105 protein-coding genes (1 of these 105 running past the window's edge) are annotated in these 115,343 nt (G+C 57.9%); 76 read left to right on the top strand and 29 right to left on the bottom strand.

Features of this window, described 5'->3' with window-relative positions:
* From Q0X47_RS00720 to Q0X47_RS00740, 5 genes are all read left to right on the top strand, one after another.
* On the top strand, positions 1 to 551 hold a 551-nt coding region (locus tag Q0X47_RS00720), incomplete at its 5' end, for an amino acid permease (protein ID WP_297721561.1).
* 240 nt (positions 552 to 791) lie between these two features.
* Entirely contained in the window at positions 792 to 2,045 is a 1,254-nt protein-coding gene (locus tag Q0X47_RS00725) for an arginine deiminase (protein WP_297721564.1), read from the top strand.
* A gap of 192 nt (positions 2,046 to 2,237) precedes the next feature.
* Positions 2,238 to 3,239 carry an ornithine carbamoyltransferase gene (argF, locus tag Q0X47_RS00730; protein ID WP_297721567.1) on the top strand — a complete coding sequence of 334 codons (1,002 nt, stop codon included), beginning with the start codon at positions 2,238 to 2,240 and terminating at the stop codon, positions 3,237 to 3,239.
* Positions 3,240 to 3,241: 2 nt separating this feature from the next.
* Positions 3,242 to 4,201, top strand: coding sequence for a carbamate kinase (locus Q0X47_RS00735; protein WP_297721570.1), 960 nt, complete (start codon positions 3,242 to 3,244; stop codon positions 4,199 to 4,201).
* Between the two features lie 252 nt (positions 4,202 to 4,453).
* Entirely contained in the window at positions 4,454 to 5,419 is a 966-nt protein-coding gene (locus tag Q0X47_RS00740) for an acetylxylan esterase (protein ID WP_367178269.1), read from the top strand.
* Here Q0X47_RS00740 and Q0X47_RS00745 read toward each other — a convergent pair.
* Positions 5,416 to 6,126 carry a hypothetical protein gene (locus Q0X47_RS00745; protein ID WP_297721576.1) on the bottom strand — a complete coding sequence of 237 codons (711 nt, stop codon included), beginning with the start codon at positions 6,124 to 6,126 and terminating at the stop codon, positions 5,416 to 5,418. The two genes, Q0X47_RS00740 and Q0X47_RS00745, sit on opposite strands and share 4 nt — an antisense overlap.
* Before the next feature lie 59 nt (positions 6,127 to 6,185).
* A complete protein-coding gene (locus Q0X47_RS00750; RefSeq protein ID WP_297721578.1) occupies positions 6,186 to 6,779 on the bottom strand; it encodes a ribonuclease H in 594 nt (197 codons plus the stop codon).
* Positions 6,780 to 7,442: 663 nt separating this feature from the next.
* Between Q0X47_RS00750 and Q0X47_RS00755 the strand changes: the two genes are divergently transcribed.
* From Q0X47_RS00755 to Q0X47_RS00850, 20 genes are all read left to right on the top strand, one after another.
* Entirely contained in the window at positions 7,443 to 9,422 is a 1,980-nt protein-coding gene (locus tag Q0X47_RS00755) for an HAD hydrolase-like protein (RefSeq protein WP_367178270.1), read from the top strand.
* Positions 9,412 to 9,597 (top strand): thioredoxin, encoded by a 186-nt coding sequence (locus tag Q0X47_RS00760; RefSeq protein ID WP_297721586.1) that lies wholly within the window; start codon positions 9,412 to 9,414, stop codon positions 9,595 to 9,597. The genes Q0X47_RS00755 and Q0X47_RS00760 overlap by 11 nt, the downstream gene beginning before the upstream one ends.
* On the top strand, positions 9,590 to 10,438 hold the full coding sequence (locus Q0X47_RS00765; RefSeq protein WP_297721589.1) for a TlyA family RNA methyltransferase: 849 nt from the start codon (positions 9,590 to 9,592) through the stop codon (positions 10,436 to 10,438). Before Q0X47_RS00760 ends, Q0X47_RS00765 begins: the two co-directional genes overlap by 8 nt.
* A gap of 267 nt (positions 10,439 to 10,705) precedes the next feature.
* On the top strand, positions 10,706 to 11,518 hold the full coding sequence (locus Q0X47_RS00770; protein ID WP_297721881.1) for an NAD kinase: 813 nt from the start codon (positions 10,706 to 10,708) through the stop codon (positions 11,516 to 11,518).
* Positions 11,518 to 13,236 carry a DNA repair protein RecN gene (recN, locus tag Q0X47_RS00775; RefSeq protein ID WP_297721592.1) on the top strand — a complete coding sequence of 573 codons (1,719 nt, stop codon included), beginning with the start codon at positions 11,518 to 11,520 and terminating at the stop codon, positions 13,234 to 13,236. Before Q0X47_RS00770 ends, recN begins: the two co-directional genes overlap by 1 nt.
* Positions 13,233 to 14,411, top strand: coding sequence for a putative cytokinetic ring protein SteA (steA, locus tag Q0X47_RS00780; RefSeq protein WP_297721594.1), 1,179 nt, complete (start codon positions 13,233 to 13,235; stop codon positions 14,409 to 14,411). Before recN ends, steA begins: the two co-directional genes overlap by 4 nt.
* 36 nt (positions 14,412 to 14,447) lie before the next feature.
* Complete coding sequence (locus Q0X47_RS00785; protein WP_297721597.1) at positions 14,448 to 15,416, top strand: copper transporter; 969 nt, start codon at positions 14,448 to 14,450, stop codon at positions 15,414 to 15,416.
* Positions 15,417 to 15,458: 42 nt separating this feature from the next.
* Positions 15,459 to 16,208: a beta-carotene 15,15'-monooxygenase gene (locus Q0X47_RS00790; protein ID WP_297721599.1), complete on the top strand. Its 750-nt coding sequence runs from the start codon at positions 15,459 to 15,461 to the stop codon at positions 16,206 to 16,208.
* 57 nt (positions 16,209 to 16,265) lie between these two features.
* Positions 16,266 to 17,972 carry a murein biosynthesis integral membrane protein MurJ gene (gene murJ, locus Q0X47_RS00795; protein ID WP_297721602.1) on the top strand — a complete coding sequence of 569 codons (1,707 nt, stop codon included), beginning with the start codon at positions 16,266 to 16,268 and terminating at the stop codon, positions 17,970 to 17,972.
* Entirely contained in the window at positions 17,969 to 19,228 is a 1,260-nt protein-coding gene (locus tag Q0X47_RS00800; RefSeq protein ID WP_297721605.1) for a glycosyltransferase family 4 protein, read from the top strand. Before murJ ends, Q0X47_RS00800 begins: the two co-directional genes overlap by 4 nt.
* Entirely contained in the window at positions 19,225 to 19,905 is a 681-nt protein-coding gene (locus Q0X47_RS00805; protein ID WP_297721607.1) for an NUDIX hydrolase, read from the top strand. Before Q0X47_RS00800 ends, Q0X47_RS00805 begins: the two co-directional genes overlap by 4 nt.
* A 230-nt stretch (positions 19,906 to 20,135) precedes the next feature.
* Positions 20,136 to 20,867, top strand: coding sequence for a metalloregulator ArsR/SmtB family transcription factor (locus Q0X47_RS00810; protein ID WP_297721611.1), 732 nt, complete (start codon positions 20,136 to 20,138; stop codon positions 20,865 to 20,867).
* Positions 20,868 to 20,951: 84 nt separating this feature from the next.
* A complete protein-coding gene (gene sufB / locus Q0X47_RS00815; protein WP_297721614.1) occupies positions 20,952 to 22,397 on the top strand; it encodes a Fe-S cluster assembly protein SufB in 1,446 nt (481 codons plus the stop codon).
* A complete protein-coding gene (locus Q0X47_RS00820; RefSeq protein ID WP_297721617.1) occupies positions 22,398 to 23,567 on the top strand; it encodes a SufD family Fe-S cluster assembly protein in 1,170 nt (389 codons plus the stop codon).
* A complete protein-coding gene (locus Q0X47_RS00825; protein WP_297721620.1) occupies positions 23,564 to 23,875 on the top strand; it encodes a Rieske 2Fe-2S domain-containing protein in 312 nt (103 codons plus the stop codon). The genes Q0X47_RS00820 and Q0X47_RS00825 overlap by 4 nt, the downstream gene beginning before the upstream one ends.
* Before the next feature lie 66 nt (positions 23,876 to 23,941).
* Positions 23,942 to 24,706 (top strand): Fe-S cluster assembly ATPase SufC, encoded by a 765-nt coding sequence (gene sufC, locus Q0X47_RS00830; RefSeq protein ID WP_297721623.1) that lies wholly within the window; start codon positions 23,942 to 23,944, stop codon positions 24,704 to 24,706.
* A gap of 33 nt (positions 24,707 to 24,739) precedes the next feature.
* On the top strand, positions 24,740 to 26,044 hold the full coding sequence (locus tag Q0X47_RS00835) for an aminotransferase class V-fold PLP-dependent enzyme (protein ID WP_297721626.1): 1,305 nt from the start codon (positions 24,740 to 24,742) through the stop codon (positions 26,042 to 26,044).
* A gap of 19 nt (positions 26,045 to 26,063) precedes the next feature.
* A complete protein-coding gene (gene sufU / locus Q0X47_RS00840; protein ID WP_297721629.1) occupies positions 26,064 to 26,615 on the top strand; it encodes a Fe-S cluster assembly sulfur transfer protein SufU in 552 nt (183 codons plus the stop codon).
* A complete protein-coding gene (locus tag Q0X47_RS00845) occupies positions 26,612 to 27,088 on the top strand; it encodes a metal-sulfur cluster assembly factor (RefSeq protein ID WP_297721632.1) in 477 nt (158 codons plus the stop codon). The genes sufU and Q0X47_RS00845 overlap by 4 nt, the downstream gene beginning before the upstream one ends.
* Positions 27,089 to 27,227: 139 nt before the next feature.
* Entirely contained in the window at positions 27,228 to 28,340 is a 1,113-nt protein-coding gene (locus Q0X47_RS00850; protein WP_297721635.1) for an NADH:flavin oxidoreductase/NADH oxidase, read from the top strand.
* A 51-nt stretch (positions 28,341 to 28,391) separates the two neighbouring features.
* Here Q0X47_RS00850 and Q0X47_RS00855 read toward each other — a convergent pair whose 3' ends face one another.
* Positions 28,392 to 29,159, bottom strand: a complete 768-nt coding sequence (locus Q0X47_RS00855) for a hypothetical protein (RefSeq protein ID WP_297721638.1) — start codon at positions 29,157 to 29,159, stop codon at positions 28,392 to 28,394.
* A 64-nt stretch (positions 29,160 to 29,223) separates the two neighbouring features.
* Complete coding sequence (locus tag Q0X47_RS00860; RefSeq protein WP_297721641.1) at positions 29,224 to 30,834, bottom strand: ABC-F family ATP-binding cassette domain-containing protein; 1,611 nt, start codon at positions 30,832 to 30,834, stop codon at positions 29,224 to 29,226.
* A 192-nt stretch (positions 30,835 to 31,026) separates the two neighbouring features.
* Here Q0X47_RS00860 and Q0X47_RS00865 point away from each other — a divergent pair, with 192 nt between their 5' ends.
* Positions 31,027 to 31,749 carry a PspA/IM30 family protein gene (locus tag Q0X47_RS00865; protein ID WP_297721644.1) on the top strand — a complete coding sequence of 241 codons (723 nt, stop codon included), beginning with the start codon at positions 31,027 to 31,029 and terminating at the stop codon, positions 31,747 to 31,749.
* A 67-nt stretch (positions 31,750 to 31,816) separates the two neighbouring features.
* Here Q0X47_RS00865 and Q0X47_RS00870 read toward each other — a convergent pair whose 3' ends face one another.
* The 4 genes from Q0X47_RS00870 to Q0X47_RS00885 form a co-directional block, all read right to left on the bottom strand.
* On the bottom strand, positions 31,817 to 32,224 hold the full coding sequence (locus Q0X47_RS00870) for a hypothetical protein (protein ID WP_297721647.1): 408 nt from the start codon (positions 32,222 to 32,224) through the stop codon (positions 31,817 to 31,819).
* Positions 32,225 to 32,351: 127 nt separating this feature from the next.
* Positions 32,352 to 33,653, bottom strand: coding sequence for an exopolyphosphatase (locus tag Q0X47_RS00875; protein WP_297721650.1), 1,302 nt, complete (start codon positions 33,651 to 33,653; stop codon positions 32,352 to 32,354).
* A complete protein-coding gene (locus Q0X47_RS00880; RefSeq protein WP_297721653.1) occupies positions 33,653 to 35,200 on the bottom strand; it encodes a hypothetical protein in 1,548 nt (515 codons plus the stop codon). Before Q0X47_RS00880 ends, Q0X47_RS00875 begins: the two co-directional genes overlap by 1 nt.
* A gap of 9 nt (positions 35,201 to 35,209) precedes the next feature.
* Positions 35,210 to 36,952 carry a hypothetical protein gene (locus Q0X47_RS00885; RefSeq protein WP_297721656.1) on the bottom strand — a complete coding sequence of 581 codons (1,743 nt, stop codon included), beginning with the start codon at positions 36,950 to 36,952 and terminating at the stop codon, positions 35,210 to 35,212.
* Between the two features lie 101 nt (positions 36,953 to 37,053).
* Here Q0X47_RS00885 and Q0X47_RS00890 point away from each other — a divergent pair, with 101 nt between their 5' ends.
* Positions 37,054 to 38,478 (top strand): hypothetical protein, encoded by a 1,425-nt coding sequence (locus tag Q0X47_RS00890; RefSeq protein WP_297721658.1) that lies wholly within the window; start codon positions 37,054 to 37,056, stop codon positions 38,476 to 38,478.
* 28 nt (positions 38,479 to 38,506) lie between these two features.
* On the opposite strand, the gene Q0X47_RS00895 is transcribed toward Q0X47_RS00890, so the two are convergent.
* From Q0X47_RS00895 to Q0X47_RS00905, 3 genes are all read right to left on the bottom strand, one after another.
* Positions 38,507 to 39,298, bottom strand: coding sequence for an amino acid ABC transporter ATP-binding protein (locus Q0X47_RS00895; RefSeq protein ID WP_297721662.1), 792 nt, complete (start codon positions 39,296 to 39,298; stop codon positions 38,507 to 38,509).
* A 1-nt stretch (position 39,299) separates the two neighbouring features.
* Entirely contained in the window at positions 39,300 to 39,953 is a 654-nt protein-coding gene (locus Q0X47_RS00900) for an amino acid ABC transporter permease (RefSeq protein WP_297721665.1), read from the bottom strand.
* Positions 39,954 to 40,040: 87 nt separating this feature from the next.
* A complete protein-coding gene (locus Q0X47_RS00905) occupies positions 40,041 to 40,868 on the bottom strand; it encodes a transporter substrate-binding domain-containing protein (protein WP_297721668.1) in 828 nt (275 codons plus the stop codon).
* Positions 40,869 to 41,083: 215 nt separating this feature from the next.
* Between Q0X47_RS00905 and ftsZ the strand changes: the two genes are divergently transcribed.
* The 16 genes from ftsZ to Q0X47_RS00985 all read left to right on the top strand — a co-directional run bounded on the left by ftsZ (position 41,084) and on the right by Q0X47_RS00985 (position 56,787).
* Positions 41,084 to 42,595 (top strand): cell division protein FtsZ, encoded by a 1,512-nt coding sequence (gene ftsZ, locus Q0X47_RS00910; RefSeq protein WP_297721883.1) that lies wholly within the window; start codon positions 41,084 to 41,086, stop codon positions 42,593 to 42,595.
* A 220-nt stretch (positions 42,596 to 42,815) separates the two neighbouring features.
* Complete coding sequence (locus tag Q0X47_RS00915) at positions 42,816 to 43,280, top strand: cell division protein SepF (RefSeq protein ID WP_297721671.1); 465 nt, start codon at positions 42,816 to 42,818, stop codon at positions 43,278 to 43,280.
* A 103-nt stretch (positions 43,281 to 43,383) separates the two neighbouring features.
* A complete protein-coding gene (locus tag Q0X47_RS00920; protein ID WP_297721886.1) occupies positions 43,384 to 43,683 on the top strand; it encodes a YggT family protein in 300 nt (99 codons plus the stop codon).
* Between the two features lie 130 nt (positions 43,684 to 43,813).
* Positions 43,814 to 44,479: a DivIVA domain-containing protein gene (locus Q0X47_RS00925; RefSeq protein ID WP_297721672.1), complete on the top strand. Its 666-nt coding sequence runs from the start codon at positions 43,814 to 43,816 to the stop codon at positions 44,477 to 44,479.
* A gap of 70 nt (positions 44,480 to 44,549) precedes the next feature.
* The gene (locus tag Q0X47_RS00930; protein ID WP_297721675.1) at positions 44,550 to 45,077 is read left to right on the top strand and encodes a signal peptidase II; all 528 of its coding nucleotides are present in this window, start codon (positions 44,550 to 44,552) and stop codon (positions 45,075 to 45,077) included.
* The gene (locus Q0X47_RS00935) at positions 45,074 to 45,988 is read left to right on the top strand and encodes an RluA family pseudouridine synthase (protein ID WP_297721677.1); all 915 of its coding nucleotides are present in this window, start codon (positions 45,074 to 45,076) and stop codon (positions 45,986 to 45,988) included. The genes Q0X47_RS00930 and Q0X47_RS00935 overlap by 4 nt, the downstream gene beginning before the upstream one ends.
* An 86-nt stretch (positions 45,989 to 46,074) precedes the next feature.
* Positions 46,075 to 49,749 (top strand): DNA polymerase III subunit alpha, encoded by a 3,675-nt coding sequence (gene dnaE / locus Q0X47_RS00940; protein WP_297721680.1) that lies wholly within the window; start codon positions 46,075 to 46,077, stop codon positions 49,747 to 49,749.
* Between the two features lie 117 nt (positions 49,750 to 49,866).
* Positions 49,867 to 51,198 carry a histidinol dehydrogenase gene (hisD, locus tag Q0X47_RS00945; RefSeq protein ID WP_297721683.1) on the top strand — a complete coding sequence of 444 codons (1,332 nt, stop codon included), beginning with the start codon at positions 49,867 to 49,869 and terminating at the stop codon, positions 51,196 to 51,198.
* Entirely contained in the window at positions 51,199 to 52,338 is a 1,140-nt protein-coding gene (locus Q0X47_RS00950; protein WP_297721686.1) for a histidinol-phosphate transaminase, read from the top strand.
* Entirely contained in the window at positions 52,335 to 52,949 is a 615-nt protein-coding gene (gene hisB / locus Q0X47_RS00955) for an imidazoleglycerol-phosphate dehydratase HisB (protein WP_297721689.1), read from the top strand. Before Q0X47_RS00950 ends, hisB begins: the two co-directional genes overlap by 4 nt.
* An 18-nt stretch (positions 52,950 to 52,967) precedes the next feature.
* On the top strand, positions 52,968 to 53,753 hold the full coding sequence (locus tag Q0X47_RS00960; RefSeq protein ID WP_297721692.1) for a hypothetical protein: 786 nt from the start codon (positions 52,968 to 52,970) through the stop codon (positions 53,751 to 53,753).
* On the top strand, positions 53,750 to 54,403 hold the full coding sequence (gene hisH, locus Q0X47_RS00965) for an imidazole glycerol phosphate synthase subunit HisH (protein ID WP_297721694.1): 654 nt from the start codon (positions 53,750 to 53,752) through the stop codon (positions 54,401 to 54,403). The genes Q0X47_RS00960 and hisH overlap by 4 nt, the downstream gene beginning before the upstream one ends.
* A gap of 37 nt (positions 54,404 to 54,440) precedes the next feature.
* Positions 54,441 to 55,175, top strand: a complete 735-nt coding sequence (priA, locus tag Q0X47_RS00970; RefSeq protein WP_297721696.1) for a bifunctional 1-(5-phosphoribosyl)-5-((5-phosphoribosylamino)methylideneamino)imidazole-4-carboxamide isomerase/phosphoribosylanthranilate isomerase PriA — start codon at positions 54,441 to 54,443, stop codon at positions 55,173 to 55,175.
* A gap of 36 nt (positions 55,176 to 55,211) precedes the next feature.
* Positions 55,212 to 55,931: a glycerophosphodiester phosphodiesterase gene (locus Q0X47_RS00975; RefSeq protein WP_297721697.1), complete on the top strand. Its 720-nt coding sequence runs from the start codon at positions 55,212 to 55,214 to the stop codon at positions 55,929 to 55,931.
* Between the two features lie 141 nt (positions 55,932 to 56,072).
* Complete coding sequence (locus tag Q0X47_RS00980; RefSeq protein ID WP_297721699.1) at positions 56,073 to 56,360, top strand: type II toxin-antitoxin system Phd/YefM family antitoxin; 288 nt, start codon at positions 56,073 to 56,075, stop codon at positions 56,358 to 56,360.
* Positions 56,350 to 56,787, top strand: coding sequence for a putative toxin-antitoxin system toxin component, PIN family (locus tag Q0X47_RS00985; protein WP_297721701.1), 438 nt, complete (start codon positions 56,350 to 56,352; stop codon positions 56,785 to 56,787). Before Q0X47_RS00980 ends, Q0X47_RS00985 begins: the two co-directional genes overlap by 11 nt.
* 122 nt (positions 56,788 to 56,909) lie before the next feature.
* Here Q0X47_RS00985 and Q0X47_RS00990 read toward each other — a convergent pair whose 3' ends face one another.
* Together Q0X47_RS00990 and Q0X47_RS00995 are read right to left on the bottom strand one after the other, a co-directional pair.
* The gene (locus Q0X47_RS00990; RefSeq protein ID WP_297721703.1) at positions 56,910 to 57,974 is read right to left on the bottom strand and encodes a glycosyltransferase family 1 protein; all 1,065 of its coding nucleotides are present in this window, start codon (positions 57,972 to 57,974) and stop codon (positions 56,910 to 56,912) included.
* Positions 57,975 to 57,976: 2 nt separating this feature from the next.
* Positions 57,977 to 60,679, bottom strand: a complete 2,703-nt coding sequence (locus Q0X47_RS00995; protein ID WP_297721705.1) for a sodium-translocating pyrophosphatase — start codon at positions 60,677 to 60,679, stop codon at positions 57,977 to 57,979.
* Between the two features lie 442 nt (positions 60,680 to 61,121).
* Here Q0X47_RS00995 and infC point away from each other — a divergent pair, with 442 nt between their 5' ends.
* From infC to Q0X47_RS01015, 4 genes are read left to right on the top strand one after another with little or no spacing between them, the layout of a single operon-like run.
* Complete coding sequence (gene infC, locus Q0X47_RS01000; RefSeq protein ID WP_297721889.1) at positions 61,122 to 62,162, top strand: translation initiation factor IF-3; 1,041 nt, start codon at positions 61,122 to 61,124, stop codon at positions 62,160 to 62,162.
* A gap of 1 nt (position 62,163) precedes the next feature.
* Positions 62,164 to 62,358 carry a 50S ribosomal protein L35 gene (gene rpmI, locus Q0X47_RS01005; RefSeq protein ID WP_004006656.1) on the top strand — a complete coding sequence of 65 codons (195 nt, stop codon included), beginning with the start codon at positions 62,164 to 62,166 and terminating at the stop codon, positions 62,356 to 62,358.
* Between the two features lie 19 nt (positions 62,359 to 62,377).
* A complete protein-coding gene (gene rplT, locus Q0X47_RS01010; protein WP_282921720.1) occupies positions 62,378 to 62,761 on the top strand; it encodes a 50S ribosomal protein L20 in 384 nt (127 codons plus the stop codon).
* Between the two features lie 28 nt (positions 62,762 to 62,789).
* Complete coding sequence (locus tag Q0X47_RS01015; protein WP_297721707.1) at positions 62,790 to 63,614, top strand: RNA methyltransferase; 825 nt, start codon at positions 62,790 to 62,792, stop codon at positions 63,612 to 63,614.
* Between the two features lie 49 nt (positions 63,615 to 63,663).
* Here the strand turns inward: Q0X47_RS01015 and tpx are convergent, their stop codons facing one another.
* The 5 genes from tpx to rpmB form a co-directional block, all read right to left on the bottom strand.
* Complete coding sequence (gene tpx / locus Q0X47_RS01020) at positions 63,664 to 64,161, bottom strand: thiol peroxidase (protein ID WP_297721709.1); 498 nt, start codon at positions 64,159 to 64,161, stop codon at positions 63,664 to 63,666.
* Positions 64,162 to 64,406: 245 nt separating this feature from the next.
* The gene (locus Q0X47_RS01025; RefSeq protein ID WP_297721712.1) at positions 64,407 to 64,694 is read right to left on the bottom strand and encodes a hypothetical protein; all 288 of its coding nucleotides are present in this window, start codon (positions 64,692 to 64,694) and stop codon (positions 64,407 to 64,409) included.
* 18 nt (positions 64,695 to 64,712) lie between these two features.
* Positions 64,713 to 66,209 (bottom strand): inorganic phosphate transporter, encoded by a 1,497-nt coding sequence (locus Q0X47_RS01030; protein ID WP_297721715.1) that lies wholly within the window; start codon positions 66,207 to 66,209, stop codon positions 64,713 to 64,715.
* Between the two features lie 232 nt (positions 66,210 to 66,441).
* Positions 66,442 to 67,740 (bottom strand): hypothetical protein, encoded by a 1,299-nt coding sequence (locus tag Q0X47_RS01035; RefSeq protein ID WP_297721717.1) that lies wholly within the window; start codon positions 67,738 to 67,740, stop codon positions 66,442 to 66,444.
* 457 nt (positions 67,741 to 68,197) lie between these two features.
* Positions 68,198 to 68,395 (bottom strand): 50S ribosomal protein L28, encoded by a 198-nt coding sequence (rpmB, locus tag Q0X47_RS01040; RefSeq protein WP_295028692.1) that lies wholly within the window; start codon positions 68,393 to 68,395, stop codon positions 68,198 to 68,200.
* Positions 68,396 to 68,664: 269 nt separating this feature from the next.
* Here rpmB and aspA point away from each other — a divergent pair, with 269 nt between their 5' ends.
* From aspA to Q0X47_RS01060, 4 genes are all read left to right on the top strand, one after another.
* A complete protein-coding gene (gene aspA / locus Q0X47_RS01045) occupies positions 68,665 to 70,110 on the top strand; it encodes an aspartate ammonia-lyase (protein ID WP_297721720.1) in 1,446 nt (481 codons plus the stop codon).
* Between the two features lie 171 nt (positions 70,111 to 70,281).
* A complete protein-coding gene (locus Q0X47_RS01050; protein ID WP_297721723.1) occupies positions 70,282 to 71,901 on the top strand; it encodes a DAK2 domain-containing protein in 1,620 nt (539 codons plus the stop codon).
* Positions 71,902 to 71,988: 87 nt separating this feature from the next.
* Positions 71,989 to 74,439, top strand: a complete 2,451-nt coding sequence (locus tag Q0X47_RS01055) for an ATP-dependent DNA helicase RecG (RefSeq protein ID WP_297721726.1) — start codon at positions 71,989 to 71,991, stop codon at positions 74,437 to 74,439.
* 42 nt (positions 74,440 to 74,481) lie between these two features.
* Positions 74,482 to 76,917: a tellurium resistance protein TerC gene (locus tag Q0X47_RS01060; RefSeq protein ID WP_297721728.1), complete on the top strand. Its 2,436-nt coding sequence runs from the start codon at positions 74,482 to 74,484 to the stop codon at positions 76,915 to 76,917.
* Here the strand turns inward: Q0X47_RS01060 and rsmD are convergent.
* Positions 76,883 to 77,449: a 16S rRNA (guanine(966)-N(2))-methyltransferase RsmD gene (gene rsmD, locus Q0X47_RS01065; protein WP_297721730.1), complete on the bottom strand. Its 567-nt coding sequence runs from the start codon at positions 77,447 to 77,449 to the stop codon at positions 76,883 to 76,885. The genes Q0X47_RS01060 and rsmD overlap by 35 nt on opposite strands.
* Positions 77,450 to 77,487: 38 nt before the next feature.
* Between rsmD and coaD the strand changes: the two genes are divergently transcribed.
* Genes coaD through Q0X47_RS01095 form a run of 6 tightly spaced genes read left to right on the top strand, consistent with a single transcriptional unit; the run spans position 77,488 to position 81,831 of the window.
* On the top strand, positions 77,488 to 78,030 hold the full coding sequence (gene coaD, locus Q0X47_RS01070; protein WP_297721733.1) for a pantetheine-phosphate adenylyltransferase: 543 nt from the start codon (positions 77,488 to 77,490) through the stop codon (positions 78,028 to 78,030).
* Positions 78,031 to 78,038: 8 nt separating this feature from the next.
* The gene (locus tag Q0X47_RS01075) at positions 78,039 to 78,806 is read left to right on the top strand and encodes a hypothetical protein (protein ID WP_297721737.1); all 768 of its coding nucleotides are present in this window, start codon (positions 78,039 to 78,041) and stop codon (positions 78,804 to 78,806) included.
* Positions 78,799 to 79,440 (top strand): DUF177 domain-containing protein, encoded by a 642-nt coding sequence (locus Q0X47_RS01080; protein ID WP_297721740.1) that lies wholly within the window; start codon positions 78,799 to 78,801, stop codon positions 79,438 to 79,440. The genes Q0X47_RS01075 and Q0X47_RS01080 overlap by 8 nt, the downstream gene beginning before the upstream one ends.
* Entirely contained in the window at positions 79,437 to 80,201 is a 765-nt protein-coding gene (gene rnc / locus Q0X47_RS01085) for a ribonuclease III (RefSeq protein WP_297721743.1), read from the top strand. Before Q0X47_RS01080 ends, rnc begins: the two co-directional genes overlap by 4 nt.
* Entirely contained in the window at positions 80,194 to 81,156 is a 963-nt protein-coding gene (gene mutM, locus Q0X47_RS01090; protein ID WP_297721745.1) for a bifunctional DNA-formamidopyrimidine glycosylase/DNA-(apurinic or apyrimidinic site) lyase, read from the top strand. The genes rnc and mutM overlap by 8 nt, the downstream gene beginning before the upstream one ends.
* A gap of 12 nt (positions 81,157 to 81,168) precedes the next feature.
* Positions 81,169 to 81,831, top strand: coding sequence for a response regulator transcription factor (locus tag Q0X47_RS01095; protein ID WP_297721748.1), 663 nt, complete (start codon positions 81,169 to 81,171; stop codon positions 81,829 to 81,831).
* Between the two features lie 33 nt (positions 81,832 to 81,864).
* Here the strand turns inward: Q0X47_RS01095 and Q0X47_RS01100 are convergent, their stop codons facing one another.
* The 5 genes from Q0X47_RS01100 to Q0X47_RS01120 form a co-directional block, all read right to left on the bottom strand.
* Positions 81,865 to 83,157: a histidine kinase gene (locus Q0X47_RS01100; RefSeq protein WP_297721751.1), complete on the bottom strand. Its 1,293-nt coding sequence runs from the start codon at positions 83,155 to 83,157 to the stop codon at positions 81,865 to 81,867.
* A 28-nt stretch (positions 83,158 to 83,185) separates the two neighbouring features.
* Positions 83,186 to 85,132 carry a thiol reductant ABC exporter subunit CydC gene (cydC, locus tag Q0X47_RS01105; protein WP_297721754.1) on the bottom strand — a complete coding sequence of 649 codons (1,947 nt, stop codon included), beginning with the start codon at positions 85,130 to 85,132 and terminating at the stop codon, positions 83,186 to 83,188.
* On the bottom strand, positions 85,129 to 86,940 hold the full coding sequence (gene cydD / locus Q0X47_RS01110) for a thiol reductant ABC exporter subunit CydD (protein WP_297721757.1): 1,812 nt from the start codon (positions 86,938 to 86,940) through the stop codon (positions 85,129 to 85,131). Before cydD ends, cydC begins: the two co-directional genes overlap by 4 nt.
* A 109-nt stretch (positions 86,941 to 87,049) precedes the next feature.
* Entirely contained in the window at positions 87,050 to 88,204 is a 1,155-nt protein-coding gene (gene cydB, locus Q0X47_RS01115) for a cytochrome d ubiquinol oxidase subunit II (protein WP_297721760.1), read from the bottom strand.
* Between the two features lie 15 nt (positions 88,205 to 88,219).
* On the bottom strand, positions 88,220 to 89,827 hold the full coding sequence (locus Q0X47_RS01120) for a cytochrome ubiquinol oxidase subunit I (RefSeq protein WP_297721892.1): 1,608 nt from the start codon (positions 89,825 to 89,827) through the stop codon (positions 88,220 to 88,222).
* Between the two features lie 980 nt (positions 89,828 to 90,807).
* On the opposite strand from Q0X47_RS01120, the gene Q0X47_RS01125 reads away from it, so the two are divergent.
* From Q0X47_RS01125 to Q0X47_RS01165, 9 genes are all read left to right on the top strand, one after another.
* Positions 90,808 to 92,613, top strand: a complete 1,806-nt coding sequence (locus tag Q0X47_RS01125) for an Rne/Rng family ribonuclease (RefSeq protein WP_367178271.1) — start codon at positions 90,808 to 90,810, stop codon at positions 92,611 to 92,613.
* 68 nt (positions 92,614 to 92,681) lie between these two features.
* On the top strand, positions 92,682 to 94,484 hold the full coding sequence (locus tag Q0X47_RS01130) for an ABC-F family ATP-binding cassette domain-containing protein (RefSeq protein WP_297721765.1): 1,803 nt from the start codon (positions 92,682 to 92,684) through the stop codon (positions 94,482 to 94,484).
* A gap of 55 nt (positions 94,485 to 94,539) precedes the next feature.
* A complete protein-coding gene (gene rapZ, locus Q0X47_RS01135) occupies positions 94,540 to 95,475 on the top strand; it encodes an RNase adapter RapZ (RefSeq protein WP_297721769.1) in 936 nt (311 codons plus the stop codon).
* Positions 95,476 to 95,493: 18 nt separating this feature from the next.
* Positions 95,494 to 96,519 carry a uridine diphosphate-N-acetylglucosamine-binding protein YvcK gene (gene yvcK / locus Q0X47_RS01140; protein WP_297721771.1) on the top strand — a complete coding sequence of 342 codons (1,026 nt, stop codon included), beginning with the start codon at positions 95,494 to 95,496 and terminating at the stop codon, positions 96,517 to 96,519.
* 73 nt (positions 96,520 to 96,592) lie between these two features.
* Positions 96,593 to 97,573, top strand: coding sequence for a DNA-binding protein WhiA (gene whiA / locus Q0X47_RS01145; RefSeq protein ID WP_297721774.1), 981 nt, complete (start codon positions 96,593 to 96,595; stop codon positions 97,571 to 97,573).
* A 73-nt stretch (positions 97,574 to 97,646) separates the two neighbouring features.
* Complete coding sequence (uvrC, locus tag Q0X47_RS01150) at positions 97,647 to 99,728, top strand: excinuclease ABC subunit UvrC (protein ID WP_297721777.1); 2,082 nt, start codon at positions 97,647 to 97,649, stop codon at positions 99,726 to 99,728.
* A gap of 3 nt (positions 99,729 to 99,731) precedes the next feature.
* Positions 99,732 to 101,003, top strand: a complete 1,272-nt coding sequence (locus Q0X47_RS01155) for a methyl-accepting chemotaxis protein (protein WP_297721780.1) — start codon at positions 99,732 to 99,734, stop codon at positions 101,001 to 101,003.
* Positions 101,000 to 102,181, top strand: a complete 1,182-nt coding sequence (locus Q0X47_RS01160) for a methyl-accepting chemotaxis protein (RefSeq protein WP_297721782.1) — start codon at positions 101,000 to 101,002, stop codon at positions 102,179 to 102,181. The genes Q0X47_RS01155 and Q0X47_RS01160 overlap by 4 nt, the downstream gene beginning before the upstream one ends.
* A 21-nt stretch (positions 102,182 to 102,202) precedes the next feature.
* Positions 102,203 to 102,976: an HAD-IIB family hydrolase gene (locus tag Q0X47_RS01165; RefSeq protein ID WP_297721784.1), complete on the top strand. Its 774-nt coding sequence runs from the start codon at positions 102,203 to 102,205 to the stop codon at positions 102,974 to 102,976.
* Here the strand turns inward: Q0X47_RS01165 and Q0X47_RS01170 are convergent.
* Positions 102,973 to 103,860, bottom strand: coding sequence for an RNA methyltransferase (locus Q0X47_RS01170; RefSeq protein ID WP_297721788.1), 888 nt, complete (start codon positions 103,858 to 103,860; stop codon positions 102,973 to 102,975). The two genes, Q0X47_RS01165 and Q0X47_RS01170, sit on opposite strands and share 4 nt — an antisense overlap.
* Positions 103,861 to 104,060: 200 nt before the next feature.
* Between Q0X47_RS01170 and Q0X47_RS01175 the strand changes: the two genes are divergently transcribed.
* Complete coding sequence (locus Q0X47_RS01175; protein ID WP_297721792.1) at positions 104,061 to 104,720, top strand: hypothetical protein; 660 nt, start codon at positions 104,061 to 104,063, stop codon at positions 104,718 to 104,720.
* 46 nt (positions 104,721 to 104,766) lie between these two features.
* Here Q0X47_RS01175 and Q0X47_RS01180 read toward each other — a convergent pair whose 3' ends face one another.
* The 3 genes from Q0X47_RS01180 to Q0X47_RS01190 all read right to left on the bottom strand — a co-directional run bounded on the left by Q0X47_RS01180 (position 104,767) and on the right by Q0X47_RS01190 (position 107,585).
* Positions 104,767 to 105,813, bottom strand: a complete 1,047-nt coding sequence (locus Q0X47_RS01180; protein WP_297721795.1) for a quinone-dependent dihydroorotate dehydrogenase — start codon at positions 105,811 to 105,813, stop codon at positions 104,767 to 104,769.
* A 36-nt stretch (positions 105,814 to 105,849) separates the two neighbouring features.
* Complete coding sequence (locus Q0X47_RS01185) at positions 105,850 to 106,854, bottom strand: aldo/keto reductase family protein (protein ID WP_297721798.1); 1,005 nt, start codon at positions 106,852 to 106,854, stop codon at positions 105,850 to 105,852.
* Between the two features lie 95 nt (positions 106,855 to 106,949).
* Positions 106,950 to 107,585 carry a DUF3043 domain-containing protein gene (locus tag Q0X47_RS01190; RefSeq protein ID WP_297721801.1) on the bottom strand — a complete coding sequence of 212 codons (636 nt, stop codon included), beginning with the start codon at positions 107,583 to 107,585 and terminating at the stop codon, positions 106,950 to 106,952.
* 84 nt (positions 107,586 to 107,669) lie between these two features.
* On the opposite strand from Q0X47_RS01190, the gene Q0X47_RS01195 reads away from it, so the two are divergent.
* The 6 genes from Q0X47_RS01195 (at position 107,670) to Q0X47_RS01220 (ending at position 112,761) form a co-directional block, all read left to right on the top strand.
* A complete protein-coding gene (locus Q0X47_RS01195) occupies positions 107,670 to 109,043 on the top strand; it encodes a dipeptidase (protein WP_297721803.1) in 1,374 nt (457 codons plus the stop codon).
* 10 nt (positions 109,044 to 109,053) lie between these two features.
* On the top strand, positions 109,054 to 109,563 hold the full coding sequence (locus tag Q0X47_RS01200) for a hypothetical protein (protein WP_297721805.1): 510 nt from the start codon (positions 109,054 to 109,056) through the stop codon (positions 109,561 to 109,563).
* Positions 109,564 to 109,687: 124 nt separating this feature from the next.
* A complete protein-coding gene (gene erpA, locus Q0X47_RS01205) occupies positions 109,688 to 110,032 on the top strand; it encodes an iron-sulfur cluster insertion protein ErpA (protein WP_297721807.1) in 345 nt (114 codons plus the stop codon).
* Positions 110,033 to 110,235: 203 nt separating this feature from the next.
* Positions 110,236 to 111,120: an FKBP-type peptidyl-prolyl cis-trans isomerase gene (locus Q0X47_RS01210; RefSeq protein ID WP_297721810.1), complete on the top strand. Its 885-nt coding sequence runs from the start codon at positions 110,236 to 110,238 to the stop codon at positions 111,118 to 111,120.
* 53 nt (positions 111,121 to 111,173) lie between these two features.
* Complete coding sequence (locus Q0X47_RS01215) at positions 111,174 to 112,229, top strand: FKBP-type peptidyl-prolyl cis-trans isomerase (protein WP_297721813.1); 1,056 nt, start codon at positions 111,174 to 111,176, stop codon at positions 112,227 to 112,229.
* 127 nt (positions 112,230 to 112,356) lie between these two features.
* The gene (locus Q0X47_RS01220; RefSeq protein WP_297721816.1) at positions 112,357 to 112,761 is read left to right on the top strand and encodes a DNA-binding response regulator; all 405 of its coding nucleotides are present in this window, start codon (positions 112,357 to 112,359) and stop codon (positions 112,759 to 112,761) included.
* A 5-nt stretch (positions 112,762 to 112,766) separates the two neighbouring features.
* Here Q0X47_RS01220 and Q0X47_RS01225 read toward each other — a convergent pair whose 3' ends face one another.
* A complete protein-coding gene (locus Q0X47_RS01225) occupies positions 112,767 to 113,111 on the bottom strand; it encodes a hypothetical protein (protein WP_296181167.1) in 345 nt (114 codons plus the stop codon).
* Between the two features lie 45 nt (positions 113,112 to 113,156).
* Between Q0X47_RS01225 and Q0X47_RS01230 the strand changes: the two genes are divergently transcribed.
* The 3 genes from Q0X47_RS01230 to Q0X47_RS01240 form a co-directional block, all read left to right on the top strand.
* Complete coding sequence (locus tag Q0X47_RS01230; protein WP_297721819.1) at positions 113,157 to 113,966, top strand: 1-acyl-sn-glycerol-3-phosphate acyltransferase; 810 nt, start codon at positions 113,157 to 113,159, stop codon at positions 113,964 to 113,966.
* Between the two features lie 36 nt (positions 113,967 to 114,002).
* Positions 114,003 to 115,202: a pyrophosphate--fructose-6-phosphate 1-phosphotransferase gene (locus Q0X47_RS01235; protein ID WP_297721822.1), complete on the top strand. Its 1,200-nt coding sequence runs from the start codon at positions 114,003 to 114,005 to the stop codon at positions 115,200 to 115,202.
* 102 nt (positions 115,203 to 115,304) lie between these two features.
* Positions 115,305 to 115,343, top strand: partial view of a class II 3-deoxy-7-phosphoheptulonate synthase gene (locus Q0X47_RS01240; protein WP_297721825.1) — the 5' end (the start) only. 1,356 nt of this gene lie beyond the right edge of the window; only the first 39 of its 1,395 coding nucleotides appear in the window; the start codon lies at positions 115,305 to 115,307; its stop codon lies off the right edge, out of view.

Raw genomic sequence — 115,343 nt, forward strand, 5'->3', positions numbered from 1 at the left:
AGATTCTGTTCGTGCCGGCAGCTGACCACAACATCATGGCGGCCTTTGGCAAGACAAACAAGAAAGGTTCCCCGACAGTTTCGCTGTGGGTGACCAACATTGTGTCTTCTATCGTCTACGTCATCATGATTTTGGGCTTCTCCTCGAGCTACACCGACTTGATTACCATCGCGGCTTCGCTGATTATTCCTTGCTACATCATTTCCGCCGTCTACCAGGTCATTCAGACCTCGCATGGACGCAACGAAGCGGAAGGTGTGAAAGCATCGAAAGGCTACCGGATGTGCGTTGGTATCATCGCTACCGTCTACACAGCCTGGTTGCTGTGGGCTGGCGGCATTGGGCTGCTGTTCCTCAACGGTTTGCTGTGGTTGATTGGTTCCCCACTCTATTACCTGGGGCGTAAGGAACAGTATCCTGACCAGCCGGCTTTCCAGGGTAAAGACAAGATTTTCCTGGGCGTGGCCATAGCCTTCACGGTACTGCTGATTATCTGGGTCATCGTATTCAAGGGTGACTTCATCAGCGCTATGTTCTGGAACGGTCTGTAAAGACCACCGACAATTGAATCTTGCGTTTTCTTTGGCGATGGCCCGGTGAGGCCACCCGACCGAATCGAGCCATCGCCAAAGAAAGTCTCATGAATAATAACTTCATATGCACACAGCCTGAGGGCCAAAGGGGTCCTCTCGGCTCGGTTCGTACACTTGTATTGATGACTATGAAGTCCTCACGCCCTTTGGTGAACAGTGTGCGTACCAAAATAACGATTACGTTAGGAAGGAATCAATATGAACAACAAAGTTGGCGTTTACTCTGAGGCAGGGGTTCTGCGTACTGTGATGGTTTGCAGGCCTGATTTGGCTCATAAGCGACTAACTCCCGAAAACTGCTCGGACCTGCTATTCGATGATGTCTTGTGGGTTGAAGAAGCACAGAAGCACCACGATGACTTCGTGGCTCAGATGAAGGCCCGCGACATCGAAGTGCTCGATATGCAGGTTATGCTGGGTGAAGTTTTGGATAACAAAGAAGCCCGCAAGTTTGTACTCGACCGCCGTGTCGCCGACGACATGGTCAACCCCATTGTTGCCAAGGACTTCCGTGATTACTTCACGGAAATGGACTCCAAGGAACTGGCTCGTTACCTCATCGGCGGTATCAACCTCGACGAGATTCCCGATGAAGTCGGTGGCGTGTACAAGAAGGCTGTGACCCCTGACGGTTACAACCGGCACGACTGGATTTTCAATCCGCTGCCCAATACCCAGTTCACTCGTGACAACTCCGCTTGGGTGTTCAATGGTGTGTCCCTGAACCCGATGTACTGGCAGGCCCGCCGTCAGGAGACCCTCCTGACCCACGCTATTTACCAGTACCACCCGCGTTTCGCTAACGAGGACTTCAACATCTGGTTCGGCGCTGATCCCGACAAGAAGTGGCACCCCAACACCTTCATCGAAGGTGGCGACGTGATGCCTCTGAAGGACGGAGTGCTGCTGGTCGGCATGGGCGAGCGTACCTCGCTGAACGCCACTACGGAGCTGGCCAAGGAAATGTTCGCCAAGAAGGCTGCTGAGCGCGTCATCGTGGCGCGTATTCCGCGGACTCGTGCAGCAATGCACCTGGATACCATCTTTACGTTCTGCTCCGAAGACGTCGTGAACGCTTACCTGCCTTACGTGGACAATACCTGGACCTTCTCGTTGCGTCCGGACGAGTCTAAGCCCAGCGGCATTGATATCCGTCGGGACGGCACGAAACTAGTCGACACCTTGAACGAGGCGCTGGGCGTGAAGTTCCATGTCTGCCCCACCGGCGGCGACTACTTCAACGTCGAACGCGAACAGTGGAACGACGCGAACAACACCCTGGCTATTGCTCCGGGCGTCGTGATGGGCTACCGCTCCAACATCGAGACCAACAAGAACCTGCGCAATGCTGGTATCGAGGTGCTCGAGATTGACGGCGCCGAACTCGGCCGTGGCCGCGGTGGTTCTCGCTGCATGAGCTGCCCGATTGCTCGCGATCCGCTCTACAAGTAGAGCCACTCGTAAGCGGTTTTAAGTTTCCCCTCCGGGCTGCCTCGGAGGTTATCAACGAGGCAGCCCGGAGGGGTATGTTTTTTCTGGCCGGCAGCCGTAACCTTTTTCGGTGCGACACCGGCCAGAAATTCGGAGAGATGTTCTCCGCACATTACCAATCATCAAGAAAACACCAATTTGAAAGGAAAACCCATGACTGATTTTCACGGTCGTCACTTTTTGAAAGAACTCGACTTTACTCCTGCCGAGTGGCTGGAGCTGCTTGAGCTGGCTGCTGAACTGAAAGCCGCGAAGAAAGAAGGTCGCGAAGTTCAGTACCTGAAGAACAAGAACATTGCTCTGATTTTCGAAAAGACTTCGACCCGTACCCGCTGCTCTTTTGAGGTTGCCGCCTATGATCAGGGCGCTCATGTAACTTATCTGGATCCGTCTGGTTCGCAGATGGGCCACAAGGAATCTATCGAAGATACCGCGCGCGTCCTGGGTCGTTTCTACGACGGTATCGAATACCGCGGTGACTCCCAGCACAAAGTGGACGTCCTGGCTGAAATGTCCGGCGTGCCGGTGTGGAACGGCTTGACCGATCAATGGCACCCCACCCAGATGCTGTGTGACATGCTGACCATGCACGAGCAGAGCGGCAAGCCTTACAACGAGATTTCTTTTGCTTATGTTGGCGACTCTCGCTTCAACATGGCGAACTCTCTGTTGATTTCCGGCGCGATGCTGGGAATGGACGTGCGGATTGTGGCGCCTAAGGAACTGTGGAACTCCTCGGAGATTATCGCCAAGGCCGAGGAAATCGCCAAGCAGACCGGTGCCAAGATTCTGCACACCGAGAGCGTTGATGAAGGCGTCAAGGGCGTGGACTTCGTCTACACGGATATTTGGGTTTCCATGGGCGAGCCGAAGGAAGTTTGGGATGAACGCATCAAGCTGCTGAAGCCCTACCAGGTGAACGCTGAACTGATGGCCAAGACTGGTAATCCGAACACCAAGTTCCTGCACTGCTTGCCGTCTTTCCACGACCGCCACACGACCGTTGGCGAAGACATCTACCAGAAGTACGGCCTGGACGGTATGGAAGTGACCGACGACGTCTTTAACGGCGAGTGTTCTGCGGTGTTTGACCAAGCGGAAAACCGGATGCACACGATTAAGGCCGTTATGGTGGCGACGCTAGGAGAAAAGTAGATATGCGTATAGTTATTGCTTTGGGCGGCAACGCCCTGCTGCGACGCGGAGAAAAACCAGATTCCGCCACGCAGATTGCTAACGTTGAGTTGGCGGTGCAGCAACTTGCTCCCTTGGCGGAAGAACATGAAGTGGTTATTACCCACGGTAATGGTCCCCAGGTTGGCGTGTTGGCTCTGCAGTCAGCTAACGATCCGAACCTGACCCAGCCCTATGCCTTTGATACTTTGGGTGCACAGACCCAGGGCATGATTGGCTACTGGCTGTTGCAGTCCTTGCAGAATAACCTCCCGGGACGTCAGGTGGCTTCTTTTGTGAACCAGACTCTGGTTTTGGCTGGAGATCCTGCGTTTGATAATCCGACCAAGTTTGTGGGTCAGGTTTATAACAAGGAAGAAGCTGACGAGTTGGCTAAGTCTCGTGGCTGGGTGATGAAGGCTGACGGGGAGTATTTCCGTCGGGTTGTCGGGTCTCCTCGGCCGCAGCGTGTGGTGGAGACTCGTTTGATTCGCCGGATGCTCGATGTTGGTGCTGTGGTGGTTTGCGCGGGCGGTGGCGGTATCCCTGTCATTCGCAACGAGAAGGGCAAACTGCAGGGTGTCGAGGCTGTGATTGATAAGGATCTGACCGCCGCGACCCTGGCAGAGCATCTGGATGCAGATTTCTTGATGATTCTGACCGATGTGCCCGCTGTGATGGAGAAGTTTGGTACTCCTGAGCAGAAGGAAATTCATCGTGCTAGTCCCGCTGCGATGCGCGCGGGCGGTTTCCCCGCTGGCTCTATGGGGCCGAAGGTGGAGGCAGCCTGCCGTTTCGTGGAGCTGACCGGCGATGTCGCCGCGATTGGGCAGCTCAGCGATGCTCAAAAGATTATCGCGGGCGAATCCGGCACCATCATTACCCCAGGTGGGAACTATGGTGGTCCTGATGACATCAGCCAGCACAGCTACAAGAAATTGTAAATGTAGAGCGGTAGCTCTATTGCCCCGGGACTACGTTCATTTAACGTATTCCGGCATTCTGTAGATGATGTGTTCGCGGGGAAGCGAGGAGCTTCCCCGCGAATCGCATTTAACGGTATGAATCAACGTGTCCTGAGCCCGTACTGCTAGCGTGGACCGAAGTTGAACTGGTTTAGGATTTGTTTCAGTGGGTTCAGCAGAGAGCATAATGGAATTGGGTCAAAAAGGCATCCGGCATCCACGGGGAGGACAATGCGAGCCGATATGGAACGAAACGAACTGGAAAAGTTTTCACCGCAGGTCCAGATACCCGCAGATTTCGTGAGTTTCTGGAGCGAGACACTGCAGGAATCTCGTCAGATTCCAGCGCTCGCTCAGCTGCAGAGGGTCGATAGCCCGATAGAAACCCTCGAATTTTACGATGTGACCTTCCCCGGATTTGCCGGCGAAAACATCAAAGGCTGGCTGACGGGTGCACCCGGATTTACCAAACGCGAGAACCAACCCCTCATCGTAGAATACCTCGGCTACGGGGTAGGACGCGGGGTACCCGGAGAACGCATGTTCTGGCCTTCTGCCGGTTACGTGCATCTCATTATGGACAGCCGCGGTCAAGGCGGAGACTGCGGCACCGGGGGAGCCACTCCCGATCCGCACCCCGCCCCTCCGCACGCTTTCGGATTCTTTACACTGGGCGTTGAAAACCGCGAAACCTATTACTTTCGCCGCCTCATCACTGACGCCTACCGGGCTATTGACACCGCGTTGACCTTAAACTTTATCGACCCGACGCGAATTTTTGTGGCTGGAGCGTCCCAGGGCGGAACCTTGGCGGCCTGCGTCGGGGCGCGGCACGAGGGGGTGAGGGCGGTACTGTCGGATTTGGCTCTGGGCAACGTACTCTATGGGGTCAGTCACAATGACCACATGCCCTATCGGGAAGTGCAGCGTTATCTGCGAGCCTACCCGGACCGATACGACCAGGTTGAAACCACCCTGGCGTACTTTGATGCCGTCAATTTCGCGCGACAAGCCGTTCATCCGGCCTATTTCTCAGTGTCGCTCAGTGATGAGTACGTGCCTCCCGCCTGCACCTACTCAATTTTCAACGAGTGGAGCGGGGACAAACGCATGGAAGTGTATCCCTTTAACGAACACGACGACCCCAACCTGCACCACCTGTTAAAGCAACACGCCTGGCTGGAGCAGTTTCACTAACGTTCTATTGCGTCCCAGTCCGGGGTGTGCGCAGCGAGTGGAGGACGCCAATCGGGACCCGATTGCGGGCTTGCCAGCAAGGCAATCTGAGCATTGACCCCCTTGACTGTGTCCAGGGCGAGTTTGCGCCCCGAGAAAAACCCGATAGCGCCGCCGATACCCAGGGGGATAAAACGCCCCACAACGTGTCCCGAAAGTTTTTTAGAAATCTTTTTCCCGGCGAACTGTGCCAAGGCCTTATTGACCGAACTCAGGGTCGCGGAAGCATTATCGGCAACTTGAGCACGCGCCCAGTTCCAGATGCCGAATCCGGCCTGGTCATATACCAGCTTGCTGGCTTCATCCCCAAGTATTGCCGAGAGAACCAAAGTTTTGCGAGCCTCTAGGTTTTGGGTGGGAACGCCCGAAAGTCGTGCCATCGTCAACACGTAAAGCGCTGTGTTGGCGGCAAATACGCTCAGTTCTACCCCGGTCAGAGCAGCCCCAAGAGCCAGCCCGGAGCCGGGGACCGCGGCTCCCGCCCCCACTCCTGCGGAAGCCGTTTGGGACACCCGCACGTAGCGTCGCGTCACCAGATTCATCAGCGCGGGGGTAGAAATGCCCGGATGTTTATCGAGCAGCCGGGCAATAGTCCGGTCGATGTGCCGTTCCGGCAGGCTTAAAGCGGCATTGAGCAGGGCGTCGGTATCTCGGGGTAGTTTCTGCATTTAACCAATCTATCGCGGCGAGCCTGATTTTTCGCGGAGGACAGTTTTTCGGGGGACGGTTAGAACAAGGTTTCCTGTATGCCTGCGTCTCGAGTATCTGGCGGTGCGGTGGGCGCAGTCGTGCTGAGGGGAGCCGTGTTCGCCGCGAACTGAGGGTGGGGGGCTAAGCTGCGCAGTTCAGGGCTTAAACCGGGGCCGGTACGGGGGGAAAGCCCCTGTTGATAGGCGGTGGCGGCCCCACGAGCCAGCTGGTCGACCTTCTCGTTCAGGGTGTGTCCGGCGTGGCCTTTCACCCAATGGAAGTCCACCGCTCGCCCTGCCAGACCCTGATCTAAACGTTTCATCAGGTCATCGTTCAACACTGCTTTGCCGTCAGCCTTGCGCCAACCCCGGCGTTTCCATCCCGGCATCCACTTGGTTACCGAGTTGATGACATATTGAGAATCGCACAAGAAATGAATGGTTAGGTTGGTGATGCCAGCGGTTCGTTCCAAGAAATCCACCACTGCCATCAGTTCGCCGCGGTTGTTCGTGGACTCGCTCCAGCCTCCTGCCGCCCAACAATTTTCATCAACGTACCACGCCCACCCGGCTGGTCCGGGGTTGCCCAAGGCCGAGCCGTCCGCCGCCACTGTGATTTCCATGCTTTCCATTTTAGGGGGAAACGGTTTGAAAACGACACCGAGACTAGTCCGCCGCCTAACATACTGAGGATTTTAAGCACTCTGGGTACGTGTAGACTTAATGGTGAAAACAGAATAGTGGAACGATTGCAAAGGACAATAACAGTGACAGATTCAGACAATCCTCGCCCTTGGGAAAACTTGGCAGAGGAACCAAACGAAAATTGGCGCGAGCGCAAAGGTGAGTCTCGCGATGACGCAGAGGGGGGCCGCGGGTTACGCGGCGACAAACGAGATAACAAACATAAAGATCGCGGGGGTTTCAAAGGCGACCGTAAAGGCGGGTATAAGTCAGGCGGCAAGTACGGCCGAGAGGATCGCGGCGGCAAACGCGGCGGCTACTCGGGGCGTCCTCGACGCGATAATGACCGTGACGGCTGGCGGCGTGACGACCGGGGGGGACGTGCCGGACGTGATGACTGGCGGCGTGACGAACGCGGCGGCAAACGCAACTTCGAACGCGGTGGGGAGCGACGCGACTCGGGACGTTCGGGATTCCGTTCTCAAGGCTCACAACGATCCCGCTACGACGACCGTGGGTACAACCGCAGCCACACCGGGTCCGGCAAGCGCGGTCACGGTACTACGGGACGTTCCCGTTACCTGGAAATCCCCGCCTCGATTACTTGGGATATGTTGGATAAAGAGGCTTGGTCCCGGCTCAGTCCGCTGCCGAAAGAAACCGCGGAAAACGTGGCTCGCCACTTGGTCATGTCCGCGGAACTGTTCGACACTCAGCCCGAACTCGCTTATGAATATGCCCGGGCAGCCCTGAAGATGGCTTGGCGTATCGACGTGGTTCGCGAAGCTGTCGCTTTGACCGCCTATGCCTGTGGCAAGTACAGCGAAGCGCTGCGTGAAGTGAAAACTGCCCGGCGGATGAGCGGCGTCGAAGTGTTGAAATCGGTGGAAGCGGATTCAGAACGCGGTCTGGGTCGTCCCGAAAAAGCGTTGGAAATCATTAAAGCTGTGAAGCCAGGGGATCTGGACCGAACGGAACATTTTGAACTCGCTCTGGTGGAGTCCTCCGCACGGGCGGATTTGGGTGAGTACGAGACCGGACTGGCTGTTATTGAAGCCGCTTTGGCCCAGGTGGATCCCGATTCAGAGAGTTTTGAATACGGACGGTTGCTCAGCGTGAAGGCTGACCGGCTGCGCGAGCTGGGACGGGATGAGGAAGCCGACGCCGCGCAGGCACTCATTCCGCGGGAGCCGGAGGATGTCGAAATCCTGGATATTCAAGAAGCTGAAGAAGCCGAACAGCAGGCTAACCCGACCACGCTGCAAGGGGCGAATGTGCCGCTGGCTCAGCTCTACCCGCTGCTGCTCACCGATTTGGACGGGGTGACCTGGAACGGGTCACAGCCGGTAGACGGGGTGGGGCCAAGTATTTCTGCAGGGCGCGAATTGGGCGGAAAGTTCGTGTTCCTGACCAATAATGCGGCGCGCGTACCTCAGGACGTGGTGGCGAAATTGGCTGCAGCTGGGGTCGAAGCTGAACCCGATGACATCGTGACCTCAGCTCAAGATGGAGCCGCGAAACTCAGCGAACTGCTGGAACCGGGGTCGAAAGTGCTGTGCGTGGGCGGCGAGGGCGTACCGCAAGCCGTACAGGCGGTGGGCTTTGAAGTCGTGTCCACGGCTGACCAGGAACCTGCCGGGGTTTTGCAAGGGCTCGGGTTTGACGTGGGCTGGGCTGAACTGTCCGAGGCCTGCTATGCCATCGCGAATGGAGCCAAGTGGGTGGCCACGAACATGGATTACGCACTGCCAACCGAAAAAGGCCGCGGTATCGGCAACGGTTCCCTGGTGGAAGCGGTGCGCCGGGCCACCAAGAGCGAACCGATCGTGTGCGGTAAACCGGAAACCTCCATCTACGATTTAGCGATTAACCGTTGTCAGGACTACCTGATGGACAATGAGGAAATCGCCGCGGAAGTCAAAGCCAACGAAGAAGCCGCGGCGGCCGCGCGAGAGCAAGCCAGGCAGGCTCGTGAAGCGAAAGAGGATCCGGATAGTGAACCCGTGGTTCTCAGCGAAGCCGACTTGGCGAAAGAAAAAGAGTTCGACCGGGTCAAAGCGGCGGAACGTAAACACCGGATTTTGAAGCGACACGCGCTGGCCATCGGCGACCAGTTGGCTACCGATATCGTTGGGGCAAACAATGCCCAAGTGGCGTCTTGCGTGGTGCTGACCGGACTCACGCGGCCGCGCGATCTGGTGATGGCCCCGCCAGCCCAAAGGCCCACTTTTGTGGGGTTGGATTTGTCCGACCTGACGGTCCCGATTGAACGCCCGGAACTGCGCAATCGCGGCTGGTGGTACACCGAAAACACGCGGGCTCGCGTCAACGGCCACGATATTGAAGTCCGCGGTCTGGGGGTGTTGAGCGAGGACGGCACGGTAGTGTCCCTAGGGGAGTTTCGCGCCATCCTGGCAGCCGTATGGTATGCCAGAGAACAGGGCAATCGGGTGGATTGCCCCGAGTTTAGCGTGGTACGTGAAGTCGAACGCGACTATGGCGAGGGGGACGACCTAGACCGAGACGAAGCCGATCCTGAGCGCAACGATACCGAACTGGTCGTTGAACAGGAGACGGAAGATGACGAATAATCGGATTCCCACGCCTGCCGCGTTGAACGCTCAAGACCTGCATGATTACCGGGAAGAAATAGAAGCCGCCCATGAGGCACCCCTGGAATCACAGTTGGAACTGCTGCAAAAGGTAGCCGCCGACCTGCAGACGGTCTTAAACGGGAACGAGGCGCTGTCAGCGAATCATGGTTAAACGCGCAAGGTTGGACACGGAGCTGGTGCGTCGCCACCTGGCCCCCAGCCGTACCCAAGCGGCTCAGATGATTACCGCCGGTCAGGTGCTGGTAGACGGTCAGGAGGCCCTGAAACCCGCCCGACAGGTGGAGTTGAGCTCGGCTATCGTGCTGCGTGACCCCGAAACAGTCCACTATGCGTCTAGAGGCGCTCACAAATTGCTGGGGGCGCTGGACTATCTGGAACTTTATGGACCATCAACTCCGGTGATAGCGGGAGCGGTGTGTCTTGACGCGGGTGCCTCCACGGGGGGATTCACCGACGTGTTACTGCGCCGCGGTGCCGCCAAAGTGTTCGCGGTCGATGTGGGGTATGGCCAACTGGCGTGGAGTTTACGCAGCGACAGTCGGGTCGTGAATCTCGAACGAACCAATGTGCGCACGCTGGATCCCGCCCTCATCGACCCGCCCGCAGACCTGGTCGTCGGGGATTTGTCCTTTATCTCACTCGGTTTGGTTCTGCCGGCGCTGCAACGTGCCGCCAACCCGCAGGCACAGTACCTGCTGATGGTGAAACCCCAGTTTGAAATCGGTCGTGACAATTTGGGACGCGGGGGTGTGGTCAGGGATCCGGACGATCGCGGTGAGACTGTCAAGAACGTTGCGCGCCAGGCTCACGAGGCCGGATTGGCGGTACTGAACGTAGCTCCTGCCGGACTGGCCGGTCCCAGCGGGAATGTTGAATACTTCCTCTACCTCACCGCGCAGTCTGCGGCGCGGCAGCGAAACCTGCTAGACCTGGAGGGGGAACCGTTGGAAACCGCCGTTGGGGAAGCTATTGCCAGAGGGCCTCAGCCATAGACGTCGGGGGCACATTGACGTGGTGGTGTGAGAAAATTAAGTGAACAGAAGGGAAAGTTATGGAACAGGAAGTTCGGGGCAATCCGGGGGGCGAGACGCCGGAACAGCCGCAAAATTGGGACAATACGTGTCAGGATTTGGGGGGATACGCGGATTGCTGCGGAGCCAGCGAGGCCACACCCACTTGTGAATATCAACCTCCCAGCCCGCAGCTAGTCCAGAAATATGCAAGAAAGGCCCAATGCGGTGAGTAAAAAACGAACGATTATGGTGTTCCACCACCATTACCGCGAGCCCGCTATTGCGGCGGCGGCGAGTGTGCGCGGATACCTGGAGAATGCCGGAATCACCGTGGTGGACCGCACGAGTTCGGAACCAATCGACCTCATAATTGTGCTAGGCGGGGACGGAACCATTCTGGAGGCCGCTAATATCGCCCATCATCAAGGCGTTCCGGTCATCGGAGTGAATTTGGGGCACGTCGGATTCCTCGCCGAAGCGGAGGAGGAAGAACTTGGCGAGCTGTGTGAGCGCGTGGTGCGTGGCGACTATCAGGTGGAACGACGAATGTGTATTGACGTGGAAGTGCGTCACCCCGATGGTTCAGTGGAATCAGAATGGGCCGCGAATGACATTGCGGTGCTGAGCACCGATAAAGGCCACCCCGCCCTTTTGGCTTTTGGTGTCGATGGGGAAGCGGTTTCCGAGTACGGCGCGGACGGTTTGATTGTGTCGACCCCCACCGGGTCTACCGCCTATAACTTTTCGGTCGGCGGCCCGGTGGTGTGGCCCGATGTCCAAGCCTTGGTGCTGTCCCCGCTGGCTGCCCACGGCTTGTTTACTCGCTCCCTGGTGCTGGGGCCGTCGTCGGTACTAGAGATACAAGTTCTGCCTCAACAGGTGCAGGACTGCGAAGTCTGGGCTGATGGGAGACGTATTTTGCCCGCGCCGCTGGGTTCATCCATTCGGGTTACCAAGTCCGCCACCGATATGCAACTGGCACGGTTGGTGTCCCTGCCGTTCTCGGCCCGGTTGGTGAAAAAGTTTGGCTTGCCCGTAGAAGGGTGGCGAGGTCGCTAATGCTGGAATCACTGCGGATTGAAAATTTAGGGACGATTAGCTCTGTTGCCCTGGATTTTGGTCCGGGGTTTACCGTCATTACCGGCGAGACCGGAGCCGGCAAAACCATGCTGCTGACTTCGCTGGACTGGCTGCTGGGTGCAAAAGTCGAGCCCGCACTGGTTTCCCACGGCGCTCAGAAGGCCGTGGTGGAGGGTAGTTTCCTGGTGGATGGCGTGGCCGGGGCTGTCGTGGAAGAAGCCGGTGGCGTGGTTGAGGACGGTGTTGCTGAGGTCTCAAGAGTGGTGCCCCTAGATTCTCGTTCCAAGGCTCACCTGGGGGGACGCACGGTTCCTGCCGCTATTTTGGGGGAGTTCGGTGCTAGCTTGGTGTCGGTTCACGGCCAAGCCGCGCAGGGAAGGTTGCGTACCGAGCGGGCTCAACGCGAGGCTTTGGACGCTTATGGAGACGCTGCCCATCAGCGTGCTTTGGAACAATACCTTGAGGACTGGGAGGATTTGAGCCTCGCCCAAAAGGCTTTTACTGAGTGGGAAACCAGCACTGAAAAGCGCGAACACCGCCGTGAAGTGCTGGAACGGTTTTGTGAAGAGTTCGACAGTCTCCGGCCCGAGGACGGCGAATTTACGGACCTTAGCGCCAGCGTAGCGAAACTGTCCAACGTGGAAAGTTTGCGTGAAAACGTCGCGGCAGCACAGGAAGCCATTGAAGCGGATTCCACCCCGGCCGCCACCGATTTGGTAGCCGTGGCCACCCGGGCTCTACAGCGGGCAGCGGAAGAGGATCCGAGTTTGCAAGAGGTCGCGCAAAGCGTGAGCGGAGCCGGTTATGCTCTCGATGATGCGGCTCGCGAGCTGGGGATATATCTGCAAGATTTGAATGCTGACCCGGAGGCGTTGCAGGAGGCGTTAAGTCGGCGGGCGACGTTTACCGATTTGAGTTTGCGCTTGGGAGTGGAACCGGAAAATTTGGGCACGGCTTGGCTGGAAACTGTCACCGAGCTGCAGGGATTGCAGGGAGGCACGGAGCATTTAGAGCAACTGCGCCTAGCGATGGAATCCGCGGCGCAGGCCGTGAAACAGGCGGGGGCAAAACTGCACGAGGCCCGCGAAAAGACAGCGCGTGCGCTCAGCAAGGCGATTAATGCGGAACTGGTGGGTCTGGATATGAAAGATACGCGGGTCACCGTGGAGGTTCGCGAACGGGAACCGGGCGCCCACGGAGCCGACCGTATTGAGTTCATGCTGCGCCCCCACCCGAAAGCCCCGGTGTTGGCATTATCCAGCACAGCCTCTGGCGGGGAACTTTCCCGTATCATGCTGGCTCTGGAAGTGACCTTGGCCGGCGGCGGTTCCCAGTTATCCCAAACCGGTCAGCCCGTCCAGAATGAAAGCACGGGGGCGCGCCGCACTTTCGTGTTCGACGAAGTCGATGCGGGGATTGGCGGGCAAGCCGGCATTGAGGTCGGGCGGCGGCTGGCGCGTCTGGCTCAGGAATACCAGGTCATCGTGGTGACCCACCTGGCGCAGGTCGCGGCGTTTGGAGACCGCCAAGTGCAGATTACGAAGAGCGGCGGACAGAGCCAGATTACAGTTTTGGATCAGGAATCACGACGCGAGGAGCTAGCGCGGATGATTTCCGGTACGAAGCTCACAAAAACGGCGCTTGCGCACGCCGATGAGTTAATCGAACTGGCTCGTGTGGGACAATCGGAGTCATGATGGCAGTGTTTGGCCGAAAACGTAATCAAAAGACAGGAGCCAGTCTGGGCGGTCTGGTGCGCATCGATACGCGTACCAAGAACCTGACAAAACGACTGGGCTCTGGGGAAGTCGCCGTTATTTCGCACCAGGATTTGGACTGGGTTGCGGCTGAGTCGCTGAAAGCAATCGAACCCGCCGCGGTGCTGAACGCGGAGAAGTCCACCTCTGGACGCTACCCGAATCAAGGACCGAAAGTCCTCATCGAGGCGGGAATTCCCCTTATCGATGATTTGGGCTCCGACATTATGAGTCTGAAAGAGGGCCAACGGGTCGAAATCCGGGACAACCAGGTATTCTGTGGCGGGAAACTCGTTGCGGAAGGGGTGCGGCAAACCGAGGAAACGAACGCCGCCAATATGGAGGCGGCGAAGGCCTCCCTGGGCGTCCAGATTGAGGCTTTTACCGCCAACACCATGGAATACCTAAAGAAAGAACGGGATTTGATTCTTGATTCCGTGGGTGTGCCGGATTTACGGACGAACTTTACCGGCCGCCAGGTTCTGATGGTGGTGCGCGGCTACAACTACAAAGAAGACCTGCAGATGCTCAAACCCTACATTCGCGAGTATCGTCCCATTCTGATTGGAGTGGATGGCGGAGCGGATGCGCTGTTAGAGAACGGTTTGAAGCCCGACCTGGTGGTGGGCGATATGGATTCCGTGACTGATAAGGCACTGACTTGCGGGGCGGAAATTGTGGTGCACGCCTATCCCAACGGGAAAGCCCCCGGCTTGGCCAGAGTGCAGGAACTCGGGGTGGACCACGTGGTGTTTCCCGCCGCCGGCACTTCCGAGGACATCACGATGCTTTTATCTGACGAGAAAGGCGCGGAACTCATCGTAGCCTTGGGCACGCACGCCACCCTGGTGGAATTCTTGGACAAGGGGCGTGCCGGAATGTCCTCCACCTTCCTGACCCGCTTGAAAGTCGGCAGCAAACTCATCGATGCCAAGGGCGTTTCCAAACTTTATCGTCCCCGGATTACGAACTGGCAGATGGGCTTGTTGGTTGTGGCCGGTCTGCTGGCGATGCTGGCGGCGCTGGGTTCAACCACCGGCGGACAGACTTTCTTGGGGCTGGTAGCTGCGAATATGGATGCTTGGTGGCACGGCCTGAGGGGCTTGATTGGTTAAAGTCGAATTTGTGAAAGTTAGATTGGAAGAAAACTTATGATTGATTTTCGGTATCACCTGGTTTCCTTGGTGGCGGTTTTCTTGGCTCTGGCGGTGGGGATTATCCTCGGTGCCGGGCCGCTGGCCGATCCCATCGGGGATACTTTGACGGGTCAAGTCGACAAACTCCGTGAAGATCGCAACCAGCTCAATGAGCAGCTGACCCATGCCCAGTCTCAAATCAATGTGCAAGACCAGACCATAGAACAGTTCGCGCCGCGGATATTCAATGGATTCCTGCAAGGCACGGGGGTCGCCCTGGTTGTGCTACCCGATGCCGCAGCCGAAGACGTGAAAGCCGTGAGTGAAATCGTTACCGCAGCGGGCGGCACCGTCAACGCTCAGATTAACTTGCAGGACAACTTTTTCTCCCCCGCGAAGCAGGCTTATCGGGAGGCGCTTTCCGGTCAAATCAGACAGTATTTGAGCGATACCACCCGCGCTACCACCCCGGAATCTACTCTGGCCGCAGCTATTGGTCAGCTGATTTTCACCGGTCAAAACGATTCACTCTCGGGAATCCTGACAGTGGAAGAAACCCCGCTGATCCAGGTTGCTAACCCAGCGTCACAGCCGGCTCGCGCCGCGATTATCGTGGGTCCCGGCCCGCTGGAGCCACAGAACGAGAAACAACTGAAAGCATTGGAAAAACAGACCAAGAACCTCATCGAGTTCTCCCAAACTCTGAACACGTTCGCTTCGGGCGTGGTTCTTTACGGTTCGGCACAGGGAGAGAACGACCTGTTGACCAAGGTGCGTTCGGAAGGAAACCCCGTTCCCACGGTGGATAGCATCGGCACGAAAACTTCACTGTTGTCCCTACCTTTTGCTTTGGTGGCCCGCATGAACGGCACCGCCGGAGCCTGGGGAAGTGAACAGAAAGCCTCCGCATTGGTGCCGCCCTTTACGGAAGTTCCTGCTCCACCTGCTCCGGCTGAGGCGCCCGCCGCACCGGCACCGCAGTGAGACCAGGTCAAGCAGCCCAGGAACTAAACCGGAAGGCGAGTTATGCAGATTAACTTCCAGCGCACGAATTTCCACGGCCGGAATGTGAGCCTGTGGGGCGGGGCTGCGGTCGGTGTCCTACTTCCGGCAGCTCAGATGATTTCGGGACGGGGTAATTCCGCAGCATTGCACGTCTCCGTGGCCGCAGCTGGCAGCGGTGCGGCAGGGTTCTTTGACGATATGTCTGACAGCGACACCACGAATAAATCTACGAAGGGGCTACGCGGTCACATTGGGGCTTTGAAAGAGGGCCGGTTGAGCCCTGGCCTGGTTAAGATGCTGGCCCTGATGGCTACGGGAGCTGTGGCAGCCCGGCCTCGCCGTGATGTTTGGAGCTGGCTGATTCAGGCCGGAGTCATTGCCGGAAGCGCAAACCTGATTAATCTGCTGGATTTGAGACCGGGGCGAGCCCTCAAGGTGGCGCTGCTGGGGGGCGCGGCCGGATTCTGGCCCGCCCGCAGCGGATGCTACTCCGCGCGTCGGCGGATGGCCGCAACGAACTGTGCTGTAATCGCCGCGGCCTTGCCGCTAGACCTGCGCGAAGTCACCATGCTGGGCGACACGGGCGCAAACGCGTTAGGAGCGGCCTTGGGCGCCACCTGGTCGCAAGGACGAACGACCCGCACCAACCTCGTGACCTTGGGTGCAATCGCCGCCCTGACCCTGGCTAGTGAAAAAATCAGTTTCTCGAAAGTCATCGAAAGCCACCCGGTGTTGAAAGCCGGGGACGACTGGGGGCGTCTGCCCGCGTAGAGGCCGCGCGAAGAACGGCGCGTTACGAAAAACAGCTTGAAAGGTGAGTTGACGAATTTGAGGAAGCGTGAAAAAGCCGTCACGAACCCGGTAGCAGCCTTAGCGGGGGCTGCCGGGACCGTAGCGGTGATGACGCTCATCTCTAGGATTTTTGGTTTCGGACGATGGTTGGCCCAAGCCACCTGGGTTGGGGCAGGCACGGTCGGTAATGCCTACGCTTCGGCGAACCAAATCCCCAACGTGATTTTTGAAGTCGTGGTCGGGGGCGCTTTGGCTTCCATCACCATCCCACTGTTGGCTCAAGCCATTGCCGGCTCGCTGAAAGACGAAGTGAATCGTATCGCCTCGGCACTGTTTACCTGGACACTAACCCTGCTGGTTCCGCTGGGTTTGCTGGTTTTCGTAGCCGCCGAGCCCATCGCCGTGGTGCTGCCCGTTTCGGTAGGGTCCGATGTCACCACCCAAAATGCGCTGACCGCGTATTTCCTGCGGGTCTTTGCTCTGCAGATTCCGCTCTATGGGATAGCCGTGGTGCTGGGAGGAATCCTGCAAGCCCACCATCGCTTTGCGTGGCCTGCCCTGATGCCGGCGTTTTCCTCCGTCGTCACCATCGGCGCTTATGCCGCCTATGGTGCCTTGAGCGGCTCCGACCCGACCGAGTACACCGCTATTACCGCCCTGGCGTGGGGAACCACCGCGGGGGTGCTAGTGCTGAGCGTTCCGCTTTTCGTTCCCGTCTGGAACGTGGGGGTGCGCCTGAAGCTAGTGTGGAAAATGCCGCGGGCACAATTCCGGCAAGCCCTCACTTTGGGAGCCTACGGTATCGGAGCCCTGCTGGCTGCTCAAGGCTATATGCTCGCCACACTATTCCTGACCCGGTGGGGCGGGGTGGAAGGCACCATCAACGTTTTCCAGTATTCCCAAGCTATCTATCTGCTGCCCTACGCACTGTTCACTTTTCCGGTGGCGACAGTCGTGTTCCCGTTGCTCACCAGGCGTTTCGCGGCGGGACAGACGGCAAAAGTGGGGGAGCTGGCCACCAGTTCCACTGCCTTAATTGCCGGTTTGTCTCTGTTGGGGGTCGCCGGTTTGATTGCGGTGGCGCCCGGTATGGCAGCGATTTTTGCGTGGAATCGGCCCATTCCGGGACTGGAAGTGGCAGTCGTGGCGATGGCTCCCGCCCTCGTGGGCTACGCTCTGCTCTATCACCTGTCACGAGTTTTTATCGCCGTCAACCGGGCGCGGCATTCTTTTTTCGCAGCGCTGCTGGGGTGGGGGATAGCCGCCTTCAGCGGGTGGTTGCTGATTCTCGTTTTGGCGCCTTCGCGCGGTAACGGTGTCGCCACGCTCATCGCTCTGGGCGTTGGTAACGCTTTGGGCATGAGCGCGGCCGGGGTCTACCTGCTGATAATGTGGGGACGCCTCCACGTGGGTTCTCCGGTTCGGGTGTTGAAAGCCCTGGTGGTTGCTGTTCCAGGAGCCGCCCTGGGCGGAGTTTTGGGACGCCTAGCCTATACGGGGGTCGCGACCCTAAACCTGCCTCTAGGGGTGCTATGGGCCACTCTCGGGGCCGGTCTGGTGACGGTAGTCTGCGCCTTGCCGGGACTGAAAGTCATCGCCACGCCGTTTAGGAAACAAACTCGCTCGGCCCGCCACGCTCCCGAATCCGCACCAATGACCGGGGACCTTGGGCCAACCCCTCCCCCTCAGAGTCCTCTCCCGGCAGAACCTCAGACACCACGTTTGGAAGAAGGCGAATCGTGAAAATAACCATGGTGATGGGCAAGGCCTCACACTCGATGGGAACTTTCGTAGCGTCGCTATCGAGTGCTTTGGCGGCGAAAGGCCACGATGTCCGAATTATTGCCGAGCCTACCAGCGCCAAGCTATATCGCCTTAAGAATGTTTTGCCGCTGTGGATTGTGAAACCGCGCAGACTGTTCCTGATGGGTACGAATCTGCAGCGGTTGCGCCGGGCGCGAGACGTGTTCAAGGACTCTGATGTCATTCACGTCCACGGGCTGAAAGCGGCACTATATGCCCTGGTACTGACCATGTTTATCCCCAATGCTCCGCCGCTTTTGGTGTCGCTTTACGAACTGAACGATGAACGCCGCGACACGTTCTGGCGGCGGATGTTCTTTCGCTGGATGGATAGCCGGGCTTCGCTCATCTCGGGCTCCTCGCTGCGCCTAACCGCAAAGATTGACCGGCAATCATCGGCGGACACCGACTCGGCAGTATCTTTCCTGGTCAGCCCCAGGGTAGAGAAACTCTTGCGGACCGGAATGCTCAATCGCAAGGAGCGGGTGGGTAACTGGGCCAAGCTGGCGGCCGCGGAACGACTGCGCAACCGCGGCCAGCTAGTGCTGGGGATTGGCCCGATTGAGCAAGAAAAACGTTTTGACCGGTTTGTCCGGGCTATGCAGCGGGTGACCTATCCAGCCACCGGCGTGGTTATCGGGGACGGAGACCCCCAGCTGCTGGCGGGTCTGCGCTCTTACGGCACCGATGCGCAGGTTTCTTTCCTGGGGTGGCGTAGGTCCTTGGACACGTGGCTGCAAGCCGCGAGCGTGCTGCTCATCACTTCCGAATGGGAGTCGCGGGGCTTCATCGCCCAAGAAGCCATGAGCTTGGGTCTGCCGATTGTGTCTGCCCCGGTCGGAAAATTGCGCGATATTTTGCTGCCGGCAGGAGTAGCAGTAGAAAGTCAACAGAGTGAGAGCCTAATCGGAGGGGAACGAGACGCGGGAACGTCCAATGAGACGGAACTGGGGATTGGCAGCCTTGTGGTGGACACGGAAGATGCTGACGCCACGGCTCAAGCCATTACGAAACTGCTGGCCAACCCCAGCATCTGGTATGAAAAACAAGAGTCTGCTCGGCATCGCGCCGCCACCTGGCCGACCACCGAGCAAGTCGCCAGCGAATGGCTGGGGTTTTATCGGCGCTCCCAAGCGGGCCAGGGCCAGCGAGAAAACCACAGTACCTCGGAACCGCAAATAGGAGAACACAAATGAGCGATACCCCCTCGCACTGGGAACCCTTGGAAGATAAGCGAACCGAGTTTCCCGTGGTGGATTCTCTGGAAGTGTTTACGGGCAAGGTATTTTCCATGCTCACCGAGTGGGTTCGCTATGGCGATGGGGCGGTGATACGGGATTTTGTGAAGCATCCGGGGGCGGTTGCCATCGTTCCGATACGAGAAGGCCCGGCCAGCACTTCGGGAGAGCCGGAAGTGCTGCTGATCAACCAGTATCGTCACCCGGTGGGCGCGACCCTGTGGGAGATTCCCGCGGGATTGCTGGACATTGCGGGGGAGGATCCACTGCGGGCAGCGCAACGGGAGCTGGAGGAAGAAGCCGATTTGCACGCGGCTCGCTGGGATGTGCTGGTGGATTATTTCACCACACCGGGCGGGTCTTCCGAAGCTCTGCGAGTGTTCTTGGCCCGCGATTTGACACTGATTCCCGATGTGGAGCGCAGTTTTCAGCGTGAAGCCGAAGAAGCGTTTATGACGCGGCGCTGGGTGGGGTTGCGTCAGGCGGTGGCGGCGATTTTTGCGGGACAGATACATAATCCTTCCGCGGTTGTCGGAGTGTTGGCCACCGCGCTGGCTCTGGGGCTGCCCGGCGTTTCTCCGGTTTCTTTGCGCCCGGTGTCAGCCCCGTGGTTTCGGAAAACCTATCCGAATTAGACCCGCCGCCAGTCCGCTGTGCTGCCGTTGTTTGGAGCTCCAGCCGAACGCCGCTGGTCTAGCCCGGCTGAGGAAAACTGATTTTTGACACACTCACGTTGCGCAAATTTCTCAATAAAACCGCAGTTTGGCGTATTTTGGCGGGTTTTAAGCAATGACTCGCTTGGGAAAATATGCTAGATTTAGGAAAGTCATTGTTGATGTAAAGATTTTGATGAAAGGGGAACGGGATGCCAGCAATCGTGGATGATCAGGGCACCCGTCAAGTCGTTCTGGACCTAATCATCGAAAAAGGCCCCATTACTGCTTCTGTCCTGGCTAACATCCTCAAACTCACCCCGGCGGCAGTTCGCCGCCACCTCATCTATCTGGAGGACAGCGGGCAAATCGAGAACCTCGAATCGACCGGAAAGATTCGCGGTCGCGGGCGTCCGGCACGCCACTATGTGGCAACCGACGCCGGGCGCGCCACGTTGCCAGATGGTTATTCACAGATGGCGAATAAAGCGCTGGACTACCTGCAACAGGTTGCCGGTGACCAGGCTATCGAAGATTTTGCGAACCGACATTCGCGAGAAGTCGAACGCCGTTATGCTCCGGTGGTTCATGCCGCCGGAGATGACCCACAAGCCCGGGTCGTGGCTTTGGCGGATGCGTTGGCGCAGGACGGCTATGCCGCAACTGTTCGGCAAACCGCGCATGGGCTGGCGCTGCAGCTGTGCCAGGGATCCTGCCCAGTACAGGACGTGGCCAAGTCCTATCCGAAACTGTGTGAGGCAGAAACACAAGCCTTTTCCCGGCTGCTTGACACCCATGTGCAACGTCTCGCTACGCTCGCCGAGGGCGACCATGCCTGCACCACCAGCGTGCCGCTAACCCTGCGTAAGAATGGGGCCATGAGCAGCATTAATGTATTGAGCGCGGCGAAGGCCAGCGCGAAGTCGGGAGGAACAAAAAAGTGAAGACGCCCCCTGGTGACTTCTGACAACATAAAGCCCCGAACGGGCTACCCAGACTTAGAGAAAAACTCGAATGAAAGGACAGAGATGAGCGATGCTCTGACTGAGTCAGATCAGAAAAAGCGCGCGGATGATGAGATTATTGAGTCTATTTCCGATAAGTACGAATTTGGCTGGCATGACTCCGATGCTGCCGGACAGGCCGCGAAGCGTGGCTTGGACGAGGAAGTGGTGCGCTATATCTCCAAGATGAAGGATGAGCCGGAATGGATGCTGAAAATGAGGCTGAAAGCTCTCAAGATTTTTCAGCGCAAGCCCATTCCAAACTGGGGTCCCGATTTGAACTTCCTGGACTTTGACGAGTTCAAGTACTTCGTGCGGGCCGCCGATAAGGTCGCCCAATCCTGGGATGACCTGCCCGAGGACATCAAACAGACCTATGACCGTCTGGGAATTCCCGAAGCGGAGCGCCAACGCCTAGTGGACGGGGTGGCCGCCCAGTACGAATCGGAAGTCGTCTACCACCAAATTCGCGAAGACCTCGAGAAACAGGGAGTCGTGTTTCTTGACACTGACACGGGATTGAAAGAATACCCCGAGCTGTTCCAGGAGTACTTTGGGCGGGCCGTACCGGCGGGGGACAACAAATTCGCCGCGCTGAACACGGCCGTGTGGTCCGGCGGTTCATTTATCTACGTTCCTAAGGGAGTGCAGTGTACGGTTCCCCTGCAGGCCTACTTCCGCATCAACACCGAGAGCATGGGGCAATTCGAGCGGACCCTAATCATCGCCGACGAAGGCTCCTACGTACACTACGTGGAAGGCTGTACCGCCCCGATTTACCAGTCGGATTCCCTGCACGCCGCCATCGTGGAAATCTTTGTGAAAAAGAACGCCCGGGTGCGCTACACAACCATCCAAAACTGGTCGAATAACGTGTTGAACCTGGTGACCCAACGTGCCTTCTGCGAGGAAGGCGCCACGATGGAATGGATTGACGGCAACATCGGCTCGCGCATCAACATGAAATATCCCTCGGTGTACCTGCTGGGGGAGCACGCTCACGGTGAGACGCTGTCCATCGCTTTTGCGGGCAAGGGACAGCATCAGGACACCGGCTCAAAAATGCTGCACCGAGCACCGCACACGTCCTCGCACATTGTCAGCAAATCTATCTCGCGGCAAGGCGGACGTTCGTCATACCGGGGCTTGGTCGACATTGCCGAAAACGCCACCGGTTCTAAGTCCAACGTGCTGTGCGACGCCCTACTGGTGGACACCATTTCCCGCTCTGACACCTACCCTTATGTGGATGTGCGCAATGACGAGGTTGAAATGGGACACGAAGCGACCGTTTCCAAAGTGTCTGAGGACCAGCTGTTTTACCTGATGAGCCGGGGGCTCACCGAGACGGAAGCGATGGCGACCATCGTGCGTGGTTTTGTCGAGCCCATCGCCAAGGAACTGCCGATGGAATACGCCTTGGAGCTGAATCGACTTATCGAACTGCAGATGGAAGGGTCGGTGGGCTAAATGACTGAAGTAACTGTGCCAACAGGCGGTGTGCTGGCCGCTCCGACCCCGACCCGGGTGACTTCCACTTCCGTGGAGGATTTTCCGATGCCGACCGGACGGGAAGAGGCCTGGCGTTTCACGCCATTATCGCGGTTTGCCGGTTTGCTGGAAGAATCTCTCCAGGGTGGCGGAGCCAAGTTTGCGGTGGACGGCACGGCTTTGCGTGCCGACGAACCAGTCCAGCCCGAGGCGGGTCTGACCCTGAAACTGTCCGCGGTGGTGGGACTGTCGCCCCTGGCCGGAGCCCCTTTTGATCGCGCTGGGGCCGTAGGGTGGAGCAATATTTCCAAAACCCTCGATGTGGCGGTGACAGGCGCGGTGAGTCGACCGGTCTGGATTGACGTCACCGCTGAGGAGCCAGACACGGTCGGTCACGTGCGGATACACGCGGAAAAAGCGTCCCAAGCTACCATCGTGTTGCGTCATCGCGGCGGCGGCTCCCTGAACGAGACGTTGGAAGTGAAAGCGGAGCCGGACGCGAAACTGAACGTGGTCAGCCTGCAAGCTTGGGACGATACCGCGGTGCATATGGCGACCCAACAGATGACTTTGGGTGAGAACGCCAGCGTGAAACACGCCAACGTCACCTTGGGAGGGGACTCAGTGCGAATTGCGATGGGAGTGAATCTGCCCGCAGAACGCAGCGATCTAAACCTGCTGGGACTGTACTTTACCAACGCGGGAAAACATCAGGAACACCGGCTGTTTATCGAGCATACGGGGCAAAAATCGAAGTCCCGTGTGACTTACAAGGGAGCTTTGCAAGGCCAGGAGGCCCGCGCCGTGTGGATTGGCGACGTCGGTATCGGGCCGCAGGCTTTCGGGACGGATTCCTACGAACTGAACCGAAACCTGGTGCTGGGCAAGGGACCTCGCGTGGATTCCGTGCCGAATCTAGAGATTCACAACGGTGAAATCGAAGGTGCCGGACACGCTTCGGCAACCGGCCGATTTGACGACGAACAGCTGTTCTACCTGCAAAGCCGCGGCATCGACGCGGTCAACGCGAAACGACTGGTGGTGCGCGCGTTCTATGCGGAACTATTGAATATGTTAGAAATACCGGAATTGACTGACTACGTATTGGGAACCGTAGATAGTCACCTGAGTGTAGGGAGTTTGCAATGAGTTTTATCAATGTTGCCAGTGTCGATGAAATCGAGCCGGGAACCGGCAAAGAAGTTACTGTGGAAGACACCGAAATCGTGGTTTTGCGCAGCGATGAGGGAGATTTCCACGCGATGGCAAAGGAATGTCCGCACGCCGGGTTCTCCATGGTGGACGGCATTATTGAGGACGGTTGCGTAGAGTGTGCCGCGCATGGGGCGCAGTTCGATTTGGAAACCGGCGAGCCGCAGTCGCCGGCGCACGACCCACTGAAGATTTACCCCGTCCAAATTGCCGACGGTTTCGTAGCGGTGGATTTGAAAGCATAACAAAGCCCGGCTGAGCACGAAACGTGCCGAACGGCTTGGAATGGAAAAAGGAAACAGGAGAAAACAGTGTCAGTGTTGGAAGTAAAGGACCTCAAAGCCCAGGTGGAGACCCCGGAGGGGCCAAAAAAGATTTTGAAAGGCGTAAACCTGACCATCAACTCCGGGGAAGTACACGCCATTATGGGACCCAACGGTTCGGGCAAATCGACTCTGAGCTATGTCCTGGCGGGACACCCGAAATATGAAGTCACCGGCGGCGAAGCCTGTCTGGACGGCAAGAACATCCTGGAGATGAGTGTGGACGAGCGCGCTCGGGCGGGACTGTTCCTGGCGATGCAGTACCCGGTCGAAGTCCCCGGGGTGAGCGTGTCGAACTTCTTGCGCACCGCCAAAACCGCGGTGGCAGGGCAAGCTCCAGCGTTGCGCAACTGGATGAAAGAAGTCAACGGAGCTTTTGACGACTTTAAAATGGAGAAAGAATTTGCCAGCCGGGATCTGAATGCAGGTTTTTCCGGCGGGGAAAAGAAACGCCTGGAAATCCTGCAGATGCAGCTGCTGGCGCCGCAGTTCGCGATCTTGGACGAAACGGATTCCGGCTTGGATATTGACGCTCTCAAGGTAGTTTCCGAAGGTATCAACCGGGTGCATGAGGCTGCCAATACCGGAATCCTGCTGATTACCCACTATTCCCGGATTTTGCGTTACGTCCACCCCGATTTTGTTCATGTTTTCGTGGATGGGCGCATCAGCAAAGAAGGTGGACCCGAACTGGCCGACGAACTCGAAGCTGAGGGCTACGACAAGTACCTGGGGACTTCGACGGCTGCCTAAAGGCGGCGTGAGCGGCGAAGGGAAGGAGTTGTCATGGTAACAGGCCCGGCGGCGACAGATTTCAGCGCGGCGGAGCTAACCCGTATTCGCGCGGATTTCCCGATTCTCAATGTTTTGGGACGCGACGGTCAGCCCATCGACTACCTGGACTCGGGGGCAACCTCGCAAAAGCCGGCGGTCGTGTTGGAAGCCATTGACGACTTTTACCGCCGCCACAACGGGGCAGTACACCGCGGCACTCACCAGCTCGGCGACGAAGCCACGGCCTTGTTTGAAGATGCCCGCCAGGACGTGGCGGACTTCTTGGGCGTGAGCGACCCCGAAGAAATCGTGTGGACCTCGGGAGCGACTGAGGCGCTGAACCTGGTGGCTTACGGGTTTGCCGCTGCCACTTGGGAACGCGCGGGCGGACCTTTTGCCTTGCAACCAGGGGATGAAATCGTGTTCACCAGGGCGGAGCACCACGCTAACCTGGTGCCGTGGCAGCTGGTGGCAAAACGCACCGGAGCCGTCACGAAAGTCATCGAGCTGACCCCCGACGGGCGCTTGGACGTGAGTCGCCTGGAGGATGTCATTACGTCGCGCACGCGGGTCGTTGCGTTCACACACCTGTCCAACGTGACGGGGGCGGTGACGGACATTGCGCCAATTATTGCCGCCGCCCGAGCGGCCGGGGCCATCGTCGTCATGGATACCTGCCAATCCAGCGCGCACCTGCCGCTGGATGTCGATGGGCTCGGGGTTGACTTCGCGTGTTTTTCCGCGCACAAGATGCTCGGCCCCACCGGGGTGGGAGCCTTGTGGGGGCGCCGGGAGCTGCTCGAACAGCTGCCAGTATTCCTCAGCGGCGGTTCCATGATTGAAAACGTGACGGTGGAGGAAACGACTTTCATGCCGGCTCCCTACCGCTTTGAAGCCGGCACGCAACCGGTCGCCCAGATTGTGGGTTGGGCCGCCGCGTGCAAGTACCTGCAGGAACTGGGGATGGAACGGGTAGCTGCACACGAACAGGCCCTCACCGCTTACGCCCTGCCGAGGCTGGTGGAGATTCCTGGCGTGAAACTGCTCGGCCCCACCGACATGACGCATCGCGCTGGGGTATTGTCCTTTGAAATGAAAGGGATTCACCCTCATGACCTGGGACAATACTTGGATTCGCAAGGGGTGGCGGTACGGGTCGGCCATCACTGCGCCATTCCGCTGCATCGGTTCTTTGGGGTGAACGCTTCCACGCGAGCCACGTTTAGCCCCACCACGACTATTGATGAGATTGACCGTTGGCTGCAAGCGCTTCCCCAGGCCGCGAAGTTCTTTGGCGTCACGCCGGCGGATAGTTGAATAGACAGAAGGAACACAAGTGAACGAACTGGAAAACCTGTATCAACAGCTCATCTTGGAGCAGTCTAAGGCTCGGCATGGCTCTGGCGCTCTGCCCGGCTGGGCTGCCAGTTCTCACCAGGTTAATCCGACCTGCGGTGATGAGGTTACGCTGCAGGTGGAAGTGGCTGACGGAAAGCTGCGCAACCTGGTGTGGGACGGGCACGGTTGCTCGATTTCGCAGGCCTCCCTGTCGATGATGTGGGAGCTGGTGCAGGGTCAAGACCTGGAAACTGTGCACGGGCTGGAACAGGATTTCAACGAGATGATGCATTCGCGAGGCCGGGGAGTGGACGAAGACTTGCTCGATCGTCTGGGTGATGCGTCCAGCCTGGAAGGGGTGTCCCGCTACGTCAACCGCGTGAAATGCGCCCTGCTGGGGTGGATGGCTTTGAAGGATGCGCTGGCCCAAGCTGCGGCCTCGGATGGAACCGGCGGCGGCACCCAGGCGGCGCCGCACTGCGACCCGCGAGTGATGAACCGGACTTGTGACCCTAAAACCACACAAAACAACAAAGGAACAAACCCATGAGTGAAGAACCCTTGAGTAAAGAGCTATTGGACGAGCTGGGTACACCGAAGACCAGCGCGGCGGTGGAGTCAGAGGTCAACACCGCACCATCAGGGTCGGTAACCGTGGTTGACGGGATAGCGGCAGATGCCGTGGCGGAACCGGGAGCGGAACTTTCCGAAGAGCAACGTGCCTTGGTGGAAGAAATCGTGGAGTTGCTGAAGGACGTTATTGATCCGGAACTGGGCATCAACATCGTGGATTTGGGGTTGCTTTACGGGCTGCACTTGGACGGAGACGACCTGGTTATTGATATGACCCTGACCTCCGCTGGCTGCCCATTGACGGATATGATTGAGCGCCAGTGCCGTTTCGTGCTGGAAGATTTGGTGAAAACCGTGTCTATCAACTGGGTGTGGCTGCCGCCGTGGGGTCCGGACAAAATCACCGAGGACGGCCGCGAGCAGCTGCGAGCCCTCGGTTTCAACGTGTGATTTATACGCAGGCACCTAACTTGGCGTTATCTGGTGAGTAGTGCAAATCTGTGGAGTGCACATCGTATTTGACGATTTTGGTACAGCTACCGAGATAACTTGCCCAAAAAGATGTCCCGGCTCTTGTTAGAATTACCCTATGTCCCACCTTTTTACGCCGTTTCGGCTGAAAAACCTCGAGACCCGCAACCGTTTGTGGATGCCGCCGATGTGTCAATTTACCGCCTCTTCCGAGGGGCCATCCGCGGGTTGGCCTAACGATTGGCACGAAGTTCACTACGGGGCCAGGGCATCAGGCGGGGTGGGTGCCGTCATTGTGGAAGCGACCGCGGTGAGCCCGGAAGGACGTATCAGCCCTTTTGACTTAATGCTGGATCGGGACGAAAAGATCCCGGCTTTTGCCCGGTTGGCCACCCTCATCAAGGAAGGCGGTGCGGCTGCGGGCATCCAGATTTCTCACGCCGGCAGGAAGGCCTCCACGTCTCCTTCTGGCACGCCCCTGGCTCCCGAAGACTCCGACCTGGGAGGCATCGGCTGGCATACCATTGCTCCTAGCCCGATTCCGTTTACCTCCCGCCACGAAACTCCCCGCGAAATGAGTGTCGCGGATATCCACAAAACGCAAACGGACTTCGTTTCCGCCATTCGCCGCGCTTTGGCGGCCGGTTTCGATTTTGTGGAACTTCACGGCGCCCACGGTTACCTGTTGAGCCAGTTCATTTCCCCGCTGACTAACCAACGCACCGATGAATACGGCGGGGATTTGCAGGGGCGTTTCCGTTTTTGGCGTGAACTGGTCATTGCGATTCGCGGGGAGCTGGGGGGAAACTTCCCGCTCTTGATGCGGATTTCGGCGACGAACTGGGTTCCCAGCGGAGCTTTCGGGCTGCAACGTGACGTCACTTTGGAAGACTGGGGTCGGATCGTCCAGGATCTGGCGGCTTTCGGGGTTGACTTTATTGACGTGTCCACCGGCGGGCTGATTGACGGGGTAACGATTCCGCAAGCGCCGGGTTATCAGGTCAAATATGCCACCGAGATTCAAGACCGGGGGCCCCTGCCCGTTTCGGCTGTCGGCATGATTACCGAACCGGCACAAGCTGAACAGATTTTGGTCAACGGTCAAGCCTCCGTGGTTCAGGTCGGCCGGCCGTTGCTGACTGACCCCTCGCTGCCCCTAGCCTGGGCGGCGCGTTTGGGCGACGAAGCCCCCATTCCCAAGCCTTACATCAACGGCACTCCGCGCAGCTAACGCTGGCTTTGGGCCGGCCGCCGCCAAATCCTTTTGACATTTCCTGGGGAGCTACTTTGCTTTCGCAATCAGAGCTTGCCCCAGGTACGTCACAAATTCCTGTAATTCGGCGCGAGCCTCGTTGGCGTCCTTGACAGGGTTTTTGCCGTCGAAATATACCCGAATCTCCAAGTTACCGACCCGTTGAAACACCCCGACTTCGGTGGGGGCAATCTGGCCTTCACCGCGGTCCGTTCCGTAAGTCATCATCAAACCATCTCGGGCTCCGTCAAGAGGATAATCCGCCGCCGCGGTGGTTTGATTCGAGCTGGCTCCTCCGGGAGTCGTCACCGCATAGGTGGGGCAGGCTTGAGCCAAATCCCGCTGGACTTTAATCGCTTTCTCAGCCTGCGCCACAGACGGGTAGGCCCGCAGTTGAGAGCGCACTACCGTAGCGTGATTGTTGAGGTTGGCTTGGGAAAAAGCCGCGGGGATTTCCGGTTTGTCAGTATAGGAGTCCATGAGTTTTTGCTGGCACATCGCGGGTTTGAACGTGGTCTCCCGTAGCAAATCCAACGCTTGATGATCCGCGGAGCGCATCGAAGCGGTCGTTTCTTCGTCATAGACTTTCAGGCTGTCGCCCTTAATCTTTAGCCCACCCAAAATAATGGCCAGATTGGGGCCAGAGAACTGTTTCACCATCGTCGGAAGGGAATTTTTTTGCTTGAGGTAAGCGCTGTCGGGGTTGTCCAGAGTCTGTTTCGTGCCAGCACATCCGCTCAACATCGCGACAAGCAGCGCCGCCCCCAGTACGCTGGCGACTGTCTTTTGGTAACGCATCAGTTTTCCTCCCAAGTGTGTCTCAAACAGTTTACCGTTTCGTGTGGCGTTGAGAGACCACGGCTCAATCGACTTCAACTAGTTCCAGATAAGTTTCGTCCCACAGGTCCTCATCACCATCGGGCAGCAGCAGGACTCGTTGCGGATCCAGCGCTTTCACCGCGCCCGGATCGTGGGTGACCAGGATAACCGCGCCCTCATAGGTGGCCAAGGAGTTCAGAATTTCCTCCCGTGAGGCGGGGTCCAGGTTATTGGTCGGTTCGTCCAGCAGCAGCACGTTCGCCCCGCTCACCACCAATGTCGCCAGAGCCAAGCGCGTCTTTTCGCCACCGGACAGCACCGCGGTGGGTTTGTCGGCGTCCGCCCCGGAGAACAGGAACTGTCCCAGCAGGGAACGCACCTGGGTGTCGTCAAGTTCCGGAGCGGCCTGGCGCAGATTCTCAACTACGGACAGGGAATCGTCCAGGGTCTCGTGTTCCTGGGCGTAATAGCCGAGCTTCAGTCCGTGACCGGCAACCACCCGTCCGGTGTCGCTGGTCTCCAGACCAGCCAAGATACGCAACATGGTGGTTTTCCCCGCACCGTTGAACCCTAACACCACGACTTTTGAGCCGCGGTCGATAGCCAGCGTCAGGTCAGTAAAGACTTCCAGGGAACCGTAGGTTTTGGAAATTCCTTCAGCAGCTAGGGGAACTTTCCCACAAGGCTGGGGCTGCGGGAAATCGAGTTTGGCGACTTTTTCTTTCGGGCCTTCCGCCTGGGTATTTTCCAGCAGCTGCGCCGCTCGGCGCAACATCTGTTGAGCCGCCACGGCCTTGGTGGCTTTCGCGTGGAGGCGTTCGCCCTGGGCTTGCAGGGCCGCGGCTTTCTTTTCCGCTACCGCCCGTTCCCGTTTCCGCCGCGCCTCGTCGTCCGCGCGGGCTTGTAAATAGGCTTTCCAGCCCATGTGGTACACATCCAACGCGCCGCGCATCGCATCGAGGTACAAAACCTGATTTAAGGTTTCGTCCAAAAGTTTCACGTTGTGCGAAATAATCAGGACCCCGCCGGGAAACGAACGCAGGTAACTGCGCAGCCACACTATGGAGTCATGGTCTAAGTGGTTGGTGGGCTCGTCCAACAACAGGGTGTCCGCCCCGGAAAACAGCACGCGCGCCAGTTCGACCCGGCGGCGTTGCCCCCCGGAGAGCGTCCCCAAAGACTGGCGTAACGTTTCGTTGGAAATCCCCAAGTTAGCTGCGATTTGTGCAGCCTCGGAAGCTGCCGCGTAGCCGCCGGACATATGAAACTCCTGATCCAGGCGCACATATTTTTCCATGGCCTTTTGCTGTTTTTCGCCCGTCTCGCGGCTCATCGCCTCCTCTGCCTTACGGATTCTGGCTTCGATGACATCGAGTCCGCGCACGCTCAAGATGTGGTCGCGCACGATCTGGTCAGGATCGACTTCCCGAGGGTCTTGGGGAAGGTAACCCGGGGTCGTCGACCGGGATACGGTTCCTTCAACCTGAATCGCGTCGGGCAGTCCGGTACCGCTCAGCAGTCTCATCAGGGTGGTTTTGCCGGCGCCGTTGCGTCCCACCAAACCGACCCGCATACCCTTGTTGACCTGGAACGAAGCGTGTTCCATGAGGACACGGTCCGCAATCCGCAAGGTGAGGTCGGTGGCAGTAATCACCCCAAGAGTTTAGTCGGAAAACCGCCAGAACCGAAAACCTGCCCACCCGACCTTGTGACGTGAGATACAACCCCCAACAAATCCGTCTGGGGAACGATTCTCGGGACGAAAATCACCCCAAAGGGTGAGTGGAGATGGCGGTAGATGCGATAGCGTTAAAACGCACAAGCCGCTCGACTGGAAGGACAGAAAATGGCTGAAAAGCAATCTATTTTGGGGCGTATTGCCCAAATTACCAAGGCTAATATCAACTCGCTGCTGGACAAGGCAGAGGACCCCGAAAAGCTGCTTGACCAACTGGTACGTGATTACACCAATGAAATCGCGGAGGCTGAACAGGCGGTGGCGCAAACGATTGGGAATCTGCGTTTAGCGGAACGCGACCGCGATGAGGATCAGCAGGCCGCCACCGAGTGGGGGGCGAAAGCCGCGGCGGCTTCCCAAAAAGCCGATGAACTGCGAGCTGCCGGCAACGCGGCCGAAGCTGACAAGATGGACAACCTGGCGAAGGTCGCCATCACGAAACAGATTAGCTTTGAAAAGGAGGTCGAGGAAGCGGCTCCGATTATTGCTTCCCAGACCGCCACGGTGGATAAGCTCAAGTCCGGGCTGAACACGATGAAGATGCAGCTGGAGGACTTGAAGTCGAAGCGGGACTCGTTGGTGGCTCGCTCAAAGACCGCGGCCACGCAAACCCAGGTGCAGCAGGCCGTTTCCAAGATTAACATTATGGATCCGACTTCCGAGCTGGGGCGTTTTGAGGAAAAGGTCCGCCGGGCCGAGGCCATGGCGGCCGGTCAGGCCGAGCTGGCAGGAGAGGGCGAATCCCTGGAGGAACAGTTCGCCGCCCTGGATGTGTCCGCGGCAGACGCGGAAGTGGCAGCGCGACTCAACGCTTTGAAGAACAACGGCTAGGGAGCTGACAAAGTTGTGGGGCTGGTTGATTGTCAACCGGCCCCACGCTGTTTTTATGTCCGAGGAATTAAGCTGACCTCAGACTCGGGGTTTTGCCACGAGCCAGTTTGGGCGCGAACCGTGCCAAGCTGTAGGCCGCGGCGGTGATGAGGGTCAGCGTTGCCATAATCAGCCCCACGGTTCCGGTCGCCACAATGCAAAGCGTGGAAAGGATCAGCGCCGGGAGGAGCCACCCTACAGAAAAACTGTGCTTAATGGAAACCGCTACGAAACCAAACGAAGCCAGCGCCAGGACTATCACGGCCAGCTGAGAGGGAAGGGGCACCGACGGATAGTAAATAGTGGTGTGTTCAGAGGGGTAAAATGTTTTGCCGCTCAGGTACATCTGCCACAGCGCGAACCCGGAGTGAGCCACGACTGCGAGACTGAGAAATATGGCAACAATTCGTTGAATAACCAAATTTGCTTTCATCATTGCACCACCTTTCAAAACACCGACAACTTAGTAATATTTTATCTTACGGTTCATATTAAAACCAGGGGCGCGGTCGTCTCTACGGGGGCACAAACCGCGCCCGTCATTGACTTGCAGGGCAGGGTGGCTATTTCCGGGTACGAATCCACAGGCGGTCGAATTCCCAAGCGGAGAGTTCCGCGGCGACTTCGCCGTTGCGTTCCATGCCGTGGAGCAAATCCCCGGCCTCGCGCAGCAGCGAAAGCGCCCAGCGGATAGTGGTTTCCCGGTCCGACCCGGCGGAATAAACCAGTTGCACCGCGCATTTCCGCAGGTAGCGAGCCCGCAAGAGCGGTTGTTCGCTGTACAAATCCGCGGCGCAGCCATAGAGCCCGGCGGCGCGGATACCCTGCAGGTCTCGCGCCGCCAAGTCCGCGGCGATGACCGTAAATTCTTGCTCCAGTTCCAGTTGATTGTGGCTTTGCGCCCAAGCCGACACTTCCTCGGCGTATTCAATGCCTTTCTTGGCGCGTCCCATCCGCGCCAGCGAACGAGCCAGTATCGCTTTGATGCCGATGCGGCGGGTTTCTCCCAGATTCAGCTGGTCAAAGAGTTGGAGGGTCTCGATGCCGTAGGCGATGACGTCCTGGTCCAGGTGCATTTCGGCGCTGAGCTCGGTACGAGTGGCGCTCAGCAGGGCTCGTTGGAGCAACAGACCCTCCGATTTGGCCTGCTGGTATAGCTTTTTCACCCGCTCCAGAGCCGCGGCGAGGTTTCCACTGTCCTGATCTAGGTTCAGGCGAAACATTCCGATGGTCATGCGGGCGCCTTGCACATCAGAAAATATCCCTAGGTTGCTCTCCAAATCGTCAAGGAAAAACTGCGCCTGTTCCTCGTGTCCCTGAGCCAGAAAAATTTTCGCTTGTAACAGCGCGGAATCCAGGCGAATTCGAGCGGTGCTGCCGGCCGCTTCGCCGCGAAGGATTTGGGCAGCTCGCAAATCCCCCAGTTCCAGCAGGCTGGCAGCCAAAACAATCATCGATTCAGATTTTTCCAGCGAATCGGGGACCCTGGTGAGGAATTTAATCAGTTGCGCCGCGGTCTCGGAAGCTTCCACCGGGGGAATCTGAGGCAACAGCAGGGCATGGGCTTGTACCAGAGCATAGGTGGCGCCCTGCAAGTCGTCTAGGTGGTGGCACCACACCGCGACTTGCTTCCAGGTGGAGGCCGCCGCGCCGTTTTCACCGCGAGCCACCAGCATGTCTGCCCACAGACGCAAAATATTCAGATTTTCTGTCTCGCTGCGATTGGGGTTGGGGGCGAAAGGTTCGGCTAGGGGGAAAGACTGCAGAGCGTAGGCGAGTAGGCGCAAACTGACGGAATGGGACGCGGTGGCGTACTGGCTGGCCAAATCCGGCAGCAACAGTGTGGAATCCATCCGATTGACCATTACGCATCGTCCTCCTGGGGCAAATCTGACGATAGCTGCGTGCTTTCGTCAGACATGACCGACGGCTGGGTGCCATCCTCGACTCCGGCCATCCAAGTGCGCAGCTCATTCCACTTGGCGAGTTCCGGGGCGGCGAGGCTACGTTCCCCCTCCGGGGTGGACATCAGCAGCGAGAGGGCCTCATCCATGAGATCTTTCGCTAAGGATAGCGCGGTACGCACTTCGATGGAATTGGCATCCGGGGCCATCTCTAAGTGTTTTAGGGTTTCAGCTTCCAGTTTTGCGGCGGGGGTGTCTGTCGCGGGGGGGACTGCACAAGGTTCCTCGGGGAGCTTTTCGCGTGGAGGTTTCAGTCCGACGGTGGCCAAAATGGCTGCGGACTCTTTGCGGAGGAAGCGGGCTTGCAACGATATTTCGCCACCGGTCAGCTCGGCGCAAAAACCGTAAAGGTTCGCGGCGCGAGCTTGGTCCCCGCTGATTCTGGCGGATTTCGCTCCCATCTCATAAAGCACAATGGCGGTATCCACATCCCCGTGCTCCCGCGCTCGAGTGCCGGCGATTTCGGCACAGTTGACCGCCTGGATATGACGCCCCAAACCGGCCAAGCCCTGCACCAAGACGATGTCCAAGGTCCGCACCACCTCGTTGTTGATGCCGATATCGTGGGCTACGTCCAGAGCCCACGAAGCCAAGTCAACCACGATTTCCGGTTTGTTCAGTTCCACTAGGGAAGAAATCTGTTCCATCGCCGCGACCACCGCCATATAGGGCAGGTCATAGTCGCGGCACAGGTCAGTGACAATTCTGAGGTGGTTGGCGGCGTCCACGTGACGGCCGATGGCTCGATACCAGGTTCCCAGGAACTCGCGCACCTCGACTTGCAGGGCTAGGGGGTCCTCGGAATCGCGCCCTAAGATAAGCTCACCAAACTCCAGAGCCTCATCAATTTGCCCGCTGCAAGCCAACAACACCGCGTCAGCCAGGTCCAAACGGGCTTTGAGGGATTCTTTTTCGGGACAGATGACCCGAGCTTGATCCAGAGTTTCCCGCCCATCGGCGTTGGCGCCGATGAGGGCGAAACCATGAACCAGGTGGGCGAGGGTAGCGGTGGTCAAATCCGGGTTTTGCGCCATAGCGGTGGGGTTATCGAACAGCAGATCCACGATGTCACGCAAATCCTGACGAATCGCCCCCACGAAAGGCGAACCGTGTTCGGTGTCGTCATCGAGACGGAAAGACCGATCCACGTGCAGTTGCGCGAGAGCCGCCGCTTGAGACACAATATCGCCAGCCCCCGCGGCTTGGGTGGCGGCGAACTTAAAGATAGCGCGGCAGGCGCTGACGTCCCCCAAAGCGTCCAAAATGGTGGCCCGGAGTCGCAGGAACGAAATAGCGTGGTGGGGAGCCACCGCACTTAAAGGGGCGTTGGGGAAAGCCTGCAGCATTCGGTCAGCGAGACGCCACGCATAAGAGCCGGTGGCATCCGTGTACGCTTCACACAGCTCATCCAGAGAATCTGGAACGGGAGGAAGAATGAAACGCTGCATGAGGAAAGTTTATCCCGCCAACAGAGACAAATCGTCCAAAAGCGCGCGAGGTTTGCCCGAAATAGTAGCATCCACGAACTCGTCAGCTCTCACCAGCCAGTTGCGTGCCGCGCTTAGATCGTCTAACTGCCAATAGGCTTGCACCAGGTAACACGCTAAACGCAGCGACTGGCGGTGATCGTCGAGTCTTTCTCCGATTTCCAGCAACAGTTCGCCTGTGTCGATAACTTCGTTCCATTTTCCGGCCGCGGCCAGGAACGTCACCCGGTTTGCCCCCAGTACCAAGCGTTCCTTATCGGCAGAAATCGCGGCCGGAAGCGCCGAGAAATCGACCGAGTCCTTGAAAGTTCGCAACCGTTTCTCAACCTCGGCAACCTGTTGAACGTCCAGCAGTCGAAACTCGGGAACGGGTTGTCGCAGCCAGGATGGGTCGTTTAGGTCAGGCAGCACCCATTCCGGACTGGTTTCGCTCAAACCCTGTTCGGCCAACAGATTTTTCACCCCGAAACGGGCGCTCAAAAGGTCTTTTACCGAAGCGAAAGAACACAGCGGGGCTTCGTGCAGGCTCTGGATGACCCGCGTGGACATGGTGTTGTTAGCGTTACGGGAGTCAAAAGCCAGAGCAAGTTTCATGGCAACCGACTCGAGCCGGGCTTGTGCCAGCGCCAAAGTATCGGCCGGAGTGAGGCCCTCGAACGGAAGCCAACGATTCGACCCGTTGATTGCGAAGCCGAGGGGCGGCACTTTTGTGCCCGTCCCGATGAAAGCCCCCACGGCTCGGGACAGGAAAGTTGCCGCCGCACGGGTCGCCACCAGCAAATCCCAAGGATCCTCGGGGTTAGAGAACCACTGTGCGTGAGTTTCCAGCAGCTCCAACCCCTCGGGGATATTCCAAGTGGCCGCGCAAAAACGCAGGTGGGAGGCAATGTCACCGAGGTATTGCGACGTTTCGGTCTGGAGCCGGTAAGAGCGTTCGTGGGCGCGCCACGCCGCGTCGCCCTCGCCCGCCCAAGACAGCGGCAGCATCAGGAGGGGGTTGAGGTCATCCGGTTGAACGCACTGCCAGTCCGCCTCGGCGCTACGTTCCAAAGCGTCTCGGTACAGAGAAAGCGCTTGGGCAAACTCCGAGGAGTTGACGGCCCAGGCGATGCGGGAACGGTAATGATGCAGGGGACAGTCCGCCTCGTCGCGAACCTCGCGGGGTATCTCTTCGAGGGCAGAAATGATTTCGAGGGCTTCGCGGGCGGCTTCGCGGTGGCCTCGCCCCAGCTCCACCTGGTGGCGGGTAATCCAGCGGGAACGCAAGGAAATGCCCGCTTCTGCCGTGAAATATTCCATCCAGAAGGTCAGGTGTTCGATGAGTTTCGCGCTCACGCCGGGGTGCCGGGCCGCCAGGGTGGGGATTTGGAGCAGCTGTTGGGCGATGACCTGGTTTTGAGTCTCGGTGGGGACCATCTGACCGTGCGCGACCTGCTGGAGCACCCACGACAGAGTGGCCAAAGCAGATTCGGTGTCGCCGGACTCGAGGGCATCCCACACGAGTTCCAAGCGGACGGTGATTTCTGTTTCGTCCAAGCCGTGTTTGTGAGCCAAAGACGCCAGTTCCTCCAGGCGGTGCAGGCGCTCTGGACCCAAGGGGTCACCCAGGGCAGTTTCCAGATCATCGCCAATCTGCGTGGCGAGAATTTCTGGATCCACTCCCGGAACGAAACCGTCGGACTCAAAAATGCTCATCAGCACCCATTCTTGCATATTCACGAGTTTCCCCAGTCCGGTTTCCCGGTGTGTCACACGTGCCCGGGCGGCGAGCCCCGGTATGGTGAGTTTAACCGGGATAGGTAAGGGGGAGCCTGTTGAGCATAACGTTTTCAGATGATGCTTACTCCTTCGACTCCACGCCGGATGATTCCGCCCCCTACAGCGCGGCGGTGTTAGCCACGCAGTTGATGAATGCGGCTTCGATTCCCCCCGGACTGCCGCGCACAAAAGCGACCTTAGACGTGGTCAGTGCGGCTCGTGATGCGGGTTACGACGACTTGTTGGCCGGGGCCGAACTGGAGCTAATTGGCTGCTATCTGGAAGGACGCAACCCTGGGAAGGCGCTGGAAGCATTTTCCTCCACTTTGACGCGCTTGCTGCATCGCCCGGAACTCTACGACTCCCGTCAGCTGGAGCAGCTCTCCCGGTACTATCCCGAGGTCATCGAAAGCGCCTGCACCCACCCCGATGTTCCCCTGTCGCTGCTGAATCATTTATTGGCCGGTTTGCAGGCTTTACAAGTCAGCCTCGAGCCCTCGTCGGCCGCCGGTGACTACCTGCGCCACCGGATGCGCGAAGCGTTGGGAAACCCCGCTAGTGACCGGTACTTCTTGGACCGCGCCATCGACCAGATTACCCCCGCGGATCATCCGGCGCTGGGACGCGCGGTCGATATTTCTCAAGTGGAACTGGCCTGGGATCGTCACCCGGAGCAGGCGTTACAGGTGTCGTGGCGGATGCTGACTCACGAGGTTCCCGGCCCACAGAAGGCGCGGCTGCTGCGGGTGATGCTCCCCGGGCTGGTAGCCACGGATGCCTGGCAGGTCGCCTGGGAAGCGCACTTGGTGGCTTATGAATATGACCGTGAGGAATCCCGTCTGTCTGAGATTTGTGAACACTTCCGGTTCCTGGCGGTGGCGGGAATGTGGCCACGTTTGCTCCTGTTGCTGGAACGGCACCTGGGTCTCATTCGCCATGCTCACGACCCGTGGGATTTGTTGGTCGGCCTGCGAGCTGTTGTCGGGGCGCTCGAGGCTTTGGACTGGGCTGGATACGGGAATTATCCCTTGAAAGTATCTCTGGCTCCGGCTTCGCGTTTCCACGAGATTCCGGCTCTGGTGCACCCGAGTGTGGCCCAGGCCCGCGATTTGCTGGGGCAGGCAGCCGCGACCTTAGCGGCTCGCTATGATGAGCGCAACGGCAATGTTGAGGTGTCGTCGTCGTTGGGTCTGCTGGATTCGCATCCCCTCCCTGACGGTCTGTTGTTGCAAGGCAATGAGGGGGACGCGCGGTTTATGGCTCGGCTGCTGCGGGCGCGGGCGCTGCTGGAATGCGACCAAGGGTTTGACGCTCTGCTGCTGTTGGGAGGGCTGGAACAGACGAACTTCCCCTCCGTGCGGCGTCTCGGTCCCGAGATTCGAATGCTGACGTCCCTAGCGCGGATGCAGATGTCTCACGACTCCGCCAGCGCCGCGGAATCGTCGGCTGCCAAATCCGATCCCGAATCCCAATCTGCCTAGCTTTGCCGCGGGCCAGCCAAAAGCAGGGTTACCGCGGTTGTTCCCCCTGCAACTTGTGCAGGAACTGGCGAGTGCGTTCCTGAGTGGGGTGGTGAATGAGCTGTTCCGCGGGGCCCTCTTCCAGCACGGTGCCGCCGTCCATGAAAACGGCACGGTCAGCGACCTGGGCGGCGAACTCCATCTCGTGAGTGACGATAACCATCGTCATGCGTTCGTCAGCCAGAGAGCGGATAATGGCCAGGATTTCGCCGGTCAGCTCGGGGTCCAGCGCGGAAGTTGGCTCGTCAAAGTACAGCATTCGCGGTTTCAACGCGAGTGCTCGGGCGATGGCTACCCGCTGCTTTTGCCCCCCGCTCAGCTCGGAGGGGTAGGCATTGCCTTTGTCTCCCAAGTTCATGCGTTCCAGGAGCTGTTGGGCTTCGGCGCGAACCTCGGCCGGGTGACGATGTTGCACTTTAATCGGGGCATCGGTGAGGTTGCGCATGACGTTCCAGTGGGGGAACAGGTTGAAGTTCTGGAACACCAGTCCGTAGTCGTGCCGAAATCGTTTTTCGTCGCCGCTCGAGGTTTTTTCACCATTTTTCATGGTCAGGGCGGTTTCCCCGAAGTATTCGATGCTCCCGGAATCCATGCGGTCCAGGAAAGTGGCGCAGCGCAGCAAGGTGGACTTCCCCGAACCGGAAGGACCCAGAATCGCCAGGACCTCGCCCTGCTCGACCTGTACGCAGACCCCTTTCAAGACGGCTAGGTCGCCGAAACTCTTGTGCATGTCTTTAATGGATAGTGCGGTGCTCATGATTCCCTGCTTTGCTGGTGACATCTCAGATTTGGTATTTGCTGACGCGTTTTTCCAACTTACTCATGGTCATGGCCACCACCATGTTAAAGACGTAATAGAAAATGCCGGCAGCGACGAAAGGCGCCATCGAAGCGGTGGTGGAGGCGTATTCCCTGGCGATGGAAAACATTTCCAAGAAAGAAATGACTTGGGCCAGGGACGTGTCCTTGACCAGGGTGATGACTTCGTTAGTGATGGAAGGCAGCACCGTGCGAAACATCTGGGGCAGCTTGATGGTATAGAAAGTGCGCTGCTGAGAATAGCCCAGAACAAACGCCGCTTCAGTTTGCCCCTGGGGGATAGCTTGGAAACCGCCGCGATAGATTTCGGCGAAATAGGCGGCGTAGTTGATGGAAAAAGCAATGATGGCAGCCCAGAAATTGTAAGACGCACTGATAGGCACTTTGAACAGGTAATACGGCCCAAAATACACGACCATGAGCTGCAGCATCAGGGGAGTGCCACGCATAATCGAGATATAGAACTGGACTATCCAGTTCAGGGGTTTAAACGGAGCTACCCGCCCGGCGTACACCAGTAATCCCAGGGGGAGGGATATGACCAGCGTCAGCGCGAACAAAATCACGGTGCGGCCAAAGCCCAAGGTCAGTTCAGGAAGGAAAGTCCACTCGTTCATGTTGCATTCTTAAACTGAGGAGTTTTCGGTGCCGCTTAGTGCTGTCCCGCGCTAAAAGCGACACCGAAAACTCAACTTTGGCTACGTTTATTTGGTGATGACGGCGTTTTCCAAGCCGTATTTCTTGGCGAGTTCCATGAACTTGCCGTCCGCAATCATCTCATCGAGGGTGGCTTGCACCTGGTCATGCAGGGCTTCGTTGCCGAGTTTGAAGCCCACACCGTACTGTTCGGTCTGCACCGGCTTTTCCATGATGGTGAACAGTTCCTTTTTGCGCGTCTCTAGCTGGTAGTTGGCGACACCGATGTCCACAGCCACCGCGTCGGCAGCCCCCGCTTCCAAACTCATGAACGCATTGTTGTAGTCGGGAACTTTGCTGAGGGTTTTGAATGAAGCGAGCAAATCCTTGTTGGCTTCGTCCTCGAGGGCTGCCAAGCCGGAAGAATCAGCCTGCACTATGACGGTCTTGCCCGCCAGAGCCGCGGCGTCTTTCAGGTTGTCGGCGCTGCGGGTCACAAAAACAATGGAGTTATCTACATAAGGTTTTGACCAGGTGTACTTGTCCTCGCGGCCGTTCATGGTGAAACCGTTCCACAAGCAATCCACTGACCCCGAGTCGAGCTGCATATCTTTGGCATCCCAGTCGATGGGTTTCTTTTCCAGGGTCCATTTGTTTCGTTTCGCTACCTCGGCAGCCAAGTCCAAGTCGAAACCGGTGTATTCCCCAGTCGTTTCGTCCTTGTAACCGTAAGGAGGGAAGTTCGCGTCAAAGCCGACCACGAACTTGTCGCCGGCACTTTTCGTGGAGTTGTCCCCTGCGGCGCCGGCGTTTTGCGAAGAGGCTCCGCCGCAAGCAGTCAAAGAAAAAGCCACGGCGAGACCTGCCGCGAGACTGACAATTTTTTTCAAAACCATTGTCTTTCCTTTAAATAGTGAAAATGACTTTTGTCTTTTGCAGTCTAACAGCGTGACCGCGGGGATTTAAACCGCGTCAGAAATCCGGGCAATTCCAAAACACGCCGAGGCGCATCCCGGTAAATTGCGCAACACTCACTAAATTTTTGGCGTCAAAAAACCGACATTACTTTAACCCTTAAGTTCAAGGTTAAGGTTGGAAGGGGAAAATCATGATGGAACCAGCACCACTGGCAGTCATCCGTGTCGTAGGCGTCGGAGGTGGCGGTGTCAACGCGGTAAACCGGATGATTGAGTCGAATCTGCGCGGTGTCGAGTTCATCGCGATTAACACCGATGCGCAAGCGCTGTTGATGTCGGATGCAGACGTCAAACTGGAGATTGGTAGGGAGTCTACCCACGGTTTGGGCGCAGGAGCCGATCCGGAAGTCGGCAAGGCGGCCGCGACTGCTCACGAGGACGATATCCGCGAGGTATTGCGCGATTCCAATATGGTCTTTGTGACTGCTGGAGAAGGCGGTGGCACCGGTACTGGTGGGGCTCCGGTTGTGGCCGGTATCGCCCGCGAGCTCGGCGCTTTGACTATCGGTGTGGTCACCCGGCCCTTCCAATTTGAGGGTCGCCGACGCGAGCAGCAGGCCGACCGTGGTATTGAAGCGCTGCGCGAACAAGTCGATGCCCTCATTGTGATCCCAAACCAGCGCCTGTTGGAATCCACGGACACCAATCTCTCAGTTTTGGATGCTTTCCGTGCCGCTGACCAGGTCCTGCAATCCTCTGTGCAGGGTATCACCGAAATTATCACCATCCCCGGCACCATCAACGTCGACTTCGCAGACGTGACCACCACCTTGAAAGACGCCAAGACCGCCCTGATGGGGATTGGGACAGCCACCGGCCCGGATCGAGCCCTCATTGCGGTGGAGATGGCGATTTCTTCACCGCTGCTGGAAAGCTCTATGGACGGTGCCGACCGAGTCCTCATCTTCTTCCAAGGCGGAACGGATCTGGGTATGCAAGAGATGAACGACGCCGCCCAGATGGTTCGCGAACTGGCCGATCCGGAGGCTAACGTCATCGTCGGTTACGCTCCGAACGAAGAATTTGCCGATGAGATTAAAGTCACGGTTATCGCTGCAGGTTTCGAACGCGAAGATGGGAACGCGTCCTCCGCGCGAGCCGCTCAGACTTCCTCCGTTGCCCGTTCAGCAGCACGTCCCGCCCCATCCGCTCCGAGCGCCAAGCCGGCCGCCGCGACCCGGGCTAGTGAACCGAGCGAAAAGCGGACGGTACCGCAGCCGAGCTCGAAAGCACCCGCGGCTGCGAAACCGGACCCGGCACCTGCTGAAACCGCTTCTGAAAAGGAAGAAATCCTCGACGGAATCGAAGCCCGACTGGCTCAGCACCGCCACGAATCCGCCGCGAAAGTTCCCGAGCTGAAAGCTCCGAAGTTCCCTGCTGGTACCGAGGCGATGGGAACTTTGAAGCCCAAGTCCGAGCCGCACCAGCCGGAAATCAAGCTCACCGGGCTGAGCGGAATTCCTGACGCGAAACGCGAACCTTTAGCCGTTACCTCCGGGATTCGTCCGGTGTCTCCCGATGCGGCGAGCGTGCCGGACTACGTGGATTCCTCGCGGGAACAGCATGCCCCGGCACTGCGTTTGGAACAGGTTTTCGATGACATCGCGGGGGACGATGAACTCGACATCCCGGACTTCTTAAAATAAGTCTGTCTCATCCAGGCAGCGAGGCTGTTTCACCCGAAACTTTCTTCGCATCTCCCAAAAGAAAACCGTTCCCGTCGTTGACTCCCAGTCATCGACGGGGCGGCTTTCGCAATTTTCGCTCTGATTAGCGACACTCCGCAACAATTCCCCACTAAAACAACCGTTATCGCGTAACCTCATTCCAGTTGTCCAATTCACACCGAAACCTAGGGGAGAAATTATGGGTCTGGCGCTGCGTAACGTTTTAGAGAAAGTCGGCTTGCGGGAACCCGAAATCGACGATTACGATGACGAGGAATTCATCGAAGATGAAACTCCGTTGGGCGAGGTTCACGAATTTCCCGGTTCCACCGAGTCGGAAACTGCCTCTCGTCAAACCCCGGAAACTCCGGCTGAGGCTCCGATTGGCGCGATTGACCGGATTAAGACAGCCAAGCCCACCACATACTCAGATGCCAAAGAAATCGGCGACTACCTGCGCGATAACGTGCCAGTCATCCTCAACTTGGCTTACCTTTCTGCCAAAGAGGCGCAGCGCATGGTCGACTTTGCTTCCGGCTTGACTTACGGTCTGCGTGGTTCTTTCGAGGAAGTCGGCACCCGTGTGTTCCTGCTTTCCCCGCAGCACCTTAAGACTATCGAGGCGACCCCGAAGCCGTCGTCTTCCTTACTACAGACTTTGTAACTGCTAATCTCCTTCCATCCTGAGGTTCCCCCGTCGCGTGTAGCGGTGGGGGAACCTTGGTCTGTCTAGCCGGCAGGCGTCAGGTAGGATGGACTGCGTGAGTATGGTGCAACTGATTGGCCTAGTGATTTACTACGCGATAAACGTCTATGTTTTCATCCTAATCTTGCGGGTCGTTCTGGACTGGGTGCAGCTTTTGGCCAGGGGTTGGCGCCCTCAGGGGATTATCTTGGTGTTTGCTAACTTGATTTACGCTCTGACGGATCCACCGGTACGGTTCTTTGGGCGTCTGATACCTCCGCTGCGTATCGGCGGATTAGCCCTTGACATGGGGTTTTTAGTGTTTTTTATCCTCCTGTTCTTGCTGCAATGGTTGGTGGTCAGGCTGACTTTTATGGTTTAGCCGCCGCGTTTTCGTTTTCATCACACTCCGCGATTAGTAAAATTTCCCCCTTTCGGAGTAAGTTTTAAACCTCAGTATTCACACAAGTAACAAAAAATGTGTAACAATATCTTTTGTACAAAACGTGCGAATGCCCAAAAGGTTTTGGAAGTCGGGGCGCAAGCCCCCTGATACGGACGAGGTGACGAATATGGCGTTGCTCACCACAGATGACATCGTCAACAAGAAGTTTCAGCCCACGAAATTCCGCGAAGGCTATGACCAGGATGAAGTGGATGATTTCTTGGACGAGGTGGTGAATACCCTCGATACCCTGACCAAAGAGCGTGACTCGCTCCGGGCCGAGCTGGAGGAAGCGAACCGCAAGATTGCCGAGCTGTCCAGTGGCGCAGCGCCGACTACGCCAGAAGCTCCGGCGGTGGAACCGGTTGCCGAACCGGTCACACCCGAACCGGCTGCTATGGTGGAACCCGCACCGGGTGCGGGGGAGGTTCCGGCGTCAACTTCCGCAGTTTCCATGCTGGATATGGCCCAGCGTCTGCACGACGAATACGTGCAAGACGGTCAAAAGAAGAGCGAGGAAATCATTGCCAACGCTCGTGTCGAAGCCGACCGCATTATTGCTGATGCAGAGCAGGAGCATTCCCGCGTACTGGCTCAGTTGGAGCAGGAACGCGGTATGTTGGAGCGCAAGATCGAAGAGCTCAAGACTTTCGAATCCGAGTATCGCGCCAAGATGAGTTCGTTCCTAGAGGGCATTCTTTCAGACTTGGCGGATTCCGCACCGACCAACTAAGTTGTCGTTCAAATCCATCTCTAACCGTCAGTCGACGGGAGATTCCCACCGATTCTCTCGCTGGCTGACGGTGCTTTTAATCATGGTGGTGGTGGGCGGCATCGACCAGATAACGAAACGCCTCGCCTTGCGCTTCCTGGCCGCCGATACCGCGCCGCGGCCTTTGCTGGGCTCATACGTAACCCTGCACCTCACGCACAACCCTGGCGCCGCTTTGTCTATCGGCCAGGGCCAGACCCTGGTCGTCACCATCTTTAGCTTGATACTGGTGTTTATTTTGACCGTGCTGTCGTTCTTGACACACAGCCGGACGTGGGCTTACATTTTGGCGGTCGTGTCCGGCGGGGGGATGGCTAACCTGGTCGACAGGTTCCAAGGCCCGACCTGGGGTACCGGAAAGGTCGTGGACTTTATTGATTACTTCGGGTGGTTTGTCGGCAATGTGGCTGACATTTTCGTAGTTGTCGGGGTGGCGGTGATTTTCGTTTTGCTGCTTCGCGGCGTACCTCTGTTCGCTACTTCCCAACCTGACCCCGTATCGAGGTGCTCCGAGGCGGACGGAGGCCAGGATTGTTCCGTAAAGGGTAAAGATTCGTGAGTCGTTTGTTGCCGGTACCGGAAGGGCTCGCGGGGCTTCGCGCGGACGTGGGGCTGTCGCGGCTGTTGGGGCTGTCACGAGCGAAAGCGGGAGCCCTGCTGGAATCCGGAGCGGTCACGCAAAACGATGAGATCCTCAAAAAATCCGATGAACTGACCCCGGGAAGTCTGCTGGAAATAGAGATTCCCGAACCTGTCGGCTATGTTCCGGAAGTCACCCGCGTAGAGAACTTAGGAATTTTATATGCCGATGATGATTTGGTCGTGGTAGATAAGCCGGCTGGGGTCGCCGCCCATACTGGCCCCGGTTGGGAGGGACCCACGGTAGTTGGGGCACTTAGGGCCGCCGGTATTCGTGTGTCAACGTCCGGACCAGTGGAACGCGAAGGCATTGTGCACCGTCTGGACGCGGGAACGTCGGGAGCCATGGTGGTTGCGAAATCGGAACTGGCCTACGGCAAACTGAAGAACGAGTTTCGCTACCATCGGGTCGAAAAAATTTACACCGCCCTCGCCACGGGAAAGGTGAAACCCCCGGTAGGGACCATTGACGCCCCCATCGGTAGGGCGCCGGGGCGCGAGTTTAAGATGGCGGTCGTGTCCGGGGGTAAGCCCGCGGTGACGCACTACGACGTCATCGAGGAACTGCGGGGGGCAACCTTGTTGAAAGTCCAATTGGAGACCGGGCGAACCCACCAGATTCGCGTGCATCTCGCGGCTATTGGGCACCCCCTGGTGGGAGATACGGAATACGGAGCGGATCGGAAAGCGGCGGCACGGCTGGGGCTGGAACGGCAATGGCTGCACGCCAGTCGGCTGGCGTTTAAGCATCCGCGAACCGGTCTGGAAGTCGCGGTGCAGGCTCCGCTACCTGCAGATTTAGCAGCAGCTTTAGAGCTTTTGCGCCAATAGTCAGGCCGAAATTCGCGACTCGCGGTCCCACCTGCGAGACTGGAACCTGGCGGGCTCGCCGCGGAAAAAACGACTAGGATTGACCCATGCCCAGTTCCGATTTTGTTCATCTCCACGTCCATACCGACTACTCGATCTTGGATGGGGCGGCAAAGATTAAGCGGCTGGTTGCCAAAGCGGTAGAAAATCAGCAGAAGGCCGTGGCGATTACCGATCACGGTTATTTGTTCGGGGCTTTTGAGTTTTATCAAGAATGTCGTAAGGCCGGGATTCAACCCATTATCGGCTTGGAAGCCTATGTCACTCCGGGGACTTCACGCTTTGACACCACTCGAGTGCAGTGGGGTACTTTGGAACAGCAAAAGGCCGGTGACGACGTATCCGCTCGCGGCGCTTATACGCATATGACGCTGCTGTCCCGAACCACTGAGGGGATGCACAATCTGTTCCGGCTGGGCTCGTATGCCTCTCTGGACGGACAGATGGGCAAATGGCCGCGGGCTGACCGGGAACTGTTGGAACGCTACCACGAGGGGCTGATTGGCACGGCAGGCTGTCCCTCCGGGGAGGTCCAGACCCGGCTGCGGTTGGGACAGTACCAGGAGGCTCGGCGGGCTGCCGGGGAACTGCAGGACATCTTCGGCAAAGACAATTTTTATGTGGAGCTAATGGATCACGGTCTGTCCATCGAAAACCGCGTGCGTAAAGACCTACTGCGCTTAGCGCGGGAAATCAACGCACCTGTCATTGCTACCAACGACTCCCACTACGTCAATAAGGAAGACCGGGAAATCCAAGACGCGATGCTGTGCATCAACTCCGGGGATCGGCTGTCTAACCCGGACCGGTTCCGCTTTGACGGCACGGATTATTATCTGCGGCCCAGCGAAGAAATGCACGAACTGTTTGCGGAAATCCCCGAGGCCCTAGACAACACCCTGCTGATCGCCGAGCAGTGCAACGTCGAATTCCCGGACGTGAAAGAAGGCACTTTTATGCCGGTGTTCCCGGTGCCAGCCGGAGAGGACGAGGTGTCTTGGTTTATTAAGGAAGTTGAACGCGGCTTACAGTATCGGTTCCCGAACGGCATATCCGAGGAAGTCCGCAAACGCGCCGACTACGAGGTTGAGATTATTGTCCAAATGGGATTCCCCTCGTACTTCCTGATTGTTTCGGACTACATTCAGTGGGCGAAAGACAACGGGATTCGGGTCGGGCCGGGGCGCGGCTCTGGTGCTGGCTCCATGGTCGCCTACGCCATGCGCATCACGGATTTGGATCCCATCAAACACGGGCTGTTGTTTGAACGGTTCCTCAATCCGGAGCGGGTGTCCATGCCCGATATCGACGTAGATTTCGACGATCGGCGCCGTCAGGACGTGATTGACTACGTGACCCGCAAATACGGCAAGGACAAAGTGTCCCAGGTTGTGACCTACGGCACGATTAAATCAAAGCAAGCCCTGAAGGACGCGGCACGCATTTCGGGCGCGGATTTCTCTAAGGGGGAAAAGCTCACCAAGGCGATGCCGCCGGCGGTCATGGGTAAAGACATCCCGCTGTCCGGCATGTACGATTCGCAGCATCCGCGCTACAAAGAAGCCGAGGAATTCCGCAAAGTCGTGGCCGAAGACCCGTTTAACCGCCAAATTTTTGACCTGGCAGCCGGGGTGGAAGGCATGGTCCGCCAGTGGGGGGTACACGCGTGTGCGGTCATCATGTCGCGAGAAACCTTGACTGACGTCATTCCCATGATGAAACGCCCGCAAGACGGAGCCATGATTACCCAGTTCGACTACCCGACTTGTGAGCACCTGGGCCTGCTAAAGATGGACTTCCTGGGGCTAAAGAACCTCACCATTATTTCCGATGCCTTGGACAACATTAAGATTAACGGGAAAACCCCACCCGACCTGGAGCGTTTGGAAGTTGATGACAAAGCGACTTACGAATTGCTGTCCACGGGCGAAACGTTGGGGGTGTTCCAGCTCGATGGCGGGGGGATGCGCACCTTGCTGAAGCAGCTGCGGCCCACCGAGTTCGACGATATTTCCGCTCTGGTGGCGCTGTATCGTCCCGGACCGATGGGGGCGGATTCCCACACGAACTACGCATTTCGGAAGAACGGGTTGCAAAAGATTGAGCCGATTCATCGTGAGCTGGAGGAACCGCTGAAAGATATCCTCGGCTACACCTACGGCCTGATTATCTATCAGGAACAGGTCATGGCGATCGCCCAAAAGGTCGCCGGATTTACCCTGGGGCAGGCCGATATTTTGCGTAAAGCCATGGGGAAAAAGAAGAAAGACGTTCTGGCCGAACAGTACGTGAAGTTCCATGATGGGATGATTGCTAACGGCTATTCCGAGGATTGCTGCAAAACCCTGTGGGAAATTCTGGTACCTTTCGCTGATTATGCATTCAACAAATCTCACTCGGCGGCTTACGGGCTAATTGCTTACTGGACCGCTTATCTTAAGGCGAACTTCCCGACCGAATATATGGCGGCCGTGCTGACCACCCAGACGGATAAAGACAAGCTGGGGATGTATTTGAACGAGGTGCGCCGCATGGGGATTAAGGTTTTGCCTCCTGACGTGAACCAGTCCTATGGGGCTTTTGCACCTGACGGAAACGACATTCGTTTTGGCTTGGCCTCGATTCGTAACGTCGGAGGAAACGTGGTGGCGGAAATCATCAAGGCACGCCAAGAAAAAGGCGCCTACACGTCCTTTTCCGATTTTCTGAAGAAAGTTCCGGCGGAAGTCTGCAACAAACGCACTATCGGTTCCCTGATTAAGGCCGGAGCTTTCGACACGTTCGGAGCCTCACGCCATGCTCTTACCGCGATTCATGAGCAGGCAGTGGAAGCAGTGGTGTCTACGAAACGTCAAGAGTCCAACGGACAGTTCGACCTGTTTGCCGCCTTAGAGATGGACGGAGCCGATTCCACGGACAATTTACTGGGCTCGGCCAGCATTGATATCCCCGATATCCCGGAGTGGCCCAAGAATAAACTGCTCGCGTTTGAACGTGAAATGTTGGGAATGTATGTCTCGGACCACCCTCTTTCGGGAATGAAACGGGTGTTGGAAGGCCTAGCTGAGGACCGCATCGTGGATCTGACCTCGGAGGAGGGCAAAGGCAATGATTCCCCAGTCAAAATTGCCGGTCTGGTGACAGCGGTGAACGTAAAAATTTCCAAGCGTTCCGGCCAGCAGTGGGCAATTGCGAAAATCGAAGACATGACCGGCTCTGTGGAAGTACTGTTCTTTGCGAAAACCTACGAAAACATTGCCGCTGACCTGGTCCAAGACAATATTGTGGTGGTCGGCGGACGGCTGCGCCGCGAGGATGAATCCGTTTCGATTTATGCCAGCGACTTGAGCGTACCGAAATTATCGCTACATCTGGATCACTTGGACGAAGTGGATCTATTGCTGCCCGCCGAGCGCTGCACCCCAGAAAATATGCGCGCCTTTGGGGCCCTGCTGGACCGTTTCCCTGGCCAGGCTCCCGTGCGTCTGCATATTTTGGAGCAAGGGAAGCTGCAAGTCCTGGACTTGGGTCCCGAACGCCTGGTGAACGCCGGTCCGGATTTCTTAGGTGAGCTGCGCGCCATGCTGGGGTATGACTCGATTATCACCCCAGGAACTAACCCCTTAGAATCCAGTGCGGCCGCCGAACTGGCCGAACTGGATCCGCATCCCGACCAGTCTCAAGATCCCCCGGAAGACACCCTGTTCGACACCGGCAGCTAGCCGTTTCGCGCTGCGGGTGGTTCCGGTAGTCCCTCAGGTTTCACCAGCAGGGTCGGCTTGGCGCACCGGGTTCGCGGGGTTTTCGGGGCTGGTCAGTTAGCTGTTAAGATAAATACCGTGTTCAACGTATTGGATTTTTCAAAAGAAAACGTGGATGCCGCGGTGCTGCGTGAGCGGCTTCCCCGGGCGGCCCTCAATGTCGAGCGGGCGGTGGAGGCGGTGGCGCCCCTAATCGAGGCGGTGCGCCGCGAAGGGGCCAAAGCCCTGCGCGACCAAGCCGAGCAGTTCGACCGGGTGCGTCCCCGCCTGTTGCGGGTCCCGGCGGCTGAAATTGAGCGAGCTTTACGGGAACTGGATCCGGGGCTACGCGAAGCAATTGAAACTTCCATTGCCAACAACCGGAAGGGTCACGAAGCGCAGCTGCCTCGCCCGGTCGTCACCGAGATTATTCCCGGCGGCACCGTTACGCAACGCTGGATTCCGGTGCGGCGCGTGGGTCTGTACGTGCCGGGCGGGCTCGCGGTCTATCCCAGCTCGGTCATCATGAACGTGGTGGCGGCACAAGTGGCGGGGGTGGACCAGATTGCTCTGGCCTCCCCGGCGCAGCAGGCTTTCGACGGCTCGGTACACCCCACCGTGCTGGCGACCTGCGCCTTATTGGGTGTGACCGAAGTCTATGCCATGGGCGGGGCCGGAGCGATTGGTGCGTTTGCCTACGGGGCAAAGGGCGAAACGCCAGACGATGGTCAGGTTTTGGTGGAGCCTGTGGACGTCGTTACCGGTCCGGGCAATATCTACGTCGCGGCCGCGAAACGCGTGGTGTCCAGTGTCTGCGGTATCGACGCGGAAGCCGGCACCACCGAGATTGCCATCATTGCTGATAGCAGCGCCACGCCGAAATTTGTCGCTGCGGATTTAATCAGCCAAGCCGAACACGACCCGGCAGCCGCCTCGGTACTGATTACTGACTCAACCGACCTTGTGACCCAGGTGAGAGCGGAACTGGACCGTCAAGTTCCCCAACGTGACCACCACGAACGTATCGCCACCGCCCTATCCGGACCGCAGTCGGGCGCCATCCTCACTCGGGATATCGAACAATCCATCGCCGTGGCGAACGCTTACGGAGCTGAACACCTCGAAATTCAAACCGCTGATGCCCGCAAAGTGGCAGCAAAAATTCACAATGCGGGGGCAATCTTTGTCGGCGACTACACCCCGGTGCCGCTGGGGGATTACCTGGCAGGCTCCAACCACGTCTTGCCCACCGGAGGCACGGCCTCCCATGCTTCGGGCCTGAATGTGATGGCTTTTCTGAAGTCCGTGCAACAGATTGAATACACCCAACAGGCCGCGGACGCGCTGACCGACCGCCTGGTGGTATTTAGCCATGCGGAGGACCTGGAAGGCCACGGAGCGTCCTTGCTGGCACGTCGGGAAGGCAAGTAGATGAGCGCAACAGACGCCCTCGCCATGCCTGATGACGCCATGCAACTGCCCTTGCGGGAGGACTTGGCGGGGCTCGAACCCTACGGGGCGCCCCAGCTGCAGGTACCGGTGGCCATCAATGTGAACGAAAACCCCTATCCGGTGCCGGCTCCGGTGGTAGAGGCGATTACCGCGGCAGTGCACGAGGCGGCGGGCAGCCTGAATCGTTATCCCGACCGGGATTTTCCGGCTCTACGCCTTGCCCTGAGCGATTATCTGGAGCGGGAATCCGGAGTGCGGGTGGCTCCCGAATGGTTATGGGCCGCCAATGGCTCCAACGAGGTCATGCATCATTTGTTCAGCGCTTTTGGGGGACCGGGACATCCGGCGCTGTCGTCCTCGCCCACGTACTCGATGTATCCCGAATATGCCCGCAACACCTTGACCGAGTTGCTGGACGTGCCGCGGCGAGAGGATTTCTCCGTGGACGTGGCTGCGTTGAAGCAAGCCGTAGACCGCGCACACCCAGCGCTGCTGGTGCTGGCTTCCCCCAACAATCCCACAGGAACCCACCTGAGCTCCGCAGATGTGGCTGAAATCCTGAGTTTTACTCGCACCAGCGGACCGCACGGGAGCGCGACCCTGGTGGTCATTGACGAAGCCTACGGCGAGTTTCGCCGTGACGGGGTACCTTCCGCACTGGAACTGTTGGCGGCGCACCCGCACCTGGTGGTGTCCAGAACTATGTCCAAGGCTTTCGCGATGGCCGGATTGCGGTTGGGGTACTTGGCGGCTCGTCCCCAGATTATTTCCCAGCTCATGCTGGTGCGATTGCCCTATCACCTGTCGGCTCTGACTCAGGCGGCAGCTCTGGCGGCGCTGTCCCAGTCAGATTTGCTGCAAGCCCAGGTGGACAAAATGCGCCACACTCGAGACCTGATGGTGCAAACCCTGCGAGAAATGGGGTTGAGCGTGGCAGAATCGGATACGAACTTTGTTTTCTTTGGAAAGTTCAGCGACCGCCAAAAAGTCTGGCAAGATTTGCTTGACCGCGGCGTGTTGATTCGCGTAGTCGGACCCGATGGCTGGCTACGAGCCAGCGTGGGCACCGAGGAAGAAACTGAGGTGTTTCTTTCCGCCCTAAAGGAGGTATTGAAATGAACGAAACTCGAACCCCCCGGGTGGCGCAGGTCACGCGGGAAACGTCGGAATCTCAGGTAAAGGTGCGGGTGAACCTGGACGGAACCGGCCAAGCCAACATACACACTACGGTGCCGTTCTATGACCACATGCTCACCGCTTTGGCGCGTCACTCCCTGATTGATTTGGACATTGCAGCCTCGGGAGACACCGACATTGATGTCCATCACACGGTGGAGGATACGGCTATTGTTTTGGGGCAGGCTCTGCGTGAGGCGTTGGGGGACAAGGCCGGTATCCGCCGTTTCGGTGACGCGTGCGTGCCGCTGGACGAGGCTTTGGCGCACGCCGTGGTGGATTTGGCGGGAAGGCCCTACGTCGTCTGTGAAGGAGAACCGGAAGGCCAGCAGTATCACCTCATCGGCGGGCACTTTACCGGTTCGTTGACTTATCACGTGTTTGAGTCCCTGGCGCTGAATGCCGGTATTTGTCTGCATCTGCGCCTGTTGGCGGGCCGGGACCCGCACCACATCGTGGAGGCCCAATTCAAGGCCCTGGCGCGGGCGTTAAAGGCCGCGGTGGAATACGATCCGCGAGTGGTGGGTGTCCCCTCCACCAAAGGAACTCTGTAGCATCGGGAAAGGCTAGTGATGAGTGAACCACAAGAATCCCGAAATCCCGAGGACAGAGGGGACAAACCTGGCGATCAGCAAGCCTACGATGCCGAGTTTGCCGACCTCATCGCCAAACTGGGAGATGTTGACTTTGAGCCCGAATCCCCGGTGACAGGCCCGGACGAAACGCTGGATTTACCGGAAGAGCCCGAGCCTGCGCTGGTGGAAAGGCGTGCTACCGCGTGTTTCCTGACCCCAGTGGCCTCGGCAGAAGCCTTGGGGGCGCTGTGTGCGTTGAGTGATATTTCGGCCGTGGTGGTGCCGACGGAGGCCGGGGCGCTGGTGGTGCAAAACCTGGAGCTGACCGAAGAACAGTGGGGAATGGCGCTGCTGGTGGAAAGCCTCAATGAGCTGGATTCAGATTTGGATACGGTGGCGTCGACACTCACCGAGATTATTCGAATGCCGGTGGTGGTGTTTTCTGCCCTGCTGGCTCCCGGCACCGAACAGGAACCCGGAGTGACCGGTCAAGTCCTGGCGGGACGCTGGGCTAATCAGGCTTTTGAGGCGGATTTGCCGGCTGGGCTGGTCATCGCACAGATGCCTATCGTGATTGAGGACCTAGTGTTGGGGCGGGTTAATCCGGCGGCCGTGGACGGAGCGGTTGATACCGTCGATATTCCCCGCTGGAAAGCGCTGCGAATGCTGGGCAAAGGTATCAAAGATTCGCGTGAGGAACGCCGGCGCCAACGGGGTCAGGCAGATTCCTCCGATGATGCGGCTTGGGGCGTGGATTCAGAAGGGCGGGGGGACGCCTCATGACCGACCCTCAAGTTGTCGTTCTGGATCACGGGTACGGCAATGTGCTTTCCGTTGCGCACGCCCTCGAGCGGGCGGGAGCGCGGGTGTCGCTCTCGGCTGACGCGGCGGAAGTTGCCCAAGCAGACGGTTTGGTGGTTCCGGGAGTGGGAGCGTTTGCGGCGGTGATGCGTTCCCTGCAAGCCTCGCGGGCGCCCCAGATGATTGAGCGTCGGCTCGCCGGAGGCCGCCCAGTGCTGGGCATTTGCGTCGGTTTGCAGGTCATGTTTACCTCCGGGGATGAAAACGGGGAAGTGACTGCCGGACTGGATCAGTGGCCCGGAATGGTGACGGCGCTGCCAGCGGCGCGTTTACCGCATATGGGCTGGTCAAAAGTGCACGTCCCAGCGCAGTCGCAGCTGTTGGCGGGGCTTGACGGACAACGTTTCTATTTTGTGCACTCTTATGCTTGCCTCAGCGATCCCGCTGCAGCCTTGGGCACTGACGAGGAATCACGGCGGCTGTTCCGCCCCCCGCTGGTGTCCTGGGCACATTACGGAGCCGACTTTGTGGCAGCCGTGGAAAACCGAGCCTTGTGCGCCACCCAGTTCCACCCGGAAAAGTCCGGACCAGCCGGGGCACGCGTGTTCGCAAACTGGTTAGAGATGCTCTAGAGGTAGCGGGTCGCGAAGACCCCGGAAAGGACTCTCAATGACACAAATGGTGCTGTTACCAGCAATTGACCTGGTTGACGGAAAGGCAACTCGGCTGACCGAAGGTAAAGCCGGAACCGAAAAAGTCTATGGTGAGCCTGTACAAGTTGCCGCGGAGTTCCTGGCCGCAGGGGCGCGCTGGCTGCATCTGGTCGACCTGGACGCCGCTTTCGGGCGAGGTTCCAACGCTGACCTGGTAGAGTCGCTGGTGAGGGCCTATCCGGATCTGAAGTTTGAGGTCAGTGGGGGATTACGTGATGATGACTCGCTGTGCCGCATGCTCGATGCCGGAGCGGCGCGCGTGAACCTGGGCACCGCTGCAATCGAAAATCCCGAGTGGTGCGCCACGGTCATTGAACGGTTTGGGCAGCGAATCGCAATCGGTTTAGATGTGCGCGGCGAGCGGGTTTATGGCCGCGGCTGGGTCAGTGAAGGGCCGCTGTTGGTGGATATTTTGCGTGATTTGGATGCCTTGGGCTGTGCCCGTTACGTGGTGACCGATGTGTCGAAAGACGGCACCTTGACAGGGCCGAACCTGGAGCTGTTGGCTCAGGTGTGCCAATCCAGTCCGGCAAAAGTTGTGGCGAGCGGGGGAGTCTGCGCCCTGCGCGACCTGCAAGCCCTGCGGGACTTGGCGGGGGTCCACCCGAACCTGGAGGGGGTCATCGTCGGCAAAGCCATCTATGAGGGACGCTTCACGGTAGCCGAAGCCTTGGCGAGCCTGGCGGCCTGACGCTGCGGGATTCTGTTTGAAAGCGCGGCGAAATCCATGAAGCATCTGGCGAGCAATCCCTACGCGTCTGATTATGGCGCTTTACTGCCCGGAACCCAACGCGCCCTGGAACTGGCTGCAGCCAAAGATGTGGGGGCCGCGCAGGTTGAGCTATTTTCAGCGCTGCAAAGCGAACGCCTCATCGTGGAGGCTCCCGTGGCGGTCTCGGGAAGCTGTGAGTCAACTACCTTCGCGGGCGTATATTCCCCCTACGGGTCGGCCTTGCCGGCGTATTCCAGCGCAACGCGCTTCGCGGAGCTGAGGAATCCAGAGGACCGGCCGCTGCTGGTCAATCCCGCGCGAATCGCCTTGGCAGCCTTGGCTACCGAGGGATTTCTGTGGCTGGATGCCCCGGTGGTACTGGGTAGCGCTACTCAGGCCAAGCCGTTGGCGCGTGACCCGGAGTGGATTCATGCCTATGCGCCGAACATCATGCTGGGTCCGCCCGCTTTGAACTCCCTAGCCAGTGGCGACGACTGGCTCCCGGCCTGGGATGATGCCGAACTCGCGACACTGCTCAACTCACTTTCAGCCCATACGGGCACCGAAATCGAGACCATCGCAGCCGGCCCGGCGGGGGGACTGGTCGTCACAGTCCGCACCCCTGACGACCTTGACGCCGCGAAACTTGCCGTCAAACGGTTTCACAAATCCCTTCTGAAGTCAGCAGAAATCCCTCCACGCGCCACATACGTGCAGCTCCTCCCCGTGCGCTGACGCCCGCCCTTGCTATCCACCCCAGCACCCGGAACTGAAACATCACCGAAGCTCTTGCCGGTAAACGACTATTAAGTACCAAAAAGTGTTTACAAAAAGATACCGAAATCGGTACACTTAGAGGTACCAAAGGAGGTTGTGATGAATTTCTATACGGCACGGGAACTGCGCACAACTCCGAAAGCGCTGTGGGATGACTTAGAGAGCGATGGGTCGGTGGTCATAACCAAAAACGGCAAACCGGCTGCGCTGATGATTGAGGTCAACGGCCGGACGCTCGAAGAAACGCAATGGGCATACCGTCAGTTTCGGTTCAATAATGCCTTGCAAAGAATGCGGGCTCGCGCGGAATCGATGAATTTCCTGACTGAGCAGGAAATCGAGGCTGAAATCGCCGCTACCCGCAGAGAGATGCACGATGAAACCTGAGACTGCCGGTCGTCTCGTGGTCATCGATACGAATATTCTGGTGTCCGCTTTGTGGTCAAATCTTGGCGCTCCCAGGAAGCTGCTTGATTATTTGGGCCAGATGGGCACGTTGAAACCTTGCTACGACGCCAGGATGATGAGGGAGTACACCGCGGTTCTGCATCGTCCGAAATTCCTGTTCGAGCCTGAGGAAATTGACGTGGTTCTCGAGGAAATCCGCCAGAAGGGCTGGTTGATTGTGGAACCCGCGAATATCGAACGCGTCACTGGCTTTGACCGCGCCCAATTCCCCGATCAGGATGACATTGCCTTCGTCGAAGTCGCCGCTGCGGTGGGATGCCCGCTGGTGACGGGTAACCTGAAGCACTTTCCGGGTGTGCCTTTCGCCACTACCGTCCGGGAGTTTTTGGATGCCTGTAATCTTTAGAATCTCAAGGTTTTCCCCGCGCCCGGTGACGTGACGTTACCAGGGAGGCGAGTGGGAACGCTAGGGAACCCGACACGGGACGCTAGCACTGCCAGCGCTCCCCACCGCCCTTGTGAAAGACGTTAAGCGTGGGGAATATCGCCTAGCCAGTCCACGACGTGTTGAATCAGGGCCTCGTCAAAGACATCGTCCGAGTGGTGTTCACCAATCCACTGTTGAATCGAACCGCCGGCTGCCGCGTCCATTTTCTTCCGAGCCTCCGTAGGTTTAACCAGGACCTGCCACAGCATATTCTTGGCTTCTTCCACCGACCGATAGAAAAATGGGTAGTCCGCCGGCACCAGGGCGTGTGCCCATTCGAGGTCAGGAAAGATGCCTATAACTCCCGCTCCCAAGGCTTCCACGTACTCGATGCCGTAGGATTCTTCCTCGGTGGTCGCCAGGAAAGCGGTCGTATGTGCCAGAGCCTCCCAGTAGGATTGGCGCGTGGCGGTCAAAGGTCCCACCCAAATCCAGTCGCGATGGGAAAACTTCATGGCGGCTTCGCTGACCAGGTGGGTTTCGTGCAGACGCATCTCGACCCGCAGCGGAATCTGGCGGTGTACCCAGTTGACCACGTCCAAGAAAATATCCGGGCGCTTCTTTGCCGAAAGATAAATCGAGGGATAGAGCACGACCGGAATCTCCGTCTCTACCCGCGGACGGACATGAGCCAGGCGGAATCCCAGGTTTACCCACCCCAGCTGCATCTGTTCATGCAGCGGTTTCACGGTCCATTTTTCGGCAATCTCCCGGACTTCCATCGCGGTGCGTTCCGAGTTGGCAAAAGTGGGGAACAGGGCACAGGACAGGGCCATGGAGGCGATGCCCTCCACGGTCGTCATTTCCCGAGGCGACCACCACATGAAGTTCATGATGTGTGGTTTTTCCGCCCCGGCGTTATGCATTTTTTGCCACAATCGCGGCGAGTCGATGACGTCCATGTTGATGACCGCCGTGTCGTTCGGGTCGAGCATCTCAATGGGAGCCACGCTGAAGTTTTCGGCGCGGCGGGCGGGGCCACCAATCAGGATAGAGTCGGGAAAGTTGCGCAAAATCCGTCGCACCAGGGTGTCGCCGGCGGAGTGTCCGGCCACTCGGCCGGTTTCGTCAACTTTGGCATTGTCCCACTTGATTGCCAGTTTCATGGTTATTCCCCTTTCCGTTCCGCAGTCAGGTCGGGCGGCTGCGGGGGATTGCTTTGCGATGGTTCGTTCGTGAGTTCTAGGTCGGGAACTTGGTTCAGAAGGTCGGTGCCGGCATCCGTCGGTGAAGAGTCGAGAATCTCGTCTAGCGCGGCTGCGTCAATGGGGGCTTCGATACCGCCGGGGCGCGGTGCAATCTTTATTGCCGGCCGGGTGACCCGGTCTTTCACACTGGGGATTCCGTTCAAAGCCGTGTCTACCGGAGGTTCGTGGTCGTGCATGGCGTCACGAGAGGCGCCGCGAATACGCATCTGATAGAAACTGCACCACACGAAGTACGCTGAAGCCACGAAAAAGACCCCGGCTAGGATATGCACCAAGCGTGCCTGACCCTGGTTCGTCAAGCTCACCGCCAATTCCACAGCCAGCAGGCCGAACAGGGTGGTGAATTTGATGATCGGGTTCAGAGCCACCGAGGACGTGTCTTTGAACGGGTCGCCGACCGTATCCCCGACGATGGTCGCGTCGTGCAGTTCGGTGCCTTTCATGTGCAAATCAACTTCCACGACTTTCTTCGCGTTGTCCCAAGCCCCGCCGGCGTTAGCCATGAATATAGCCTGGTAGAGGCCAAAAATAGCGATAGAGATCAGGTAGCCGATGAAAAAGAACGGCTCAACAAACGCGAAAGACAGTGTGGCAAAGAACACCGCCAGGAAGATAAGCAGCATGCCCTGTTGGGCGTACTGCGTACAAATCTCGACGACCGCGCGGCTGTCCTTTTCGGAGGCCCGTTCGCTGCTGGCATCGAGGCGGATATTGTCTTTGATAAAGGCCACAGCGCGGTTGGCCCCGGTCGTTACGGCCTGAATGGAGGCCCCGGAGAACCAGTAAATGACGGCGCCCCCAGTAATCAATCCCAGCAGGAACGGAGCGTGAAGCAGTGAAAGGTTGCCCACGGCTTGTGCGTCCTGCAAACGATTCGTAAGCGTCATGATGATAGAGAAAATCATGGTGGTGGCGCCCACCACGGCGGTGCCGATGAGAACCGGCTTTGCCGTGGCTTTAAACGTATTGCCCGCCCCGTCGTTGTCCTCCAGCATGAGTTTCGCGGTGTCCCAAGCGGGCTTAATAGTGTAGTCAGCCATTAGCTCGGCTTCGATGTTCTCGACCGATTCGATACGTGAAAGTTCATAGACGGATTGGGCATTGTCGGTGACCGGACCGTAGGAGTCAACGGCGATGGTCACCGGGCCCATTCCCAAGAAACCGAAAGCTACCAGGCCAAAGGCGAATACTGCCGGAGCTGCCATCAGAGATTCCGGTATCAGCAGGGAAATCAGGAAAGCGATTCCCATCAGACCCACAATCGTAATTCCCAGCCAGTATCCGGACATGTTGCCGGCAACCATACCGGACAAAATGTTCAATGAGGCACCGCCCTCACGAGAGGATTTCACGGTTTCCCGCACGAAACGCGCTTTGGTAGAGGTAAATACTTTCACCAGTTCGGGAATTAAAGCTCCCGCGAGGGTCCCGCAGGTAATGATGGTCGCCAGTTTCAGCCACAGGTAGTTGCCTTGTTCACCCATCACAAAGAAAGTCACCAGGAAAATCAGCACGATGCACAGAATCGAAGTCAACCAGACCAACGTCGTCAGCGGGGTTTCAAAGTTCATGCGTTTCGCATCCCCGTAACGCCCCTTGACCCACATGGCGTTGATGGTGTAGGCCAGTGCCGCACCGAGAATCATTGCCGCGCGTACCGTAAAGATCCACACCAGCAGCAGTGCCTGAATAGAAATGTCCGGCACTGCCAGAATGACGTAAGTCACCAGAGCCACGCCGGTAACGCCATAAGTTTCAAAGCCATCAGCGGAAGGCCCTACCGAATCTCCGGCATTGTCTCCGGTGCAGTCAGCGATAACCCCGGGGTTACGCGGATCGTCCTCATCGATTTTGAACACGATCTTCATGAGGTCCGCGCCGATATCGGCAATCTTGGTAAAGATACCCCCCGCGATACGCAGCGCGGACGCCCCTAGTGACTCCCCGATAGCAAAACCGATGAAACACGAACCGGCCACGTCAGCGGGCAGGAACACCAGAATAACCAGCATCATGAACAGTTCGAGGGAAATCAGTACGGTTCCGATGGACATACCGGCCTGCAGTGGAATCTGGTGGACGGGATAGGGCTTGCCGCGCAACGAAGCAAAAGCCGCCCGGGCGTTAGCGAAAGTGTTGACCCGAATGCCAAACCAGGCCACGGCAAACGAACCGCCCATCCCCAGCAGGCTAAATAACACCACAATCCCGACTTTGCCCCAACTAAAGCCCACCAACACTTTGTAATAAATGAGAATGATGACCGTGATGAAAGCCCACAGCAGCAACAGGAACTTACCCTGTTTCACCAAGTAGGCTTTGCAGGTGGAGTAAATGAGTTCGGCGACGTCCAGCATGGATTGATGCACCGGCAGGCTGCGGAGTTTAAAGAACGTCACTATGCCAAACACCAGACCGGCGAGGCACACTACCATGCCGAGAATCAGCAAGCTGGTACCAGCTATGCCGTGTATGTTGGCGAGGGACAAATCGGGAAGTATCAGGTTTGCCTCGCCGCCGCCGGGTCCGTCTCCCTGTCTCGCACCAGTCTGCGGGAGTACCCCCGCGAAGCTTGCAGCCAGAGCCTTTAGGTCAGGAATCATCGGTCAGCCTCGTTTCCCTAGGTCGTTACCTTACCTGTAATTTTAGGCGGCATCTCCTCGATTTTTGGGGCTTTTAGGGGTGAGCTTGGGTTGTGCCTGACAATGTCAACCTCGGCAGTCACAAGCCCGGTTGTGTTCGTAGTTTTTTTAGGCGACCCTTGGGTGGTCCCGTTGCTGCTTTGGTTTCGAGATGCTTTGGAAACACGAAATGTGCGAAAATCCCGCGGATAGGCTAGAATCTACTCTGTTCGGCTGTATGCCGAAACAAGCGGAAAGTTTTCCCACCTCCACCCGGTGCAGTTTCCTTACGGAAACGGTACGTCTTGGGTTACGGTCTAAAGCGCTCGGCTGTGCTTTTTATGCCACAGACGCGGGATAACTTTGTGTATGTTTCGGTTCGCGGCGTGGTTACAAGCAAGGAGTCCTCATTACTGACGTAAGGATTAATGACCAAATTCGGGTGCCAGAAGTGCGCCTGGTTGGTGTCAACGGCGAACAAATCGGAGTGGTGGCAACCCTAAAGGCTATCGCCTTGGCCGATGACGCCGGTCTGGACCTGGTGGAAGTCGCCCCTGAAGCGCATCCTCCGGTGTGCAAACTGATGGATTACGGCAAATACAAGTACGAAGCCGCGCAAAAGGCTCGCGATCAGCGTCGGAATCAGGCCAGTACCCAACTGAAAGAAATCCGCTTGGGGCTTAAGATTGACGACCACGACTACGAGGTGAAAAAAGGCCACATTCTGCGTTTCCTTGATGGTGGCGACAAAGTCAAAATCATGATTAAGTTCCGGGGACGGGAACAGAGCCGCCCTGAAATGGGCATCAAACTTTTGGAACGCTTGGCTGAGGATATTGCTCATGACGGTGTCGTTGAGTCTGCCCCCCGGCAGGACGGCCGTTCCATGACTATGGTGATTGGCCCGGTTAAGAAAAAGACTGACGCCGTGAGCCAACAGCGCAAGCGTCGCGAAGATGAACGTCAGGCGAAGCGTGACGCCAAGGCGGAACGGGCTTTGCGCAACCAGCAGCGGGTGGCTCAACAAGCGAACGCCCCGGTTTTGAAGCCGTTGACTTTCGATCAGCTCGGTTCCGGCAGCCTAGCCGCCGCGGCCCCGAAGGCTCCTGAGCCTCCCGCCGCGAAGTCGGCTGCAAAATCGCCGGCACGAAAGAAACCCGCCAGCCCTACCGCGTCGAAAACCTCGGCACCAGCGGCTAAACCTGCGGCTGATGCCGACCACAGCCCGGAAGCTGATGCAAAACCGGCCACGCGAAAGGCACCGGCTCGGAAAACAACTGCAAAGACCGCTGCAAAGACGGCTGCGAAATCTGCTACGGCGGCCGACAAGCCTGCTGCCACCAGTGCCAAGACTCCTACTCGGAGAACCACTGGCACCACTAAGAAAGCTGCCCCCAAGACAACCGCGGGCAAAACCGATAAACCGGCCACCAAGAAGGCCCCGCTTAAGAAAGAGGAGAAATAATATGCCAAAGAATAAAACCCATTCTGGGACTAAAAAGCGGATTCGTGTTACTGGCTCTGGCAAGCTGATGCGCGAACAGACTAACAAGCGCCACCTGCTGGAACACAAGTCGTCTCGGCGGACCCGTCGCCTCAGCCAAGACCAGGTCGTGGCTCCCGCTGACGTGAAACGCATGAAGAAACTGTTGGGTAAGTAAAGGAAAAAGGAGATTAATCATGGCACGTGTTAAGCGCGCAGTAAACGCTCACAAGAAACGCCGCACCACTCTGGAACGGGCCGAGGGTTACCGCGGCCAGCGTTCTCGCCTGTACCGTAAGGCTAAGGAACAGGTCACCCACAGTTTTGTGTATAACTACCGCGACCGCAAGGCGCGCAAGGGCGACTTCCGTCGGCTGTGGATTACCCGTATCAATGCGGCTTGCCGCGCCCAGGGCATGACCTACAACCGCTTCATGCAGGGTCTGCGTTTGGCGGGTATTGAGGTCGATCGTCGGATGCTGGCGGAACTGGCAGTTAGCGACATTGCGGCTTTCAACGAATTGGTTAAGGCTGCTCAGGCTGCTCTGCCCAAAGATGTGAACGCTCCCGCGGCTGCCTAAAGCCCAGCGTTTAGCAATCGAAAATTTTATGGTTCAACGCCGCGAAATCCTCGACAACCCCGGAAGCGAACGCATCCGGAAGGTGGCGGGGCTTTCGCGGCGTTCCGCACGCCTACGTTCAGGTCTGACCCGGGTGGAAGGTCCCCAAGCGGTCACTGAGCTGCTGCGCAGCGCTCCCCAGGCGGTCACAGATTTATTTGTGACCGAGGTGGGAGCCGAGGCCCGCCCGGAGCTGCTGAGTCTCGCGCAGTCAACCGCATCCGCAGGGGGGCTGCACGTTCATGTGATTTCTCCCCAGGTCGAGAAGGCCTTGAGTGATGCTGCACAAGGGTGGATTGCGGTGTCGCGTTTCGAGGCTTTTCCGTCTGTGCCGGCCTCACCAGAGGGGACGCTGGCTTTGATTTTGCCCGCTACTCAAGACCCGGGCAATGCGGGGACACTGATTCGACTGGCTGACGCTTGTGGGGCATCGACGGTGTTTATGGGGCAAGACTGTGCCGACGCAACCAGTCCGAAAGTTATTCGCGCTTCGGTGGGCAGTGTGTTTCATGTTCCCACGCCGCGGTTTCAGGATTTAGAAGCCGTAGTGGTGGCTCTGCGAGCCGAAGGGTGGACCATTGTGGGCACGTCCCTATCCGGCGACGTCATGCTGACCCCGGTTACAGCCGCGACCTGGAGCGACAAGAAAGTCGCTTGGGTCATGGGCAACGAAGCGCACGGACTGGACCCAACCGAAGAATCCTGGTGCGATGTGTTGGTGTCTATTCCCATGTTTGGCCGTGCCGAGTCCCTAAACGTGACGTCCGCGGCGACCTTGTGCCTGTGGCTGAGCGCGGCGGCGCAGCGGCTGTAACCGGTGGTTTTCACGGTAGCCGCTGAAACGCAACAAAAAAAAGGGGAGTCTAGCCCAGTGCTTTTAGGGCAGATTCAAAGTCAGGATCCGTGGTGATTTCGTCGACCAGCTGGGTGTATTTCACCACACCGTTCGGATCAATAATCACGATGGAACGAGCGAACAATCCGGCCATCGGGGAGTCGGCTAACTGGACACCGTAATCCTGGCCGAAACTGGAACGGAACGCCGAAGTGGTGGTGACGTGGTCAATGCCTTCTGCGGCGCAAAAACGTCCCAAAGCGAAAGGCAGGTCGCGCGAAACACAGACGACTTCCACCCCGTCGAGCTGGGCGGCTTCGGCGTTGAAACGCCGCACTGAGGCGGCACAAACCCCAGTATCAATGGAGGGGAAAATGTTGAGGAGCACAGTCTTGCCGCGGAAATCTGATAGTTTCGCTTCAGACAAGTCCTGTTTCACGGTCACGAAGTCCGGGGAGGGGGAGCCCACCGCGGGCAGCGAACCAACAGTATTTACGGGATTACCTTGCAAGTGAGTTGTAGCCATATCCCTATCCTAACAGCGTCTTTTCCCGGTCAGGTTGAAACCGCAGCGAGACTAAGCGATCGAAATCGGCGATTAAATCGGGGTGGCTGGCATATATGACCACCAACCCCGGTTTCATCCCCGATTTCTAACCTCCCGCTCCCGACATGCCCGGAACAGACCCCTAATTCGGGGACAGGAGTCTAAAAAGGTAGTTGCCTCGGCAGGAAACCGAGGCAACTGGTGTCGAATTTTTCAGAAAGTATTTACTTCGCCCCAAAGGGTGCCCATCCAGTGTAGAACTCTATGGAGTCTTTTGCCACCCAGACGATAGCAGCCACGATGATGACCACCAGGGAACCGTAGACAGCCCAGCCCAACGCTCGCATCTGCGGCGTCGGCTCGGTGTCGGCAATGATTTCACCGGTTTCATCACGAATGGGGTCCCCGGCATGAGCGCGCATTCCCAAGGCATAGAGCATGGGAATCCCGGCTCCAAAAATGAGTGCCAAAGCGGCCACTCGAACGATTGCCCAAGCCATGTCGACAGTCATTTTTCTTCCTTTCAGAGGTTACTTATCCGGTGATTCCGAAGCAGTGGCGGCAACCGTTTTACTCGCGCCAGCGCCGGCCGCGACGGGAATACTACGTTCGCCCTTCAGATGCTCATCTGAAAAGAGCACTTCCTCGAGTTCGCGATCGAGTTTGCGCAGCTGCTCAATCAGGTCATCGCGCTGACGTCTCAGCTCGACAATTCGGTCGGCTCGCGACTGCGAGGTAACCAGGGCGGCTTCGGCGGCTTTGTCCAAGCCCTGTTGCATGATTTCGTCGATGTCCTCACGCAGATTCACGTCAACCTCGCGGTTTGCCGCGGTTTGTAGCGAAGAATCAATCGACTCGGCGTTCGGATCCCACTCTTCGTTCACGTTCTTGGCACTCACGGAATTCTTGCGCGAACGCAGCACGATGAGAGCGACCATAAACAGCAGGATGGCCAGGTCAAGCAGCGCTCCGACTATGGGGTGCGCCCGACCCGCCAAAGCGGCAATCCACCAGGTCGCATAGCCGACCACACCGGCGCAGGGCAGAGTAATGACCCAAGCGGAGGCCATACGCATGGCGACCCCCCAGCGCACGGTGGCGCCCTTCTTGCCCAATCCTGTGCCCAAGATGGCTCCGGTGGTCACGTGAGTGGTGGACAAAGCCATCCCCCCAGCAGCCGAGGTCAGAATGATAGCCGCGGAAGTCGCTTCTGCAGCCATGCCCTGGGGAGGCTCCAGGTCGACCAGGCCCTTACCCAAGGTGCGGATAACCCGCCAGCCGCCGGAGAGCGTCCCTGCCGCAATAGCTACGGCGCACGCCAAGATGACCAGGACGGGGATACGATCCTCCGCGGTTGCGTTACCGGTCGCGATGAGAGCCAGGAAAATCACGCCCATAGTCTTCTGGGCATCGCCCGCGCCGTGCGCCAGCGAGACCAGGCACGCCGTGATGACTTGGCCGTGACGGAAGTGTGAGGCTTTCCGCTCTTTTGGAATCGTGTTCGTAATCCAGTAGACCAAGGCGGTCGCGGTGGCGGACACGCCGGCTGCAATCAGGGGCGAGGCCACGGCAGGAATCACAATCTTGCCTAAGATAGAGCTCCATTCCACGCCCCCGGCGCCCATCGCCGCGAACGCCGCGCCAATCATGCCGCCGAACAAAGCGTGAGAGGAACTGGAAGGCAGCCCCAGCAGCCACGTAAACAGGTTCCAGATAATGGCTCCTATCAGGGCGCAAAACACCACCATCAACAGGTTGATACCCTCGGCTTGGTTGGTGAGGTCATAGGAACTCAAATCAACGATGCCGCTGGCGACCGTAGCAGCGACGTTCACGGAGAGGAACGCCCCGATCATGTTCAAACCGGCAGAAATCGCCACCGCCTGGAAGGGCTTGAGGGCGCCGGTTGAGATCGAAGTGGCCATAGCGTTGGCGGTGTCGTGGAAGCCGTTGGTGAAGTCGAAAGACAGTGCTGTAATGATGACGATTGCAAGCACGATAGTGGCAGTAATTTCCAAAATTAGCATCCTTAGGATTGTGAGTGTGACTGTCGGAGGCTCAAGCCGTCGTATTAGGCCTGCGGCTCGCGCCCGGCAACCAGAGAAACTCTACCTTTTGACTGTTAACTGAACATTGCACGGATGTTAAATGCGTGTAAATTCTGGGCGGGATTTCTGTTAAAAATCTTTTGGGGAGGCTCGCCGTGGCGAACCTCCCCAAAAGATTATTTTCTAAGCAAATTTTTACATACAGGCAGGCTTAGAAAACGCCCAGATTTGCTTTGGCTTTGCGGCCATCAGTCAGGGTGACACCCAAGGTGCGGGAATCCAGGTAACGGTCATTGCTGATAGAAACATCTTTCGCCAAGCGGCCCAGCTGAGAAACCTCAATCCAGTTCTGCAAGCGCTTGTCCTTGCCGTTCGCGCTGCCAATGTAGCCATCGCCGAAGTTGAAGTTAGCGAGCAGCATCTCCTGCTGGGGCTTGATCAGGTTAGACATCGTGACGCGGAAGGTGCGCGTGGAGGAGGCGCGATCGAAGCCCAAATCCTCAACGGTAGAACCCTTGAACCGGCCGGTGGTGATGCGACGGTCAACGCCCTGCGGGCCGGAAACCTGGTGAACCTTCACCAAGAAAGACACCGTCGGGAACTCGCCATAGTAGTTTTCGGTACCCACGTTCTTGACACGCAGCGCTACAGTACCGGCGTAACCGGCAGCCTTAGCGGTAGAAACCGTGAGGAAGGGAGCCAAGTCGAGCTTGCCGTCGTTTACGGCGTCCGGATCAACGGGCTTCAGCTCGGTAGAGGCCACGAACTTTTCCGTGGGGTGGGGGTATCCCGCGTCCTGAGAAGCGTTGGTGTCGCCGTTGCCGCCCAGAGCGCCGTCCGGCGTGGCGTACATCTTGACGACAACTTCGTTCTTAACCGGAGCCTTGGAAGTCCAGGCGAAAGCATGGCCCCAAGTCCCGTTAGGCTTGCAAGCCTGCTGGGTGCCGGTCATGGTGATGGTACGGAAGCCGTAGGTGGCTTCACCAGTGTTGCCGGCAGGAACCTGGTAAGGGCCAATCTGTTGACCAGCGGTGTAGGACAGGGAGTAAGAGATGGAGTAGCCGATAGTCTTGGCCAGGGAAGCGGTGATGGAAGCGTTGGGGCCCTGACCTGCGGGTGTGTTTGTCGAAGCGGTGGCGCTGACACCCGCGTTCAAGTCGCTGTGGTAAGTGAAGCTAATTGACTCGGTCTTTGACAGAGTCTGGGTCAGCGGCACCGGAGCGTTGGTGCGGTTGGTGGTGGAAATCGTACCTTTAGGCTCGAAGTTGGTCGAGACTTTGTAGATGACTGTACGCAGATCCTCGCCGGCGTTGCACACCGGGTAGGCGTTCAAAACGTTCGCCTTCAGGAAGTTGTTTGCCCGGTAGGTGTTGACCACGGGTAGCTTGTCGTTATTCTGAACTGTTTCCGGAGTGAAGTCCTGGAAAGAGTCGGCATGAGCCGGAACTAAGAAGGCACCGCCCAATAATGCTGCGCCCGCCACAGAGGCGAAAATGTGTTTTACTTTCATGTTTTCTCCATACGTAGTTGCTATATTCACCGCTGAATGTTCAGAGCCAGAGACGACCCTGTCGCTGCGCACCCAGCTTACGGAGAGATTATCACCAGGCTACGTTCAGGAAAAATTCAGACAAATTTGCCTGTTAAATGTTCGGGATGGAGCGAATAAACCGCTAAATAATGCGGAAAAATCACAGTCAGAAAGAGGCGCAAATCCGATTTTTGCGAAAAATCTACGCGGGGGAGCCTAATCGCCTTAAATGGCCACAAAATACTTATTGACCTGCGGATTTACCAAGTTTTAAGGCACTTTAGGAGATGAATACAACTGTATGAGAACATATAATTTATTTACAAGAATTTATCATTCAGGGCTACGGTCCGAAACGGGTTTTTACTGACGATGCGAGAAAAAGAAAACCGCGCCAAGGAAAACCTTGACGCGGCATTCAAGAAGTGAATCGGGTTTAGCGACCCGTGTTGCGCACCACGCGATTGGACTTGATGCACTTGGTGCACACGTTCAAATGCCGGGGGGTGCCATTAACGATGGCGCGAACCCGCTGAATGTTCGGGTTGAAACGACGCTTGTTGCGCCGGTGAGAGTGAGACACACTCATCCCGAAACCGGGACCTTTTCCACATACATCGCATACCGCAGCCATGTTCTTACCTCTGATTTCCTGTAATTCTTCAAAGTCGTTCACGGGCTTTGAACCCGCAGCTCTCAACGAGCAACCTCACTATGATAAGGCAAACCGGACCGATTCTCAAATCGAACCCCTGCTTTGAAAGCACTTTCGTCACGTGTACCTAAGACGTCGGTCGTTCGGAAACACGACGCAGAACCCGCAGATTAGAATAGGACTGCCAGGACGCCGTTGTCCTGGCAATACGGTGTACAAATCCTTTTTACGGGGAATAGATAGGAGCGATGATGGCTGGGCGTATCGAAGAGGACCTGTTGGGGAAACGTGAAATTCCTGAGGATGCTTACTACGGGGTGCAAACCCTGCGGGCAATCGAGAATTTCCATATATCGGGCAAGAAAATCCAAGACGTTCCTGAATTTGTCAGAGCCATGGTACAGGTTAAGAAAGCGGTGGCACTGGCCAATGAAGAGCTACACGTTCTTCCGCACGACATTGTCGCCGCTATCGTGGCGGGCTGTGACGAAGTGCTAGAGAAGGGCCGAGCCATGGATCAGTTCCCCGTGGACGTGTTCCAAGGTGGGGCGGGCACCTCGGTGAACATGAACGCTAACGAAGTGGTGGCTAACCTGGCTTTGGAACTGTTGGGCTATGAAAAAGGCCGCTACGACATCATCAACCCCAACGACCACGTGAACAAGAGCCAATCCACCAATGATGCTTACCCGACCGGGTTCCGGGTAGCAGTGTACACCCTGCTCCAAGATGTCGAGCGGGCGGTGCAGGAGCTGTCCGACGCTTTTGCTCGCAAAGGTGAAGAATTCAAAGACATTCTTAAGATGGGCCGCACGCAGCTGCAGGATGCTGTCCCCATGACGCTGGGCCAGGAATTCAACGGTTTTTCGGTCAATATCGCCGAGGAACTGACACGTCTGCGTGTCGCCGGGGCTTTGCTGCTGGAAATGAACTTGGGGGCAACCGCTATTGGCACCGGCGTGAACACACCGGAGGGTTATCCGAAAGTCGCGTGCCAAAAGCTGGCTGAGGTGACCGGCTACGACATTGTTCCGGCGACGAACCTGTTGGAGGCCACTTCGGATAACGGCGCCTACCTGGCAGTCCACGCGGTGCTGAAACGGCTGGCATCCAAGCTGTCGAAAATTTGTGACGACCTGCGTTTGCTTTCCTCGGGACCGCGCTGTGGCCTACATGAAATTAATCTTCCCGAGATGCAGCCGGGTTCCTCGATTATGCCGGCAAAAGTTAACCCGGTCATTCCCGAGGTCGTTGACCAGGTTTGTTTCAAGGTCATGGGCAACGATGTCGCCCTCACCCACGCTGCCGCAGCGGGCCAGCTGCAGTTAAACGTGATGGAACCAGCCGCAGCTCAGTGCATGTTTGAATCCATTGAGCTACTGACCAACGCTATTAACACCTTGCGTACCAAGTGCATTGACGGTATCACCGCCAACCGCGAAGTCTGCGAGGCTTACGTGCATAACTCCATCGGCATTGTCACCTACCTCAATGACATCATTGGTCACCACAACGGTGACTTGATTGGTAAGGAAGCCGCTAGGACGGGCAAATCTGTCAAGGAGCTGGTGATTGAGAAAGGCTTGATGAGCGCCGCGGAAGTCGACGAAGTCCTCAGCATAGAGTCCCTCATGAGTCCCCACTACACCGGCAAGGTTTGGGGCGACGATGAACGGGGTCTGCCCCAGCGTTGATTCCGTGGTGAGGATAATTCCCCAGTTTGGTTGGTCCCATTGTCGCTTCGGGTAGCGGCAGTGGGGCCGACATTTCTGGTCGTTAGGCGCAAAACTGTACCTACCGGAATGGGAACCGGGAAAACCGGTTGATGACAGGTAACTTGGGAAGAAAGCAGGGAGGAAACAAGTTTGGATACCGCGCGACAAAAGCTGGAGACTAAAGACCTTCGCGAGTGGTGCGTGCGCACGGGGGAGATCCTCAATCAGGCGCGGGATTTGTTGGACGACCTCAACACTTTTCCGGTGCCGAATTTCAACACCGGAGCTAATCTGGCGAACTCTTGGGCGGCGGCCACGCGTGCGGCTCAGACCCTGCCCCTCTCCCTGCGTCCCGCCGAATTTATGGCGACACTAAGCCGAGAAGTTGCGAAATTCCCCTATGGTTCGGTCGGAATTTTCCTCGCTTCCGGTTTTGCCGCCTGTGCCGAGGCTTGGGGGGATACGTCGGTGGTGCGTCCGGCCGATTTACTGATGGCCATCGATGCCATGGACAGGGCATTTCAGGAAGTCAACGGCGCAGATACCAGTGAATTTGGGCTATCTCGATTGATTTCTACCGTCTCGGAACAGCTTTCGGAACTGGAACTGTTGACGTTGTCTCAAGTCGTGGATACGGCTTTGGTTTGTGCGCAAGAAGCTACCATTGATTCCGCTGACGCCCACGGCGGGGTGGGGGATGCCGGTCTGGCGGGAGCGTGTTTGGTTTTTGCGTCCTTGGCAGATTTGGCCGCTGCAGCCGAAGGCGACGCCCTCACAAATGTTTCTACGGTGCAAGCCATGTTGAGCGATTGGGCTAATCGGTCGCGTATCGTTGCGGAAAGTTTGCGGCACACGGTGCCGGGTGGTGAATTTGCTGCCACTTTCCATTTTGAAGCCTTGGATATCTCCACCGGAAAACTTTGGGAAAGCCTGCGAGCGGCTAGCTCCGAAGTGCTGGTTTGCAAGATTTTAGATGAAATCGGAGTGGGACGTTTCGTGGCTCACGTACACACACCATCGCCTCTGGCAGCCCTACCATACCCCCACGGAGCTGTACTGATTCATCATCTCGGCTTGCGTCCCGAGCCTATTGAAGGCGACGAAGATCCCCTAACTAGACTCACTGCGGATTTTGACAATGTGGTGGTTTTGTCTGACTTTGCCGCCCGTCAGGCTCCGCTGGTGACTCCGGGCTTGCTGGTCCTCAGTGCTGCGCCGGCACTGGTAGAGACCTATGCCAGAGCGGGAGCCACGGTTCTTTTAGGTACTGAAAATCCCGAACAGATTTGTTGGGCGTGTCGCGCCCTCCCGAAAGGCCGCGCTGCTCTCATCATCCCCGCCACCCCCAAATCGCGCGAAATGGCTCTGACAATGCGCGATTCCTTAGTTGATACCGAATTTTCGGATGCTCCTGTAATGGTGGCAGACACCGAAGATGAACTGAGCGCTGCGTGGCTGGTGCAATCTCTGCAGGGAAAGCGGTTTCGTGGTGCAGGCGCGGAGCAGCTGCGCGATTTGGAAACCGCTTGCCGGGAGTTGAAAGCCAGCATCCGGGTTGAACCCCTGTCAGACCATGACCTGGACACCCAAATCCGGGACCTTGCCAATGACGTGGGTCCAAACCGAGAACTCCACGCGGTCATCAGTTCCGAAAACGTCAGCACGGACCGGATGAATCTGCAGCTTGCTCTGTCGAGCTACGCCGATATAGAGCTGGTTGCCTACTACGGAGGACAGCCCGGCTCCACCTGTATCGGGGTTCGTTTTTGAAGTCAGGCGTTTCTTTGTCCGCGGTGACCTTCGAGTTCCCCCAAACTTCAGAATTTTCGGTGAGAGGCTGCCTGATAAGGTGAAACCATGGTGAACTTGCAGACCCCTCTGGAACGGATGCTTAAGGCGAAATCCGTCGTCTCCAAGTTCGCTCACCTGGGGGTACTGACCTTGGGTGACTTGCTGTGGTACCCGCCGCGGCGAACTTATCGATGGGGGGAGCTGACCCGTTTTGACTCGCTGACCCCCGGCGCGGACGTCACAGTGTTTGCAGTGGTGATGGATTCACACTTGGGCTGGACCCGCCGCCACGACAAAGCCATGCTCACGGTAACCCTGCAGGACCAGCTAGAAACGGGCGCCCCCGACCAGGGGGGCTTCCGTCCGGACTTGTGGGGTCGGAGAGCCAACCGCCTGACCGTGCGTTTCTTTGCGAAGCATCCCAACGCCTTGAATATGCACGCAAATCGCCTGGAAAAGGGGACTTTAGCGGTTTTTGCCGGGCGGCTTTCAGGCAAACCGGGCAGCCGGGCCAGTGAAGCTTTCCTGGCGCATCCGGAATACCGGGTTCTGGCCGATTATGACCCGGAAGTCGTGAAAACGCTCTCGACCCGCCCCCAGCCGCTCTATCACTCCACCGCGGGTCTGCCCTCTTGGAAAATCGGGAAAATCATTGACTCTCAGCTGCTGATGCTAAACCCCGCGGAGATTCCCGAAGCCATACCCGACTCGCTGCGCCGCGAGAGGAACCTACCTGATGCCTACACAGCTTTGCTCGGCTTGCACCACCCGGAAACCGATGCCCAATACCAGGCTGCGGTGGATTATCTGCGGTTTCGTGAGGCATTCACGCTGGGGGCAGCTCTAGCGAAAGCCCGCAACCAGATCCAATCACATCCGGCCTGGTCTTTGCCGGTTTCGGGGGACGTTTCCGCGCCGAATGCGGATGCGGGCGGGGAACCTGGAGACCTGGTTTCACGAGTCGTGGCGGGGCTGCCTTTCCAGCTCACTGGCGGGCAGTGCCAAGTTTGGGACGAAATCGCGGGGGACATTGCCCGCGAAGTCCCGATGAATCGGCTGCTGCAGGGGGAAGTTGGGTCGGGCAAGACCGTGGTGTCGGCTTTGGCGTGTGTCGCCGCAGTACAAAACGGTTTTCAAGCGGCCTTCATGGCTCCTACCGAAGTCCTCGCCCAGCAGCATTTTCAGACCCTCAATCGACTGTTGGGGTCGCTGGCGGATCCTCTGGGTGAGCTATCGGGGTCACAGCCCGGTACGGATAGTGTCCCGCTGCGTTTACTGACCGGATCAACACCCGCCTCGGAGAAACGAGAAATTGCCAACCGAGGTGCGGCAGGTGAGCCGATGCTGGTGGTGGGGACCCAGGCTCTGCTGACCCAGTCGCTGCAGTTTTCTCGCCTCGCCCTGGTGGTGGTTGATGAACAGCACCGTTTCGGGGTGGAACAGCGAGGCGCTCTGCTGGCCAAAGGGGAGCGAGCCCCGCATTTCTTGACGATGACAGCTACCCCGATACCGCGAACCGTCGCCATGACCGTGTTTGGAGACCTGGATGTTTCCGTGTTGCGCCAGCTACCCGCGGGGCGCGCCGAGGTTCAGACGTTCCTGGTCAACGAAGCAAATGTGCGGTGGGTCACACGGGCCTGGAGCCGAGCCGCGGAAGAAATCGAACGGGGAGGGCGAGTTTATGTGCTTTGCCCCAAGATAGCCCCTGATACCTCTGAACAGGACCCCGCCGACTGGGCGGAGTCTCCCAATCCTGCGGAAACCGGGCGGAAAACGCGAAAAACCTCGGCGCAAACCAGCTGGGGTGACGATTTAGCCGGGTTTGGAGAACTCGAAGAGTTAGAGCCCGGCCGGGTCTTGCACACCGTTACCCAGACCGCGGCGCAACTGGCGGCCCTACCTGTATTTAGGGATATTCCTATCGGGGTGGCACATTCCAACCTGGATTCAGGCGCCAAGCAACAGGCCGTGGCGGACTTTGCCGCGGGTCGCACCCCGCTGCTGGTGTCCACCACGGTTGTGGAAGTCGGCATGGACGTGCCCGAAGCCTCCATGATGATTATTTTGGATGCCGACCGTTACGGGATTTCGCAGCTGCACCAGCTGCGGGGGCGGATTGGGCGCGGTTCCCGTCCCGGCGTTTGCCTCGCCATTGCCCCCCTGGATTTCCCGCCTGTGTCGGACAACCTGGCGGATTTGATGGCACAAGCGGGGGAGGGGACGCTGTCTCCGGCTCTAGCGCGTCTGTTGGCTTTTGCGGCGAGCCGGGACGGATTCGCGCTGGCTGAGGCCGATTTGAGTATTCGGCGGGAGGGCGACGTGCTGGGGCAAAGCCAGTCGGGCCGCCGCTCCCGGCTCAAGGTGCTTTCCCTGGTCAGCGACGTGGAAGTCATCACGGCCGCGAAAGCTGCGGCGGCCGCGGTGGTGGCGAAAGATCCCCAGCTCAGCAAGCATCCCGAGCTGGCCCGGCTGGTGTTTGACCTGGGGGAAGGAGCCCAGAATCTCACGAAGTCCTAGGGGAGTACGGTAGGTGTGTTTAAACTTGGTAAAATTCCACCTGTGTATTCATGGTGGCGGCGTCTAGGAGCATTTATCGCGATGCTGACAGTGACGCTGGTGGCACTTCCTCAGGCCAGCGCGATACCTGTCGCTGCCCGCGACTCGCTTGTTCCAACCGGCCTGTGGACGCAGGACGCGAAGACCGCGGCGCCTTCCCCCGATGCTCCCGGCGTACTGTTTTTAGGGATGAGCGGCCTGAAGCCCAGCGACCTCGATTTGCAAGGTAATCAGCTGGGGGAAATGTTGGTTCCGTTTACTTTTTCGGCACTGAGTACCAGGTCATTTCGGATTTATACCTGCCCCACCGAGGGGTGGATGCAGCTGCGTGCCCGTGGCGACGTCGCGGACGAAGAGGGGCGCCGACTGGCAAAAACTGTGGGGGCACCGTGCTTGGGGATGAAGCTGGTGAAGAGTAACGGTACGACCGCGAACACTCCGGTTCAGGTTGGCCCCGCCGCCGCGCTCTTGCCCAAAGCCTCAGCCGTCACCTACGCCCAGTTCAAGGGTCGTACCGAAAACATTACCTGGCCCGCTCACGGGGTTTTCGCCCCGGACGCGTGGGCGGTAGGACGGAATGCGGGAATACCGTTGGCGAATCGGCGCGGTCAGGTCGCCCATTGGCAGCCACTGCCGGTTATCTCTGAAATGGCGCGGATTAACCCTTCCGCACTTGATTCCCTCTATAACGAGAGAACCGGTGCTGGCGCCAGAGCTGCCCTTGACGCAAAAGCTCAACAGCCCGCCTTGCCGCTGGGCAAGACCCTGAAAAACCGGACTGTCCTGGAATCCGCGTGGCAAGATCTTCTCGCTGCCGCCCCCAGCGACGTCGTGGTGGACTTGGATACAGTGGACACCGCCGTGCTTAACCAGAACACCTACGATACGGCAAAGACCCTGTCCTTACAGCAACTTTCTGCCATCTTGAGCGCGAATCAGGGGGCGGCGCACCCTCGGCCGGTGATTATCGCCTCGTTGGGGGATTTTGAGGGGGCCAGGTCCCTGCAGCTGTTGGCGGCGCAAACTCCGGGGTTAGCGCTGACGGGCGGGAAACCGGCCGCAGCTTCCGGCGTCGGAACTGCTGGCACCACGGGCGTGCTCTATACTTCCACCACTCGCGCCGCCGGTTTAGCCACCATTGCCGATGTGCGCGGTTTGGTTATTAATGCGCGCACCTACCTGAATCCGAAACTCGTCCCCCCGGCGAATCTCACTCTTCCCGAACTGAGTGTTACCCCGGTCGGCAGCGTTGCCGGGGCCTGCTCTGTGATTACCGAGCAGCAACGTCATGCCAGCTCCGCCCTGCGTGCCAACTCATCGTGGTATCAGGTCTTTCACCTGCTGTGTTACCTGGCTATCGGGGCGCTGCTAATCTGGGCTTTCGCGTCGCGAGGCGTGCGGCGATTGGCAAACAGCTGGTGGGCGGTGCGGCTCCTGAGCCTTATCGCTTTCGCGATGCTACCCGCAGCGCTGATTTTGAACTGGATTCCGTGGTGGAATTTGCCCGGCACCGACTCTGCTGTCGGGGCAATTGGAATAGCCCTAGCTTTGACCGCGGTGATTACGGGGGCTTTGGTGGTTCCTCTGTGGCGTAGCTCGCACGCGGTGGCTATCTTGGCGGGGATTTCATTCTTTATTTTGGCGCTGGACATCGTCTTGGGCTCTGCCCATCAGCGCAACGGATTCATGGGTTCCCTGGTACTCAGTTCGCGGCGCTACTACGGCATCTCTAACCGCACCTACATCATTCTCATTGCCGGGGCTTTGCTGGCGTTACTGCCGGTTTTGCAACGTTTTTGGGGCCAGCGTCGGGCCGCATGGGCCACCGCGGGGATCGGCGTCGCTGTTCTCTTGGTTGATGCTTTGCCCCGTTGGGGGGCGGATTTTGGGGGACCTCCGGGAATTATTTTGGCTTTTGGGATTGTCGCCTTGCTGTCTTCCGGAGCGCGGCCGCGCTGGTGGCACGCCGGTCTGTGGGTGGTGCTCACGCTAGCGGTGATGGGGACTATCGGCTGGTTCTCCCGCGGTTCAGACAGTCATATCGGAAACTTTTGGTCCAATCTGGGCAGCAGCGAAAGTCAGGAGTTGATTGCCGGGAAAGTCCGTGACGTGCTGCGTTCCTTTGTGAACAACCTTGGGGTCGTCATACTTTTGGTGCTGGTAGTGGCGGCACTAGTGGCGGCTTTGGTGATTGTGAAACGTCGCCAGGTGTCCTGGCCGCGGTGGGTGTCCTCTTGGGATCAGCTCACTGACCTGCCGGCCCTGCGCGTGGTGGCTTTAGGTATTTTGCTGGGCATGGCAGTGGCGGTACCTATCAACGATTCCGGGGTAATGATTGTGAAAGAAGCTATCTATCTGGTGTTGCCAGCCCTTGGTGCCATCATCGCGCAGCGCGCCGCCCAACTCAACCTCGGCCCTGAGCCTGTTGCAAATAAGTGACCAGGGTATCGCCGTAGCTCTTAGCGGCGTAGGCTTGCAGCCCCGAGGGAATCTCAGGAGCGGGAAACTTTTTCGATGTCTCCAGAACCATGACGCCTTCCGGGCTGAGGTGCGCGGTCAGACCTGCCAGAATCTCTGAGAGCACGTAAGGCGCCAAAGCGTAGGGGGGATCTAAGAAAATCAGGTCAAAGCAATCCGCGGGTTTCAGTTCGGAAACAAACTTAGCGGCATCTTTCACCAGGACACGGGCGCGATCCCGGTAGTGCAGGGCGTCTATGTTCGCGCGCAACACTTTGGCTGCCGATCCGGCGGCATCTACAAACACCGCGCTCACCCCGCCGCGGGACAGCGCCTCCAAACCGAGGGCTCCTGAGCCGGCAAACAAATCCAAAACCATGGCACCTTGTGGGAACCCCGAACAAAGCAGGTGAGAGAACATCGCTTCGCGCACCCGCTCCGAAGTGGGACGGGTCCCCGACTTCGGCACATTCAGGCGCAAGCCCCCTTTTTCGCCAGCAACAATTCGTGTCACAGACGACAGCCTAGCCGAATTGCCGGTAATCTGGATACGTGACTCAAGCGCTTTGCCCCGGAACTTTTGACCCATTCACCTATGGGCACCTCGATATGGTGCGCCAATGCTTGACCTTTGCCGACGTCGTGGTGATTGGAATTGCTCAGAATTCAAAGAAAACCCCGCTGCTTTCGCTACCGAAACGTATCGAACTGGCCCAGACCACTATCCGGGAAGCGAAACTCGATACCCGCGTCAACGTGGAAATTGTGGATGGATTGTTAGCTGATTTCTGTAAAGAACATCATATTGACGTCATCGCGAAAGGGCTGCGCACTTCCCAGGACTTTGATTACGAAAATCCGATGAGTCAGATGAATCGCCAGATTGGGGCTCCGCCGACTGTGTTTGTGGGCTGCAAACCGGCGTTGATTCACATCTCAAGTTCTATGGTTAAGGAAGTTGCCAGTTACGGAGCCGATGTCTATTCGATGGTTTGTGCCGATACCGCGCAGGCTCTGTATGAGGCGTACCAAGTCAGCCCTCCAAATCGGGATAATAATGTCATAGCAGCCCGTTTCGATAAGTACAACAGCTAGGGAGAAAAATGAGCGAGGAAAACAGGGACGACCAAATAATGGAATCGGCGGATTTGCCTACCGCTGCTGAGGGCAGCTCAGATGAACCCGATGTCGGGCAGGAGACCCCCGCGACCCTCAGTCCGGATTCGGACTCGACAGCGACAGATGACGCTGGCGAAGCGGAGTTTGTGGAACCCGAAGCCCTAACTTCAGAGCAAATGGTGGCTGCGCTGAACGCTCAGGATTACAAAGGCTCCGAGCTGATGGACGTATTAGCCCAGATGGAAGCCTTAATTTCACAGGCTCGTTCCCTGCCGATGAGTTCGTCCGTGCTGGTCAATAAGGCTCAGGCCCTTTCCCTGCTGGAGTCGGCACGCGAGGCGATGCCGACTGATATCCGCATCGCGAACCAGATTGTGGCCGGAGCAAATGCGGTCATCGCCCGCGCCCAAGAGGAGGCTGAGACAGCCTTGGCACAGGCCAATTCCACTTCTGAACGCATCCAAGCCGACGCCCACGCCCGAGCCGACGAACTGGTCAACCAAGAACGCATCGTCGTCATGGCCAAGGAACGTGCCGAGATGATTATTGAAACTGCGACCCGTCAGGCGACCAATCTGGCTGCGGGAGCCGACCGCTATTGCGAGGAAAAGCTAACAGAGCTGGAAGAAACCCTGGACAAACTAAAGGAACAATCCGCGGCAGGACGGCGGGTCTTGAGCGAACGTGCCCGGTTTAACCCCGACGATTTGCCCCAACCAGAGGCAGAAACTCCGGAGGCCAAACATGACTAGCAGTGCCAAAGCACATGGTGCAGGGAAAAAGTCGGCTCGGTTAGACAATCACGAGGCTGCGTTCGACTATCTCATCGGCTTGACCTCCCTGCCGGGCAATCCCGGAAAAACCCTCGAACTGCACGATTACCTGTTGCCGTTGCCCGACACCTGGACGAACGGGGTCGTGACCTCACGGGAGTCAGAAGGCCGTTTCGAGGTCAGTTTGCAGTCCTTGCACGAGGGGATTTTGGTCAGCCTGCGGGGCACGGTACCGACTGATGCTCAATGTTCGCGCTGTTTAGACCCGGTTCCAGGGACGGTAGAAGTCAACGAAACCCAGATGTTTTTCTATCCTGGCGCGCGTGAAGCGGCCCGCCAGGAAGGGGACGAAGAGTGGGAGGACATCCTCGAAGTAAGCACTGACGATGAGGTCGACCTCGAGCCGGTGCTGCGAGACGCCCTGGTGCTGGGCATGGAGACTTTGCCGCTGTGCCGACCCGACTGCCAGGGATTATGTCCGGATTGCGGGGAAAAGTTTGCGGATTTGCCTCCCGATCATCATCACGAGGTTTTGGATCCGCGCTGGGCCGCGTTGGGAGATTTAGCTAATGAGCTGCGCGCCCAGGAAGCCGGAGGGAACGAAGCCTCGTGAAACAATCCCCACAAAACACAGACGACACCGGCGAACCGGGCCAGAGCCGAGCCACCTTGGAACGTTTACTTGCAGACTGGGGACAACCGGTCGATAAAGAACTTTTGGTAGTCGCGATGACCCACCGGTCTTTTGCCCACGAACACGGGAAAACCGGCTCGACCGGCACGAATGAAAGGCTGGAATTCCTGGGGGACGCGGTCTTACAAATCGTGGTCACAGAATACTTGTTCCGTAACTTCCCCGATGTTCCCGAGGGCGAGTTGGCTCCGATGCGCGCCGCCACCGTCAGCCAAACCCCGCTGGCGGAAGTCGCGCGACGGCTGCACCTGGGCGATTACATCCTGCTGGGAATCGGCGAGGACCGTCAGGGCGGCCGGGAAAAGGACTCCATCTTGTCCGACACGTTAGAGGCCCTGATTGGCGCGTCCTACCTCACGTCAGGTTTGGAATCGACACGGGTCACTATAGAGCGTCACCTGCGGCGATACTTGCGCAACGCGCCGCGCCGGGCGGTCGGTATGGACTGGAAGACCCATCTCAGCGAGTTTGCGGCCGCCAACTCGCTGGGCGAACCGGAATATGTGGTGCAGGGCAGTGGGCCGGATCATGCCCGCGTGTTCAGGGCAGAAATCCGGTTGGATGGTGAGGTTCTGGGCGAAGGTCAGGGCACTTCCAAGAAATCCGCTGAACACAGCGCTGCCGAGGCTGCTTTCGAGGCGCTGCAGGATCGTTTTGGGGATCAGGTGGCTGATGCCTGAGCTTCCCGAAGTGGAGACGATTCGCCGGAATCTGGAACAAACCGTGGTGGGAGCGCGGGTCCTGAGCATCAGTGACCCGACCCATGAGCGGACTTTGCGTAACCAGCAGGGGGGAATTGCCGCGTTACGTGCGGGACTGGAGGGGGCGCGTCTGGGCGCAGCAGTCCGGCGCGGAAAGTTTTTATGGTTTCCCTTAGCGGGGGATGTCACAAGTGCAGAAGGCTCGCTTGCCCTCGTGATGCACCTGGGTATGTCGGGTCAGCTGCGGGTCGAATCCGCAGATGCGGCTCTACACAGCGCCGGGTCAGCTGTGCCACCACCAGCTCAGCAAGGCCTCGAGGAGGCTCGCCCCTTCACCCATGAGCGCCTCCGTTTCACCCTCGACAACGGGAAAGACCTGGTGTTTTGCGACCAACGCACCTTTGGACACGTCGAACTCAGGACGCTGCGGCCCACCGCGGACGGTGCGCCCGGGGGAACTGGCTCCACGGAACCGCTGCTGCCTCAGGATGTGGAACATATTGCCCGTGATGTACTCGATCCGAGCCGCGACACGACGGAGTTCGTGGAAAAGACTCACGCCAGTACTCGAGCGATAAAAACCAAGCTGTTAGATCAGGGCATTGTCTCCGGTATTGGCAATATTTATGCAGATGAAGGCCTGTTTGCTGCCCGAATACATCCCGCTACTCCCGGCCGGTCGCTCAGTGACAGGAAACTGCGGGAGTTGCTGAGTGCTGTGGCGGTCGTGATGGAGCAGGCTTTGGACTTCGGCGGTACTTCGTTTGACCGCCTGTACGTGAATTCTTGGGGTAATCCTGGCGAATTTGCGAAAGAATTGCAGGTTTACGGTCGGGGCGGCCAAAGTTGTCGCCGCTGCGGGACCCGGCTCGATAAAATGACTATTGACGGTCGCTCCAGCGTGTTTTGCCCACGCTGCCAGCGAAAACGTTAGGAAGGACCAAAGATGACTGAGCAGTCGGAGATTCGCGTCATGATTGTTGACGACCACGAGATTGTTCGCCGTGGAATCGCCGAGCTTGTCGATAGGGCAGCGGATTTGCGAGTCGTCGCCGAAGCCGGTTCGGTTGCCGAAGCCCTGTCTAGGGCCGAGTTGGCCAACCCGAACGTGGTCTTGGTGGACTTGCAGCTGCCCGACGGCACCGGCATCGATTTGATTCGTCAGCTGCGAGTAATGACGCCAAACGCCCGCATGGTGGTGCTGACCTCCTTTGACGATGACGAGGCGCTGGCGGAATCCCTGCAAGTGGGGGCGGCAGCTTATCTGTTGAAAACTGTCGCCGGGGTGGAAATTACGAACGTCATCAAGGCCGTGGCGGCGGGGAGGACTCTGCTCGATGAGCGTACCGTGACCCGCACCAGCGCAAACCGCAGCGACCCTACCGAACACTTGACCCCTACTGAAAAGAAAATCCTGGGATTAATCGGCGATGGCCTATCTAACCGGGAAATTGGGGATGCCCTAGGCGTGGCCGAAAAGACCGTGAAAAACCACATTACGGCACTGCTGTCGAAAATGGGCCTGCAACGGCGCACCCAGGTGGCGGCGTGGGTTGCATCGCAGCGTTCCGCAGAGTGGCGCAAGAATTCTCCGCGTCAGGAACTGTGAGCCCGGCAGGCAGATAGCGTCTCAATCCCGAAATTAACTAAGCGGAATACACCACGTCAGAAGGGTTCCGCTGGCGCCGTCGGGGCGTTTACCGATGCGCATCATCCCCAGGTGAATCGTGGCGCGCGCGGCCATATTGGCTAAGCCCGAATGGTGGTCAATCTTGGAATTAAGCCCGCACCCGTCATCCTGAATCTCCACTCGCAGCAGTCCGTTGGGCTGGGTTGGCGTGGGTACGCTCGCGTCGGTGAGGGCGCATCGGGGTGGTATCAACTCCGGATTGAACCAAATATCTACTTCCAGACGCACCTCGGTGGCGTGGGCGTGGCGAGCCACGTTCGTCAAGCCCTCGCGCACGACTGCCAACACATCCGAGATGAGGGTTTCCGGTAGCCTCCGGCGCAGCCGTTCCTCCATTCGTTCCATATTGTCCAGGGTGCAAACTTCATCGTCTACGCGCACAATGAGCGAAGGCGCGAATCCGAGGGAACGACGAGACAGCGAGGCCTCCATCCGCAATCCGCCCAACAGCTCCGGTTCCGCGCTGTCTTGATCTTTCAGTTCGCTGACGATTCGGCGAATTTCCCCCACAGAGTCGCCCACTGAACGCAACGCCTCATCCAGGGTGGTGCGAATCGTCTGAGCTGTGAGTTCCTGATCGCTGAGGTCTTCTTTTAAGGCTTCGAGGTGCAGGGAGGTCGCGAACAGCTGCTGTATAGCCAGGTCATGCAGGTCACGAGCAATGCGCTGGCGTTCTTCCAGCAGCTCCGCGCGGTCTTCGGACTGCCGCACGCCGGACAGGCGCAGCGCCAAAGTGGCTTGTGCCGCAAAATTCTCGGCGGCTCGCAAATCCGGCACGGTAAATTCGGGGCTGCCAGGGTTGCGAAACAGGATAATGACCCCGCTGGCGGCTCCGCGCTCGCTCATCGGGGCATAAAGAGCCGGACCAAAAATGGACAGTTCGGGAATCCGCAGTAAGTTGGCGCGTTCCATCGACTCCACAATGATGCCGACATTGTTGCGAATGACCGCCTGGGCGCGCCCCTCGGGAGGAAATTCCATCCCAATCATCTGTGTGGCAGCTTCGCCGTCAGCAATTTCACAAATGTATTTTCCGCCCAAGCTGGGCAGTACAATCAGGGTCGTATCGGCTTCCGCTACCCGGCGCACAGAAGAGGCGATGAGGGACAGCGCTTCCTCTTCATCGGTGTCTTCCAGCAGCGCCGTGGTAATGCTTTGGCTCATGCGGTTCCACCGCTGCAAAGTTTCGAGCTCCAAGTTCAGCGCATAGATTTTTTCACGCAAAACTGCGTGGCTTTCCCCCAAATATTTATTAACCTTGAGGCTTCTTAGCTCAGACGTAGCTTTTCTCCTGTTCTAGGTTCCAACGGTAGGTGGGGTTGGTTTTGACCAAACTGGCGTGTGTTCCGCGAGCGGTGATGTGGGTCACGCCGTCCTCGTCTTCGCTATCCAGCTTACCAAGAACGATGACTTCATCGGCTTTGTCCAAGGCACTGAGCCGGTGAGTGACCAACAGCACGCCGCGTTCCCCGCTCTTGCCGGTCGCCAGTAGGTCCGACACCAGCTGGTCGGCTAGAGCCCCGTCCAGGTGCTCTCCGGGTTCGTCCAGGGCGAGGAGCTGCGCCGGGGTCGCCAAAGCCCGTGCCAACAGGATGCGTCGACGTTCTCCACCGCTCAGTGCGGCTCCGTCCATGCCGAGCACAGTGTCCAGGCCGTCCGGAGCGGCCTTAAGCCACGGCCCCATTCCTGCCTCTTGCAGAAGCTTTTCTGCCTCCACGGTGCCCACATTGGCTCGCGCTACCCGAATGTTCTCTAGGGCGGTGGTGGCAAAAATATGGGCGTCCTCCGCGGTCATCACGATTTTTTCGCTCACGGTGGGACGCGGCAGTGTGCTGATGTCGATTCCTCCCAGCGTCAGGCTGCCACCGCGCGGCGGAATCAAACCTGCCAAGGTATAAAGCAGCGTGGATTTGCCGATTCCGGAACGCCCCACAATCGCCAAAGCCTTGCCGGGGCGCAGTTCCAAATCAATTCCGCTGGCAATAATCGGCCCGCCGGGCCACCCAATCTCCAGGTCTTTGGCTACCAGGCGAGCCTCAACTTCGGTGACGGGCGAGAGTTCCGTGCGGTGCCCCTCCGCGTTGACCGCCGCATCCGGGACGGCATCGCTGGTCGGGGCGGCGTCTTCTGCGTAAATCTGCTTCAGGGCGGCTTCGACATAGTCAGCTCCACCCATCAAATCCACCAGACGGGTCGCGGCGGCCCCGGAGGACACCAGCTGTACCGCGGCGGCAGCCAGTTGGGAGGTCCCTTCAAAAGCTGCTAGGGGAGCCAGCACCAAAATCGCCAGGTTCACGTCCCACAGCTGGCCGCTGACGACCAGGGGAGTGCCAATCAGAAAACCGCACAGGACGGCCGCCCCCATCGAAATATTGTCAATAAAAGCGGCGATGGCAGAGGGGCGGGCAGCCTTGTCTTTCAGACGTTGAATGACTTGTTCGACTTGGTTGAGGTGGTCTTGCGCAGCCTGCAGACGCCCGGAAACTGCCAGTTCGCTGGCATTCATCATGAGGTTTTGGGCGCTGGCAGTCAGCTCAATCTGGGCCTGCTGGGAAGCCAGCTCGGCGATACGGGCGGCACGAATTGTCAGCAAAGGTCCCACCACTCCGGCCATCAGCAGGCAGATCAGCAGCGTGAGCGCTGCTAGGGGAGCCAGGAACCAGAACAAAATAACGGTGGCGAGGGCGGTGAGAGCCGTAACCATTCCGGGAAGGACAGACTTCACCACGAAGTCTCCGACCGAATCAACATCGCCGCCCGTGCGGGCCAGGATTTCCCCGCGCCGCAAGGCTGCGATATTTTTGGCCGGACGACCCGCCAGAATCCGGTAAACCGTGTGCCGCAAATCGGCTACCCCCAACAGGGCGACCTTGTGAGACGCCAGGCGCTCCAGATAGCGAAACAACGCCCGGCCAATCCCGAAGAAACGCACGGCTACGGCCGCGACCGCCAAGTCCATCCACAGAGCGTCAATCTGGGCGGCACGGGCGATGAGCCAAGCCGCCACCACCGACAGCCCGATGGCGCAGGCCAACGTCGAGACGCCCAGGAGGATAGCCAGAGCCATATTGGCGCGATTCAGGCGCATCATCCGATAGGTCAGGCGCAGGTTGCGCAGCTCCTCGCGCGAAATAAACGCCGTGTTTTTCATAGCGGGACCATAAAACCCGGCAGCGGATTCCATGACTTCGGCGGGGAAAGTTGACTTGTCGCTACTCATGCGCGCACCTCGTTATCAGCAAAATCTAGATTCAAAATGAGCGGGGGCAAATCCTCACGCCCATCCGGTTTGCGTTTGCGTTCCCGCGGTTTCGGTTTCGCTTCGGCTGCCGCCTGAGCTTCCTGTTCCGCTTCGGCTGCGGTGAAAGTTCTGGTTTCGACCGGAATAGACACGTCGGCGACATTCATCACGGCTTGGCGGTGGGCAATGACGACCACTGTTTTCCCTTGAGCTTTCAGGGCTTTAATTCCGGCAATGACCTGGGTTTCCAGATTTGCGTCCAGGTGCGCGGTCGGCTCGTCCAAGACGATGAACTGTGCTTTTTGGGTCAGGGTGCGGGTTAACGCCAAGCGTTGCCGCTGACCGACTGACAAACCCAAGCCGCCAGCGCCAAGCTGGGTCAGCCAGCCTTCTGACAGCCCCTGCACCACCGTATCGAAGTGGGTGATACGGCTGGCTTCCACCAGGGCGGGGCTCGGGGTGTCCCCGGACTCGCCCAGATTTTCCAAAACTGTTCCGGGCAGAATAGCCGGATTTTGGGGAACCCAGGCACATTGTTCCCACCACGAGGCCGGGTCGATGTCGTGCAGCGGTACGTCGCCCGCGGGTCCGCTCACCGTCAGCTCGCCCTGGTCCACAGTTTGCAGCCCCAAAAGGCTCATGGCGGTGGTCGTTTTCCCGGAACCGCTGGCGCCGGTCAGGGCGTAAATTTTCCCCGGTTCGAGGCTAGCCGTGAGGTTGGCGGGAGCCCACATACCACGAGCTTTCACGCCTATGTCACGTAGCTGAATGGTGGCTTTTGCTAAGTCAGGAGCCGCGAGGTGCCCGGTTTTCGGCAGCGGTTCCTCAAGGATAGCAAAGGCGGCTTCCGCGGCGGTGACACCGTCGGAGGAGGCGTGGAATTGCTTGCCGACTTCGCGCAGCGGGCTAAAGACCTCCGGAGTCAGCATGATGACCAGCAGCCCGGTGAACAGGTCGAGTTGGTTATTCAACAGACGAATCCCGACTTCTACCGCAACCAGAGCCACACACAGGGTGGTCAGGAATTCCAGAGCACCGCCGCTCATGAACGCGACGCGCAACGTTTGCATAGTGGAACGGGAGTATTCGTAGCCGACCCGTTTCACCTGCTTGGCGGGGTCTTGCTCGCGTCCCAAAGATTTCAGGGTTGCTAGGCCGGCCAGGAGGTCCACCAATTGACCGCCCATGCGTTTCATGGAAGCTAGGCGTTTGTCGGAGTATTCCTGGGTCAAAATCCCGATGAGAATCATGAACAGGGGGATGAGCGGAATGGTGGCCAGCACGAACAGAGAGCTAATCCAGTCCAGGTAAAAAATCACCAACAGGGTTAGGGGAGTGACTGTCACCGAGAGTAAAAGTTGGGGCAGGAAAAAAACGAAGTAAGCGTCGAGGTCTTTCAAGGCGCGCACGACCGTGGTCACGGTGTCTTGACCGTGCTGGGTTTGCCAGCGGGGGCCGAGCTTGGTAGCGTGGGACAGGACTTTTTCCCGGATTTCTTTGATAGCACCCGTCGCTGCCCGGTGCGCAAACCACTGCCGAACCAGCAGGGACAAGCCCCTACCCAAAAGGACCAAAACCAACACTCCGAGGGTGGGAACGATGAAAGACAAAGGCTGGTGATCCATGATGACCGGGGTCGCGGCCTTCGAGATGAGCCAGTCTTGAGCGATGATGAAAACTGCCGAGAAAAAACCAAAAACAGTGATAAAGATGATGTATCCGCGGGCAGTTTTTGCGTACTTCAGCAGTCGGGGGTCCATGGGTTTCACCCCCTCAGCTTTCCACATTTTAGGGAAAATCTCCACAACGCGAGGAGGACGAAACCCCGGTTAAACTGGTGCGGGCGGGCCACCGTAGTGACCCGCCCGTAACGGTTTCAGACCGTCGTCGCTTTATTTAGCCAACCAGGAAGTTCGCGCCTTCGCGAATCTTATCGGGCTCCAAGCCGCCTGCAGGAGCCACGCTGATACGAGCGCGGAACATGTAGACAGACCAGATGGTGTAACCCAATACGATCGGAACCAGGATGATGGCCGCCACGGTCATCACAATCTGAGTTCCTGCGGAAGCCGCAGACTGAGCGATAGTCAGCGAGTAAGCCGGATCAATCGAGGACTTCATTACGTTCGGGAAGAGCATGGCGAACACCCAAGCCACAGCCATAGCAATGGCGATGGAATTGAAGGTGAAGGCCTTTGCTGAAGCACCCTTGAACGCAAAGAGCAGGCTGACGATGAGGCAGACTGCCGCGAGGACCAGGAAGATCAGTGCGAAGATGAAACCATCGCCCTTGAAAGCGAAAGTGCCCCACACCGCAAAGACTGCGGTCAGGACGGTCGAAATGAGACCCAACTTCGGGGCAATCGCGACCGCGCGTTCCTGAACAGCTCCGTCGGTCTTAAGAGCCAAGAAGTTGGCGCCTTGGACCAAGGACAGAGAGGCAATTACCAAACCGCCGAGAATCGCGAAACCGGAACCGCCAATCAGCAAGCTCACCAGCTGGCTGAAGGGGAATTGGCCCAGACCGATGAAAGAGTGAATCTGAGACATACCGGCATTGGCGATGTCGACGTTCTCAGGACCAACTTCGGTGAACGGGGTCTTGGGATCGGCCACGATAATCTTCATGCCGGCTACCAGGTTGCCGAAGGCTACACCCAGCAGAACCGGAACCAGCCAAGCCGTGATGGTTTGGATGGTATCCCAGGTGCTGCGCCACTTCAGCGTGTCCACCTTGTTGCGCCATTCGATAGCCGCGATACGACCAATCAAGCACAGCAGAACCAGGAACAAAGCGATGTACATACCGGAGAACATCACGGCGTACCACTCGGGAGAAGAAGCGAAGGTCGCGCCACCAGCGGTGAGCAGCCACACTTCGTTGCCGTCCCAGTGCGGGCCGATGGCGCGAACCATCTGACCGCGCTCGTCATCGGTCTTACCGATGATACGCAGCAACATACCGGTACCCAAGCCGTAGCCTTCCAGGACGAGATAGCCAGCCCACAGGACCGCTACGAGGATAAACCAAAGGATTTGCAGAAAAGTCATTGTCTGATTTCCTCCTTAGTAAGCGAACGACAACTCTTGAGAGGCAGCGTTCGGGCCACCATCGGAGGCCGGGGTGTTGATGCCCTCTTTGGAGTAACGGACCATGAGCTTGAACCAGATGATACCGAGCACCAGGTAAACCAAGGTGAACAGAATCAACGAAATCAAGAACTCAAGCGGACTAACTACGCCAGACAAGCCGTCGCCAGTCAGCATGAACACGCCGGCGGCGTCGGTCTTGACCGCGAGGTCAGAACCGAAGGCATCCTGGTTCGGGTACACGATGAACGGCTGACGACCAAACTCGGTCATAATCCAGCCGAAGGACGCAGACAGGAACGGCATCGGCAGCGTAATCAGGGCGAGACGCTTCAGACCCTTAGAGGTGGAAACCTTGCCGCCACGGGTCTGGTACAGACCGACCAGAGCCAAGGCTGCACAGAACAGACCCAGGCCCATCATCAAGCGGAAGGACCAGAACACCAGCAGGACGGACGGTGAATAAGGAGCCCAGCTGTAAACGCCGGTTTCACCCTTAATCCCAGAAGTGTTAGCGGTGTCGATGTTCGGAGCCTTATCGCCGTACTTGTCCGCGGCGTTCTCTAGCATGGTCTGGGTGCGCTCGGAGGAGTCAGCCATACCGGCGATGGAACGGGAGAACGAATTGTGCGCGACAAAACCGAGCAGACCCGGAATCTTGCCGACACCGACTTCGGTCAACGGCCAAGAGCCGTCGTCGTTCTTTTGGATGTTCTGCGGGCAGTCCGAGAAAGCCACCAGAGCCAGGGCGCCGGATTCGCCAGCGCACAGACCCTCAGCGGCAGCCATCTTGGCCGGCTGGTAGTAAACCAGATGCTGGCCCTGCAAGTGGCCCGAAGCAATGGTCAAAACGCCAGCGACCAGCATGATGGTCATGCCCCAGCGGGCAATCGGACGCCAGACTTCGCGGGCTTCGGTGTCGCCGATACCGCCAGCGTTGGCGGCGCGAACCATCCACCACAGAGAAATGCCGGCCACGATGGTGGAGGCCAGCAAGATAGAAGAAGTTACCACGTGGAACACAGCGAGCCACATGGTGGAGTTGGTAACAACTTGGAAGAATGCGGTAGCGCCGTTCAAGGTAGCGCGACCGGTAGCCGGGTCAAAGACCGCACCAACCGGGCGCTGCATCCAGGAGTTAGCGCCGATAATCCACAACATAGAAGTGTTGACGCCGACCATTACCAGCCAAGACACGACAACGTGAGCTTTCTTGGAGATCTTGCCCCAACCGAAGATCCACACTCCGAGGAACGTAGACTCCATGAAGAATGAAAGCAGAGCTTCAAAAGCCAGAGGAGCGCCGAAGATATCACCGACGAAGCGGGAGTACTCGGACCAGCCCATGCCGAATTGGAATTCCTGCACGATACCGGTTGCAACGCCCAAGGCAAAGTTAACAATAAACAGCCTTCCAAAGAACCGTGTCGCCTTCAGCCAGTATTCCTTGCCGGTGCGGTACCACAATGTTTCCATCAGTGCTACCAGCAAGGACATGCCGATGGTGAACGGAACCAGGATAAAGTGGTAGACGGTTGTAATACCGAACTGCCACCGCGCCAAGTCGAGGCCTTCAAGCCCCATTGAGACGACGGTCACCTTTTCCGCCTTTCCGTAGATTTTATAGAAATTGCATTTAGGATCAGATTTACTTCGTGGTCACATAGCGTAATCGCCAAGCGAACCTGAGCCACTTCCTAAATCTACCCTAAAATTTTACCAACTTGTACATTTCGCACCCCCATCGGAGGTTTTTCTGGGCAAAAAATCCGACTGTGCGATAGGATGTTCCACAGAGATAGGAGTGTCTTGAGCAGCCCAAGTCGGCAACTCGGAACCTTTTGTGAGCCCAGTCTCGCGGTTTCATTAGCCCGGTCTATCCCTTATCTCTCTTAGACTTTCCACCGTTTGGTGATGACTGACAACTAAATAGATCGGTTGGTTGCTGGCCGGTCTCTTGCAGGAGCTTTAAAGTGAATAAGACAACAGAATCCGAAAAAACTGCGGTTGCTAAAACGACTTCGCGTAATTCCGGTACGGCACGAACTCGTACTCGGTCCTCCGCCACTAAAGATACGAAAGACCAGACTTTTCAAAAAGTAAATGCATCCTCAAGGAAGGTAAAGGACTCCGGTCCGACTTTCTCGGCTTCAGAAGCGTCGTCTGCCACTAGTGTGCCCAGCGCAGGGGTGTCTTTGCCGGCCGCTAGCCTGCTGTTCCAGGCCCCAGACCTGTCCACCTTTACTCCGGCGGCGCCAGCCGAAGAAAAACCGGCTCGCAATACTCGTTCTAATCAGAGTGCCACCGTCGAGCCGGAAAACCGCAGCCGGAGAAAGTCCTCGACCACTAAGGGCGAGTCTGCGTCGACCTCTCGGACCAATTCGAAAACCTCCAGCCGTAAGAAAACCCCGGCGCATAACGCACCCGAGGGCGGGAATACCCCCACTGCTGAGAAAGACACGACCCCGGAGAGCGAAAACAGCACAACCCGCCGGCGGCGGCGCCGGACCCGTTCTGATGGTGGGGAAAGTGAAGAAGTCAAGGCTCTTGACGGTTCTACCCGGTTGGAAGCGAAACGGATTCGCCGTAAGGCTGGGCGTAAGGAAAGCCGCAAACGGACTCCCATTACAGAAGCGGAGTTCCTGGCGCGTCGAGAAAACGTGAAACGAGAGATGGTCGTGAGAGAACGCGACGGTTTGAACCAAATTGCCGTTCTCGAGGACGGGTTGCTGGTCGAGCATTACGTTTCGCGGCACACCCAAGAGACTGCTGTGGGCAACGTTTACCTGGGCAAGGTGCAGAATGTCCTGTCCTCGATGGAGGCGGCATTCGTGGACATCGGCAAGGGACGCAACGCTGTGCTCTATGCCGGAGAAGTGAACTGGGATGCCGCCGGTTTGAATGCCAAAACCGGGCGTATCGAGGATGCGCTCAACCCTGGCGACCTGGTTTTGGTGCAGGTCACAAAGGATCCGATTGGGCATAAGGGTGCCCGTTTGACGTCTCAGATTACCCTGGCTGGCCGTCACTTGGTGTTGGTGCCCAGTGGCGCGATGACAGGAATCTCGCGCAAGTTGCCCGAGGAGGAACGCAAACGTCTCAAGGCCCTGCTGAAAACGATGGTCCCGGCCGGTTACGGAGTTATTGTTCGAACCGCCGCGGAGGGAGCCACGGAAGCGCAGCTGCGCGCCGATGTGGAACGTCTCACCCGCATCTGGCAAGAAATCGAGACGAAACAGCGCAAGACCCGCAACGGGCCGGTGCTGCTACACGGGGAACCGGAACTGGCAGTGCGAGTCGTACGCGACATATTTAATGAGGACTTCCGTTCCCTGACTATTCAGGGCGATACCGCGTGGAAGACCATTTCCAAATATGTGCGTGATTTGTCCCCGGAGTTAAAGGACCGCCTGAAGCACTGGGAAGGCGAGGACGATATTTTTGCCGCTCACCGCATTGACGAACAGCTCGCGAAAGGCTTTGAACGCAAGGTGTGGCTGCCCAGCGGCGGTTATCTGATTATTGACCGGACCGAAGCGATGACGGTTATTGACGTCAATACCGGGCGGTACATCGGCGCCGGGGGAACTCTGGAAGAAACCGTAACCAAGAACAACTTGGAGGCCGCCGAGGAAATCGTGCGTCAGCTGCGGCTGCGCGACATCGGTGGCATTGTGGTAATCGACTTTGTGGATATGGTTATCGAGTCGAACCGGGATTTGGTGCTACGCCGCCTGGTGGAATGCCTAGGACGCGACCGGACTCGTCACCAGGTCACCGAAGTGACTTCCCTCGGCCTGATTCAGATGACCCGCAAACGGGTCGGTCAAGGGCTGGTAGAGGCATTTTCGACCCAGTGTGAATGCTGTGACGGCCGCGGCTTCATCGTTCACGATGTGCCGGTCGAGAACAACGGGCAAGCCCCAGAAGACGTGGTGTCCCATCCTGCACCTCGGCGCGGATCCACGTCTTCGGCAAGTTCGAAGCGTGGTCGGTCCCGTGCAAAATCGGTGAAGGAAACGAACCCGGAAGTGCGTCAAACTATGGCGGCTATCGCTACTGCCGCTCACTCCTCCGAGGAACACGAGCCGCCTGCCCCGCGCCAATCGCACTCGTCCAAAACTCGGGAACCGAAGCTATTGACGACGCCGCAGGAAAAGCCTTCCCTGGACAAGGCCAGTGACAAGCCCTCCTTGGAAAAGGCCAGCGAGAAACCTGCTCTGGATGGGGCGCAAACACGCCTGGAAATCACAGGTTCAGACGCTCCTACGGAGGGTACCGCACCGCGACGCCGCCACCGCCGGGCCGCCTCTACCGGGGTTATCAATACGGATTCGGCAGATGCCGATATTGTGGTTTCACAAGGGTAGTTCCCGGATTTTTCCGCAGTTTGCTCGGTCCACCGGGGGTCTGCGGACAGTTTTTGGAGTGAGGCGTCTTGGGTAACCTTCTGGGCGGGCAAAACCTACACGTGGAGTATCCGGACAAGCTCCTGCTTGACGACGTCACGGTCGGGGTTAGCGCCGGGGACCGTATCGGGATTGTCGGGCGCAACGGAGACGGCAAATCAACGCTGCTGCGGGTGCTGTTCGGAACCCAGCAGCCGCATTCCGGGCTCGTCACCCGGCGCAACGGGCTGCGGGTGGCTTTGCTGGGACAGGAAGACGCTCTGAGCGGCTGTGACACGGTGGAAACAGTGCTGTTGGCAGGCTCCAAACACCACGAAGTCCTCAGCGACCCGCGGATTCGAGAAGTATTAGATGGGTTATTGCCCGCAATCGCGTGGGAATCGCCGGTCGAGGCACTGAGTGGGGGACAGCGCCGACGCCTCGCCCTCGCGAAACTCCTGATTGGCGATTGGGACGTTATCGGACTGGACGAGCCCACGAACCACCTGGATATGGAGGGGGTGGCGTGGCTGGCGCATCACCTGAATCGCCGCTGGTCCGCACGGGAGGGCGCCCTGTTGCTGGTGACCCACGACCGATGGTTCCTCGATGCGGTGTCGCGCGATACTTGGGAAGTCCACGACGGCATGGTGGAACCGTTTGAAGGTGGATACGCGGCCTATATTTTGGCTCGCGTGGAACGTGACCGGCAGGCTGCTCTCGCCGCCGAAAAACGCCAAAATCTGTTACGCAAAGAACTGGCTTGGCTGCGCCGCGGAGCCCCGGCGCGAACTTCCAAACCGAAGTTTCGCATCGACGCCGCCAACGCGCTTATCGAAGATGTTCCGCCAGTGCGCGACACGGTGCAGCTGGTGAAACTGGCCACCGGAAGGCTTGGGAAAATCGTTGTGGACCTGGTGGATGTGGATTTTTCCTATGACGCACAAGGGGATTCCCCTTCGGTTTTACGCGATGTCACGTGGCGAGTGGCGCCGGGGGAGCGCGCCGGAATCTTGGGCGCCAACGGAGCCGGAAAGTCGACCCTGCTGGGTTTGCTGGCGGGGGACCTCACCCCGACTCGGGGGCGACGCCGCGAAGGCAAGACAGTGCAAATTGGCATCCTGGATCAAGAGTTTCGGGCGCTGCGCGAGATTGCGGATTACCGTGTCTACCAGGTATTGGGCAAGCTCAAAGGCTCTTTTGAGGTGGAAGGCAGGGAACTGAGCCCCGCCCAGATGCTGGAACGTTTGGGGTTCAATTCCTCCCAGCTGCAAGCCAAGGTAGGGGCGTTGAGCGGGGGACAGAAACGGCGTCTGCAGATTTTGTTACTGCTGCTCGAAGAACCGAATGTGATGATTTTGGACGAGCCCACCAACGATATTGATACCGATACGTTAACTGCTTTGGAAGACGTGTTGGACGCCTGGCCGGGAACGTTGCTGGTCGTCTCCCACGATCGCTACCTCATTGAACGGATTACCGATAACCAGTATGCCGTTATCGACCACGGTCTGCGCCACCTTCCCGGAGGCGTGGACGAATACTTGGAGTTGGCCGAACAGGCGCGGCAAGCCAGCCGACCCAAGTCGGACGAGCCGTCAGCCCCGCGGGGGAACCTTGAGAACGGGAAAACCAGTTCCAAAGCCGATTACGAAACCCAAAAACGTCTGCAATCCGTGGAACGTAAGCTTGCCAAGGCCAGCGTACAGGCAGCCCAGATTGAATCGCAGCTGGCTGAGACAAACCCCGCCGACTACGAAAAACTGGCGGAATTGACCAAAGAACTGCAAACCGCCCGCGGCCGGGTCGAACAACTTGAGGCACAGTGGATGGACGAGGCGGAAGGGCTTTAGATTTGGACTTACGCAAAGCCTGAACTTCCCTCCATCAACTCGATAAGCTGGAAACATGAGTGAAGACCCCACCCCAACTGTACCGTCGGGCATTCCTGAACTGGATGCCCAATCCGTGCGAGACGTCAGCGAACGCGCCCAGATGCTGATTATTACCGGCATGAGCGGGGCTGGACGCAGCCAAACCGCCCAGGTCTTGGAGGATTTGAACTGGTATGTGGTGGACAATCTGCCTCCCCGGATGCTCGGTCCTTTGGCGCGGATGATGACTCCCGGAGGCGAAGGTGTGCACCGCCTGGCAGTGGTGGTTGACGTGCGTTCGCGCAGTTTCTTTTCGGAATTCATGTCCACCCTGGATGCGTTGCGAGAAGCCCAGGTCGACCTGCAAGTTTTATTCCTCGATTGTTCCGACGCGGTGTTGGTGCGCCGCTACGAACAGGTGCGCCGCCCCCACCCCTTGCAGGGTGAAGGGCGGATTATGGACGGGATTGCCTCGGAACGGGAGCTGCTCGGGCCCATCCGCGACCGCGCCAACATCTATGTGGACACGACCCACATGAATGTTCACGACCTGGCCCGGCGAATCCGCGAACTCGTGAGCGGGGAAACCGTCAACGGACTAAACGTGACGGTGATGAGTTTCGGGTTTAAATACGGTTTACCCATGGACGCCGATCACGTGGTCGATGTGAGATTTTTTCCCAATCCTTACTGGGTGACGGAACTGCGACACCTGACCGGACGGGATGAGGCAGTGGCGAAATACGTATTAAGCCAGCCCGGGGCCAGCGAGTTTGCCCAGAACTACGTTGATACTTTGGCGCCGGTACTGAACGGCTACCTGCACGAGTTAAAGCCATTTGTGACGATTGCCGTGGGGTGTACCGGAGGGCAGCATCGTTCGGTGGCGATGGCTGAACGCCTGTCCAACCTGCTGCGGTCTAAAGGTTTCCAAGTACGCACCGTACATCGTGATATCGGCAAGGAATAATTCGGGGGGATTACAGATATGGATTCACAAGGACATTATTTTGAGCCTCCCCAAGATTCCGTTTGGCCGGGGCGCGCGACCGGCCCGAAAGTGGTGGCTTTTGGCGGAGGACACGGTCTGTACGCCACCCTTTCGGCTTTGCGCCACCTCACCACGGACCTCACGGCGGTCGTTACCGTGGCCGACGACGGAGGTTCCAGCGGGCGTTTGCGTCAAGAGTTCGACCTGCTACCGCCGGGCGACTTGCGCATGGCGCTGGCGGCCTTGTGCGATGAATCCGATTGGGGTCTGACCTGGCGTGATATTTTGCAGTTTCGGTTCAAATCTAACGGGGAAATGAACGGACACAACCTGGGTAACCTGTTGCTGGCCGGTTTGTGGCAGATTCTGGATGACCCGGTCGCGGGTCTGGAATGGATGACCCGACTGTTGGATGCGCAAGGTCGGGTTTTGCCGATGTCCACTGTCCCCATGGCTATCGAAGCTGATTTGGAAGTTGACGGTCGGATTCAAACGATCCGCGGTCAATCCAAGATTGCGAAGGCACCGGGGGTGGTGCGGGGAATTCGTTTGGATCCTCCCGATGCACCGGTTACGCCCCAAGTCTTACAGGCCGTCGCAAGCGCGGATTGGGTCGTGTTGGGTCCGGGCTCCTGGTACACCTCGGTGATGCCGCACCTGCTGATTACAGATTTAAGGGAAGCACTGGTGCGCTCGCCGGCACGGAAAGCCTTGGTGCTGAACCTCAGCCGCCAACGCGGGGAGACACAAGACCTGACTCTGCCCGATCATCTGCGGGTTTTACATCAGATAGTTCCTGAGCTGCGGCTGTCGGTGGTGATTGGCGACCCCGTTTCGGTGACGGATATTGACGACTTACAAAATGCCGCTAACGACCTGGGGTGTCAGGTTATGTTGCGCCAAATTTCGGTCGGAGACGGCACCGCACGCCACGATTTCTTGCGGTTGGCGGCCGCCTTCAGGGATGCTATGAGCGGAAACTGGGGAGATTTGTCCAGTATCGAAGAGCTCGACAATCATTAGCTAGAATAGTGATTGAACTCACTAACCGGCTCGCAACCGTGTCGGTTTTTCACAACTAGGAGGAAGTGACACTATGTCCCTGACAGCAGTCGCGAAAGACGAACTCGTGGGGGTTCGCGTCGAATCGCGAGCCGATTTTCGCGCTGAAACGTCTGCGCTGCTGCGGTTTGCGGGGGGAATCCACCTGGTGGCAGGTTCCATAGTGGTGGAGGCGGAATTGGATCACCCGGATTGCGCGAAACGGTTGCAGCACGCTCTGCGGAGTCTGTACCATACGGCCTCCTCTGTGGTGGTGGTCAGCGGAACCGGAATCCGTAAAGCGGATCGCTACGTGGTGCGAGTGGTGCCGGGGGCAGAAAAACTGGCGAAAGAAACTGGGCTGTTGGACAAACAGGGCCGTCCGGTGCGGGGGCTGGCCCCGGAAATCGTGTCCGGACCCCTATCCGGCTGCGTGGCCGCGTGGCGCGGAGCCTTTCTGGCTCGCGGGTCCCTGACAGAGCCAACGCGGTCTTCGGCGCTGGAAGTGACGGCACCCGGTCCCGAAGCGGCTCTAGCCTTGGTGGGCATGGCTCGTCGTATGGGGGCGAACGCCAAGTCACGAGAGGTGCGTCAACTATCTCGGGTCGCCGTGCGGGAAAACGACTCTATTAGGGCTTTGCTGACTCAGATGGGCGCGATCACGGCTTTGCGCGAGTGGACAGATAAACGCGAAAGGCGCGAGAAACGCGGGGAAGTCAACCGGTTGGCGAATTTTGATGATGCCAATATGCGCCGGTCCACCCGGGCTGCCGTGTTGGCGGGGGCACGCGTGCGCCGGGCTTTTGAAATCCTGGGCGACGACATTCCCCCGCACCTCATTTCTGCGGGGCGGCTGCGTCTGGAATACAAGCAGGCTTCGCTGGAAGAACTCGGCCAGCTCAGCGAACCGCAGCTGACAAAAGACGCAGTGGCGGGCCGAATCCGCCGCCTGTTAGCCATGGCTGATAAACGGGCGGAGGAGCTGGGAATCCCCGACACCGAATCTGGGTTGAATCCCGAAATGCTGGAATCATGAATGCCGCCGGTCATGCCGCTTTGAGCCCGGTTCACAAGGGGGGTAACCCCGTCTGCGGTGACGTTAGGTTCCCATGAAAGCGTCAGATTTTCCCAAAGTCTCCGAGATTCCCACACAGCCGGGGGTGTACCGGTGGCGCGATGGCCGCGACCGAGTCATCTATGTGGGTAAAGCCAAGAATCTGCGCAATCGACTGACGTCTTACTTCGTAGACCCCGCCCGTCTGCATCCGCGCACCGCGAAAATGGTCGCCAGTGCCGCGTCGGTGTCCTGGGTGGTGGTCGGTTCCGAGGTTGAGGCTCTGACCTTGGAATACACCTGGATTAAGGAACACGACCCCCAGTTCAACGTGATGTTTAAGGACGACAAGTCCTACCCGTACTTCGCGGTGACGATGAACCAGGAATATCCGCGTATGGGGGTGCTGCGTACCGCGCATCAACGCGGAGTGCGCTACTTCGGACCCTACACGGCGGTGTGGGCGATTCGCCAAACCCTGGAGCTGCTGCAAAGCGTGTTTCCGGTGCGGACCTGCTCCGATGGGGTGCTTGCTCGGGCCCAAGCCGCTAACCGGGCGTGTTTGCTGGGTTATATCGGACGTTGCGCCGCGCCGTGTATCGGCCGCGTCAGCGCCGCGCAGCACCGTGAACTGGCGGAAAAAGTCTGCGACTTCATGAGCGGGCGTGATGCCGGGTTCCTGCGTGAGATTGAGACTGCCATGTGGGACGATGCTAAGTCTTATCGTTTCGAGGACGCGGCGCGGAAACGGGACCAGCTGGAGGCGCTGCGTAAGGTTTTGGAAAAAAACGCTGCCGTGCTCAGCGACGACACAGACGCGGATCTGTTCGCCCTCGAAGCCGATGAACTCCAGGTTTCTGTCCAGGTGTTTTATGTACGGGCGGGGCGGATTCGCGGGCAGCGCGGCTGGGTGAGCGCGCGGGAAGAGGACCTGGACGAACCCTCCCTGATGGCACGGGCTTTGGAGCAAATCTATGGAGAAACTGCGGCAGACATGGCCCGCGAGGGAGGCGCCACGCGTCCCCAGCGAGTCGGCCCCAGTTCCGCCAACGATATGGCTCATTTTGATACTTCCGTCATTCCCAAGGAGATTTTGGTTTCCGTATCCCCAACAGATGTGGGTGTGTTGCAGCGCTGGTTGAGTGAGTTGCGGGGCTCCCAGGTGAGTATTAGGGTGCCGCAGCGCGGGGCCAAACGCGACGCCCTGTCCCGGGTGCAGCTCAATGCGGTGGAGGGGCTGCGCCTGTACAAGACCCGGCGAGCTCGGGATTTGACGCAGCGGAACCTGGCCTTGAATGAGCTGGGACGACTGCTCGACATTGATCCACCGCTGCGCATTGAGTGTTACGACATTTCTCACACACAAGGCACATTTCAGATGGGTTCCATGGTGGTGTTCGAGGACGGCGCTCCTCGTAAAAATGCCTATCGGAAGTTTTCGATTCGAGGCGCTGACGGCACGGGTACCCCGGACGATACGACCGCCATGAACGAGGTGCTGCGTCGGCGCTTTGAACGCCTCATTCAAGAGGAAAACGGCCTGGGCGCGGCGCTGCCCGAGCCCACCGCAACAACTTCAGCGAGCGGCACGGCCCTTGTCGAAACGAAAAACCCTTCCACCCAGACGGCACGATCTAGCGCCATGCCCCCCTTGGGAACGGAGAAAGAACCGCGGCGGTTTTCCTACCGTCCCGATTTGGTCGTGGTGGACGGAGCACTGCCCCAAGTTCATGCCGCACGGGCGGCGATGGATGAGGTCGGGGTGTGGGACATTCCGGTCATCGGACTGGCAAAACGCTTGGAGGAAGTCTGGCGGGTAGACGACGACTTTCCGGTCATTTTTCCGCGTACCTCCGAAGCCCTGTATTTGCTGCAGTATTTACGTGATGAATCACACCGTTTTGCCATCAGCGCGCATCGCAAGAAACGCGCCCAGGCTATGACTCGTTCGATTCTGGATGCGGCTCCAGGAGTTGGTCCCGCCCGTCAGAAGGCGTTGCTCAAACATTTCGGATCGGTCAAGCGTTTGCGTGAGGCCAGCGCCTCCGAGATTGCCCAAGTCCCCGGTTTTGGCTTGAAAACAGCGGAAAACCTCGTGGCATTCCTGAACAATTCCGTGAATTCTGGTAAGAATTAACGCATGTCCGATAACCCGACTGAGCTGCGTCTGCGCGGAATCAGGTTTAACCTTTTAGCGAAAAACCTGGTCAGCGGGGTAGCCGTGTTACTGACTCCGGGCTTGGTATTTTTAGTTTCTCTGGTGGTTTTGCTTCACCTGTTAGGGCGGGTAGCCAGCAGTTCTCAAGGTGCGCTCAGCGTTAACCTGCCCGTGGTGGTGGGAGCGCTGATTGTCGTGGGAGTGGCCGGAGCAGCGGGGGCGTGGGCGCTCATCAGATTCATTTCCCGTTCCATAACCGATGCTGCCAGCTCGGTGCGGAGCAGTGCCCAGGCGATAGCGGCAGGAGATTTTACGGTGGCAGCGCGGGGAGTGACCAATGATGAGCTGTCTGATTTGGTGCGGGTGATGAATGAAACTCGTTTAGCTCTCAGTCAGCTGATGAATGAAACTCGCAGCGTGTACCGTCAGGTTTCTGAGGAACAAACCGGATTGCACGGTGCGGTTGGCGCCTTGGGTGAGGCCGGTGGCAAGGTCGGTCAGGAAGTCGATACGGTCACGCCCCAAGCTCAGATGCTCACCCAGTCGGCAACGGAACTGGTTGATGCCGCTGCCGAGATTTCCTCCTCCCGAAGTAACATTGCCCGTCACACTGAGGAAGCCCTAGCAATTGGGCACAGCGAAGTGCAGGACCTAGCAGAAATTTCTCAGATTATTCAAGATTTTCAATCCCACAGTCAAGAAATTTCTGTTTCCGTGGATCAGATTGCCCAAATCGCGGAACGAACCAGCCTGTTAGCTTTGAATGCCACCATTGAATCGGCGAAAGCCGGGGAAATCGGGGCCGGTTTCGCGGTCGTGGCCGGACAGATTAAAGAACTTGCGGTGCAAACCAGCACCGCGGCGGCGGCGGTTACCCAGGCTTCTACAGAGATTCAGGAACGTTGCGACCGGGCGGTGGGAGTGACTGCCGACGTCGCCGAAAAATTGAACCAAATTAATGATTCTCAGCAGGTTTCCGCCCAAGCCGTGGCTGACCAGGCCGCGGTCGTGGCCTCGATGGAGGCAGCCTGTGCGGGAGCACTTGCCCAGGCCCAGGCCTTGAGCGAGGAAATCGAGACCATCGCCGAGGCCGCCACCCAGTCTCAGACCAGTTTGCAAAACATCGACTCCGAATCCGACAAAGTGGAGGAAATTATTTCTTCCACCCGCACCATGATCCACAACCTCCAGATGATTGAGGACGCGGGGGAACGCAATCCGGAAAGCCCAGAGGAATCGGGGGAACAGTCATGAAACAAAAGCTGATCTCCATCGCGGGGCAGTTCCGGTTTACCGCGTGGTTGAGTTTTGGGTTTTCGGCGCTTTCTGTGGTGTTACTGCTGGTGGGGTTGAAGCGAATCCTCTCTCTGGGAAGTCAGCCCCAGGTCCAGCAGCGTGAAATTTTCACCCAAATCATCATCCAAGTCATTTTGATAGTGATTTTGGCCATCCTGGGGACGATCATTGGTTTTACCATGCGGGCCCGAATCCGCCGCTCGGTGAAAGCTGTGTCCCTGACCCTAGCGGACTGCGCGGCGGGCAATTTTACGAAACGTGCCCAAATCTATACCAAAGACGAAATTGCGGATATGTCGCAAGCCGTCAATGAGGCGATGGTTTCCTTGTCCTCCCTGGTGGTCAATCTGCGCAGCGGGGTAGACGGACTGCGGAACTTTGCCGTGCTTGCCGGCAGCCAGGCCGAAATCGTCAAAACGGGCAACGACCGGGTCTTAGAGAGCAGTAACCGGCTGTCTGAAACCGGGACAGAACTGGGACAGACGGCGCAAACCTTGACTGAGAACGGCACCGCGGTAGCGGGAGACATCGCCAATTTGTCCGAAATTGCCTCCAGCAACGAAATTCTGCGTTCCGAAGGCATCACGGCCGCACGCAATCTGAGCAACGCGGTCAACGAGCTGAAAACCTCGGTGGAATACATTATGGCTTTAATGACGGATATTTCTGTTATCTCGGAACAAACCAATATGCTGGCGTTGAACGCCACCATCGAGGCTGCCCGCAGCGCGGAAGCCGGGCGGGGTTTTGCTGTGGTCGCCAACCAGGCCAAAGATTTGGCTTCGCAAACTGCCCAAACTACCGGTGAGGTTATCAGCCAGGTCGCCCAGCTCCAGACCCAAGCGATAGACGGGGAACAGCGCATCGAATCTCTGTTGTCCCAGCTGGAGGCGCTGAGTGCCTCTCAACAGGCTGTCAACCAGGACGTGAACCGTCAAGAAACGGCTTTGTCCAACGCTAACACCGGCATCGACGAGGTGCGTTCGTTTTCTGACGAACTGTTCACTCATTCGCAATCCTTAGCGTCCCTCTCCCATAGTGCCCATACTGAATCTGAGCAGTTCCAAGACCACATGAGCGTGGTGCAAGACGCCGTCTCAACCTTGGATGAGCGTATGGCCCGGTTTACGGTTTAGCCCCTTCAGGATAGTTAAGCGATGCACTTTCCCCCCTCTGAATACCTGCGGCTGGTCGCTTTCGACCTTGACGACACCCTGGCACCCTCAAAAATGCCCCTTGACACCGAAATGGCGGCTGCCCTAGCTAGGCTGCTGAACAGCTACGAAGCGGCCGTTATTTCCGGCGGCCAGCTCTCTCAGTTCCAGTCCCAAGTTCTTTCCCGACTCGCCGACCAGCCGGTCCCAAAGCACACGCTGCACCTGCTGCCCACCTGCGGCACCCAGTATTACCGAATGGAACCGGGAAGCAGCCCGGATGAACTGGTGCGCGTCTACCGTCGAGACCTCGCGGCGGACCTGCGGCGACAGACTGTTGAAACTATCGAAACAACCGCTCGTGAACTCGGCTTTTGGGAATCCTCACCGTGGGGAAACATCATCGAGGACCGCGGCACCCAGGTGACGTTTTCCGCCTTGGGTCAGCAAGCGCCCCTCGCGGCAAAACGAGCCTGGGACCCCGACGGCTCTAAGAAAGCCGCGTTGGTGCAGGCGCTGGGAAAGCAGTTGCCCCAGCTGGAGGTGCGCAGCGGGGGAGCCACCTCGGTGGACGTCACGGCACGCGGAGTGGATAAAGCTTACGGCATCCGCTCCCTAATGGAATCGACCGGATACACCCCGCTCAACCTTGTGTTCTTGGGGGATCGTCTCGACGAGCGGGGCAACGATTATCCGGTGCTGGCAACCGGGGTGCCGTGTCAGGCGGTGAGCAGTCCCGCGGACACTTTGTCCTGGCTGCGGCGGTTGCTCGCCTAGCGATCCCAAGTTTCGGTTGGTGATGAACCGTTCACGGGCGATTTTGCGGCGGTCGCCCAGCAGGCGATAGCGATAGCCCCGGCCACGTTCAGGGAATCGACCCCGTGAGCCATCGCGATGCGCACCACTTTATCGGCGCGGGCAATGGTCCGCGGTTTCAACCCATCCCGTTCAGCTCCCGCAATGAGGGCAACCTTTCGAGTCGGATCAGTGGCCAATTCCGCCGCGTAATCTCGCAAGTCCTGGGAGTCCTCGCGCAAGGCCAACGCGACCAGTTCAAAACCAGCCTCGTGAAATAACGTCGGGTCGGGCCAGCGTTCCAACCGGGTCCAAGGCACTTGAAAAATCGTGCCCATCGAAACCCGTACCGCCCGGCGATACAGCGGGTCAGCGCATGAGGGCGTGACCATGATGGCGTCGTAGCCGCAGGCCGCGGCACTGCGCACTGCTGCTCCCACATTCGTGTGATCGACCAAATCTTCCAGGATTAAGACTCGGGACGAACGGTTCAGGATTTCGCGCGGATCCGGGGCCGGTTTGCGCTGCATGGCTGCTATCGCCCCGCGGTGCAGATGAAAACCCACTAGGCGTTCCAAGAGGGCTTCCGGAGCCACAAACACGGGAATGGGACCGCCGTCGTCCGCAAATCCGGTGGCTGGGCTGGCGGCGAGTAATGGGCGGATAATCTCCAACCAATGCGGGGCTAAAAGCAGGGAGCGCGGGGTATATCCGGCGCGCAGGGCTCGGCCGATAACTTCGTTGGATTCCGCCATGAACAGCCCCTGTTCCGCTTCCAGACTGCGGCGCAGATTCACGTCTTTTAACTGGGTGTAGTCACTCAGATATTCCGGGTAGGCAGTGAGGGAATCCAGGTCAATTAGCACGCTTAATTCTGCCTTTTAATCCCCAAAATTCCCAACTTTAGACCGAAAAAAAGCGGATTTACAGAGTTTTCCACAAGGGGGGCGAAATGGGGGTTTTCCACAGGTAAGAAAATCCTTTTTCGACACCCGGCCCGATTGTGAGAACACTGATAAAAAACACGACGCCAACCGAGGCTGGGGGAAAACAGAAAGGAACACCTATGGCGACTTTAGAAATTATGCAAGAACTGCGCAATTGGAGGGCTCAGGAAGTGCCGCATCATGACGTTAGTTGCGATTGTGAGCGCTGTAACTTAGCAAAAACCATGTCTTTAGAAAGTTTGCGGGGTCTTATCGGCAATCCTCAGCTGGATCCGGGCATCTACGGTCCGCGGGGCTGGACGGTGCTGGAAGGAGTCACCACCCTGGCTCTGCCGTATTCGGACTGGATGTGGTTTGACATGGCTCGCGAATATCCCGATGTGGACGTGGAGGAAATGGTTGATTATCTGCCGTACTCAGATGGAGACGCGTGGTTAGCCACCCAACTGTTGAAAGTGATACCGCCCAACGCATTGGACGAGCGGCAAAACTATGCTCCGCGGTTAGAGAATCTGTTGCGATTCGTGGCGCAGCATCCCGGTGAAACGTTCTTTTCCGGCTACATGATTGGGCCGCAGCGCTTTGATGAGCGTTTGAGCATAGATACTGTCTTTGTGTCGCCGCATCTGTTGGGGCTCGGTCCTGACGACGAGGATCCGCACGCGGCCTATGCAGGCCTCAAGTGCTTTGAGTTGGGTGAAGACGCCTGTCCCGATGAAGTCAGCGTCTTTCATAACGGGCACCTGAATCAGCAGCTGTGGCGGTTCTGGTGGGATTAGTTAGGCTCAACGCGAGGCGGGTAGGCCGTCTCAAACCGGTCAGAAGTCAGCTGTGGGTCAGTTCCCGGTTGAGGCGTGCCGGCCAGGCGGGACCCTCATAGATAAACGCGGAAAACCCTTCGATGAGGTTCGCGCCGGCAGCCAGCATAGCGCGGGCATCGTCAAGGGTCGAGATGCCGCCGACCCCGATAATGGTTTTCTCCCGGCTCAGGTTTGCTCGCAGCACTTTCACAACCTCCAGGGCACGGGTTCGCAGCGGCGCGCCAGATACTCCGCCGGCACCCAAGTCGTGCTTGATGGTCGTGTTGGTCGCCACCACTCCAGCCAAGCCCTCATCCGTAGCCAGCTGCGCTACCGCAACGATGTCCTCATCGGCCAGATCGGGGGCAATTTTTACAAACACGGGCAGCTCGGATAGTCCCTGGAACTCCAGTTCGCGTTGCACCGCTTTGACGATGGGGCGCAGGGAGGAAACTGCCTGTAGGTCACGTAATCCGGGGGTGTTTGGCGAGGACACGTTGATAACCAGGAAATCTACTAGGGCAGCCAATACCCGCGTGACTTTACGGTAATCCGCTGGGGCTTTTTCGGGGGGAGTGACCTTGTTCTTCCCGATATTGGCACCGATGATGATTCCCTCACCGTATTCGGTTCGCCAGCGCCGTAGCCGGCGGGCCGCCACTCGGGCGCCTTCGTTGTTGAAGCCCATCGCGTTGCGCAGGGCACGCTGTTGCGGGATACGCCACAAGCGTGGACGGCTGTTGCCGGGCTGCGGCAAGGGAGTGATGGTGCCGATTTCCATAAATCCAAAGCCCAGCGCGTCCCACATGGCGACCGCGCGGGCTTCTTTGTCCATGCCTGCCGCCAAGCCCAGGGGGCCGTAGGTGCGGAACTCGGTACCCGAAAGGTCGGGGTCGAAATTTGGCCGGGGCAGGGGCCAGGTAAAGGTTGGTTCACCACGGTGGACTATTCGGGAAGCCGCCTGGCGTGCCATGCCAAACCGTCCCCAAAATGCTAACCAGTCGATAGCGCGGCGATGCACCCATTCGGCATCGAGTTTCACGAAAAGGTGACGAAACACAAACTTGTACATAGGGACAAGTTTAGTCGGGTCGAAAGATGAACGGGACTAGGGACGCTTCAACGGAGACTTGGGATAATCATCGGGCTGCGTATGAACCACAAAATCCCCCAGCACATCGTCGATGAGAGCATTCAAATGGTCGTCAATAGTCACGTCTAAAGCTCCCAAATTGTCCTCTATCTGAGACGCTTTGGAGGCTCCAATAATGACGCCGGAAACATTTGGGCGAGCCAACAGCCAGGCCAAAGCCAGCTGATTCATGCGGCAACCGGCTTCTTCCGCGACTCGGCGCAATCCCTGCACCGCGGCCAGCAGGTCGTCCTGCATCCAGCGGTGCATAAACTTGGAGCCAACTTTGCTGGCCGCACGCGTTTTTTCTTTAGGAGTGTCCCCCGGACGGTACTTTCCGGTCAACACCCCTTGTGCCAGAGGAGAAAAGCACAGGTGTCCCATGCCGTTGTGTTCGCAAGCCTCGACGACACCGTCCTCGACGACTCGCCACAGCAGAGAGTATTGAGCCTGGTTAGAGACCAGGGGAATCTTCAGTTCGCGGGCCAAATGCGCTGCATCGCGAATCTGGTCGGGATACCACTCGGAAACCCCAACGTAGAGAATCTTTCCGGCCCTCACCAGGTCGGAAAAAGCCAGCATGGTTTCTTCCAGCGGGGTTTCATAATCGAAACGATGCGCCTGATAGACATCCAGGTAATCGGTGCGCAGCCGCTTCAAAGAGTTGTGGCAAGACTCAAAAATATGTTTGCGGGACAGTCCGGCATCGTTTGGTCCGAAACCCTTGACCGGCCAATAGACCTTGGACATCAGTACCAAGTCTTGACGATCCACGTCCCGCAAAGCCCGACCCAGGACTTTTTCGGCAGCGCCGTTGGCATAAACATCGGCGGTATCAAATGTAAAAATTCCGTTCTCAAGGGCGGTCCGAACGATTTTTTCCGCAGTTTTGTCTTCTATCTGGGCTCCGTGAGTGAGCCAGTTCCCGAGGATCAGCGAAGAAATCTTAAGTCCAGAGTTACCTAAATAACGTGTGTCCATGATGCCAGTCTATAAGTTATAGAGCGTTGACCGCGACTCTTAACGGGCGGTAAACGCTGAATTTACGCTAATTTAACAATAAAACAGCGCGTTTATCAGGAATCTCGCTGCCGTTTAGCGGACTTGCCGCGCCCCACCTGAGGCTTCGGGCTGCGCCACCGGCGAATCATGATGGCGCGCGTAAAGGCATACCAGCGCAATCCCCGTGGGACATTGTCGGCACCCAGACGTTTCACCACCATCCGTCGGGCTTGTCCCGCGATGAAACCGGCATCTAACATACCCAGAATCAAAACGGCGTAAGAGCCAATTAAAGTCCAGGTATTGACTTTTTGGGCCAGATCCGAGTTTTGCCGGTTCAAAATGGAAACAGCAATCAAGCTGAGGGCCATGAGCGTCAGCATCGTCACAATCATGAATTCAGCGAAACTGTAACGTCCGTCGATGTAGTCCCGGGTCATCCGGCGAGCTTGGCCGCGATGTTGGTAAGGCAGCAAATCTTCACGCCCCGTGCGCAAACCTTCCTGTTCGCGTTCGTAGCGACGACGCGATTCCGCGCGCGCCCGCTCTTTCGCGACTTTCTTGTCAACCCCCAGCAGTCCCTGGTAGTTGCGGGCTTCCTGCTGTTTACGAGAAGGGGTAGGCCCCTTCTTTTGGCGTGGGTTGGTGGTGGTTTTCGATTCGCCCGTGTTTTCAGCTTCGCTTGGCTGCTGCTTTTTTAATAGACTCATGATAGGCAAATCATGCCACAGATTTTTTATGTTGGAAAACCGGCAAAGTGACCGGCAAACGAAATAAAGGGAAAGGAAAATGCGGTGGAGGAAGTAACCTTGCGCGAACGCGCAACTGCCGATTTCAACAATGTAGTCGAGTTCTTGAAAGGCTTGGTGCGGATTCCCGCGGTGTCCTCTCTGCCGGAACATGCCTCGGATATGCAGGCCAGCGCGGAATACATTGTGAAGAACCTGGAGGCAGCTGGAGCCACGACGCGCATTGTGACCGTCACAGATTCGAAAACTGGATTAGTTTCTCGTCCTGCAATTTTGGCTGAAAAGTCCGGACCGGCTGGCGCTCCCACCGTGCTGCTCTATGCGCACCACGACGTGCAGCCCACCGGGGACTTGGATAAGTGGGATTCGGATCCGTTTGAGCCGGTGGAGCGCGACGGCCGTCTCTATGGCCGCGGTGCCAGCGATGATGGAGCCGGGGTGGCCACCCACTTGGGAATGCTGCGGGCGTGGGGCGATGAACTACCCGTCAACGTGAAAATCTTTATCGAAGGCGAGGAGGAAGTTGGCTCTCCCACCTTTACCGCCTTTCTGGAACAGAATCAGGAATTCCTGCAGGCTGATGTCATCATCGTGACCGATTCCGGGAACTGGGATGTGCACCAGCCAGCCTTGACCACCGGTCTGCGCGGCGTGTTGAGCGTAGACGTGAGCGTCAAGACTTTGGACCATGCCGTGCATTCCGGGGCTTTCGGCGGGGTCACCGTAGATGCCCTGACCTGCCTGTGCCGGCTCATCGCTACTTTGCACGATCACAAGGGCAGTGTGGCGGTGCCAGGATTGGTGACGAATACAGTGGCGGACGTGGACTACCCAGAAGATGACTTGCGGAAACAAATGGGTGCTGTGGCGGGACTGGAACTGACGGGAACTGGTGACCTCGCCTCCCGCCTGTGGACCCAGCCGGCCATCAGCGTCATCGGGATTGACGCGCCCAGCGTCGCGGCCAGCTCGAATACGATTATCCCGCAGGCGAAAGCCCGGATTTCTATGCGGATTGCCCCCGGTCAGGACCCTCAAGAGGCAGCTCAAGCACTGTCGGATTACCTGTTCGCCAACGCTCCTTTCGGAGCCGAAGTCAGCGTGGAGTGCCTGGAAGCCGGTCCGGCCTATGCCGCCAATCTGGATTCTCCGGTGCTGGCTTTGATGCACGGAGCCCTGACCGATGCGTTTGGGGTCAAGAGCGTCAATATTGGGCAAGGTGGCTCGATTCCCTTCATCGCCACTTTCCAGGAGTTTTTCCCCGCTGCCGAAGTCCTCGTGACCGGGGTAGAGGATCCCTACACCAACGCCCACTCGGAAAACGAATCCCAAGATTTAGCTGATTTACAAGGGGCGGTGCTCGCCGAGACCCTGCTGTTGGGGCGGTTGGCTCACGACTCGGCAACGGCGCTCAAGTAGGTTCAGCCCGGTGCGAATCCAGATTCTGGCGACTCCCGAATTCGCCGATTTTGCTCAGGACTTTTGCGGCGCGTGGGGCCAGTACCATCCGGCTGACACCCTGCACCTGGACGTGGCGGATTTGCAGCCGGCCCAGCCGGCACGAGCGAAGTGCACGAGCCCGGCCGCGTTCAACTCGGCCGTTCCCACCCCGGACAGCACCGGCACGGCGCTTGTGAAAGGACTGACCATTGTCAGCCTCCGGCAAGTCCGGCTGGACGCGCAGGCCGATTTATACCTGGTCATCCAACCGGAAATCACCGATGTTCCCGGCCCAGCTGACTTGGCGAACCTGGTTGTGGCTCGGGCGGCACGGCGAGGCATTCAACCAGTGGTGGTGTTGGCTGCGGATTCCCCGCTGTCACGCCGCCAGCTGCAGGAATCGGGCATCGCCCAAGCCTACTTTCTCACCGAACACCCCGCACGTAGTGCCGCGCAGTGGGGACGTATCCTGGGCCAAACCTGGCATTTGCCCGATTGAAAGCAATGAGACTGCCCGACAGGTGGCGATATGCCCAGGTCAGGGCGGTACCGAAACTGAGGAAGAAAAAACGACATAAATAAGGTTAGACTAAGTTGCAGTGTTTTTCATGAAAGGAATATAGATGGAGACAGCTTCTTTGACCCACGAGGTCACTTTGACGGATGCCGCAGTAGCAAAGGTTAAATCCTTGCTGGAACAGGAAGGCCGCGACGATTTGCGGTTGCGCGTGGGCGTAGCTCCCGGGGGCTGTTCCGGTTTGATTTACCAGCTCGAATTCGATGACGAACTGTCCGAAGACGACGCGGTACGGGATTTCGATGGCGTTGAGCTGGTCGTTGACAAAATGAGCGTGCCCTACCTGGCTGGCGCCACGGTTGATTTCCAGGACACCTTGGCTCAGACCGGATTCGTTATCGATAACCCCAATGCGGTCAACACCTGTTCCTGCGGAGGTTCCTTTCACTAGGGCAATCCTGGCAGGTGTCGCGGCGATCTCGGTTTTCCGGGCTCGCCGCTTTTTTAGCGCTACGAGGTGCGGTTCAGCGGTTTAGGGGCGTGCGCTGAGGTAACAAAGTCGAAAAGTTGGTAACAATTAGGCCCGAACGAGGGCTTTTTCACGGTAAAATCAAGTTTGAACAATTCTGAACTTGAGTATTCCTGGGGAGTATCGTGTTACGAAAAATTGCCTTGGCTCTAACGGCTGCTAGCCTCGCGCTGTCGCTTTCTGCCTGTTCTAAACCTGCTGGCAGCGAAATGCCTACCGTGGCTTCGCCCCAGTTCGGGACGGTTCCAGAGATTAATTTCCCGGCAGCCCCGCCGCCGGAGGCTCCCGTAATGAAGGTGCTCGATGACGGCGACGGAAAAGGCGAAGCGGTCAAGGACAATGACTTGGTCGTAGTGGATTACTACGGCAAAGTCTGGGGCGGCGATTTGATGCCCGATTCCACCATTACTGACGCGGCGGGACCGCGCGCGATTTCACTGGCTAATCCGCCGATTGAAGGCTGGAAAGAGCTGAGTGGGGTCAAGGTTGGTCAGCGGGTTCTGCTGATTCTGCCCCCGAACAAGGCTTACGGTGATATGGGTGCCAGCAGTATTGGGGTTAAAAAGGGCGACACGCTGGCCTACGTGGTGGACGTGCGTTTAGCGGTGTCCGCGGACGCGGCCTCCAAGTTCCAGGTCACTCCTACCAATAACCCTTTGCCAGAAGGAATCAGCATTGAGACCGACGGCCAAGGCGCATACACCCTGAACACCGTGGCGGCAGGGGCATATCCCTCCAAACAAACCACCGCGGTTCATGCCACTGGCGACGGCCCGGCAGTCGAAGCGGGACAGGGCGTCATCGTGAAACGGGTCAGTACGGATTGGAACGGACAGACCACCGCCGCAGACTGGAATGCCGGTGAGTTACTTTCGGTTTCAGCTGACTCTTTGGGGCTGGCTGATTTGCCGCTGGGCAGCCTGGTCTTGGTCCTCACTCCAGCTACGCCCACGGCTGACCCCCAGGCGGAATTGTTGCAGCTGGTTTCCGCTTACGATACAAACCGTTAACCCCGCGTGTTACGGGACGCGAAACTGGAATTTTGGTGAAAAGAGGAGCAATCTTGCAACACCTACAGAAACGACTAGCGGTTCTTTCCCTGTTTGCTTTGGCCGCCGCGGGTTTGACAGCGTGCCAAGAGACTCCCAGAGAGGACAACGCCCCGCTGGCCAACCCGAAAAACTGTGTTAAGACCATTACCCCGTCCACATCCGCGGAACCCGCAGCGGTAAAACCGGTAGAAAACGGACCGGTTCCCGCGGTGAATCCCCCCGATGGTTTCGGGACGGAACCGAGCATTGCGGCGGGAACGGGACCGGCTCCTAAAGATTTCATTCGCACCGTGCTACATGAAGGTACCGGAACCGTCGTTTCCGCGAACGCTGACGTCATCGTTCATTACAAGGGGCAAACGTGGAACGGTGAAGTCTTTGACAATTCCTGGCAAAAGGGCGAACCCGCCCACTTTTCTCTGGGCAGCAACATTATCGAAGGTTGGACCTGGGGTTTGGCCGGGCGTAACGTCGGGGATCGGATTGAGCTCGTCATTCCGCCGCGCCTAGCATACAAGGAGCTCACGGAACGGGAACAAGCCGCCAAAGACGCCGGACAGCCCTTGCCGGGTAAGGTTCACCCGCTGGCCGGCGAAACTTTGGTGTTCGTCATTGACATCCTGTTCGCGCCTCCGGTCACGGAAGAAACCCAGCTGGCGGCCTATACCCAGCTTCTGGCGCAGTCCCAACCTACCGGGGCGAAACTTCCTGACGGCCTGCGCATCTATTGCAGTCCCGGTACTGAACCCCAGCCGGCATATGTCGAAGGTTCAAAAGTTCCCGGCAAGCCCTTCAACGTTTGGACTTTGGCAGGCCAGGGACAGCCCATTCAGGCTGGCGACCAGGTCGGATATGTGGTTGTTTCCGGTTCTTGGGGAGACAAGCCCACCTCGACTTGGATTAACGGCCAGGGCGTTTTGTGGGCGGATGCGGAAACCATGAAAGCCGTGGGCAAAAACGTCGGCTCTCGGCTGGTGATGGTGGGGCCTCCGAACAAATCCGCACCGCGCGGGGTCGTCCAGATTGTCGATATCGTAGACGCTATTGCTCTTCCAACTTTGGAATAGGCAGGTACACAGGATTCCTCTGGTTGGCAGGCTCGGGCTACGCCCGCCGGTGGGCGCAGCTGAACTGTTTGGCGTGCACACCATCGGTAGGTAAAATGTTCATGTCTTCAGTAAAGGAGCAAATTCTATGGAAGCAATAGCAGGCACCGATGCCGTGCAAGTCATGCTTTTCAGTGGCAATCCCCATACCCGTCAAACTGTCATGGATGCGGCCGGACTCAGCGGTAGTTTTGATATACCGCCGATAGAATGGCAGGAAGTGGCGACCCCGGATGCGGTGAAACAAAATTTCGCTGAGAACCGCTATGCGGCTCTGGTGCTTGACGCTGAAACCTATCAGGAGGGCGGGCAGTCGGTGGCTCGTTGGCTCAATATCCATGCGGATAAAGTTCCGCCTATCATCATGCTGGTGGCTCGCCAACAGGACGAATGGATGTCACGCTGGTCCGGGGCCAGCTATTGTGTGCCGGCTCCCTACGAGGCGGACGCCGTGATGGCGGCCTTAAAGCAGGCTCTTTCTGAGGCGGCTTGAGAGCCTTAGCGCCGGCGGATGGGCAGAAGCAAACCCATACCCACCGCTAGTGCCAGCAGGCACACAGTGGCTGCCACTGCCGAATAAGCCGGTTGCGTAATCCCCAGGATTATGAAGCCGATGATGGCGGCAACCAGCAGCAGCCAACCGACCTTGGTGCGTGTCCGCAAAGTCGGTAAAGGGGGATTGGGAGCCACGAAGCCTTCAGTGTCTTCCGCTGGAGTCCAGTCCCGAGGTCCGAAACCTCCGAGTTCGGGAGTGGCCGCCGCGAGTTGTTCGAAACGGCGGTTGACTTCCTCAGGGGTTTCCTCATCGCGATCCTTGTGACCGCTTCGTTTACGAAACGTCATATTTGAACTATACATGAAGCCCTTTGGGCACTGGAGGTATCGACTGTGTACAGATTCTCGAAGTTTGTCGCCGGACCGTTGTTGCGCCTCTTGTTTCAGCCGTGGATACGTGGAGCGGAAAACATTCCCGAAACCGGACCGGCAATTTTGGCTTCCAATCACCTCGCCGTCATCGACTCGGTGTTCCTGCCGCTGATGAGCAAGCGGGAAATTACTTTCGTTGGGAAATCTGATTACTTTACCGGCACCGGCTTTAAAGGCTGGATTACTAAGCATTTTATGCAGTCCGTGGGGGTCATTCCAGTAGACCGTTCCGGCGGCAAAGCCTCCCAGGTCGCTTTGGATAAAGGTCTGCAGGTTTTGGAACGCGGCGGGCTGTTCGGTATTTATCCCGAAGGCACCCGCTCCCCGGACGGCAGGCTTTATCGTGGAAAAACGGGGATTGCCCGGCTGTCTCTCATCAGCGGTGCCCCGATTATTCCGGTGGCGATGGTGGGAACGAACAAATCGCAGCCTATCGGCAAGACCATCCCCAAGCTTGAGCGCATTGGGGTCATTATCGGAAAGCCTCTGGACTTCTCCCGATACAAGGGTATGGAGAATAATCGCTACGTGCTGCGTTCCATCACTGACGAAGTCATGTATGACCTGATGCTGCTGTCCGGCCAGGAATACGTTGATGAATATGCCGCCAATGTGAAAAAACGCCTGGAGACACAGCGAAAAGCCGGCAAGGAAAACGGCAAAGACTCTGAAACAGCCGCAAGTGAGGCGGGGAATTCGGATACTTCCTCTTCCGAGGAACAGCCGGATACCACACCAGACTTAGCCACCCAACACGGCGATGAATCATAGAATGTTAAGGAATAGAACAACGAGAAAGGCAGAAATATGGCTCTGAAGCGAGTAGCTCTGTTGACGGCCGGCGGTTTTGCGCCGTGCCTGTCCACCGCGGTGGGCATGTTGATTGAACGGTACACCGAGTTGGAACCGGAGGTGGACATCATCGCTTACGAGCACGGCTATCACGGTCTGCTCACCGGCAAGTATTTGCAGATCGATGATGACGCCCGAGCTCATGCCTCCCGTTTGCAGCTCTATGGCGGTTCGCCCATCGGTAACTCCCGAGTCAAGCTGACGAACACCGCCGACCTGGTGAAACGCGGTCTTATCAAGGAGGGTGAGGACGCCCTGAAAGTCGCTGCCGACCAGCTGGTAAAGGACGGTGTAGATGTACTGCACACCATCGGTGGGGACGATACGAACACGACCGCAGCAGATCTAGCAGCCTACCTGGAAGCGCACAAGTATCACCTCACGGTGGTGGGCTTGCCCAAGACGATTGACAACGACGTGGTGCCGATTCGTCAATCTTTGGGTGCCTACACGGCGGCGGAAAATACTTCCCTTTTTGCCCAGCACATTATTTCTGAATCCCGAGTATCTCCGCGAATGCTGATTGTGCATGAGGTAATGGGACGCAACTGTGGTTGGCTGACAGCTTACTCGGCAAAGCTGTACCGCGAGTGGCTGGACCAGCAAACCTTTGTGCCATCGGTGGGGTTGGACCGTAAACACTGGGATATTAACGGTATCTACGTGCCGGAGATGCACATGGATATCGAAGCCGAAGGCAAACGCCTCAAGAAAATTATGGACGAAAACGACACCGTCAACATTTTCCTATCCGAAGGCGCCGGGGTCATGGATATTGTGGCCGAGATGGAGGCTCAAAACCAGGTCGTCAACCGTGACGCGTTTGGGCATGTGCGTCTGGACGAAATCAATCCGGGACAATACTTTGCCAAGCGTTTTGCCAAGGCTGTAGACGCCGAAAAAGTCCTGGTTCAAAAATCCGGCTACTTCGCGCGTTCCGCCCCGTCCAATCAAGCTGACTTGCAGCTCATCAAGGGCATGGTTGACCTCGGCGTGCAGTGCGCTATCGCCGGAGAATCCGGGGTCATTGGACACGATGAGGAAAATGGCAACCGTTTGAGCTGTATCGATTTCCAGCGCATCAAGGGCGGCAAGCCGTTCGACGTGAATCTGCCGTGGTTCCGCCAGATGCTCCAGGAGATTGGCCAAGCCTAGGCTTTTCAGGTTTTCTCACCTGCCTCGCTCCGGGTTAAACTATAGGAAAGTTGCCCGGAGCGAGGGCTTTTAATGGCAAACACACGAAGTGGGAACGCGGAAATGGTCTTGAATACACTACGGGATTTTGAAACTGTCTGG

The organism is uncultured Mobiluncus sp. (assembly GCF_947254095.1).
GTDB lineage: Bacteria > Actinomycetota > Actinomycetes > Actinomycetales > Actinomycetaceae > Mobiluncus.

Coding starts and splice junctions, on each gene's coding strand:
- argF (WP_297721567.1), top strand. CDS start 2,238: ATGACTGATTTTCACGGTCGTCACTTTTTGAAAGAACTCGACTTTACT.
- sufB (WP_297721614.1), top strand. CDS start 20,952: ATGAGCGATGCTCTGACTGAGTCAGATCAGAAAAAGCGCGCGGATGAT.
- rapZ (WP_297721769.1), top strand. CDS start 94,540: ATGAGTGAAGACCCCACCCCAACTGTACCGTCGGGCATTCCTGAACTG.
- Q0X47_RS00850 (WP_297721635.1), top strand. CDS start 27,228: ATGTCCCACCTTTTTACGCCGTTTCGGCTGAAAAACCTCGAGACCCGC.
- Q0X47_RS01155 (WP_297721780.1), top strand. CDS start 99,732: ATGTCCGATAACCCGACTGAGCTGCGTCTGCGCGGAATCAGGTTTAAC.
- Q0X47_RS00755 (WP_367178270.1), top strand. CDS start 7,443: ATGTTGGATAAAGAGGCTTGGTCCCGGCTCAGTCCGCTGCCGAAAGAA.
- Q0X47_RS00845 (WP_297721632.1), top strand. CDS start 26,612: ATGAGTGAAGAACCCTTGAGTAAAGAGCTATTGGACGAGCTGGGTACA.
- priA (WP_297721696.1), top strand. CDS start 54,441: ATGACACAAATGGTGCTGTTACCAGCAATTGACCTGGTTGACGGAAAG.
- yvcK (WP_297721771.1), top strand. CDS start 95,494: ATGGATTCACAAGGACATTATTTTGAGCCTCCCCAAGATTCCGTTTGG.
- Q0X47_RS00835 (WP_297721626.1), top strand. CDS start 24,740: ATGGTAACAGGCCCGGCGGCGACAGATTTCAGCGCGGCGGAGCTAACC.
- Q0X47_RS01015 (WP_297721707.1), top strand. CDS start 62,790: ATGGTTCAACGCCGCGAAATCCTCGACAACCCCGGAAGCGAACGCATC.
- cydC (WP_297721754.1), bottom strand. CDS start 85,132: ATGAGTAGCGACAAGTCAACTTTCCCCGCCGAAGTCATGGAATCCGCT.
- Q0X47_RS00975 (WP_297721697.1), top strand. CDS start 55,212: ATGAAGCATCTGGCGAGCAATCCCTACGCGTCTGATTATGGCGCTTTA.
- Q0X47_RS00925 (WP_297721672.1), top strand. CDS start 43,814: ATGCCCAAAAGGTTTTGGAAGTCGGGGCGCAAGCCCCCTGATACGGAC.
- Q0X47_RS01225 (WP_296181167.1), bottom strand. CDS start 113,111: ATGACGTTTCGTAAACGAAGCGGTCACAAGGATCGCGATGAGGAAACC.
- Q0X47_RS01235 (WP_297721822.1), top strand. CDS start 114,003: ATGGCTCTGAAGCGAGTAGCTCTGTTGACGGCCGGCGGTTTTGCGCCG.
- Q0X47_RS01220 (WP_297721816.1), top strand. CDS start 112,357: ATGGAAGCAATAGCAGGCACCGATGCCGTGCAAGTCATGCTTTTCAGT.
- ftsZ (WP_297721883.1), top strand. CDS start 41,084: ATGGAACCAGCACCACTGGCAGTCATCCGTGTCGTAGGCGTCGGAGGT.
- Q0X47_RS00725 (WP_297721564.1), top strand. CDS start 792: ATGAACAACAAAGTTGGCGTTTACTCTGAGGCAGGGGTTCTGCGTACT.
- cydB (WP_297721760.1), bottom strand. CDS start 88,204: ATGACTTTTCTGCAAATCCTTTGGTTTATCCTCGTAGCGGTCCTGTGG.
- Q0X47_RS00810 (WP_297721611.1), top strand. CDS start 20,136: ATGCCAGCAATCGTGGATGATCAGGGCACCCGTCAAGTCGTTCTGGAC.
- Q0X47_RS01080 (WP_297721740.1), top strand. CDS start 78,799: ATGACTAGCAGTGCCAAAGCACATGGTGCAGGGAAAAAGTCGGCTCGG.
- Q0X47_RS01120 (WP_297721892.1), bottom strand. CDS start 89,827: ATGGGGCTTGAAGGCCTCGACTTGGCGCGGTGGCAGTTCGGTATTACA.
- dnaE (WP_297721680.1), top strand. CDS start 46,075: ATGCCCAGTTCCGATTTTGTTCATCTCCACGTCCATACCGACTACTCG.
- hisB (WP_297721689.1), top strand. CDS start 52,335: ATGAACGAAACTCGAACCCCCCGGGTGGCGCAGGTCACGCGGGAAACG.
- Q0X47_RS00995 (WP_297721705.1), bottom strand. CDS start 60,679: ATGATTCCTGACCTAAAGGCTCTGGCTGCAAGCTTCGCGGGGGTACTC.
- Q0X47_RS01160 (WP_297721782.1), top strand. CDS start 101,000: ATGAAACAAAAGCTGATCTCCATCGCGGGGCAGTTCCGGTTTACCGCG.
- Q0X47_RS01055 (WP_297721726.1), top strand. CDS start 71,989: ATGGTGAACTTGCAGACCCCTCTGGAACGGATGCTTAAGGCGAAATCC.
- mutM (WP_297721745.1), top strand. CDS start 80,194: ATGCCTGAGCTTCCCGAAGTGGAGACGATTCGCCGGAATCTGGAACAA.
- Q0X47_RS01175 (WP_297721792.1), top strand. CDS start 104,061: ATGGCGACTTTAGAAATTATGCAAGAACTGCGCAATTGGAGGGCTCAG.
- tpx (WP_297721709.1), bottom strand. CDS start 64,161: ATGGCTACAACTCACTTGCAAGGTAATCCCGTAAATACTGTTGGTTCG.
- Q0X47_RS00750 (WP_297721578.1), bottom strand. CDS start 6,779: ATGGAAAGCATGGAAATCACAGTGGCGGCGGACGGCTCGGCCTTGGGC.
- Q0X47_RS00895 (WP_297721662.1), bottom strand. CDS start 39,298: ATGTCACCAGCAAAGCAGGGAATCATGAGCACCGCACTATCCATTAAA.
- Q0X47_RS00745 (WP_297721576.1), bottom strand. CDS start 6,126: ATGCAGAAACTACCCCGAGATACCGACGCCCTGCTCAATGCCGCTTTA.
- Q0X47_RS00880 (WP_297721653.1), bottom strand. CDS start 35,200: ATGCAGCGTTTCATTCTTCCTCCCGTTCCAGATTCTCTGGATGAGCTG.
- steA (WP_297721594.1), top strand. CDS start 13,233: ATGATGGCAGTGTTTGGCCGAAAACGTAATCAAAAGACAGGAGCCAGT.
- Q0X47_RS00915 (WP_297721671.1), top strand. CDS start 42,816: ATGGGTCTGGCGCTGCGTAACGTTTTAGAGAAAGTCGGCTTGCGGGAA.
- Q0X47_RS00740 (WP_367178269.1), top strand. CDS start 4,454: ATGCGAGCCGATATGGAACGAAACGAACTGGAAAAGTTTTCACCGCAG.
- Q0X47_RS00820 (WP_297721617.1), top strand. CDS start 22,398: ATGACTGAAGTAACTGTGCCAACAGGCGGTGTGCTGGCCGCTCCGACC.
- Q0X47_RS01180 (WP_297721795.1), bottom strand. CDS start 105,813: ATGTACAAGTTTGTGTTTCGTCACCTTTTCGTGAAACTCGATGCCGAA.
- uvrC (WP_297721777.1), top strand. CDS start 97,647: ATGAAAGCGTCAGATTTTCCCAAAGTCTCCGAGATTCCCACACAGCCG.
- hisH (WP_297721694.1), top strand. CDS start 53,750: ATGACCGACCCTCAAGTTGTCGTTCTGGATCACGGGTACGGCAATGTG.
- Q0X47_RS00875 (WP_297721650.1), bottom strand. CDS start 33,653: ATGGTCAATCGGATGGATTCCACACTGTTGCTGCCGGATTTGGCCAGC.
- Q0X47_RS01030 (WP_297721715.1), bottom strand. CDS start 66,209: ATGCTAATTTTGGAAATTACTGCCACTATCGTGCTTGCAATCGTCATC.
- Q0X47_RS00865 (WP_297721644.1), top strand. CDS start 31,027: ATGGCTGAAAAGCAATCTATTTTGGGGCGTATTGCCCAAATTACCAAG.
- Q0X47_RS01035 (WP_297721717.1), bottom strand. CDS start 67,740: ATGAAAGTAAAACACATTTTCGCCTCTGTGGCGGGCGCAGCATTATTG.
- Q0X47_RS01185 (WP_297721798.1), bottom strand. CDS start 106,854: ATGGACACACGTTATTTAGGTAACTCTGGACTTAAGATTTCTTCGCTG.
- Q0X47_RS01025 (WP_297721712.1), bottom strand. CDS start 64,694: ATGACTGTCGACATGGCTTGGGCAATCGTTCGAGTGGCCGCTTTGGCA.
- Q0X47_RS00825 (WP_297721620.1), top strand. CDS start 23,564: ATGAGTTTTATCAATGTTGCCAGTGTCGATGAAATCGAGCCGGGAACC.
- Q0X47_RS00765 (WP_297721589.1), top strand. CDS start 9,590: ATGGTTAAACGCGCAAGGTTGGACACGGAGCTGGTGCGTCGCCACCTG.
- Q0X47_RS00870 (WP_297721647.1), bottom strand. CDS start 32,224: ATGATGAAAGCAAATTTGGTTATTCAACGAATTGTTGCCATATTTCTC.
- Q0X47_RS00985 (WP_297721701.1), top strand. CDS start 56,350: ATGAAACCTGAGACTGCCGGTCGTCTCGTGGTCATCGATACGAATATT.
- Q0X47_RS01095 (WP_297721748.1), top strand. CDS start 81,169: ATGACTGAGCAGTCGGAGATTCGCGTCATGATTGTTGACGACCACGAG.
- rpmB (WP_295028692.1), bottom strand. CDS start 68,395: ATGGCTGCGGTATGCGATGTATGTGGAAAAGGTCCCGGTTTCGGGATG.
- Q0X47_RS00760 (WP_297721586.1), top strand. CDS start 9,412: ATGACGAATAATCGGATTCCCACGCCTGCCGCGTTGAACGCTCAAGAC.
- recN (WP_297721592.1), top strand. CDS start 11,518: ATGCTGGAATCACTGCGGATTGAAAATTTAGGGACGATTAGCTCTGTT.
- Q0X47_RS00770 (WP_297721881.1), top strand. CDS start 10,706: ATGGTGTTCCACCACCATTACCGCGAGCCCGCTATTGCGGCGGCGGCG.
- Q0X47_RS01165 (WP_297721784.1), top strand. CDS start 102,203: ATGCACTTTCCCCCCTCTGAATACCTGCGGCTGGTCGCTTTCGACCTT.
- rpmI (WP_004006656.1), top strand. CDS start 62,164: ATGCCAAAGAATAAAACCCATTCTGGGACTAAAAAGCGGATTCGTGTT.
- whiA (WP_297721774.1), top strand. CDS start 96,593: ATGTCCCTGACAGCAGTCGCGAAAGACGAACTCGTGGGGGTTCGCGTC.
- Q0X47_RS00990 (WP_297721703.1), bottom strand. CDS start 57,974: ATGAAACTGGCAATCAAGTGGGACAATGCCAAAGTTGACGAAACCGGC.
- Q0X47_RS01190 (WP_297721801.1), bottom strand. CDS start 107,585: ATGAGTCTATTAAAAAAGCAGCAGCCAAGCGAAGCTGAAAACACGGGC.
- Q0X47_RS00885 (WP_297721656.1), bottom strand. CDS start 36,952: ATGCAAGAATGGGTGCTGATGAGCATTTTTGAGTCCGACGGTTTCGTT.
- Q0X47_RS00960 (WP_297721692.1), top strand. CDS start 52,968: ATGAGTGAACCACAAGAATCCCGAAATCCCGAGGACAGAGGGGACAAA.
- Q0X47_RS01075 (WP_297721737.1), top strand. CDS start 78,039: ATGAGCGAGGAAAACAGGGACGACCAAATAATGGAATCGGCGGATTTG.
- Q0X47_RS00790 (WP_297721599.1), top strand. CDS start 15,459: ATGCAGATTAACTTCCAGCGCACGAATTTCCACGGCCGGAATGTGAGC.
- Q0X47_RS00920 (WP_297721886.1), top strand. CDS start 43,384: ATGGTGCAACTGATTGGCCTAGTGATTTACTACGCGATAAACGTCTAT.
- Q0X47_RS00950 (WP_297721686.1), top strand. CDS start 51,199: ATGAGCGCAACAGACGCCCTCGCCATGCCTGATGACGCCATGCAACTG.
- rplT (WP_282921720.1), top strand. CDS start 62,378: ATGGCACGTGTTAAGCGCGCAGTAAACGCTCACAAGAAACGCCGCACC.
- aspA (WP_297721720.1), top strand. CDS start 68,665: ATGATGGCTGGGCGTATCGAAGAGGACCTGTTGGGGAAACGTGAAATT.
- Q0X47_RS00905 (WP_297721668.1), bottom strand. CDS start 40,868: ATGGTTTTGAAAAAAATTGTCAGTCTCGCGGCAGGTCTCGCCGTGGCT.
- erpA (WP_297721807.1), top strand. CDS start 109,688: ATGGAGACAGCTTCTTTGACCCACGAGGTCACTTTGACGGATGCCGCA.
- cydD (WP_297721757.1), bottom strand. CDS start 86,940: ATGTGGAAAGCTGAGGGGGTGAAACCCATGGACCCCCGACTGCTGAAG.
- Q0X47_RS00980 (WP_297721699.1), top strand. CDS start 56,073: ATGAATTTCTATACGGCACGGGAACTGCGCACAACTCCGAAAGCGCTG.
- Q0X47_RS00900 (WP_297721665.1), bottom strand. CDS start 39,953: ATGAACGAGTGGACTTTCCTTCCTGAACTGACCTTGGGCTTTGGCCGC.
- Q0X47_RS00785 (WP_297721597.1), top strand. CDS start 14,448: ATGATTGATTTTCGGTATCACCTGGTTTCCTTGGTGGCGGTTTTCTTG.
- Q0X47_RS00735 (WP_297721570.1), top strand. CDS start 3,242: ATGCGTATAGTTATTGCTTTGGGCGGCAACGCCCTGCTGCGACGCGGA.
- Q0X47_RS00805 (WP_297721607.1), top strand. CDS start 19,225: ATGAGCGATACCCCCTCGCACTGGGAACCCTTGGAAGATAAGCGAACC.
- Q0X47_RS00855 (WP_297721638.1), bottom strand. CDS start 29,159: ATGCGTTACCAAAAGACAGTCGCCAGCGTACTGGGGGCGGCGCTGCTT.